89 protein-coding genes and 1 pseudogene (1 of these 90 running past the window's edge) are annotated in these 101,448 nt (G+C 56.3%); 27 read left to right on the top strand and 63 right to left on the bottom strand.

Annotated elements, in window-relative coordinates; genetic code table 11:
• Nucleotides 1–1,710 carry the 5' portion of an EAL domain-containing protein gene (locus IM290_RS16065; RefSeq protein WP_193042350.1) on the bottom strand. It extends 531 nt beyond the left edge of the window, so only the first 1,710 of its 2,241 coding nucleotides appear in the window; its start codon is at nt 1,708–1,710; its stop codon lies off the left edge, out of view.
• Nucleotides 1,711–2,078: 368 nt separating this feature from the next.
• Between IM290_RS16065 and IM290_RS16070 the strand changes: the two genes are divergently transcribed.
• The 3 genes from IM290_RS16070 (at nt 2,079) to IM290_RS16080 (ending at nt 3,628) form a co-directional block, all read left to right on the top strand.
• Nucleotides 2,079–2,249, top strand: coding sequence for a YfgG family protein (locus IM290_RS16070; protein WP_017383512.1), 171 nt, complete (start codon nt 2,079–2,081; stop codon nt 2,247–2,249).
• Nucleotides 2,250–2,403: 154 nt separating this feature from the next.
• Nucleotides 2,404–2,871, top strand: coding sequence for a DUF6130 family protein (locus tag IM290_RS16075; protein ID WP_193042351.1), 468 nt, complete (start codon nt 2,404–2,406; stop codon nt 2,869–2,871).
• Between the two features lie 10 nt (nt 2,872–2,881).
• A complete protein-coding gene (locus IM290_RS16080) occupies nt 2,882–3,628 on the top strand; it encodes an alpha/beta fold hydrolase (RefSeq protein WP_193042352.1) in 747 nt (248 codons plus the stop codon).
• Between the two features lie 129 nt (nt 3,629–3,757).
• Here the strand turns inward: IM290_RS16080 and IM290_RS21655 are convergent.
• Nucleotides 3,758–3,841, bottom strand: a pseudogene (locus tag IM290_RS21655) (MipA/OmpV family protein); the annotation flags it as partial.
• Nucleotides 3,842–4,096: 255 nt separating this feature from the next.
• Here IM290_RS21655 and IM290_RS16085 point away from each other — a divergent pair.
• Nucleotides 4,097–4,576, top strand: a complete 480-nt coding sequence (locus IM290_RS16085; protein ID WP_003860591.1) for an Rrf2 family transcriptional regulator — start codon at nt 4,097–4,099, stop codon at nt 4,574–4,576.
• 66 nt (nt 4,577–4,642) lie between these two features.
• Here the strand turns inward: IM290_RS16085 and oqxB are convergent, their stop codons facing one another.
• Together oqxB and IM290_RS16095 are read right to left on the bottom strand one after the other, a co-directional pair.
• A complete protein-coding gene (gene oqxB / locus IM290_RS16090) occupies nt 4,643–7,795 on the bottom strand; it encodes a multidrug efflux RND transporter permease subunit OqxB (RefSeq protein WP_047365235.1) in 3,153 nt (1,050 codons plus the stop codon).
• 23 nt (nt 7,796–7,818) lie between these two features.
• The gene (locus IM290_RS16095) at nt 7,819–8,994 is read right to left on the bottom strand and encodes an efflux RND transporter periplasmic adaptor subunit (RefSeq protein ID WP_193042353.1); all 1,176 of its coding nucleotides are present in this window, start codon (nt 8,992–8,994) and stop codon (nt 7,819–7,821) included.
• Nucleotides 8,995–9,331: 337 nt separating this feature from the next.
• On the opposite strand from IM290_RS16095, the gene IM290_RS16100 reads away from it, so the two are divergent.
• A complete protein-coding gene (locus tag IM290_RS16100; protein ID WP_047365237.1) occupies nt 9,332–9,685 on the top strand; it encodes a helix-turn-helix domain-containing protein in 354 nt (117 codons plus the stop codon).
• Nucleotides 9,686–9,786: 101 nt separating this feature from the next.
• On the opposite strand, the gene guaA is transcribed toward IM290_RS16100, so the two are convergent.
• Together guaA and guaB are read right to left on the bottom strand one after the other, a co-directional pair.
• Entirely contained in the window at nt 9,787–11,364 is a 1,578-nt protein-coding gene (gene guaA, locus IM290_RS16105) for a glutamine-hydrolyzing GMP synthase (protein ID WP_062933291.1), read from the bottom strand.
• A gap of 67 nt (nt 11,365–11,431) precedes the next feature.
• Nucleotides 11,432–12,898 carry an IMP dehydrogenase gene (guaB, locus tag IM290_RS16110; RefSeq protein ID WP_003860601.1) on the bottom strand — a complete coding sequence of 489 codons (1,467 nt, stop codon included), beginning with the start codon at nt 12,896–12,898 and terminating at the stop codon, nt 11,432–11,434.
• A gap of 159 nt (nt 12,899–13,057) precedes the next feature.
• Here guaB and xseA point away from each other — a divergent pair, with 159 nt between their 5' ends.
• The 3 genes from xseA to IM290_RS16125 are packed head-to-tail and all read left to right on the top strand — an operon-like array spanning nt 13,058 to nt 15,860.
• Nucleotides 13,058–14,431 carry an exodeoxyribonuclease VII large subunit gene (xseA, locus tag IM290_RS16115; RefSeq protein WP_063136596.1) on the top strand — a complete coding sequence of 458 codons (1,374 nt, stop codon included), beginning with the start codon at nt 13,058–13,060 and terminating at the stop codon, nt 14,429–14,431.
• Nucleotides 14,432–14,489: 58 nt separating this feature from the next.
• Complete coding sequence (locus IM290_RS16120; RefSeq protein ID WP_193042354.1) at nt 14,490–15,509, top strand: M4 family metallopeptidase; 1,020 nt, start codon at nt 14,490–14,492, stop codon at nt 15,507–15,509.
• Nucleotides 15,510–15,860 carry a protealysin inhibitor emfourin gene (locus IM290_RS16125; protein WP_006811517.1) on the top strand — a complete coding sequence of 117 codons (351 nt, stop codon included), beginning with the start codon at nt 15,510–15,512 and terminating at the stop codon, nt 15,858–15,860.
• Here IM290_RS16125 and IM290_RS16130 read toward each other — a convergent pair.
• The 17 genes from IM290_RS16130 to IM290_RS16210 all read right to left on the bottom strand — a co-directional run bounded on the left by IM290_RS16130 (nt 15,857) and on the right by IM290_RS16210 (nt 40,168).
• Entirely contained in the window at nt 15,857–16,078 is a 222-nt protein-coding gene (locus tag IM290_RS16130; RefSeq protein WP_015572176.1) for a zinc ribbon domain-containing protein, read from the bottom strand. The genes IM290_RS16125 and IM290_RS16130 overlap by 4 nt on opposite strands.
• A gap of 50 nt (nt 16,079–16,128) precedes the next feature.
• Nucleotides 16,129–17,163: a Gfo/Idh/MocA family oxidoreductase gene (locus IM290_RS16135; protein WP_193042355.1), complete on the bottom strand. Its 1,035-nt coding sequence runs from the start codon at nt 17,161–17,163 to the stop codon at nt 16,129–16,131.
• A gap of 61 nt (nt 17,164–17,224) precedes the next feature.
• Nucleotides 17,225–18,766 carry a peptide MFS transporter gene (locus tag IM290_RS16140; RefSeq protein WP_015572174.1) on the bottom strand — a complete coding sequence of 514 codons (1,542 nt, stop codon included), beginning with the start codon at nt 18,764–18,766 and terminating at the stop codon, nt 17,225–17,227.
• Between the two features lie 299 nt (nt 18,767–19,065).
• The gene (gene der, locus IM290_RS16145) at nt 19,066–20,538 is read right to left on the bottom strand and encodes a ribosome biogenesis GTPase Der (protein ID WP_022648998.1); all 1,473 of its coding nucleotides are present in this window, start codon (nt 20,536–20,538) and stop codon (nt 19,066–19,068) included.
• Nucleotides 20,539–20,650: 112 nt separating this feature from the next.
• Nucleotides 20,651–21,829 carry an outer membrane protein assembly factor BamB gene (gene bamB, locus IM290_RS16150; RefSeq protein ID WP_017383525.1) on the bottom strand — a complete coding sequence of 393 codons (1,179 nt, stop codon included), beginning with the start codon at nt 21,827–21,829 and terminating at the stop codon, nt 20,651–20,653.
• Nucleotides 21,830–21,839: 10 nt separating this feature from the next.
• Nucleotides 21,840–22,460, bottom strand: a complete 621-nt coding sequence (locus IM290_RS16155; protein ID WP_193042356.1) for a YfgM family protein — start codon at nt 22,458–22,460, stop codon at nt 21,840–21,842.
• Between the two features lie 13 nt (nt 22,461–22,473).
• Nucleotides 22,474–23,748, bottom strand: a complete 1,275-nt coding sequence (gene hisS / locus IM290_RS16160) for a histidine--tRNA ligase (RefSeq protein ID WP_022649001.1) — start codon at nt 23,746–23,748, stop codon at nt 22,474–22,476.
• An 81-nt stretch (nt 23,749–23,829) separates the two neighbouring features.
• Complete coding sequence (gene ispG, locus IM290_RS16165; protein WP_017383528.1) at nt 23,830–24,948, bottom strand: flavodoxin-dependent (E)-4-hydroxy-3-methylbut-2-enyl-diphosphate synthase; 1,119 nt, start codon at nt 24,946–24,948, stop codon at nt 23,830–23,832.
• Nucleotides 24,949–24,974: 26 nt separating this feature from the next.
• Nucleotides 24,975–25,985, bottom strand: a complete 1,011-nt coding sequence (rodZ, locus tag IM290_RS16170; protein ID WP_032649072.1) for a cytoskeleton protein RodZ — start codon at nt 25,983–25,985, stop codon at nt 24,975–24,977.
• Nucleotides 25,986–26,276: 291 nt separating this feature from the next.
• Nucleotides 26,277–27,443: a bifunctional tRNA (adenosine(37)-C2)-methyltransferase TrmG/ribosomal RNA large subunit methyltransferase RlmN gene (locus tag IM290_RS16175; RefSeq protein WP_193042357.1), complete on the bottom strand. Its 1,167-nt coding sequence runs from the start codon at nt 27,441–27,443 to the stop codon at nt 26,277–26,279.
• 147 nt (nt 27,444–27,590) lie between these two features.
• Complete coding sequence (gene ndk, locus IM290_RS16180) at nt 27,591–28,022, bottom strand: nucleoside-diphosphate kinase (RefSeq protein ID WP_003860625.1); 432 nt, start codon at nt 28,020–28,022, stop codon at nt 27,591–27,593.
• A gap of 124 nt (nt 28,023–28,146) precedes the next feature.
• Nucleotides 28,147–29,022, bottom strand: a complete 876-nt coding sequence (locus IM290_RS16185) for a 4Fe-4S binding protein (RefSeq protein ID WP_193042358.1) — start codon at nt 29,020–29,022, stop codon at nt 28,147–28,149.
• Nucleotides 29,022–29,801: a DmsC/YnfH family molybdoenzyme membrane anchor subunit gene (locus IM290_RS16190; protein ID WP_193042359.1), complete on the bottom strand. Its 780-nt coding sequence runs from the start codon at nt 29,799–29,801 to the stop codon at nt 29,022–29,024. Before IM290_RS16190 ends, IM290_RS16185 begins: the two co-directional genes overlap by 1 nt.
• Nucleotides 29,794–30,423, bottom strand: a complete 630-nt coding sequence (locus IM290_RS16195; protein ID WP_015572168.1) for a DMSO/selenate family reductase complex B subunit — start codon at nt 30,421–30,423, stop codon at nt 29,794–29,796. The genes IM290_RS16190 and IM290_RS16195 overlap by 8 nt, the downstream gene beginning before the upstream one ends.
• Complete coding sequence (locus IM290_RS16200; protein ID WP_045347560.1) at nt 30,420–32,798, bottom strand: DMSO/selenate family reductase complex A subunit; 2,379 nt, start codon at nt 32,796–32,798, stop codon at nt 30,420–30,422. Before IM290_RS16200 ends, IM290_RS16195 begins: the two co-directional genes overlap by 4 nt.
• An 88-nt stretch (nt 32,799–32,886) precedes the next feature.
• Nucleotides 32,887–35,214, bottom strand: coding sequence for a peptidoglycan glycosyltransferase PbpC (pbpC, locus tag IM290_RS16205; protein ID WP_045347558.1), 2,328 nt, complete (start codon nt 35,212–35,214; stop codon nt 32,887–32,889).
• Between the two features lies 1 nt (nt 35,215).
• Nucleotides 35,216–40,168 (bottom strand): alpha-2-macroglobulin, encoded by a 4,953-nt coding sequence (locus IM290_RS16210; RefSeq protein WP_193042360.1) that lies wholly within the window; start codon nt 40,166–40,168, stop codon nt 35,216–35,218.
• A 286-nt stretch (nt 40,169–40,454) separates the two neighbouring features.
• On the opposite strand from IM290_RS16210, the gene IM290_RS16215 reads away from it, so the two are divergent.
• The 4 genes from IM290_RS16215 to IM290_RS16230 all read left to right on the top strand — a co-directional run bounded on the left by IM290_RS16215 (nt 40,455) and on the right by IM290_RS16230 (nt 45,084).
• The gene (locus tag IM290_RS16215; protein WP_193042361.1) at nt 40,455–41,999 is read left to right on the top strand and encodes a PTS transporter subunit EIIC; all 1,545 of its coding nucleotides are present in this window, start codon (nt 40,455–40,457) and stop codon (nt 41,997–41,999) included.
• Nucleotides 42,000–42,011: 12 nt separating this feature from the next.
• Nucleotides 42,012–43,379, top strand: a complete 1,368-nt coding sequence (locus IM290_RS16220; RefSeq protein WP_062933302.1) for a 6-phospho-alpha-glucosidase — start codon at nt 42,012–42,014, stop codon at nt 43,377–43,379.
• Between the two features lie 89 nt (nt 43,380–43,468).
• Nucleotides 43,469–44,314: a 3-mercaptopyruvate sulfurtransferase gene (gene sseA, locus IM290_RS16225; protein ID WP_017383536.1), complete on the top strand. Its 846-nt coding sequence runs from the start codon at nt 43,469–43,471 to the stop codon at nt 44,312–44,314.
• Nucleotides 44,314–45,084 carry a MurR/RpiR family transcriptional regulator gene (locus tag IM290_RS16230; RefSeq protein WP_193042362.1) on the top strand — a complete coding sequence of 257 codons (771 nt, stop codon included), beginning with the start codon at nt 44,314–44,316 and terminating at the stop codon, nt 45,082–45,084. The genes sseA and IM290_RS16230 overlap by 1 nt, the downstream gene beginning before the upstream one ends.
• Before the next feature lie 17 nt (nt 45,085–45,101).
• Here IM290_RS16230 and sseB read toward each other — a convergent pair whose 3' ends face one another.
• The 11 genes from sseB to trmJ form a co-directional block, all read right to left on the bottom strand.
• Nucleotides 45,102–45,878: an enhanced serine sensitivity protein SseB gene (gene sseB, locus IM290_RS16235; RefSeq protein ID WP_193042363.1), complete on the bottom strand. Its 777-nt coding sequence runs from the start codon at nt 45,876–45,878 to the stop codon at nt 45,102–45,104.
• A gap of 141 nt (nt 45,879–46,019) precedes the next feature.
• Entirely contained in the window at nt 46,020–47,306 is a 1,287-nt protein-coding gene (pepB, locus tag IM290_RS16240; RefSeq protein WP_017383539.1) for an aminopeptidase PepB, read from the bottom strand.
• Between the two features lie 61 nt (nt 47,307–47,367).
• Complete coding sequence (gene iscX, locus IM290_RS16245) at nt 47,368–47,568, bottom strand: Fe-S cluster assembly protein IscX (RefSeq protein WP_003860650.1); 201 nt, start codon at nt 47,566–47,568, stop codon at nt 47,368–47,370.
• Between the two features lies 1 nt (nt 47,569).
• A complete protein-coding gene (gene fdx / locus IM290_RS16250; protein ID WP_003860652.1) occupies nt 47,570–47,905 on the bottom strand; it encodes an ISC system 2Fe-2S type ferredoxin in 336 nt (111 codons plus the stop codon).
• A gap of 1 nt (nt 47,906) precedes the next feature.
• On the bottom strand, nt 47,907–49,757 hold the full coding sequence (gene hscA / locus IM290_RS16255; protein ID WP_193042364.1) for a Fe-S protein assembly chaperone HscA: 1,851 nt from the start codon (nt 49,755–49,757) through the stop codon (nt 47,907–47,909).
• A gap of 14 nt (nt 49,758–49,771) precedes the next feature.
• Nucleotides 49,772–50,287 carry a co-chaperone HscB gene (hscB, locus tag IM290_RS16260; RefSeq protein WP_003860657.1) on the bottom strand — a complete coding sequence of 172 codons (516 nt, stop codon included), beginning with the start codon at nt 50,285–50,287 and terminating at the stop codon, nt 49,772–49,774.
• A gap of 76 nt (nt 50,288–50,363) precedes the next feature.
• A complete protein-coding gene (gene iscA, locus IM290_RS16265; RefSeq protein ID WP_003860659.1) occupies nt 50,364–50,687 on the bottom strand; it encodes an iron-sulfur cluster assembly protein IscA in 324 nt (107 codons plus the stop codon).
• A 13-nt stretch (nt 50,688–50,700) separates the two neighbouring features.
• The gene (iscU, locus tag IM290_RS16270; RefSeq protein WP_003860661.1) at nt 50,701–51,087 is read right to left on the bottom strand and encodes a Fe-S cluster assembly scaffold IscU; all 387 of its coding nucleotides are present in this window, start codon (nt 51,085–51,087) and stop codon (nt 50,701–50,703) included.
• 24 nt (nt 51,088–51,111) lie between these two features.
• Nucleotides 51,112–52,326, bottom strand: a complete 1,215-nt coding sequence (gene iscS / locus IM290_RS16275; RefSeq protein ID WP_003860663.1) for a cysteine desulfurase — start codon at nt 52,324–52,326, stop codon at nt 51,112–51,114.
• Between the two features lie 119 nt (nt 52,327–52,445).
• Complete coding sequence (gene iscR / locus IM290_RS16280) at nt 52,446–52,937, bottom strand: Fe-S cluster assembly transcriptional regulator IscR (RefSeq protein WP_015572158.1); 492 nt, start codon at nt 52,935–52,937, stop codon at nt 52,446–52,448.
• A gap of 234 nt (nt 52,938–53,171) precedes the next feature.
• Complete coding sequence (gene trmJ, locus IM290_RS16285; RefSeq protein WP_058685888.1) at nt 53,172–53,897, bottom strand: tRNA (cytosine(32)/uridine(32)-2'-O)-methyltransferase TrmJ; 726 nt, start codon at nt 53,895–53,897, stop codon at nt 53,172–53,174.
• Between the two features lie 132 nt (nt 53,898–54,029).
• Between trmJ and suhB the strand changes: the two genes are divergently transcribed.
• The gene (gene suhB, locus IM290_RS16290; RefSeq protein WP_003860668.1) at nt 54,030–54,833 is read left to right on the top strand and encodes an inositol-1-monophosphatase; all 804 of its coding nucleotides are present in this window, start codon (nt 54,030–54,032) and stop codon (nt 54,831–54,833) included.
• A 61-nt stretch (nt 54,834–54,894) separates the two neighbouring features.
• Here suhB and IM290_RS16295 read toward each other — a convergent pair whose 3' ends face one another.
• Nucleotides 54,895–55,875 (bottom strand): nickel/cobalt transporter, encoded by a 981-nt coding sequence (locus IM290_RS16295; protein WP_193042365.1) that lies wholly within the window; start codon nt 55,873–55,875, stop codon nt 54,895–54,897.
• Nucleotides 55,866–56,504, bottom strand: a complete 639-nt coding sequence (locus IM290_RS16300) for a DUF1007 family protein (RefSeq protein WP_048973745.1) — start codon at nt 56,502–56,504, stop codon at nt 55,866–55,868. The genes IM290_RS16295 and IM290_RS16300 overlap by 10 nt, the downstream gene beginning before the upstream one ends.
• A gap of 125 nt (nt 56,505–56,629) precedes the next feature.
• On the opposite strand from IM290_RS16300, the gene csiE reads away from it, so the two are divergent.
• Nucleotides 56,630–57,907, top strand: coding sequence for a stationary phase inducible protein CsiE (gene csiE / locus IM290_RS16305; RefSeq protein WP_193042366.1), 1,278 nt, complete (start codon nt 56,630–56,632; stop codon nt 57,905–57,907).
• Here the strand turns inward: csiE and IM290_RS16310 are convergent, their stop codons facing one another.
• The gene (locus tag IM290_RS16310) at nt 57,908–59,047 is read right to left on the bottom strand and encodes a 3-phenylpropionate MFS transporter (RefSeq protein WP_032669382.1); all 1,140 of its coding nucleotides are present in this window, start codon (nt 59,045–59,047) and stop codon (nt 57,908–57,910) included.
• Nucleotides 59,048–59,219: 172 nt separating this feature from the next.
• Between IM290_RS16310 and IM290_RS16315 the strand changes: the two genes are divergently transcribed.
• On the top strand, nt 59,220–59,642 hold the full coding sequence (locus tag IM290_RS16315) for a DoxX family protein (protein ID WP_193042367.1): 423 nt from the start codon (nt 59,220–59,222) through the stop codon (nt 59,640–59,642).
• Nucleotides 59,643–59,695: 53 nt separating this feature from the next.
• Here the strand turns inward: IM290_RS16315 and glyA are convergent, their stop codons facing one another.
• Nucleotides 59,696–60,949: a serine hydroxymethyltransferase gene (glyA, locus tag IM290_RS16320; RefSeq protein ID WP_003860678.1), complete on the bottom strand. Its 1,254-nt coding sequence runs from the start codon at nt 60,947–60,949 to the stop codon at nt 59,696–59,698.
• A gap of 303 nt (nt 60,950–61,252) precedes the next feature.
• Here glyA and hmpA point away from each other — a divergent pair, with 303 nt between their 5' ends.
• Nucleotides 61,253–62,443: an NO-inducible flavohemoprotein gene (gene hmpA / locus IM290_RS16325; protein WP_017383546.1), complete on the top strand. Its 1,191-nt coding sequence runs from the start codon at nt 61,253–61,255 to the stop codon at nt 62,441–62,443.
• Between the two features lie 80 nt (nt 62,444–62,523).
• Here hmpA and glnB read toward each other — a convergent pair whose 3' ends face one another.
• The 5 genes from glnB to purL form a co-directional block, all read right to left on the bottom strand.
• On the bottom strand, nt 62,524–62,862 hold the full coding sequence (gene glnB / locus IM290_RS16330; protein ID WP_003860685.1) for a nitrogen regulatory protein P-II: 339 nt from the start codon (nt 62,860–62,862) through the stop codon (nt 62,524–62,526).
• Nucleotides 62,863–62,942: 80 nt separating this feature from the next.
• Complete coding sequence (gene glrR / locus IM290_RS16335) at nt 62,943–64,280, bottom strand: two-component system response regulator GlrR (protein WP_015572150.1); 1,338 nt, start codon at nt 64,278–64,280, stop codon at nt 62,943–62,945.
• Entirely contained in the window at nt 64,277–65,029 is a 753-nt protein-coding gene (qseG, locus tag IM290_RS16340; protein ID WP_015572149.1) for a two-component system QseEF-associated lipoprotein QseG, read from the bottom strand. Before qseG ends, glrR begins: the two co-directional genes overlap by 4 nt.
• Nucleotides 65,026–66,459, bottom strand: a complete 1,434-nt coding sequence (gene qseE / locus IM290_RS16345; protein ID WP_193042376.1) for a two component system sensor histidine kinase QseE/GlrK — start codon at nt 66,457–66,459, stop codon at nt 65,026–65,028. Before qseE ends, qseG begins: the two co-directional genes overlap by 4 nt.
• A 532-nt stretch (nt 66,460–66,991) precedes the next feature.
• A complete protein-coding gene (purL, locus tag IM290_RS16350) occupies nt 66,992–70,879 on the bottom strand; it encodes a phosphoribosylformylglycinamidine synthase (protein WP_193042368.1) in 3,888 nt (1,295 codons plus the stop codon).
• Nucleotides 70,880–71,145: 266 nt separating this feature from the next.
• Here purL and mltF point away from each other — a divergent pair, with 266 nt between their 5' ends.
• Nucleotides 71,146–72,696 (top strand): membrane-bound lytic murein transglycosylase MltF, encoded by a 1,551-nt coding sequence (mltF, locus tag IM290_RS16355; protein WP_193042369.1) that lies wholly within the window; start codon nt 71,146–71,148, stop codon nt 72,694–72,696.
• Here the strand turns inward: mltF and tadA are convergent.
• Genes tadA through murQ form a run of 4 tightly spaced genes read right to left on the bottom strand, consistent with a single transcriptional unit; the run spans nt 72,584 to nt 76,057 of the window.
• Entirely contained in the window at nt 72,584–73,123 is a 540-nt protein-coding gene (gene tadA, locus IM290_RS16360) for a tRNA adenosine(34) deaminase TadA (RefSeq protein WP_022649032.1), read from the bottom strand. The two genes, mltF and tadA, sit on opposite strands and share 113 nt — an antisense overlap.
• A gap of 24 nt (nt 73,124–73,147) precedes the next feature.
• Complete coding sequence (gene yfhb / locus IM290_RS16365) at nt 73,148–73,783, bottom strand: phosphatidylglycerophosphatase C (RefSeq protein ID WP_040117993.1); 636 nt, start codon at nt 73,781–73,783, stop codon at nt 73,148–73,150.
• 3 nt (nt 73,784–73,786) lie between these two features.
• The gene (locus IM290_RS16370) at nt 73,787–75,151 is read right to left on the bottom strand and encodes a PTS transporter subunit EIIC (protein ID WP_015572146.1); all 1,365 of its coding nucleotides are present in this window, start codon (nt 75,149–75,151) and stop codon (nt 73,787–73,789) included.
• Between the two features lie 9 nt (nt 75,152–75,160).
• Nucleotides 75,161–76,057 carry an N-acetylmuramic acid 6-phosphate etherase gene (gene murQ / locus IM290_RS16375; protein WP_015572145.1) on the bottom strand — a complete coding sequence of 299 codons (897 nt, stop codon included), beginning with the start codon at nt 76,055–76,057 and terminating at the stop codon, nt 75,161–75,163.
• 118 nt (nt 76,058–76,175) lie between these two features.
• Here murQ and IM290_RS16380 point away from each other — a divergent pair, with 118 nt between their 5' ends.
• Nucleotides 76,176–77,024 carry a MurR/RpiR family transcriptional regulator gene (locus IM290_RS16380; RefSeq protein WP_003860702.1) on the top strand — a complete coding sequence of 283 codons (849 nt, stop codon included), beginning with the start codon at nt 76,176–76,178 and terminating at the stop codon, nt 77,022–77,024.
• A 56-nt stretch (nt 77,025–77,080) separates the two neighbouring features.
• Entirely contained in the window at nt 77,081–77,341 is a 261-nt protein-coding gene (locus IM290_RS16385) for a YfhL family 4Fe-4S dicluster ferredoxin (protein WP_003860704.1), read from the top strand.
• Here IM290_RS16385 and acpS read toward each other — a convergent pair.
• The 11 genes from acpS to rpoE all read right to left on the bottom strand — a co-directional run bounded on the left by acpS (nt 77,338) and on the right by rpoE (nt 86,720).
• Nucleotides 77,338–77,718 (bottom strand): holo-ACP synthase, encoded by a 381-nt coding sequence (gene acpS, locus IM290_RS16390; protein ID WP_015572144.1) that lies wholly within the window; start codon nt 77,716–77,718, stop codon nt 77,338–77,340. The two genes, IM290_RS16385 and acpS, sit on opposite strands and share 4 nt — an antisense overlap.
• Nucleotides 77,718–78,449 carry a pyridoxine 5'-phosphate synthase gene (pdxJ, locus tag IM290_RS16395; RefSeq protein WP_015572143.1) on the bottom strand — a complete coding sequence of 244 codons (732 nt, stop codon included), beginning with the start codon at nt 78,447–78,449 and terminating at the stop codon, nt 77,718–77,720. Before pdxJ ends, acpS begins: the two co-directional genes overlap by 1 nt.
• 75 nt (nt 78,450–78,524) lie before the next feature.
• A complete protein-coding gene (gene recO / locus IM290_RS16400; RefSeq protein ID WP_015572142.1) occupies nt 78,525–79,232 on the bottom strand; it encodes a DNA repair protein RecO in 708 nt (235 codons plus the stop codon).
• 17 nt (nt 79,233–79,249) lie between these two features.
• A complete protein-coding gene (era, locus tag IM290_RS16405) occupies nt 79,250–80,155 on the bottom strand; it encodes a GTPase Era (RefSeq protein ID WP_003860709.1) in 906 nt (301 codons plus the stop codon).
• Entirely contained in the window at nt 80,152–80,832 is a 681-nt protein-coding gene (gene rnc, locus IM290_RS16410; protein WP_003860711.1) for a ribonuclease III, read from the bottom strand. Before rnc ends, era begins: the two co-directional genes overlap by 4 nt.
• Nucleotides 80,833–81,055: 223 nt before the next feature.
• Nucleotides 81,056–82,030, bottom strand: coding sequence for a signal peptidase I (gene lepB, locus IM290_RS16415; protein WP_006811565.1), 975 nt, complete (start codon nt 82,028–82,030; stop codon nt 81,056–81,058).
• A gap of 15 nt (nt 82,031–82,045) precedes the next feature.
• Nucleotides 82,046–83,851, bottom strand: a complete 1,806-nt coding sequence (gene lepA / locus IM290_RS16420; protein WP_003860714.1) for a translation elongation factor 4 — start codon at nt 83,849–83,851, stop codon at nt 82,046–82,048.
• 185 nt (nt 83,852–84,036) lie between these two features.
• Nucleotides 84,037–84,513 carry a SoxR-reducing system protein RseC gene (gene rseC / locus IM290_RS16425; RefSeq protein WP_006811609.1) on the bottom strand — a complete coding sequence of 159 codons (477 nt, stop codon included), beginning with the start codon at nt 84,511–84,513 and terminating at the stop codon, nt 84,037–84,039.
• Nucleotides 84,510–85,463 (bottom strand): sigma-E factor regulatory protein RseB, encoded by a 954-nt coding sequence (gene rseB, locus IM290_RS16430; protein WP_003860717.1) that lies wholly within the window; start codon nt 85,461–85,463, stop codon nt 84,510–84,512. Before rseB ends, rseC begins: the two co-directional genes overlap by 4 nt.
• Entirely contained in the window at nt 85,463–86,113 is a 651-nt protein-coding gene (gene rseA, locus IM290_RS16435; RefSeq protein ID WP_015572138.1) for an anti-sigma-E factor RseA, read from the bottom strand. Before rseA ends, rseB begins: the two co-directional genes overlap by 1 nt.
• Before the next feature lie 31 nt (nt 86,114–86,144).
• Entirely contained in the window at nt 86,145–86,720 is a 576-nt protein-coding gene (gene rpoE, locus IM290_RS16440; RefSeq protein WP_006176728.1) for an RNA polymerase sigma factor RpoE, read from the bottom strand.
• Between the two features lie 425 nt (nt 86,721–87,145).
• Here rpoE and nadB point away from each other — a divergent pair, with 425 nt between their 5' ends.
• A complete protein-coding gene (gene nadB / locus IM290_RS16445; protein ID WP_193042370.1) occupies nt 87,146–88,765 on the top strand; it encodes an L-aspartate oxidase in 1,620 nt (539 codons plus the stop codon).
• Here nadB and IM290_RS16450 read toward each other — a convergent pair.
• Entirely contained in the window at nt 88,750–89,487 is a 738-nt protein-coding gene (locus IM290_RS16450; protein ID WP_032649123.1) for a tRNA1(Val) (adenine(37)-N6)-methyltransferase, read from the bottom strand. The two genes, nadB and IM290_RS16450, sit on opposite strands and share 16 nt — an antisense overlap.
• Before the next feature lie 132 nt (nt 89,488–89,619).
• Here IM290_RS16450 and srmB point away from each other — a divergent pair, with 132 nt between their 5' ends.
• On the top strand, nt 89,620–90,948 hold the full coding sequence (gene srmB / locus IM290_RS16455; RefSeq protein WP_017383554.1) for an ATP-dependent RNA helicase SrmB: 1,329 nt from the start codon (nt 89,620–89,622) through the stop codon (nt 90,946–90,948).
• Nucleotides 90,949–91,000: 52 nt separating this feature from the next.
• On the opposite strand, the gene grcA is transcribed toward srmB, so the two are convergent.
• A complete protein-coding gene (grcA, locus tag IM290_RS16460) occupies nt 91,001–91,384 on the bottom strand; it encodes an autonomous glycyl radical cofactor GrcA (RefSeq protein ID WP_003860727.1) in 384 nt (127 codons plus the stop codon).
• Between the two features lie 315 nt (nt 91,385–91,699).
• Between grcA and ung the strand changes: the two genes are divergently transcribed.
• A complete protein-coding gene (gene ung, locus IM290_RS16465) occupies nt 91,700–92,389 on the top strand; it encodes a uracil-DNA glycosylase (protein WP_032654620.1) in 690 nt (229 codons plus the stop codon).
• A 40-nt stretch (nt 92,390–92,429) separates the two neighbouring features.
• Here ung and IM290_RS16470 read toward each other — a convergent pair whose 3' ends face one another.
• Nucleotides 92,430–93,515, bottom strand: a complete 1,086-nt coding sequence (locus IM290_RS16470) for a tRNA/rRNA methyltransferase (protein WP_017383555.1) — start codon at nt 93,513–93,515, stop codon at nt 92,430–92,432.
• Between the two features lie 204 nt (nt 93,516–93,719).
• Here IM290_RS16470 and trxC point away from each other — a divergent pair, with 204 nt between their 5' ends.
• The 5 genes from trxC to IM290_RS16495 all read left to right on the top strand — a co-directional run bounded on the left by trxC (nt 93,720) and on the right by IM290_RS16495 (nt 99,441).
• On the top strand, nt 93,720–94,139 hold the full coding sequence (gene trxC, locus IM290_RS16475; RefSeq protein WP_193042371.1) for a thioredoxin TrxC: 420 nt from the start codon (nt 93,720–93,722) through the stop codon (nt 94,137–94,139).
• A gap of 70 nt (nt 94,140–94,209) precedes the next feature.
• Nucleotides 94,210–94,908, top strand: coding sequence for a tRNA-uridine aminocarboxypropyltransferase (gene tapT / locus IM290_RS16480; protein WP_193042372.1), 699 nt, complete (start codon nt 94,210–94,212; stop codon nt 94,906–94,908).
• 35 nt (nt 94,909–94,943) lie between these two features.
• On the top strand, nt 94,944–97,607 hold the full coding sequence (gene pat / locus IM290_RS16485) for a protein lysine acetyltransferase (protein ID WP_017692865.1): 2,664 nt from the start codon (nt 94,944–94,946) through the stop codon (nt 97,605–97,607).
• A gap of 109 nt (nt 97,608–97,716) precedes the next feature.
• The gene (pssA, locus tag IM290_RS16490; protein ID WP_032654627.1) at nt 97,717–99,072 is read left to right on the top strand and encodes a CDP-diacylglycerol--serine O-phosphatidyltransferase; all 1,356 of its coding nucleotides are present in this window, start codon (nt 97,717–97,719) and stop codon (nt 99,070–99,072) included.
• Between the two features lie 45 nt (nt 99,073–99,117).
• Nucleotides 99,118–99,441: a YfiM family lipoprotein gene (locus IM290_RS16495; RefSeq protein WP_003860739.1), complete on the top strand. Its 324-nt coding sequence runs from the start codon at nt 99,118–99,120 to the stop codon at nt 99,439–99,441.
• Here the strand turns inward: IM290_RS16495 and IM290_RS16500 are convergent.
• Nucleotides 99,438–100,745, bottom strand: coding sequence for an MFS family transporter (locus IM290_RS16500; protein WP_017383558.1), 1,308 nt, complete (start codon nt 100,743–100,745; stop codon nt 99,438–99,440). The two genes, IM290_RS16495 and IM290_RS16500, sit on opposite strands and share 4 nt — an antisense overlap.
• 151 nt (nt 100,746–100,896) lie before the next feature.
• Entirely contained in the window at nt 100,897–101,349 is a 453-nt protein-coding gene (locus IM290_RS16505; protein WP_193042373.1) for a DUF4385 domain-containing protein, read from the bottom strand.
• Nucleotides 101,350–101,448 lie beyond the last annotated feature (99 nt).

The raw sequence follows: 101,448 nt of genomic DNA on the forward strand, positions 1-101,448 counted from the left end.
TGCCAGAAAACTCAACGTACGCTCCAGTACCCATAAATCAACACGCGACGATAACCCAAACTCCTGTGCAATGGGCAGGAACTGCTCGGGAAAGATCAGCGCCCCGTTATCATCACGCATTCGCAGCAGCACCTCGTGATAATAATCACCGCGCAGCCCGCGAACGGGCTGAACCAGCAGGGTAAAAGCGTCCTGCTCCAGCGCGGCCTGCAAACGACTCATCATCGCGACCTTATCTTTCAGGCTACGCTGCAAATGAACAGCCCCGCGCTGCTGAAGATTTTCCGGGTGGTTGGTAGAAAGGGAGAGATCGGCCACGATGCCCAGTTCCCCCAGCACCAGATAGAGATGATTGACGGGTGAGCGTACATAGCAATAGCTCACGCCGACCTGAGGCTGTACCGGCATACCATCCCAGATAAAAACAAACTGCTTGATATGCTCGTCCAGCGTTTCAATGCGCTGTTGATGCGACTCCGCCTCCAGACGCACCGCCATGTCATACCCGGTGAGGTGATAGACTCGCTCATTGGGCTGAAGGGTACCGTTTATCCATTGCGCCAGCTGCTGTTTATACTGGATCCGCAGCATCACGCCGTAATTGCGTCCCAGCACCTCCAGCTCGGGCACGCGCAGTAAACAGAGCGCTGACCACGGATGACTGGCCAGCTCGCGCGACAGCGCCCGCAGGTTGGGCATATGCACCACCGGATCGAGAAAAGCCTGACTGCGGGAGCGAATATTGATGGCCCGCTGACGTGTCGCCAGCATCGACATGTACGTCACAACGAAGGAAAAGACCAGATAGCTGGATGAGGTGATCGCCAGCTGAATGCCATACCCCTCTTGCACCGGAATGTAGTGATAAAAAAAGTGAATCGACACCAGCAGGACCGGCGTCCAGATGAGTGACATCAGCTTGTAGCCAAAGCGCATCGCCCCCCAGAGCATCACGGGCATCAGCAGGGACAAGGTGTAGTTGGTACTGAAAATGGAACTGTTTGCATTCATGGGCAGCAGCAGCATGACCAGCAACCCGCCCAGGGCTAAAAACCACACCACAAACTCAAAGGCCGTCACCTTTTTGTCTATTTGCGCGCGGAGCTGGGACATCAGTCCCTTGATATAGCGCGGATGACGTATCAGGCGGATCAGCAGGTAGCTTAGCGGCACGCCCGTCAGCCCGCTCACCAGCAGCCCCTGATAGTTAATAAGGGTCCGAATATTGAGGGGATTCAGTCCTGCGAGGCTCTGGCGGCTCTCATAGACGCCGAGATAGACCGCAAACTGAAACAGCAGCAGAAATAGCGTTGCCGGGCAAAACACCTGCCAGAAAATACGCTGCCCCATCAGGCGTATGTCACCGTAAGCGGTCATATTGCGCCGGGGCGCAAACACGCGATAACCGCCCCAGCTGAGCACCAGAGGAACGATAAAATGCAGAATGCCGGCCATGGCTTCAAATAACCCAACGGAGGGGTAATAACGTAAAAACAGCGACACCACCACCCCGGGGAGGGCTTCCAGGCCAAAGAATAACATCAGCGTCAGCAAAAAGGAGAGCGGGAGATAATAGAGCGCAACGATACCGTCGCCCAACTGCGTTAAGGTATTAGCCACACTAAGCACCGGGAGTAACACGACGGGTAAAATAAGAGGAAGTGCCCACCAGCGGTCTTTATTTTGCTTCAGGATGTGGTGAATATTCATAGATGCTCGTTTACAACCCTTGCGCTCCAGAGGGTAAATGAAGACAGGCATCCAACCTGACGTACACGTTGCCTGGAAAATTCCTGGCAAGCACAGTGGAGGAGGGATTTTAAATATCAACGACGGGATGCGGTTGACCTAAATCAAATTAATTTATCTGAATAAACCTTTCTTACGTTTTTTTTGAGTATTTTTCCTGTAATTATCAATGCGATAAATAAAATTGTTGTTTTTAATAACATAAATTAATGTAAGCATTGACGCTATTTTACATTTCGCCGAATTGACCCTGACTTGCGGCTGTGCCTTAATAGCCGTATCGCCCAAAAGGGTATACTCAGGAAAAGAAAGTGAGTCAGGCTACGCGTATGCGAAAACGACATCGATTTAACACCCGGATGACCCGCATCATACTGCTCATCAGTTTCCTGTTTTTCTTTGGCCGCTTTGTTTATTCCTCCATTGGCGCCTGGTATCACCATCAGGACAAAATTCAGTCGCAGCAATCAGGTCTTGTGGTGGATTCGCCCGAGCGCTAAAGCGTGTTCGCTCCCGGCAGACAAACTGTATCGCACTGTATCCCGAGCGCTACGCTGACAAACCGGTACAAAACGCCCGCAAAAGCAAACATCCCCGATACATAAAAATGGTCTTCTGTGTCCCTCGCTATAATGAACTAATGAGGAGACACAGATGATTCGTCGATATTTCCTGCTCCCTGTATTTGTGCTGACGTCATTTGCTGGCGCACTGGCCGCACCGTTGGATGGCCTGAGCGCCGCTGATGTCAACGGTCCAGCCGCCATCGCCCCGCCTGAACAACCCCAGCCGCGGGCAAAACTGATTGTCGATCCGCCGCTGGCGGGACCGCTAAGTAAAGGTGCGGTCTTTATTCAGTACCGTATCGAAAACCTGCGCATTGAACCTGTATTTGGACCCGACGCGCTGAAAGTCACTCCGCGTATCGGCCATATTCACGTTGTGGTGGATGACGCGCCCTGGCACTGGGCTGATACCAGCGGCGAGCCGGTGATCCTGGTCGGGCTGCCCGCAGGAAAGCACAAGGTGACGATCGTCGTTGCCGACCCGACGCATAAACCCATCGACCATAAAACCGTTGAATTCACCGTGCCGTCACACGCCGCGATCCATCACTTTTAAGGAGCCTGATATGAAAGTATTGTCTGTATTAACGGCGGCGCTACTGGCAATTTCCACCAGCGCGCTGGCCGGGACAAAAGCCAGCGTGGTGCTGGTGCATGGGGCGTTTGCCGACGGCAGCAGCTGGAATAAGGTGATTACCCGGCTACAAAAACACCATACCGAGGTTATCGCAGTTCAATTGCCCCTCACCTCGCTGAAAGATGATGTCGCCGCCACGCAGCGCGCTATCGCCCGGTCTCATGGGGATGTGGTACTGGTCGGGCACTCCTGGGGCGGGACGGTAATCAGCGAGGCGGGAAACAATGCCCGCGTGAAGTCACTGGTTTATGTCGCCGCTTTTGCGCCGGATTCCGGCCAGTCGACGGCAGACCTGGCAGACAGCTTCCCTGCTCCACCGGGGAGCGCCAGTCTCGCTAAAACCACAGAGGGGTATTTATATCTGCCGACAAAAGCGGTCAGCGAGAATTTTGCGCCTGACGTGAAGGACACCGAGCGCAATGTGATTGCCGCGACGCAGGGCCCCATTAAGGCCGATGCGTTTGGGGAGAAAATCGCGCATGCCGCCTGGCATGACAAACCGAGCTGGTATGTGGTCAGCAAAAATGACAGGATGATCGATCCTGAGCTTGAGCGTGCAATGGCGAAAAAAATCAACGCCAACACCACGGAGGTGACGGCAAGCCATGTATCGATGGTCAGCCAGCCGGACGTCGTTACCCGTACGATTGAACAGGCGTTATCGGGTCAACAGTGATAAAAAAAACCGCAGGATGAACGGTCCGACATCGGGCCACGCCATCCTGCGGGCTTTATGCACTTCCGGCTCCTGCAACGGGGTTATGTGCGGTTTTGTCACAAACGCGCCTTCCCCCTCACTGAACCATCAGAAGCTGTACGTCACCTTCAAACTTCCTCCAGGAAACGTTTTTCGCTGAACAATGGGGCTATCGCCAGCCTCTCCCGTCAGCTACGTAACCGGCAGGGTCAATCTGAGTACGTCAGCCGAAGGCGGTCTTATGGTGACCGTTGATTTCCCGAATCCGGCGTTCGCATGAACGTAAACGCGGCGCTACACGTCCTGACATGTGTCAGCACAGCGTTACTTCATGTATGCCGCAGATTGCTTCAATAAAATTACCGTATTTGTTATATTGTTACTTACTGATTATTCACCTCTGCGGTGCCAAAAAGAACAAGATTCACCGCAACCCAGGACAGAAAAATGTTAGATTACCGCTTCCCGACAGCTTTGCAGATGGTTCTCAGCGTAGCGATGGCGGAGCAATCGGGTGAACGTTCGACGAGTGCAATCCTGGCTTACGGCCTGGAAGCGAATCCGAGCTTTATCCGCAAATTAATGGTTCCTCTCGCCCGCGACGGCATTATCGTCTCCACGCTTGGCCGCAACGGCTCTATTCACCTTGGCCGCCCGGCGGAAGAGATTACCCTGCGTGATATCTACCTTTCCGTCACTGAAGATAAAAAGCTGTGGGCGTCCCGTCCTGACGTCCCGGCCCGCTGCGTGGTCAGCGCCAACGCCTGCTGGTACTTCAAATCAATCGCTGATGAAGCGGAGCAGGCTTCGTTAGCGGTTTTAGCGCGCCATACCGTCGCCAGCGCGCTGGAAGAGGTGAAAAAAGCCGATACCAGCGGGTGCGATCCGGTGCCGGAACTCTGCACACAGCATAAAAAAGCGCCCTAATCCTGACAGACTGCGAAAAAAAAGCCGCCTTCATTGTGAAGGCGGCTTTTTGCTATCTGCTACGTCCTACGCAGGCAACACCTCTCTTTCCGCTTTACCGCGCGTCACGAACTTACGCAGCGTCACGTAAAAGACCGGCGTCAGGAACAGACCAAACAGCGTCACACCCAGCATCCCGGCGAACACGGTGATCCCGGTGACGCCGCGCACTTCTGCCCCTGCCCCGTGACCAAGGATCAGTGGAATGGTCCCGGCAATAAAGGCGATAGAGGTCATTACAATCGGGCGTAGACGCAGGCGGCACGCTTCCAGCGCGGCCTCCATAATGCCTTTGCCCTGAATTTCCAGCTCGCGGGCAAACTCCACGATAAGAATCGCGTTTTTACAGGCCAGCCCCATCAGTACCACCAGCCCTACCTGCACGAAGACGTTGTTATCGCCCCCGGTCAGCCAGACGCCGAACAGCGCGGAGAGCATCGTCATCGGCACGATGAGGATCACCGCCAGGGGCAGCGTCCAGCTTTCATACAGCGCCGCCAGCACCAGGAACGCCAGCAGCACCGCGACCGGGAAGACGATCAGCGCCGTGTTGCCCTGGGTGGCCTGCTGGAAGCTCAGGTCCGTCCATTCAATATTCATCCCGTTCGGCAGGATCTGCTTAGACATACCGTCCAGCTGCGTCATCGCCTGCGCGGAAGAGAGCACGCGCGGGTCGGCATCGCCAATCAGATCCGCCGCCGGATAGCCGTTGTAGCGGATCACCGGGTCCGGACCGTAGGTGGTCGTGATTTTCACCATACTGCCAATCGGCACCATTTCACCCTGGCTATTACGGGTGCGTAAATTCGCGATATCTTCCACGCTGTCGCGGAACTGCCCGTCGGCCTGTGCCATTACGCGCCAGGTGCGACCGAACTGGTTGAAGTCATTCACATAAGACGAGCCCAGATAGGTTTGCAGCGTCCCGAAGAGATCGGTGAGCGACACGCCCTGCGCTTTCGCCTTATCACGGTCAACCTGTACATCCAGCTGCGGAACGTTTGCCTGGTAGGTTGAGATAGGGAAATGCATCCCCGGCGTCTGCATAATCGCCCCGGACATGGTGTTCACCGCGTTTTGCAGCGCGCCATAGCCCAGACCAGCACGATCCTGAATGTACAGCGAATAGCCCGATCCCTGGCCCAGACCTAAAATCGGCGGCGGCAGAATCGAGAAGCCAAAGCCCTGCTGGATTTGCGCGATTTTCGCGTTGATCTCCGCGTTTATTTCCGCCGCAGTATGTTTACGCTGGTCGAAAGGCTTCAGGCCAAAGAAGACCGTCCCGGTGTTCGGCGTATTGGTGAACTGGAGCGCATTCAGGCCAGGAAACGCGACCGCATAATCCACGCCTTCGGTATTCATCCCGATTTCGCTCATTTTGCGGATCACCGCATCGGTGCGCGCCAGCGACGAGCCTTCCGGCATTTTCACGCCGCCGATCAGGTACAGCTTATCCTGCGTCGGAATAAACCCGCCGGGAACGACTTTAAACATCACGCCCGCAGCGCAAAGCAGCAGCAAATAAACCACAAACACCGCCCCGCGTCGGCCGAGCGTTTTGCCCACCAGCCCCTGATAGCCAGTCGAGCTGCGGTGGAAAAAGCGGTTAAACGGACGGAAAATCCAGCCGAACAGACGATCGATAAGCCGGGTCGGGAAATCTTTCGGGGCGCCATGCGGCTTCAACAGCAGCGCGGCCAGCGCTGGCGAGAGCGTCAGCGAGTTGATCGCGGAGATCACCGTGGAAATGGCTATCGTTACCGCAAACTGCTTGTAGAACTGACCGGTCACGCCGGAGAGGAACGCCATCGGAACGAATACCGCACACAACACCAGCGCAATGGCAATAATCGGTCCGGACACTTCACGCATCGCCTGATGCGCTGCCGCAAGTGGGGCGAGCCCCTCTTCGATATTTCGTTCGACGTTTTCCACCACCACGATGGCATCGTCCACCACGATACCAATCGCCAGCACCAGCCCGAACAGGCTCAGGGTATTCAGCGAAAAGCCCAGCAGGTAGAGAATACTGAACGTGCCCACTACCGATACCGGCACCGCAATCAGCGGGATTATCGACGCGCGCCAGGTTTGCAGGAACAGGATCACCACCAGCACGACCAGCACCACCGCTTCCAGCAGCGTTTGCACCACCGCGCGGATCGAGTCGCGTACAAACACCGTCGGGTCGTAAGGCGCCGCCCATTTCATATCGTCCGGGAATCGTGTGGACAGTTCGTCCATTTTGGCGCGCACCGCGTTAGACAGATCGATGGCGTTTGCCCCCGGCGACTGGAAGATACCAATCCCGACCGCGTCTTTATTGTTCAGCTGGGAGCGCAGCGCGTAGCTGCCGGAACCCATCTCGATACGCGCCACGTCGCGCAGTCGGACGACCGTACCATCCTGCGTGGTTTTCAGGACAATGTTGCCGAACTCGTCTTCGGTATGCAGGCGGCCCTGGGCGTTAATGGAGATCAGGAAATCGCTCTCTTTCGGCAGCGGCTCGGCGCCAAGCTGCCCGGCGGACACCTGCACGTTCTGCTCCTGCATCGCCGTGACCACGTCCGAAGCGGTCAGCCCGCGGGCCGCGACCTTGTTCGGGTCCAGCCAGACGCGCATCGCGTATTCGCCCGAGCCGAAAATCTGAATCTGCCCCACGCCGGGCAGACGCGCCAGCTCATCCTTCACCTTCAGCGTGGCGTAGTTACGCATATACAGTGAATCGTACTTACCGCCAGGCGAAAACAGATGCACCACCAGCGTCAGCGTTGGCGACTGTTTCTGAGTCGTGATGCCCAGACGCCGCACGTCTTCCGGCAGACGCGCTTCGGCCTGCGCGACGCGGTTTTGCACCTGAACCTGCGCCTGATCCGGATCGGTGCCCGGGCGGAAGGTGACGGTAGTCACCAGCACGCCGTCGGAACCCGCGACGGATTTCATGTACATCATGTTTTCAACGCCGTTGATCGCCTCTTCCAGCGGCGTTGCCACGGTCTCAGCAATCACTTTCGGGTTGGCGCCCGGGTACTCGGCGCGCACCTGCACGCTTGGCGGCACGACGTCAGGGTATTCGCTCACCGGCAGCAGCGGGATGGCGATTAATCCTGTGATAAAAATCAGAATCGACAGTACGGCGGCAAAAATCGGCCTGTCGATGAAAAAACGGGAAAAGTCCATGGATTGGATTCTCAGGTAAGGGATCAGTTGAGGGCGGCGCTGGCGGTCATGGCAACGGTTTTCGCGTTAACCGGCATACCCGGCATAAACACTTTTTGTAAACCATCGACGATGACTTTATCCCCGGGATTCAGCCCCTGCTGTACGATACGTAAACCATCGGCCAGACGCCCCGGCGTAATGTCGCGGCGCTGCGCTTTCCCGTCTTTATCCACGATATAGACGTATTTACGATCCTGATCGGTCAGCACCGCCTTATCGTCAACAAGCGTGGCTTTAAATTCCGCACTGCCCGGCAGGCGCACGCGGGCAAAGAGTCCTGGGGTGAACTGACGCTGTGAGTTATCCAGCAGCGCGCGCATGCGGATTGTCCCGGTACTTGGCGTGAGCTGGTTATCCAGGAAATCCACTTTGCCCTGATGGGGATAGCCCTCCTCGCCCGTCAGGCCAATCTCCACCGGCAGCGCCGTGCGATCGCCGGACGCCCGTTGCCCGCTGCGGGCCAGGTTCTGATAGTGAAGGTAGGTTGACTCGTCCACGTCGAAGTAGACATAAACCGTCTTCTGCGAGACCAGGGTAGTGAGCACGCTGGCGCTGTCGCCCGCCGTCACCAGGTTACCGCTGGTGATCAGCGCCCGGCTGGCGCGACCGTCGATAGGCGCGGTCACTTTGGTGAAGTCGAGGTTAAGTTGCGCGGCGTCCACCGCCGCCTGCGCGGCGCGAATATCAGCCTGCGCCTGGGTAGCGGCGGAACGGCGCTGCTCCCACTCTTCACGGGATACCACGTTGGTATTGACTAATTTATCGGTACGGTTAGCCTCGCTTCGCGCCAGGCTGGCCTGCGTTTTGGCTCTCGCCAGGTTCGCCTGCGCCTGCTCCAGCGCGGCGCGATAGGTTCGGTCATCAATCGTGAACAGCACCTCGCCCTTTTTCACCTCCTGGCCGTCGGTGTAATTCACTTTCTCAATGTAGCCGGAGACGCGCGGACGCAGCTGAACGCTTTCCACCGCTTCAATGCGACCATTAAAGCTGTCCCACTGGCTAATGGATTTCACCACCACGTCAGCAGCGCTGACAACGGGCGCTTGCGGCGCGGCATTTTGCGCGACGCTGTCATCGCATCCGACGAGAAGCGCTGAGAGTAAAACTACCCCCATAACGCTCAGATGAAAGCTACCCCAGGTTTTTTGCAGGCTCATTATTTTTATTCCGGTTATTGTAGCCGCCGGGCAAGACGCAGCGGGAGGCGCCGCGCCACTTCCTTTGTCCGGTAGCTGGCTTAAGGCCATTTGTGTCGTTCATCGCCACAAAACTGTAACAGTTGCGAATACACTATCGCGGCGATTGTAGGAAGGCGCTTAATTAAGTGCAAGAATAATTGTTGCACTTTATGTGCTATTTGCGGCGAAGATAAATCACGCGTTTTGAGAAGGGATTTAAATGCAACAATAAAACTTGCAATTAATGTAAAAACGGGTCACCTTTAAGTGCAACAAACAAAGATGCTTTTTAATACGTGGCGTAGGGGGAAGCAAAATGAACACGGGTGCATTCATTCACGATTTACTCGACTGGATCGACAACAACCTCGATAGCCGTCTGGACATTGAAACCGTCTCCAGGCGAGCCGGCTATTCGAAATGGCACCTCCAGCGGCTTTTCAAAGAACATACCGGCTCCCCTCTCGCCGAATATATTCGCGCGCAAAAGCTGCAAAAATCGGTTGAGCGCCTGGCCCACAGCGATGAACCGATTCTGAACGTGGCGATCGCGCTGGGCTTTGACTCTCAGCAGTCCTTCAACCGCAGCTTTAAGCGTCAGTATGGTCAGGCCCCCGGGGCATGGCGACGCAGTATCGGCTGCCGTGAATCGCGGCAGATGAGGCAGTAGTTCACCGCCGGGCCGGATATCGGCCAAAAAGAAAAACCCTCTGTAAACAGAGGGTTTTATCAGTCTTACCTGCTTATAACTTCGCAGGAAAGGTTATGGGCTTACTCCCATTCGATCGTCGCCGGTGGCTTGCCGCTGATGTCATACACCACGCGGGAAATGCCGTTCACTTCGTTGATGATGCGGTTAGACACGCGGCCTAAGAAGTCATACGGCAGGTGCGCCCAGTGCGCGGTCATGAAGTCGATGGTTTCCACCGCACGCAGGGAGACTACCCAGTCGTACTTACGGCCATCGCCCATCACGCCGACCGAGCGCACCGGCAGGAACACGGTGAACGCCTGGCTCACTTTGTTGTACAGGTCAGCTTTGTGCAGCTCTTCGATGAAGATCGCGTCCGCGCGACGCAGCAGGTCGCAGTACTCTTTCTTCACTTCGCCCAGCACGCGTACGCCGAGACCCGGGCCCGGGAACGGGTGACGGTAGAGCATGTCGTACGGCAGACCCAGCTCCAGGCCGATCTTACGCACTTCGTCTTTGAACAGCTCACGCAGCGGTTCAACCAAGCCCATCTTCATCTCTTTCGGCAGGCCGCCCACGTTGTGGTGAGATTTGATGACGTGCGCTTTACCGGTGGCGGAGGCCGCAGACTCGATCACGTCAGGGTAGATGGTGCCCTGCGCCAGCCATTTCACATCTTCCAGCTTCAGCGCTTCTTCGTCGAACACTTCCACGAACACGCGACCGATGATTTTACGTTTCGCTTCCGGATCGTTCTCGCCTTTCAGCGCGTCCAGGAAGCGCTGCTCGCCTTCCACGTGAACGATGTTCAGACCGAAGTGGTCACCGAACATGTCCATTACCTGCCGGGCTTCGTTCAGACGCAGCAGACCGTTGTCCACGAAGACGCAGGTCAGGTTTTTACCGATGGCGCGGTGCAGCAGCATCGCGGTTACGGAGGAGTCCACGCCGCCGGAGAGGCCGAGGATTACTTTGTCATCACCAACCTGCTGGCGGATACGCTCCACGGCATCGTCGATGATTTTTGCCGGGGTCCACAGGGCTTCACACTGGCAGATGTCACGCACGAAGCGCTCCAGCATGCGCATACCCTGACGGGTGTGGGTCACTTCCGGGTGGAACTGCACGCCGTAGAAGCGTTTTTCTTCGTTCGCCATGATGGCGAACGGGCAGCTTTCAGTGCTGGCAACGGTCACGAAGTCGGACGGGATAGCGGTGACTTTGTCGCCGTGGCTCATCCACACGTCCAGCAGCGGTTTGCCGTCTGCGGTCAGGGAGTCTTCGATACCGCGCACCAGCGCGCTGTCGGTGACGACTTCAACCTGTGCGTAGCCGAACTCACGCTCGTTAGAGCCTTCTACGTGGCCGCCCAGCTGCATCGCCATGGTCTGCATGCCGTAGCAAACGCCGAACACCGGTACGCCCGCTTCGAACACGTACTGCGGCGCACGCGGGCTGTTCTCTTCGGTGGTGCTTTCCGGGCCGCCGGAAAGGATGATGCCGCTTGGATTGAACTCGCGAATCTGTGCTTCCGTGACATCCCACGCCCACAGTTCACAGTAAACGCCCAGCTCACGCACGCGGCGCGCCACCAGCTGAGTGTACTGAGAACCAAAGTCCAGGATGAGAATGCGATGTTTATGAATGTTTTCCGTCATTGACGCTAATTCCGAGGCAAGTGAAACAAAACAAAGCGCCCGGCATTGAGCCGGGCGCGGAAATTTATCAGGAGCCCAGACGGTAGTTCGGGGACTCTTTGGTGATCGTCACGTCGTGAACGTGGCTCTCCTGGATACCCGCACCGCTGATGCGTACGAATTCCGCTTTGGTACGCAGCAGGTCAATGGTACCACAGCCGGTCAGACCCATACAGGAGCGCAGGCCGCCCATCTGCTGGTGAATGATCTCTTTCAGGCGGCCTTTATACGCCACGCGGCCTTCAATACCTTCCGGCACCAGTTTGTCTGCGGCGTTATCGGTCTGGAAGTAACGGTCGGAGGAACCTTTGGACATCGCGCCCAGGGAGCCCATACCGCGGTAGGATTTATAAGAACGACCCTGGTAGAGTTCGATTTCACCCGGGGATTCTTCGGTACCGGCCAGCATAGAGCCCACCATCACGGCTGCGGCACCTGCGGCGATCGCTTTGGCAATGTCGCCAGAGAAGCGGATACCGCCATCCGCGATTACCGGAATACCGGTACCTTCCAGCGCTTCAACCGCGTCAGAAACTGCCGTGATCTGCGGCACGCCTACGCCGGTGACGATACGGGTGGTACAGATAGAACCAGGGCCGATACCCACTTTCACCGCGCTGCAACCCGCTTCCGCCAGCGCGCGAGCGCCTGCGCCGGTTGCTACGTTACCGCCGATGATCTGGAGATCCGGGTATTTAGCACGGGTTTCACGAATACGTTGCAGAACGCCTTCGGAGTGGCCGTGGGAGGAGTCAATCAGCAGCACGTCAACGCCCGCAGCAACCAGCGCGTCAACGCGCTCTTCGTTACCCGCACCTGCGCCAACCGCAGCGCCGACGCGCAGACGGCCATGCTCGTCTTTACAGGCGTTCGGTTTACGTTCTGCTTTCTGGAAATCTTTAACGGTGATCATGCCGCGCAGGTGGAAGTTCGCGTCCACAACCAGCGCTTTCTCAACGCGTTTTTCGTGCATTTTCGCCAGCACCACGTCGCGGGTTTCGCCTTCACGCACGGTCACCAGACGCTCTTTTGGCGTCATGTAGACGCTAACAGGCTGGTTCAGGTCAGTCACGAAACGCACGTCACGACCGGTAATGATACCCACCAGTTCGTTGTCTTCAGTGACTACCGGATAGCCTGCAAAGCCGTTACGCTCGGTCAGGGCTTTCACTTCGTGCAGCGTGGTGGTTGGCAGAACGGTCTGAGGATCGGACACGATACCGGATTCATGCTTCTTCACGCGGCGAACTTCTTCCGCCTGACGCTCGATAGACATGTTTTTGTGGATAAAGCCAATGCCGCCTTCCTGTGCCAGAGCGATAGCCAGACGCGCTTCAGTCACGGTGTCCATTGCTGCGGAGAGCATAGGAATGTTCAGACGAATGGTTTTCGTCAACTGCGTGCTGAGGTCGGCAGTATTCGGCAGAACGGTGGAGTGAGCGGGAACGAGGAGGACGTCGTCAAACGTCAGTGCTTCTTTAGCGATACGTAGCATGGGCAATATCTCTGACCTGGGTGGTTAAATATTGCCGTGGCATTATACAGAGCGTAACCGATTGCATCCACACTTTTTTGAAAAAAATGCTTGCGCTCACCTCTCAGCAGGTTACTATCGACTGAATAACTTGCTGATTTAGAATTTGATCCCGCTCACATGTTATCCTCTCAATCCCCCTCAATTTATACTGTCAGCCGCCTTAATCAGACGGTACGTTTGCTGCTTGAGCAGGAAATGGGACAAGTCTGGATCAGCGGTGAAATCTCTAACTTCACGCAGCCTGCTTCCGGTCACTGGTACTTTACGCTGAAAGACGACACCGCTCAGGTACGCTGCGCGATGTTCCGCAACAGCAACCGTCGCGTGACGTTCCGCCCTCAGCATGGCCAGCAGGTTCTGGTTCGCGCCAACATTACCCTGTATGAGCCGCGCGGCGATTATCAGATTATCGTCGAGAGCATGCAGCCCGCGGGCGAAGGCTTGCTGCAACAGAAGTATGAGCAGCTAAAAGCCATGCTTTCGGCTGAGGGATTGTTCGACCAGCAGTTTAAAAAGCCCCTGCCCTCACCCGCTCACTGCGTTGGGGTCATTACCTCGAAAACCGGTGCGGCCCTGCACGATATTTTGCACGTCCTGAAGCGCCGTGACCCTTCCCTGCCCGTCATTATTTACCCAACTGCCGTTCAGGGTGACGATGCGCCGGGGCAGATCGTGCGCGCGATTGAGCTGGCGAATGCGCGTCAGGAGTGTGATGTATTAATCGTTGGGCGCGGCGGCGGCTCGCTGGAGGACCTGTGGAGCTTTAACGACGAGCGCGTGGCGCGGGCAATCTTTGCCAGCCTTATCCCGGTGGTAAGCGCCGTCGGCCATGAAACAGATGTGACGATAGCGGATTTTGTCGCGGATTTACGCGCGCCCACGCCGTCCGCGGCGGCAGAGGTAGTCAGCCGTAACCAACAGGAGCTGCTGCGTCAGATCCAGAACGGGCAGCAGCGCCTGGAGATGGCGATGGACTACTTCCTCGCCAGCCGTACCCGCCGCTTTACCCAGCTTCACCATCGTCTGCAACAGCAGCATCCGCAATTGCGTCTGGCGCGTCAGCAAACCGTGCTGGAACGTCTGCGTCAGCGGATGAACTTCGCGCTGGATAACCAGCTTAAGCGGGCGGTATCTCGCCAGCAGCGCGTCACGCAGCGTCTGAACCAGCAAAACCCGCAGCCGAAGATTTATCGCGCACAAACGCGGATCCAGCAGCTTGAGTTCCGCCTCGCGGAAAATATCCGCTCACGCCTGAGCGCCACCCGCGAGCGTTTTGGCAATGCGGTCACCCATCTGGAAGCCGTCAGCCCGCTCTCCACGCTGGCTCGCGGCTATAGTGTGACCACCGCGACGGACGGCAAAGTGCTGAAACAAACGAAACAGGTTAAAGCCGGGGATGTGCTCACCACCCGGCTTTCTGACGGCTGGGTCGAGAGTGAGGTGAAAGAGATCAAACCGGTGAAAAAAACGCGCCAGCGTAAAAGCGGATAAATCTTCGCCGGTTACAAACTATACTGCTGCTATTGCCTTTTTTAATAAGGAGAGCAGCATGCCCCATCTTCATAGCGTCATCCCTCCGTATATTCTTCGCCGTATTATCGAAAGCGGTTCTGAGCCGCAGCAGCGCTGCGCCCGTCAGACCTTAACCCACGTCCAGACGCTGATGGCCCATATGCCGGGCAAACCCGCCGCGCCGCATGTGAATAAAGCCGGTCAGCTTGAGCGTGACATCTACGATGCGAAACAGACCCAGGAGCTGCCGGGTACCCAGGTGCGCTATGAAGGCCAGCCCTCCAACGGCGATGTGGCGGTGGATGAAGCGTACGATTATCTGGGTATCACCCATGATTTCTTCTGGAAAGAATATCAGCGCAATTCGCTCGATAACAAAGGGCTGATCCTAACCGGCACCGTGCACTATGGCCGGGAATATCAGAACGCCTTCTGGAACGGCCAGCAGATGGTCTTTGGCGACGGTGACGGAGAAATCTTCAACCGCTTCACCATTGCCATCGACGTGGTGGCGCATGAGCTGAGCCACGGCGTGACCGAGACCGAAGCCGGGCTGATTTATTTTGAACAGTCGGGCGCGCTAAACGAGTCGCTGTCAGACGTGTTTGGCTCGCTGGTGAAGCAATACCATCTTAAGCAAACCGCCGATCGGGCAGACTGGCTGATTGGCGAGGGTCTGCTGGCGGAGGGTATCAACGGGAAAGGGCTACGTTCCATGTCTGAACCCGGTACCGCCTACGACGATCCGCTGCTCGGCAAAGACCCGCAGCCCGCGCACATGAAAGACTTCATCAAAACGCGCGAGGATAACGGCGGCGTGCATCTTAACTCCGGCATCCCCAACCGCGCGTTTTACCTGGCCGCAACGGCGATCGGTGGCTACGCCTGGGAAAAAGCGGGTTATGCCTGGTACGACACGGTTTGCGATCGCAACCTGGCGCAGGATGCGGATTTTGATGCCTTTGCAAAACTGACGATCGCGCACGGCGAGAAACGCTCCGGTAGCGACGTTGGGGCGGCCATTAAACAAGCCTGGGAACAGGTGGGAGTACTGTAAATGCAGGTTCCGGAACTGACGGATGACGCCGTGGTTGAGCTGGCCCGGGAAGGCGGCGTCGCCTTTATCCCTAAGCTGAGCGGCCAGCGCACCATTGCGCTCTCCTCGCTTAATGAGGCCCAGCGCCAGCGCCTGGTGAGCATTCTTGAGCAGGCTTTCCCGCGCGGCCAGCCGCCCGGGCAAGCCTCTTCCCCCGGCAGCGGTGACCAGCGCTATTTCCGCATCCAGATTATCTGGACCGGCCAAAATCAGGCGCACTACGCCGATATCATCGTGCTGGTACCCGAGCAGGAAGCACCCGAGTCGCTGGTGGAACTGTGGCAGAAAGGTGAAGGCTGCGTGTGCGATTAACCTTCGGCCCGAACAAACTCCACGCGTTTTTTAGAGATAAGACCGTGGCCGTTCTGGCAAAAATAGTCCACCGCACCGCAGGCTTTTAGTACCTGGAGTGGCTGATGACACTCCGGGCAGCGGGCTTCGAGCGCGATATCTTTATTACAACTTTCGCAGTGCGCTACCCCGTTCAGGGGCTCCAGCGGTGTCTGGCAATCCGGGCAGGTAATCGTCATGGTGACTCCTTCAAAGCGTTCAGGTCTGCGATAATTTTACCACGTCGTGTTCAGTGCGGGCCACGCAACTGTTGCTGTAAGGTCAGCAGCAGCGTCACCTCCTCGACCCTGCGGCGCGTCGTGCGGCTCACCTCGTGCGGATCCCGTTCAAAGAGACTTTTTGCCCCCAGAATATGCTCCGCAAGGCAATGCCCGTAGATCGTACCGGGAATATGCCAGCGCTGAATTTCTTTACCCTTAATCAGCTCCAGCACATCTTCTGCGCCGCGTCGGTCGTGGCTGACGATGCGCCCGTCGCGCAAATAGAAGCGTAATCCCTTTTGCCCGCCCGCAGGCCCCGCGTATTTGTTAAGCCAGATGTCCACCGGCACGCCGCTGATGCTTCCCTGCAAATGCGCCTCGCCTTCCGCCGTGGTCAGATCGCCCGTTGCGATTTCGCGGCCCAGGCGGTCTTTTGCTGTCACCACCTGCAACGTCATATCGTCACTGCCGCCCAGGTAACGCACCGTTTCACGCAGCATCGCCAGCACGTGCGTACCGATATCCAGAATCACACCATCTGGATGGCGAAGCGTTCGCGCGTCTGGCTCGCCGGTGGCGAAGTTGAGCGCAATGGGCTCTCCTTCAGCGTTATACCCGCTTGGCTCCTGCAAAAAGCCTTCGATTTTGACGATGTCAGAAACATGAGCGACCAGTGATTGCTTTACGCTATCGAGACGCGCCATCCAGTGATCGAGCGCCAGCACGCGGTCGGCGGCTCCCGGTTGAGCCAGCAGCGCTTTCAGTTTTTCAATTTGGGGCAGCGTGGCGACAATCGGTTTTTCTACCACAATACGCGACGCGGGTGAGGCCAGCGCCTGCTCAAGCACCTCGAGATGGTACAGGGAGGAAGTGGCGATAAACAGGGTATCCAGCGGGTGGGAAAGAAGTTCACCGAGCGACGCGCAACGTGTGACCCCTTCAGGCTGCTTCTCGGGGTAAATATCAAAACCTAAACAGCGCGGAGTATCAGGAAAAAGATTTCGTATTGCCGGTAAGTAAGCCGTTTCAACCACAGCACCAAGCCCAACAAACCCTAACAGCATGTTCTTACCTCGTTAAGTCAATTGCCGGGGCATAACGCCACCCCGGCAAGGTCGAGGCTTATCAGGCGTTAGCGGCCGGTTTAGTCTGCGCATTTTCCAGCATGCGGCGCACCGGAACAATGAGGACGATCAGCACCGCAGCACAAATCAGCAGCGCAATGGAGCAACGGGCAAAGAGGTCTGGCAGCATATCCAGCTGGTCGGCCTTCACGTGACCACCAATCAGCCCCGCAGCCAGGTTACCCAGCGCACTGGCGCAGAACCACAGGCCCATCATCTGGCCGCGCATTCTCTCCGGCGCCAGCAGGGTCATGGTCGCCAGACCAATCGGGCTCAGGCACAGCTCGCCAAGGGTGAGCATCAGAATGCTGCCCACCAGCCAGAACGGCGACACGCCCGCCCCACCGTTGCTCAGCACGTTCTGCGCCGCCAGCATCATCAGGCCAAAGCCCGCCGCCGCGCACAGAATACCGATTACGAACTTGGTGATGCTGCTCGGACGAATGTTTTTGCTCGCCAGCTTCGGCCATGCCCAGCTAAATACCGGGGCCAGCAGAATGATGAACAGGGCATTAATCGACTGGAACCACACCGCCGGGATCTCAAAATCACCGATCATGCGGTTAGTGTAGTCGTTGGCGAACAGGTTGAAGGAGGTTGGCTTCTGCTCGAACGCGGACCAGAAGAACGCGGCGGAGACCAGCAGAATAAAGCACACCAGCAGCCTTGCGCGCTCTTTCCGGTTCAGCCCGGCGAAGATGAACAGATAAATGAAGTAGAGCGCGACGGAGGCGGCAATCACATACACCAGCACGCTGGCGACCGCGACCGGATTAATCACAATCACGCCCTGGGCAATCAACGTTACGATGATTGCAACACCCACAGCCAGCGCCAGCAGCCAGGCACCCACGCCGTTACGTTTCACTACCGGACTGTTCCAGGTGGAGTCCAGACCGACTTCACTGTCGTAGCGCTTCATGGCCGGAACGGCAAACACGCGGAAGATAATCAGGGCGACCAGCATCCCGATACCACCGATACCAAAGCCCCAGTGCCAGCCGTGGGTTTTAATCAGCCAGCCGGAAATCAGAGGGGCAATGAACGAGCCCATGTTGATGCCCATATAGAACAGCGAGAAACCGCCGTCACGACGCGCATCGCCTTTTTTATACAGGGTGCCGACCATGACCGAGATACAGGTCTTGAACAGGCCGGAGCCGAGCACGATAAACATCAGGCCGATGAAGAACAGGTTGTCGCCCATGATGGCCGACAGGGCGATCGACAGGTGCCCGAGCGCAATCAAAATCGAACCGTACCAGACGGCCCGCTGCTGGCCGAGCCAGTTATCCGCCAGCCAGCCGCCCGGCAGCGCAGCGAGGTACATGGTGCCGGCAAAGATGCCGACAATCGCCGAGGCGTTTTCACGCGCCAGGCCCATTCCGCCGTCATACACGGTGGCGGCCATAAACAGAATCAGTAGCGGGCGAATACCGTAAAACGAAAAACGCTCCCACATCTCGGTGAAGAACAGAGAACCGAGCGGATAAGGATGGCCGAAGAAGGTTCGGCTCTCTTTTTGATTAACAGAGGATTGCATAATTCTCCCGAAAAGGTATGTGTCGTGCTTGTAAACACCAGCATGTACGCCGAACGGTTACGTATCCGATCGATTTTTTACATGCGGCGAAATGTTGGTTAACCATTTGATAACCAGGCGCTAGTTTTGTCTAGTACCGAACCCTGGACTTTAAGACGAAAATTCGATGATTGTCTACTTTCTTAGATATAAACATGGTTAAAAGCGAATAGTGATTGACATCACACAGGGAAGGCAGGCCTTTTGAATGGGCGAAAAAAACCCGCGACAGGCGCGGGTTTTAGTGAGTTCGGTAAGAATTATTTGCTTTTCTTAATGTGCTTAATCAAACGCTTACGCTTACGCATCTGGTTCGGCGTCAGGGTGTTGCGTTTATTCGCAAACGGGTTCTCCCCTTCCTTGAACTGAATACGGATAGGCGTACCCATCACGTCCAGCGACTTGCGGAAGTAGTTCATCAGGTAGCGTTTGTAGGAGTCCGGCAGATCCTTCACCTGGTTACCGTGGATCACCACGATAGGCGGGTTATACCCCCCGGCGTGAGCATATTTCAGCTTCACGCGACGACCGCGCACCAGCGGCGGCTGGTGGTCTTCAGCAGCCATGTTCATGATACGGGTCAGCATCGCCGTGCTCTGACGGCGGGTAGAGCTGTCATAGGCTTCACGAACGGATTCGAACAGGTTGCCAACACCACTCCCGTGCAGGGCAGAGATGAAGTGAACGCGGGCAAAGTCGATAAAGCCCAGACGGAAGTCCAGCGTCTCTTTCACCTGCTCGCGCACTTCATTGCTCAAACCGTCCCACTTGTTGACGACGATAACCAGCGAGCGCCCACTATTGAGGATAAAGCCGAGCAGAGAGAGATCCTGATCGGAGATACCTTCACGTGCGTCGATGACCAGCAGCACCACGTTGGCGTCTTCAATCGCCTGAAGGGTTTTGATCACCGAGAATTTTTCCACCACATCGGTGATTTTCCCGCGCTTACGCACCCCTGCGGTGTCGATAAGTACGTACTCACGTTCATCGCGCTGCATTGGAATGTAAATGCTGTCACGCGTTGTGCCTGGCATGTCGTAAACCACCACGCGCTCTTCACCGAGAATACGGTTAGTAAGCGTAGACTTACCTACGTTTGGGCGACCCACGATAGCCAGCTTGATAGGCAGATCCTGCGGGTTGAAGTCGTCTTCCGGCTCTTCCTCGCCTTCCTCTCCGGCTTCAAACTGCGCCCAGTATTCAGCGTCCTCGTCCACCTCTTCCGGCGGGTTCACTTCATCTACCCACGGCAGCAGAACGGTTTCCAGCAGGCTGGTAACGCCACGACCATGCGAGGCCGCGATAGGATAAATATCGCCCAGGCCTAAAGACCAGAAATCCGCAACAGCCTGATCGGCATCGATGCCGTCAGTTTTGTTCGCCACCAGGAAGGTAGGCTTTTCGCGTGAACGCAGATGTTTAGCGATAGCAGAATCCGCGGGCATCAGGCCAGCGCGAGCATCCACCATAAACAGAACCACATCCGCTTCTTCGATAGCCAGCAGAGATTGCTCTGCCATGCGGGTTTCTACGCCGTCTTCCGTACCGTCAATACCCCCGGTATCGATACAGATGAACTCGCGTCCTTCCACCTCTGCACGACCGTACTTACGGTCACGCGTCAGCCCCGGGAAATCCGCAACCAGCGCATCACGGGTGCGTGTTAAACGGTTAAAAAGAGTGGATTTTCCAACGTTAGGGCGCCCGACAAGCGCGACCACAGGTACCATGTTTGAAGCCTCATAAAATTCAAAATAACGTCGCTTTCGCAGCGTTTTTAAAAATGTCAAAACGGCTCCTGAGTGAACAGGAGCCGTTTAGTATACTACAACCGCCGTGTAATTAACGCGTGATCGCGTACAGCGTGCCGTCTTTTGCCTGAATCAGCAGTTTGCCGTCAGCCACAACGGGCTCCGTCAGGAAGCCTGAGCTATCCACTTTCTGCTGTGCCACGAAGCGACCATTCTCTGGATCGATCCAGTGCATATAGCCTTCGCTGTCGCCCACCACCAGGCTGCCGTTATACAGTGCCGGTGCGGTCAGCAGACGGTGCAGCAGATCGCTCTGCGTCCACAGCGTCACGCCACCTTCGGTGCTCAGCGCCAGCAGACGGTCGTTCTGATCCACCATATAAATACGGTTGCCGTCGACGATGAAATCGTTCACGGAACCCAGCTCACGTTTCCACATGATCTGGCCGCTACGCAGGTCCAGCGCCGTCAGGTTGCCGTTGTACGCCAGCGCGTAAACCACACCGTCGACGATAACTGGCGTGGTGTCCACGTCACTCAGACGGTCAATTTCAGTTGAACCGGTCGCCTGGGAAATACGCTGCTGCCAGATCATCTGGCCCTGCTGCATCAGTACCGCGCTGACACGGCCGTTGTCACCGCCCACAATGGCGGCGCCAAAGGCGGTCGCCGGAGCAGATTCGCCACGCAGAGACAGCGCTGGCATATCCAGGTTAACCGTCCATTTTACCAGACCATCGGCTTCGTTCAGCGCCTGCAACTGGCCGTTGCTGGTATGGATCAGCACCAGGCCGTCGCTGACAACCGGACGCGACAAGGATTCACCGGCAACGGTGGTCTGCCATGCAACCGAACCGTCGCTGGCATTCAGCGCGTAAACCTGCGCTTTTTCGCTGCCCACATAGACATGACCGCCGGCAACGGTCAGGCCGCCAGAAAGCAGTGCAGGTTTACGGGAGAACCAGCCGTCTTTTTCCGCCAGGTTAATGGACCACACTTCTTTTCCGTCATCAGCGTTCAGCGCTTTAACGGTGCCTTTGCGATCGGCCGCATAGACAACGCCGTCAGCAAATGCCGGGTGCAGGTTGGAATAAAAATCGCCAATACCATCTCCCACGGAGGTGTCCCAGGCGGTGGATGGGGTGAACTGGTTTTCAACCGTCGGCAGCGGGGACATTTTAACAACGTCTTCTTCGCCACTGAACAGTGAACAACCACTCAATAACGTAACAGAAAGCAGTCCTGGCAGAAGTAATTTACGCAATTGCATTGGGTCCCTCTCAGACGGACAAATTATTTATTTTCATCTGCATCATTTCGCTCAGCGCAGGTGAAGCTTTACTATCCACGCCAGCTTGCCACGCTTTACGCGCGCCCGCTTTATCACCTTTACTCAGCAGTGCTTCACCGCGAAGATCGGCAACAATAGCGGCAAAGCCTTCGCCTTTGATGGTATCAAGCGTTTTCAGCGCGTCGTCGGCTTTTTTCTGCTGAACCTGGATACGCGCCAGACGCAGATTGATCACCGCTTTCAGATTTTCGTCACTGGCAGCAGCAAGCCCCTGAGACAGTTGCGCAGCGGCTTTGTCCAGTTCGTTTTTATCAACATACTGCTGAGCCACTTCCAGCGCAGCCAGCGCGCCGTAGGTGTTTTTGTTGTCAGCGGCAAATTTCTCCGCAGCCGTCAACGTTTGCGGCTGATCGGCACGGATTGCGCTAACGGTATTTTCGTAGTTCAGGGACGAACCGCGAGCAGAGTCAGCCTGATGATTGTTCCAGTAACGCCAGCCTACCAGCGCACCAACACCTAAAATAACCCCTACAACCAGTGCCTTGCCGTTTTCAGTAAAGAAGCGCTTAACCGCATCAACCTGGTCGTGTTCGTTCTCGTAAATTTCCACGCAGTCCTTCTCCTTAGCCCAATAGAGTGCGCAAGTGCGCCGCAACGCCATCCTGCGTTACCGTAGTTTGCTCACCAGAGCGCAGGTCTTTGACTACCACTTCGCCGTTGGCCACTTCGGACTCACCCAGCACCAGTGCGATACTTGCGCCCCACTTATCGGCACGAGCAAACTGTTTTTTAAAGTTGCCGCCGCCGTGGTTGGTCATCAGCTTAACGTCCGGCAGCGCATCGCGCACGCGTTCGGCAAGCTGCATCGCCGCAGACTGCGTATCCGCACCTGAGGCCACCAGGTATATATCGACAACAGGATCGGCTTTAAATTCCGGATTAACTGCCTGAACCAGCAAAACAAGTCGCTCAAGGCCCATCGCGAAGCCTACAGCCGGTGCTGCGCGACCACCCAGTTGTTCGACCAGACCGTCATAACGACCGCCGGCACAGACGGTGCCCTGCGAACCGAGGCTGGTGGTGACCCACTCAAATACGGTGCGGTTGTAGTAGTCCAGACCGCGCACCAGACGCTGGTTAACGGTATAAGCAATGCCCGCCGCTTCAAGCAGCTTGCACAGGCCGGCAAAGTGTTCGCGGGAATCCTCATCCAGGTAGTCACCCAGCGCTGGCGCATCGTTCAGCAGCGCCTGTACGTCAGGATTTTTGGAATCGAGTACGCGCAGCGGGTTGCTGTACATACGACGCTTACAGTCTTCGTCGAGCTTCTCTTTGTGCTGTTCCAGGAACGCCACCAGCGCATCGCGATAGTTCGCACGCGCTTCCAGAGAACCGATAGAGTTCAGCTCCAGGGAAACGTGCTCAGAAATACCGAGCGCACGCCACCAGCGGGCAGTAAGCATAATCAGTTCAGCATCGATATCTGGTCCTTGCAGACCAAACACTTCCACGCCAAGCTGGTTGAACTGACGGTAGCGGCCTTTTTGCGGACGTTCGTGGCGGAACATCGGGCCGATATACCACAGGCGCTGCTCCTGATTGTACAGGAGACCATGTTCGATGCCGGCGCGTACGCAACCCGCCGTCCCCTCAGGACGCAGGGTCAGGCTGTCGCCGTTGCGATCCTCAAAGGTGTACATCTCTTTTTCAACCACGTCGGTTACTTCGCCGATCGCGCGTTTGAATAACGGGGTCTGCTCTACAATCGGCAAACGAATTTCGCTGTAACCGTAGCTGCCGAGCACCTGCTTCAGTGTGCCTTCAATGCGCTGCCAGATGGCGGTTTCGCCAGGCAGATAATCGTTCATGCCGCGGATGGCTTGAATGTTTTTTGCCACGTTTATTCTCTTTCTATATACAAAAAAGAACCCAAAGAATGGGTTCAATCATACATGGGAAGCAGCCTGCTTCCCATCACGTTATTTTTCAACCTGCTGAACGCTGATGCGCTTCGCTTCGTCCATCATCGTCGCTTTCGCGCGAATCCGGGCTTCGAGCTGGTCGATCATATCACTATTATCCAGACGATCTTTACGAACGCCATCTTCATAGAGACCACTTTTCTTGTTACCGCCGGTCACGCCCAGCGTGGACACCAGCGCTTCACCCGGACCGTTCACCACGCAGCCGATGATGGAAACGTCCATCGGGGTAATGATGTCTTCCAGGCGCTGCTCCAGAGCATTCACGGTGCCGATCACGTCAAACTCCTGACGTGAACAGGTTGGGCAGGCAATGAAGTTGATCCCACGCGCGCGGATACGCAGTGATTTCAGGATGTCGAAACCGACTTTGATCTCTTCCACCGGATCGGCGGCCAGGGAGACGCGTAACGTGTCGCCGATGCCTTCAGAGAGCAGCAGGCCGAGACCAATCGCCGATTTTACCGAACCGCTGCGCAGACCGCCCGCCTCGGTGATCCCAAGGTGGAGCGGCTGATCGATCTGTTTTGCCAGCAGACGATACGATTCAACGGCCAGGAAGACGTCAGACGCTTTCACGCTCACTTTAAACTGATCGAAGTTAAGGCGATCCAGATGATCGACGTGACGCATTGCGGATTCGAGCAGCGCCTGCGGCGTCGGCTCACCGTACTTTTCCTGGAGATCTTTTTCCAGAGAGCCAGCGTTCACGCCGATACGGATTGGAATATTTTTGTCGCGGGCGCAGTCAACCACCATGCGAATGCGCTCTTCGTTGCCGATGTTGCCTGGGTTAATACGCAGGCAATCGACACCGTATTCAGCGACTTTCAGCGCGATACGGTAATCGAAGTGAATATCGGCTACCAGCGGAACGCTCACCTGCTGCTTGATCAGTTTGAACGCCTCGGCGGCATCCATGGTCGGTACAGAGACGCGAACAATGTCCGCGCCTACGCGTTCTAATGCTTTGATTTGATTGACCGTCGCTTCTACATCCGTAGTACGCGTATTGGTCATCGACTGGACGGCGATAGGCGCCCCATCGCCGACTGGCACGTTCCCAACGTAAATCCGTTTCGATTTTCTACGTTGAATAGGAGCCTGGTTATGCATGTAAAATCTCCCGCATTGCCCGTCTGTTACTGTGCTGCTGATTGTTCGGCATTAACGGTAAGACGCGCAACCTGGTTAGTTCTGATAAAGCGGCTCAGATCGACAGGTTTTCCTTGATACTGGATCTGTACCGCTGCCGGTGCGCCGATTTTAAGCTTGTAAGGTGCCTGGCCCGTTAGATTTAACGTGCCATCTTTACGTTGCAGGCCGCTGAACAGCTTTTTACCTGTCGCATCAGTCACTTCCAGCCAGCAATCCGCCGTGAAATTCATCACCAGCGCATTCGGGTCAACGGCAGGTGCCGCCGTACCCGCCGGGTCAGTTGGCAGTGACGCCGCGGTGTTATCTGCCGGTGCCGTTGCCGCAGGGGCGGTATCAACATTGGCCTGTGAAGGTGATACGACCGCGTTCTGATCCTGGGCCTGGGTGGCTGGTGCGGTATTCGCCGTCGCTTCTGGCGTCGTCGCTGGCTCGGTTGCAGGCGTGCTGCTTGCTGCCGCCTGAGGTTCGCTGGAGGTCGCAGCTCCTTCGGTGCTCAGCGGCACGCTTTGCGCGCCGTTATTACCAGACTGATTGAGCTCAGCGGAGGACTGATCGGCCATCGTCGTGATCTCTTCCTGCTGCGCTTTGTGGTTTTGCCACCACCATGCGCCCGTCAGGCCGACAACCACGAACAGGACCAGCCAGGTAAAGCTCATCAGCCAGCCATCGCGTTTTTTACGACGTTTACCCAGAGAGAAGCTCTGCATCGGCGCAACTTTTGCCGCACGCACAGGCGCCTGCTTCTCCATCATCGGCAGTAATTCGTCTTCAGGGATATGAACCAGTTTGGCGTAAGAACGGATATAACCGCGCAGAAATGTTGAAGCCAGATCGGCGGGTGCCTTATCTTCTTCAATATCGCGAACGGTGGAAACCTTCAGGCACAGGCGTTCTGCAACGGCTTGCTGGCTGAGTCCGAGTTGTTCACGGGCGTTGCGAAGACGAACGCCAGTGGAGAGTGCTGCATTTTGATCGTGAGTGGCTTCAGTATTCATTCGCTACAACTACTGGTACGTGAAAATAAGGGTTCAGGTGCCGGTGAGTCACAATGCCACCCGCACCGCGAAACTTTAGGTCAGTTAACCTGGAACAAACAGTATAAGACTGTCGGGCCGCAGATGACAGCGCTGGCAGGCCTTCACGCTAAACTGTTGTTACGTCGTTACATACTGCCCGAAAGTCGTATGAAACGCACCGTAATTATTAATCAGTCATAATGATTGTGACTGAATATTCAGTAAATTAATGCTTCACGGCGCAAAAAACGCGCCGTGTCTGCATAATAATCAAACGGATTTGACCGCGATTGACTCACCCTGCATGCGCTTACGCAGCGTACGTTTGGTACGGTCAATAACGTCACCCGCCAGCTGACCACAGGCTGCGTCGATATCATCGCCACGCGTTTTACGAACGATGGTGGTGAAACCATACTCCATCAGCACTTTTGAGAAGCGATCGATACGGCTGTTCGAGCTACGGCCATACGGCGCGCCCGGGAACGGGTTCCATGGGATCAGGTTGATCTTACATGGCGTATCTTTCAGCAGTTCAGCCAGCTCATGTGCATGTTCGGTTCCGTCGTTAACATGATCCAGCATCACGTATTCAATGGTCACGCGGCCCTGGTTGGCATTGGATTTCTCCAGGTAACGGCGCACGCCAGCCAGGAAGGTTTCGATATTGTACTTTTTGTTGATCGGCACAATTTCGTCACGGATGGCGTCGTTTGGCGCGTGAAGGGAGATGGCCAGCGCAACGTCAATCATGTCGCCCAGTTTGTCCAGCGCAGGCACAACGCCGGAAGTAGAGAGCGTAACGCGGCGCTTGGACAGACCAAAACCGAAATCGTCGAGCATAATTTCCATCGCCGGAACGACGTTGGTCAGGTTGAGCAGCGGTTCACCCATCCCCATCATCACCACGTTGGTGATTGGACGTGTACCGGTGACTTTCGCCGCGCCCACGATTTTCGCGGCACGCCAGACCTGGCCAATGATTTCCGACACGCGCAGGTTACGGTTAAAGCCCTGCTGCGCCGTAGAGCAGAATTTGCACTCCAACGCACAGCCCACCTGAGAAGAGACGCACAGCGTGGCGCGATCGTCTTCCGGGATATACACGGTTTCAACGCGCTGATCGCCAACGGCAATGGCCCACTTGATGGTGCCATCTGAAGAGCGCTGCTCTTCCACCACTTCCGGTGCGCGGATTTCCGCCACTTCTTTAAGCTTATTGCGCAGCACTTTGTTGATGTCCGTCATGTCATCAAAGTTGTCGCTGCAATAGTGGTACATCCATTTCATGACCTGATCGGCACGAAATGGCTTCTCGCCCATCTCTTTAAAGAACTCGCGCATCTGCTGACGGTTCAGGTCCAGCAGGTTAATTTTTCCATTTTTATTGGGAACCGCAGGAATGGCGACTTCGGAGGTATTCACTAATTCAGACATAATTTTTTCCGGCCTCGTTGTTACACGTTGTGGCCCTTGGTGGGTTGAAAAGAAACGCCCCGGTAAGCAGTCTGCTCGTCCGGGGCGTTGCATTGTACAAAGTCTGGCGCAGGGATGCCACGTTTGCACGCGGCATTTACGAAATTATTAGCGAGTGCGCGGGCACACTTCGCCTTCAGCGAAGAAGAACGCGATTTCGCGCGCAGCAGATTCAACAGAGTCGGAACCGTGGGTGCCGTTCTCGGTGAAGCTGTCTGCATAGTCGGCGCGCAGAGTACCTGCCAGCGCGTTGTCCGGGTTGGTTGCACCCAGCAGATCGCGGTGACGCTGTACCGCGTTTTCGCCTTCCAGTACGGATACCACGATTGGGCCAGAGGTCATGAACTCGACCAGACCATCAAAGAATGGGCGACCTTCGTGCTCAGCGTAAAAACCGCGAGCCTGCTCAACGGTCAGGTGCAGCATTTTGGTGCCAACGATCTTAAACCCTGCTGATTCAAAGCGAGCGAAGATGCTGCCAATAACGTTTTTTGCCACCGCGTTTGGTTTGATGATGGAAAAAGTACGTTCAATAGCCATTGATAACCTCTGTAAAATGTTCTGTTGTTTTTGCATACCTGAGTATGGTGTGGCGCGGATTATAAAGAGCAATAGCGCCATTGCCTATGGTTATGCATAACATTTTTTTAAAATGAGACGAAGATTAGCAACAGCTCGTATTTCGCATACCGTGTTGATGATGAAAACAGAGCGGACACTGCTTTTCATCAGACGTAAATGACCAGAAATGACGGTGGCACGTCAGGCAAACGGCTTCATATGCCGGTATGGTCACGCTTTTCCCTACCCCGTCTGTTTGCGTCACGTTTATCGCCGCATGCTGGCATACCGCTTCGCAGCCGCCGCACCCCGTACAGCGTCCGGTTTCCACGACCAGTTCAGCGTTCTCAAACCGAATCGCGTTTTCCGTACAACTCCGCCAGCACGCGCCGCACAGTACGCAGGATTCGGTATCGAGAGTTATCTCTGCCTCGCTAAACGCAGAAAACGCCCTGCGCAGTTCACGCTGACCGGGCACGACGCTACAGGCCTGGACATCCTCTCGGGGAACGTGCATCAGCACACGCCGGGCGGTATTAACCTCGTTGACGGGTATATATTTAAACGCCCACGCCGCTTCACCGCGTCGGCGAAGCGCCAGATTCAGCCGGGCAATCGCCAGCAACCAGTCAGGATTCTGCTCCGCGTCGATACTGATAAAACGAACGTGGTAATGCGCGTGCCACAGCAGAAGCTCATTCACCCCTGGCGCACGGTCAGTAAACGGCCCAACAAGCGTATCGCCACACAGAAAGCGTTTTCGCGGCGTGATGCCGGTGATGGCCTCAGCGGGGCAGACGAACAGGCAGTCACCGCATTCAATACAGCGGCTGTCATCAACCGAGACGCTTGAGTCGGTAAAAGAAAAAGCCTGCACAGGACAGACGTCCGCGCAGGCGAGGCAGGAAGCGTGGCGAAAACGGCGACGCACGCACGCATGCGTCACGTCCATCGCCGGGGCAAAGGTCAATCCGCCCATCAGCCAATACTGAAGAAAACGAAGCGCAGCATCAGCTCACCGACAATCAGCAATGCGCTTCCCAGCAGCATGGGAGATCGCGCCGCTTTCAGACCGCCCGCAGCAAAGCACAGCATACCCGCAACGGATACGCACCAGCTCAGCAGATGAACGGTTCGCAGTTGCTCCAGCATCTGTAGCGATGCGTGAGGGAACGTCACCACGGTGTTGTCCATAGCCGTAATATCTGCCAGCCAGACGGGCTGCATCACCAGACGCACAAGCACCACCAGCGTAATAATGACAACCGCCGCACGCACGGTAGTCTGGGAACGCGTCCCAACGGCCATGCAGGCTGAACCGATAATCCCCACCGAACCGAAAAACAGCACCAGCGTGTTAACGTGCTGCCATGTCACCACGGATGCGTGCATGTAGATCTGCGCCATGCAGAACACGTCGACTAAACCAACCAGACCTGCCACAACCAACAGTGGCTTCCAGCCTGGCTTTTTGACAAACATCAGCAGCGTTGCGAAGCCAAGCGCCGCAAGATAAAGACTGGCAAAGATAATCTCACGACTCAGCCAGGAGCTGGATACGTGGCGCAGCGCGTTAAGAGCATTAAGCGGATAGCCCATGTGCAGCGCGGAGGCGAGCAGCCCCAGACTCGCCAGCACAAACGCTCCGGCTGCCGGCAGCAGCGCGCTGCGTTGCGTGCTTCCGAACGCCAGCCACAGCGTAACGCCAACCGATCCTTGCAGGAACAGCGTAAAAATCAGCAGCGGTAACTCATGCATGACGTTTCCCCTCTTTCTCTGCGCCCTGATGCGCTTTGATCACCAGGTTTGGTTTGGTGATGGAGGAATCAGGCAGGCCTTTCACATCACAGACCGCACCATACTTCGCCCGCAGTTCATCAATCGGCCCGAATTTAATCGCTTCGAGTGGACAGGTTGCCACACAGACGGGCTGCTCTCCCTTCGCCTGGAGATCCACGCAGAAATCACATTTGGACATCTGCCCGGTCTGCTCGTTGAGCTGTGGCGCGCCGTAAGGGCAAGACCATGCGCAGTAGCCGCAGCCGACGCACTTATCAGTATCAACGCGCACAATGCCGTCCCCCGGACGCTTATGCATCGCGGTGGTTGGACAGTTTTTGGTGCAGACAGGGTCTGCGCAGTGGTTACAGGAAATAGAGAGCGTGTAGGCAAAAACGTTGTTGCTGACGCCGCCCTGCCCGGTCGGGATAAAACTCCCGCCGTTGACTTCATAAACGCGACGGAAACGACGTCCGACCTCAAGGTTGTTTTTATCTTTGCACGCCACCTGGCATGCCTTGCAGCCCGAGCAGCGAGAAGAGTCGATATAAAAACCCAGCTGTTTGTCGCTCACCGGTGCGTAATGTTTAAACTGACTCATGCTTTAGCTACCTCCACCAGCATGGTTTGATGGGAATTCCCTTTCGCAAGCGCGGTAATACGGGCGGAACTGAGCACGTTCGCGCAGCCGCCTTTATCGATACCCTGCGCGTCCGGCTGCCACCAGGCGCCTGCCTGCATGGCCACCACGCCTGGAATGATGCGCGGCGTGACCTCCGCCGGGATCTCACAAATGCCGCGCGCGTTATGAATACGCACGGTATCCCCCTGCGCAATGCCGCGCTTTTGCGCATCCTGCGGGTTGATCCACAGCTTTTGCTGCTGCGCCTCAATTAACCACGGGTTGGCGTACTGGGTGGAGTTAGCGCGGTTTTTCCCTTTCCAGGTGATCAGCTGGAGCGGGAAGGTTTTGACCAGCTCGTCTTCCGGCCCTTCATGGGCAGGCACGTAGTGCGACAGCGCCGGGATTTCCGGGTGCTGCATGTCGTACAGACGCTTCGAGAAGATCTCAATTTTTCCGGACGGCGTCGGGAACGGATGATTCTGCGGATCGCGAATGTTGTCTTCAAAGGCAACGTACGGCGCGCTTTTGAAAAGATGCTGACGCGTCTTCTGTAGCGTCGCGAAGTCCGGCAGGTTTTCATCCGGCATGGACAGCCGCGTCTGCTCCCAGATGTGCTCAATCCACGCTTTTTCGTCACGGCCCTCGCTGAACGCTGGCTCGACGCCAAGCTTAGCAGCGACCTCCCGCAGCCAGTCGTAGTCTGAACGGCGTTCAAATTCAGGTTCAATCAGCTTCTCTGACAGGATCAGATAGCTTGCCGTGCCCCAGGTTTCGCCGATATTCCAGCGTTCCATGAAGCTGGTTTCCGGCAAAAGCAGGTCGGCGTATCTGGCGCTCGGCGTCATAAACAGATCGCTTGCGACGATAAACTCGATTTTCGACTCGTCTTCCAGGACACGGGTTGCCTGATGAAGGTCCGGGTTCTGGTTAGCCAGATAATTGCCCGCCAGCGAGAACAGGATGCGGATATTGCTGTCCAGCTTCTCAGCGTCTTTCAGGCCATCTTCCGCGGTTACCTTAGAAGCATCATCCGCGGCCTGCACCCAGTTCATGACCGAAATTTTGGCGTTGACCGGGTTGTCCGGCATCTCTGGCCCGGCCGCAAATTTGCGGTTTGCGCAGCCGCCATAGCCTGCTGCCCAGCCGCCTTTCACCCCGACGTTACCCGTTAGCGTGGCCAGTATTGTCGAGCCGCGCGCGGTGCGCTCGCCGCAGTTGTGACGCTGCGGTCCCCAGCCCTGGATCAGCGCGGCGGGTTTGGTGGTTGCGTAGTCACGCGCCAGCTGACGAATAGTTTGTGCAGGCACGTGGGTGATTTTCTCTGCCCACTCAGGCGTTTTCGCCACGCCATCCTTTGCACCGCTCAGGTAAGCCATCAGGGATTCATTGGCCGGAACGCCCTCTGGCATGGCGTCTTCGTCAAAGCCCAGGGTGTAGCGTTGAATAAAGTCGCGATCGTGCAGATTCTCCGTGACGATCACATACATCATCGCGTCCATCAGGGCGTTGTCCGTGGCAGGAAGCAATGGGATCCACTGATCGGCAAGGGAGGAAACCGTATCGGAATAGCGTGGGTCGACAACAATGAAGCGCGTGCCGTTTTGCTTCATCTTCTGGTAGAAGTGGTTGCTGTGCCCGAAGATTGTTTCCGTCGGGTTATGCCCCCAGAGAATGACCAGTTTGGTGTCCAGTAGCGTGTCCAGAGAGCTGCCGCTGGCGGCGGTGCCATAGGTATACGGCGTTGCCGCCGCCGTGTTACCCATACTGACCGAGTGATAGCTTTCGAGATAGCCGCCGGTTAAGTTGAGCAGACGACGAACCATTTTATCGCCAGAAAAGGTCCCGCCGGACACCGCGGTGCCCACATGAACATAGCGTGACGCAGCACCGTATTTTTGCGTAATAGTTTTTAATTGATTCGCAATGAGGGTGGTGGCTTCATCCCAGGTAATACGCTCGAATTTTCCTTCGCCACGTTTACCTACGCGTTTCATTGGATATTTCAGTCGATCGGGGTGATAAACAAATTTCCGATAAGCCCGACCACGAACGCAGGCGCGCATTACTGGCATCTGCGGATCCAGCGCGTTATCCGGACGCGTTGAAATTCGGGTCACAACGCCATCACTGACGTGAGCACGAATATCACACTTCCCGCCGCAGTCAAACGTACTACAGGTTTGCACCACTTTTTCTTCAGGCGTAGCGTCTGAAACCGCCGCGCCCTGTGCCTGTACTTTGCCGGTTTTGACGACAAACGGCAGGGCGGCGAGCGCCGACCCTGCCTGAATAAACTGACGCCGGGATATGGCGGGAATAAGCCCTTCTCCCTGATGTTTATTTTTTTTCATTGCTCGTTCCTTCAAATAAAAACGCATTCTCGTTTTTTTTCAGGAACGAATATTGATAATTATCAAGCTAATTCTTGAGGGGTAATACTTAGCGATCTAATTCAAAATTCACTGTCGCCGTTTGTCCTGTTTCATCTAATACAATTAATTGATATTTACCCGGCAAATATAATTGCAGTGAATAATTCTTCTGATGCCCGTCCAGCGGTTCGCCATTCAAAAACCACCATCGTTGTCCCTCCCCGCCGCTGGTTGAAACGTTGAGGGTCATATTTTTCTCACCCGGAAGACGTTTAATTACCGCCCCTTCTCTGACGCCTGACAACATCATCGGCGCCGCATTATGGTTATCCAGCGGAGGGCAAACCGCTGAACGGGCGGGGAGACGAGCAGCCCGTTTTTCAGCAGCAGGCAGCCAGGGCTCCAGCGGCAGCGGCCAGACATCCAGCACTTTCTCTGTCGCATCAGGACAATCCGCCGCAACGCGCTTGCCTTCTTTATCCAGCCAGACCGGGAAACGGATCCCGCGAATACCTTCCTGTTCCGGCAGCAGTAGCGTAGGCGGTTCACTGCCTTCCAGCAGCCAGGTTGACAGCCGACGCCGACAGTTTTCGCTCCCTTCAGGCAGGGACTGGCCCCCCGGCCAGCAAATCACGCCCCGTCCTACGCTTGCAGGACGCGGATCGCGCGGCAGGCGCGCTTCATCCACCATCGAGCGGGACTGAAGCATGTTATTGACCTGATTCAGGAGCGGTACCGCGCTGGCGAAACCAAACTGCCCGGCAACGGGCGTGCCGTCCGGGCGTCCGGTCCAGATTCCAATGACATACCGGGCGTTCAGGCCGATGGCCCAGGCATCCCGGTAGCCATAGCTGGTGCCCGTTTTCCACGCCAGCGGCGCAACCTGGGGCAACGCACTGTCCGGCAGGGGCTGTGCTTCATTTGCGAGAATGCGACGAATGATCCACGCCGCCCCCTGCGATAACAGCGGACGTTCGATCAGCGGATCGCCCGGCTGTAAACGCAGCCGGCCCGCCTTACCCTGACGCGCAAAGGCGCTATAGGCGGCAGCGATATCAGCCAGGCGTGCGCCTGCGCCCCCCAGGATCAGAGAGAGGTTGGGCTGTGCCCCCGCAGGCAGAATGAGCGGTAATCCCGCGTTGCTCAGCATTCCGGCAAAACGTTTTGGGCCGTACGCTTCCAGAACCTGCACCGCAGGCAGGTTGAGGGAACGCACCAGGGCTTCGCTCATACTGACCGGCCCATGGAAGCCGCTGTCAAAGTTGCCGGGACGATAATCCCCCGTTTTTCTTGGCACATCCTGTAATAACGAAGCGGGATGGATCAGACCATCGTCCAGCGCCATGCCATAGATGAATGGCTTGAGGACCGATCCCGGCGATCGGATCGCATTGACCATATCCACGTGGCTGAAACGGCTGTCATCATTGATATCTACCGAGCCTACCCAGCCACGCACTTTCATGGATGTATGATCCACGACGATCATCGCCAGCGAACTGCGGGCGGGCAGGCGTGATTTCCAGTTCATTGCCAGCTCTTCAAGCTGTCGTTGCAAAGCTGCATCCAGCGTGGTGACTATTTTTGTGTCACGACTTTTACTCAGCATCATGCGGGAAAAGAGCGGCGCCAGCTGCGGCATCTGCCGGGGAGCCAGCCAGACCGGCTCTTCACGGGACTCTTTCACCTGCTTCTCAGACCAAACGCCCTGAGTCAGCATACGGTCGAGCACTTTGTTCCGCGCCGCTTCGGCACGTTCCGGCCAGCGATCCGGGCGCAAACGGCTGGGTGCCTGCGGCAGCACTGCCAGCAGCGCCGCGTCGGAATAGCTCAGCTGAGACGGCGGTTTGCCAAGGTAAGTCCAGCTTGCCGCGCCCACGCCCTGCAACGTGCCGCCAAACGGGGCACGGTTAAGATACAGCGTCAGGATTTCACGCTTGGAGAGATGCCACTCCAGCTGCATCGCCCGCCACAGCTGACGAATTTTACCGCCAAAGGTACGCGGATGCGGATCCAGCAGGCGCGCCACCTGCATGGTAAGCGTGCTCCCGCCGGAAACCACTCTCCCGGAGGTGAGATCCTGCCAGGCGGCACGCAGTACAGAAAGCGGATTGACGCCCGGGTGATCCCAGAACCAGCGATCTTCATACTGGATCAGCGCCTCAAGATAGCGTGGGGAAACCTCTTCAATGGTAACCGGATAGCGCCAGATGCCTTCGCTGTCGGCAAAACGCCACAGCGGAACACCCTGCTCATCCACCACCACTCGCGCTGGGTTGACCTCTTTCAGGGGCAACGGCCACACGCGGTCAGCGACGACAATCAGCCCCCCTGAAACGAGAAGCGCTCCCGCCAGCCACAGCCAGCGGGAGCGAATCAGGCGTGCTATCCGCATCTTACGGAACAACGATCAGCGGGCCACTGGCCGCCCCCGTTGCCCGCCACTGCGGAACGTACATGGACTCGACCATCGGAACAGGCACCTGGTAGGTTCCCGGCGTAACGGCACGGGCCAGGTAAACCAGCGTGACCGGCTGACCTTCATTGACCGGCACCGCGGCCACAAAGCGATCGTCGCGGAATTCCATGTGCTGAATATCAGACTGTTGCATCTGATTCAGCAGGTTTTGCACTTCACTGCCGCTGTCCTGCAAGCTGGCGCTGCTGCTCGCCAGATTCTGGTTTTCCAGCTCCAGACCTGCCGGGAGCAGATCCACCACCAGCGCATCCGGCACGTTCTGGCTGGCCTTCACCTCCAGCCACACCAGAACCAGCTCACCGCTCTTCAGAGAAGAGAGCGACTTGCTGCTGCCGTCTGTCGCCAGGATATGACGTTCAATCTGCAAGACATTAGAGGATGGCTGAGGCGCATACTCCGGATAGCCAGTCGTGTCCAGTCGTACCCACAGCGGCGTAGTGCCGGAATTTGTCACCTGCAACGCACCAAGCTGATCGCCGTTCAGGTTTTCTACCTGCGCTTTATCACTGCTCTGGGTCTGTTCAGAGAGGCTGGTCGTTGCCTGCCACGCGCCTGACAAGGTTTGCAGTGAACGTCCAGCCAGGAACAGCGCATTGCTCTCCTGGGTAGACAGCCAGCGCTGGCTGAACGCGTCTTCAGATAACGCGTTCAGCAGCCTGTTTTGCGCATCCGGCAGCAGCTTGTACTCTTCCAGCAGGGAGAGCATCAGGGCATTATCACGCAGCTGGCTGCCGTAATCCGCCATCCAGTTTCGGCTGTCGTTACGGGGAGTTTTGAGAGCCAGATCCTGCGCCTGCTGGCTGCGCGGTGCATCCCCCATCAGTTTGAGTGCCATGCCCAGCTGCATCAACGGAAGCCCGGAAGCAGCCTGAGCGTGGCGCTCCCAGATTTCACGCAGCGCACCGAGCGGCGCTTTTTGCTGACGAGCCAGCACCAGCGAAGCGTACGCCTGAACAGCAAATTTGCTGGCCTGGGTGTCGTCGCTGTAGCGGATGGACATCATCCCCGGATCCTGTAAATAGCGCAACAGTCGGCTGTTGGCGTTATTCACTGCCTCGGAAGGCACGCTGTAACCCTGCTCCCCTGCCCGCACCAGGAAGTCCGTGACATAGGCGGTCAGCCAGTACTCTTCCGGGCCTTTTTTATCCCACAAGGCAAAACCGCCATCGTCACGCTGCATTTGCAGCAGACGGGAGATCCCGATATCAATGGCCGCACGGCGTTTATCGTCGGTAGCGCCCTTAATACCCAGTGCCTTAAGTTGTGCCGCGTTGGTGTAAAGCGACGGGAACAGGCCGCTGGTGGTCTGCTCAAGACATCCGTATGGATAAGCCTGAAGTTCACGAATGTAGCGCGCCAGATTTAAAGGTGGTTTACCACTGAGCAATAGTTGCCCTTGTAGCGTGGCAGGCGAGAAACCGTTGATATGCTGTGCTGGGGCACTCCAGGATTCGCCAGGGTTCAGCATCGTGCCCGTATTCACCGTTTGCGCCGGGAATGCGGGACGCACGCCAATTTTCCAGCTCTTCTGCTGCGGCGCAAACGTCTCACCAGGGAGCTGAAGCCCCGACACCTGAGCAGTCACTTCACCATCACCATAGCCTTCCAGGGCGCGCACCGGAATAAACAGGGTGCTACGTGCGCCAGGCGGCAGCTTAACCGGCTCTGGCTGAGCACCTTCGAGCGACAACTTACCGGTTGCGGTTAACGCAATGTTCAGCGTTTGCGGCTGGTCCGTCAGGTTAGTCAGGTCCAGCGTCAGGCGGGAGGTATCGCCACTTGCGAGGAATCGCGGCGTAATAAGCTCGGTGATAATCGGAGCCGCCACAATGATTTTGCTTTCGCTGCTGCCGAAATCGTCTTCCGTCCAGGCCTGCGCCATCAGACGCAGTTCGCCGTTGAAATCGCCAATCGGCAGCGTGATGGTGCCTTCGCCGTTGGCATCAAGCGTAACCGGCTGCGCCTGCTGGGCAATTATGGTGACATGGTTCACCGGTGGCTTACCGCCGCGTTTCAGTTCATCGCCGTCTCCGCCAAAGCGCATTGCGGCCAGACGTCCCTGACCTTCAATCACCTGGCCGTAAACATCATAGATGTCCGCGCCATAGCGCTTCTGGCCGAAGAAAGCTTCCCACGGATCCGGTGTGACGTAGTCGGTAATGTTCAGCACGCCGCTATCGACAGCCGAGACCAGCACGTTCACCTTCTGTGGCACAGCCCCCTCTTTTACGCTGGCTTTCACTTTCACAGAAAGCGTCTGGTTCGGACGCATTTTTTGCGGGTTATCCAGTGCGATGTTCAGGCGACGATTTTCGTCCCCCATTGGCAGATGCAGCAGGCCAACCGCCCGTTTTGGCGTGGCGGATTTGGATTTATCGCCAGGACGAACCACCAGCGTGCTGAGGTAGAGATCGTGACGTTTCCAGTCCTTATCCACCGGAATGGCGAGATCCAGACCGTTTGCTGGCACGTCGATCTCTTTCCACCACAGCGGTCCTTCGCTGGATTCGATCATTGCATAGCCCTTGCCTGCGGCCGGCGCTGCAATATGCAGGTTGATGGTATCGCCTGGCTGATAGGATGGCTTGTCCAGTTTCAGCGTCACACGATCCGGGCGAGCAGCGCCCGTGCCATCGCTGTTATCCTGCCAGCTGTACCCCGCCCAGAAGCGCACGCTGCTGACCATGTCATCAGGGGCTTTCACTTCCAGACGGTATGAGCCCCACTCCACCGGGAAGGTGACTTTACCGGTTTCATCGGCCTTGAGGTTTAGCTCCTGCTCGCCCTCAACCAGATCTTTTTGATCAAACTGAGACTGCCAGCCCTCACTCTCGGACCAGTTCCAGAAGTAGTCGCGACGCTCACGGATCAGACGCACCTGCAAACCAGATACCGCTTTTTTCGTCCCGCTGGCATCGGCATAGACGATGTCAAAGCTGGCGTTGCCGTTTTCATCGACAATCGGCTGATTGACGGTGGTATCGGTACGGTAGTCGTAAACGGCCTTGCTGGCGAACTGTGGGCGGATCCCCGGAAGTTCAGCCGCAGGCCAGATAGCCTGCTCGGCGCGTCGCGTTACCGGACGCCCACCTGATTCCAGCAGGCTGGCCTGCAAAATCAGTTGCAGCGGCGAGTGCGCCTCTTTCCACTGGCTTTCGGTGGTAACCTGCCCACGCCCCTGTTCGTCCAGCGTAAGCTGCACTTCATCCAGGCTGCGGCTCAGGTTCTCCTCGGCAATATCACCGAACTGGAAGCCAGGCAGCGCAGGCACCGCGTCACGTAGCGGACGCAGGAAAAGCTGGCCTTGCAGAGAATTGCCGTTAGCCGGCGCGCCATACAGGTAATAGCCAGCAACGTTAAAGTCGACATTATCCTGCGGGGAAACCGGCGTTTTTTGCCCGGTCAGATTCAGCGCCATACGCTCAGGCATAAAATCTTCGACGTGGAAATCCCACATGCGCTGCTGGTTATCGCCCGTATTAGCGCGAATATGCCACATGCCGGTCTGGGCGCCGCTATCGAGCGGATAGTTGAAGCGATAAAGGCCTTTCTCAGGTTGCACAACGACCGTACGCGCCACCTGTCCGTCCGGGCGCAGCACGTCAAGTTTTACCGGTTGATCGGGAAGCGGTTTGCCATCGCTGTCGCGAAGCAGGCCGTTCAGGATCACCGTTTCACCCGGACGATAGAGATCGCGCGGGCCAAACATAAAGAACTGTTTGCTGTAACCCGGGTTACCGGCGATATCAAACTCCGCCAGATCGAGCGCCGGAAGTTTGAGGTCGAGAAGCGTCGTCTGGCCATCTTTACTGGCCAGGATCAGCGCGGCTTCTTTATCGGTTTCCAGTTTCGCATGACCATCGGCGTCGCTGTTCGCCTCGGCCAGGGTCTGCCCTTTATCGTTCAGAAGGGTAATGGTCACGCCTGACTGCGCCGCACCGTTTTCAAGACTCTGGGTGAAGATGTCCAGGCGGTTATGATAGCGGTGAGCGGAGAGCCCGATATCGCTCAGGGTAAAGAGCGTCGCGGCGTTACTGTAGTTATAGTGACCAGCCTGGTTCATCACGGCGATATAGACGCCAGACTGCTGGAGCGGCTTAATATCTTTGAGCGGCAGGAGCAATTTTTCACGCGTATTGCGCGCCGGGTTGAGGTCGAAACGGCCGGTGTAAACCAGTTCCGCCATCTTCAGCAGGTTGTCAGATTCCCAGTTGGTCAGCGAGTTACGGTACTCCCACTGGCTGACAAACGAGGCCAGCGACTCCGACTTCACGCGATAGAAGTTCACGTCCACATTGTTGACGTTGAGCGCCATCACCGGCAACCCTTCCACCACTTTACCCGGCAGCAGCGATCCGCGGCTGGCGAATCCGACCGTCGGTTCAACATCCCGGGTGGTGATTGCTTTTTCATAGTCAATGCCGAATGTCGCTTTGTTCAGCGCCAGCAAATTACGTTCGACGGTGACGACCAGATTACGATTCGGCTCCAGATGGCGCAGGCGCAGCTCTTTCAGATTGGGGGCCAGTTCCCAGGCGCCGTCCACTTTGCCGCTTTTTTTATCCACCACATGCACCGTTTTCGCAAAATTCTGGCTGGGATCCAGCGGTACAGAGAAGGTCAGAACCAGCGTCGCAGCGCCGTCGAGTTGCACTTCAGAGGCATCCAGCAGCGTCAACGCCTTGCCCTGACTCTGCGCGGCCAGCTTAGCCAGCTTTTCAGGATCCGGTTTTGCCGGGGTTTTCTGTTCTGATGCAGTAGACGCTGCGGGGGCAGCGGCCTGAGGTTTGTCGTCGCTGTTATCACAGCCGACAAGCGTAAAGGTGGTGAGCAGCGCGAGAGAGATCGCAGCTAAGCGAAACGGTTTCATCCTGTGTCCCTGGCCTGAGGGGCCTGTTGGTCATCGTCCGGTTAAGTATTATCCGCAAGTTTCGTTAATACAAAAAGTCCAATTTTATAATCTGGAAAGCACCTCGCAGAATGGCATCACGCAGCCACACCGTGATGGAACGGCGATCACAGCGCATAACGTAACATGTTACCTTTCGCGTCATTTGTTTTTAAAACAAGAAGATAGCTGGATAAGCTCGCATCAGGCCTGCTAGTTTTATGACCATGACGCACCCCGAGTGCGCGGTTCAATAAGAGAGAAAGCCATGAAACGAGCCGTGAACGCCCTACAAAATTTCGGAAAATCACTTTACGGACCTGTACTTATCTTACCCATCGTCGGCCTGTTTATCGCCTTCGGGAATATACTGGGTAACGGCAATCTGGCCGAGTACCTGCCGTTTCTCGGCCATCCGCTGATCCAGAGTGTCGGCCAGCTGATCGCCAAATCTGCCGTGTCGGTGCTGGTCAACCTGGCGCTGGTGTTTGCCGTCGGGATCCCCATTGGACTGGCAACACGAGACAAAGGCTACGCGGCGTTGATTGGGCTGGTGACCTTTATCGTATTCATTAACGCGATGAACGTGACGTTACAGCTTCAGGGAGAACTGGCCCCTGCGGAACAGATGAAAGCCGCCGGACAAAGCATGGTGCTGGGCGTCCAGGTGCTGGAGATGGGCGTTTTCGCCGGGATCCTGACCGGGGCGCTCTCCGGTTATCTGTACAACAAATATTCCGGGGTCCAGTTTAACGGCGCGATGGCGATTTACTCCGGCCACTGCTTTGTCGCGATTGTGATGCTGCCTGTCTCTATGCTGCTCGGCGTGGTCATGAGCGAACTCTGGCCGTACGCACAGCATGGAATAAGCGCCCTGGCGCTGGCGATCAAAGGGTCCGGTCCGTTTGGCGTGGCGATCTACGGTTTCCTTGAACGCATTCTGGTGCCGACGGGCCTGCATCATCTGGTCTATACGCCGTTCCTGTATACCGAACTGGGCGGTACGCAGGAGGTGTGCGGTACAGCTTACCAGGGCGCGCGCAATATCTACTTCGCCGAAATGGCCTGCCCGGACGTGAAGCAGCTCAGCAGTACCGTGGTGTGGGATGCGCGCGGCATCAGCAAGATGTTCGGCCTTCCTGCCGCCGCGCTGGCGATGTACATGACCGCGAAGCCAGAGCGTAAAGCGATTGCGAAAGCCATTCTGATCCCGGCGGCGCTGACCTCGCTGCTGGTCGGCGTAACCGAGCCAATTGAGTTCTCCTTCCTGTTTGTCGCCCCGCTGCTGTTCGTGGTGCATGCGGTGCTGACCGGTATCGGCATGATGCTGTTCTCGCTGTTTGGCGTTCACGCCATCGGCGCCAACGGGATTATCGATTTCATCCTCTACAACCTGCCGCTCGGCACGGAGAAGTCCAACTGGCCCATGTACATCGTGGTCGGGCTGATCATGTTCGCCCTTTATTTCGTGGTATTCCGCTTACTGATCCTGCGCTTCAACATGAAAACGCCGGGGCGTGAAGATGAGGACCAGGAGACACGCCTTTACAGCAAGCAGGAGTACCAGGCGAAGGGCAATAACGACGGGCTGGGCGAATCGATCGTCGTTGGTCTGGGCGGTCGGGAAAATATTGAGGTAGTGGATAACTGCTACACCCGCTTACGCGTTACGGTGAAGGACGTCGCCATCATCGACGAACCGCGCCTGAAAGCGACCGGCGCGAAAGGGGTTATCAAACAAGGTAACAACGTTCAGGTGGTCTACGGGCTGCATGTCAAAAAAATGCGAGAAGCCGTTGAGACGTTTCTCTGAAAGGAGCTAAAGATGTTTACACCCCCATTTATTCTGTCGATTGCCGGCGGCGGTAGCACCTACACGCCAGGTATTGTGAAAAGCCTGATGGTACGTCTGCATGATTTCCCTCTGGCAGAGATCCGCCTGTATGACATTGACGAGGCGCGCCAGAACACCATTGCGCCCGTGGTGGAGAAGGTTATTCGAGACCACAGCCAGAGCATCAAATTCACCGTCACCAGCGATCCGGAAGTGGCCTTCAGCGGCGCGCATTTTGTTTTTGCTCAGATGCGCGTCGGACAGTACAAAATGCGCGAGCAGGATGAAAAGATCCCGCTGCGCCACGGGGTGGTCGGCCAGGAAACCTGCGGACCCGGCGGGCTGGCATATGGCCTGCGTACGATCCTGCCGATGGTAGAGCTGATCGATCGGGTGGAACGCTACGCGCACGAAAAGGCGTGGATCGTGAACTACTCCAACCCGGCGGCGATTGTCGCTGAGGGCGTGCGTCGCCTGCGCCCCAACGCCCGCGTGCTGAACATCTGCGATATGCCTGTCGCCGCGATGCGCAATATGGGCGCCATTCTGGGCGTGGATCGCCATAAACTCGAGGTGGACTATTTTGGCCTCAATCACTTTGGCTGGTTTACCCGCGTGCGGGTGGACGGCGAGGACAAGCTGCCGGAGCTGCGTAAACATATCGCGAAGTTTGGCCTGCTGACGGAAGATGCCGCGAAAACCGACCCGCAGCACTCGGATCCGTCGTGGGTGAAAACCTGGCGCAACATCAAGCCGATTATGGATAACTTCCCGGAGTACCTGCCGAACCCGTATCTACAGTACTACCTGATGCCTAACCAGATTGTGGAGCATCAGAACCCTGACTATACCCGCGCCAACGAAGTGATGAACGGGCGTGAGAAAAAGCTGTTTGCCGCCGCCGAAGAGTACCAGCGCAGCGGGATCTTACCGGACGCCTTCCACGTAGGTGTTCACGGCGAATTTATCGTCGATGTCGCCTGCTCGCTGGCGTTCAACCTGCGCCAACGCCATCTGGTGATGGTGGAAAACCGCGGGGCGATTACCAACTTACCGTACGATGCGGTGGTGGAAGTGCCTGCCTATATCACCTCCGAAGGGCCGGAGCCTGTCCGCGTGGGTCAGGTGCCGCTGTTCCACCAGACGCTCCTGCAACAGCAGCTCGCCTCTGAACAGCTGCTGGTTGAGGCAACCATCGAAGGCAGCTACGAGAAAGCGTTGCAGGCGTTCACTCTGAACCGCACCGTGCCGACCATGGAGCACGCGAAAGCGATTCTGGATGAGATGATCGAAGCCAACCGCGACTACTGGCCTGCGCTGCAAAAGGCCTGGCAGGACGGTGAAGCGGTGAAAAAATAGGGGCTTGCTCGCGAGTTGAACGTGGTTAGCTTGTCGGTGTCAGAAAAAACACCGACAATCCTTTTTTACGGAAAAGAATGGAGGCAACCATGTCCACCTCATATTTTGTCGCTGCCGACTGGCTGATTGAGCACGGCGACGACCCGGAAGTTCAGATTATCGACGCGCGCATGGCCCCTCCGGGCCAGGAACATCGTGACGTTCCCGCTGAATACCGTGCAGGGCACCTGCCTGGCGCGGTATTTTTTGATATCGAAGCCCTCTCCGATCACACCTCTCCCCTGCCGCACATGCTGCCTCGCCCGGAAGCGTTTTCCGTGGCGATGCGCGAGCTGGGCATCAGCAAAGATAAACATCTTGTTGTTTACGATGAAGGTAATCTGTTTTCCGCGCCGCGAGCGTGGTGGATGCTGAAAAACTTCGGCGTGGAAAAGGTATCGATTCTGGCGGGCGGACTTGCAGGCTGGAAGCGCGACGAACTACCGCTTCAGCAGGGTGACGTCACGCTGCCGGAAGGGGAATTTGATGCCACGTTTGACGCTAACGTGGTCAAGCGCCTGACCGACGTGCTGGTCGTGAGCCACGAAAACACGGCGCAAATCGTCGATGCGCGTCCCGCTCCACGTTTCAACGCAGAAGCGGACGAGCCGCGTCCGGGACTGAAACGCGGACATATCCCGGGGGCGCTGAACGTACCGTGGGGCGATCTGGTGTTTGAAGGCGAGCTGAAAACCACCGATGAATTGCGTGCCATTTTTGAACGTCAGGGCGTGGATTTGCATCGTCCGGTTATTGCCAGCTGCGGCTCCGGCGTGACGGCCTGCGTGGTGATCCTGGCGCTGGCAACCCTTGGCGCGAATGACGTGACTCTGTACGACGGCGCCTGGAGTGAATGGGGTGCACGGGACGATCTGCCGGTTGAACCGGCGAAATAATGGATAACCGCCTGGCAACGCTGTTAACGCGCGGGTCGTCGCTGACCCGCGCGGAGTATCGCGTCCTCGCCCACCTCACTGAGCATCCATTGCTGGTGGGCAACATCACGGTGCGCGAGCTGGCGCAGGCGACATTTGTCTCTACCGCGACGATTATGCGGCTGTGTCAGAAGCTGGGGTTTAGCGGCTTTAGCGAGTTTATCTGGCACTGCAAGCAGCTGCTTTCTGACACGCCGCATATTGCCGTACAGCCTGAGCAACATGCGGAAATGCCCGCGCTTTTTACCCGGTTCGTTGCCAACTATCAGCAGACCCTCCAGTGGGTCACTCAGGACAAACGCCAGCAGTTTGCCAGCCTGCTGCGCCAGAAAGAGAGCTTCTTTCTCTACGGCGCCGGGTTTTCGTACCTTTTTGCCGAGTACCTGACCAAGAAGTTGCAGGTGCTGGGAAAAACGGCGTTCATCTCCGGGCCGGGAGACAGCCGGAATATTTTTCTCAGCAACGCCGCGCGCTATCAGGTGTTTATTGCCGTTTCACGCAGCGGCGAAACGGAGCAGGTACTGGATAAAGCGCGGATCGCCAAAAACGTCGGCATGACGATCGTCGCGTTTACCCGCGCGTCGGCCAATACGCTGGCGGGTATGGCGGACGTGCATTTTGCCCTCTATGACGAAGCGGTACATTTCGCCGCCGAAGCCGCAGGGGTAACGTCGTTTGAGTCGAATCTGGTGCTGCTGATGGATTTACTGCTGCTGGAAGCAACGGGGTGAAGGTCACCCCGCCGTAATCAGATAATGCGGTTGGTCTTGAGATCGCGCAGGAAGCCGCCCCAGCGACGCTCGTAGAACGGGGTGATGTGCTCGGTAATAAAGTGGCTGATCCCCTTCTCACCTTTCTTCACCTGACAGATATCAATCGGCTCATCGCCCGGCAGGGTGTCGGTTGCCACGCTTCCCGCTGCCTGGATGATCTCGTCGATATCGCCGTCGGCCTCAATCCCTATCAGCAGAACAGGCTTTTCGTCAGCGCTCTCTTTGATGGAGCAGAGAAACGCGCGTTTTACCGGCTTGATGGTTTTAAACAGCGTGGTCAGGGAGTCAATCATCTGCGCGGGCGGCTCGGCCACTTCAGACAGCAGCAGCGTTTCGCCCCCTTCCAGCACTTCCTGGGTGCTGAGCGGGTTGCCCTCTTCACCCAACAGGTGGCTGATTTCGCGCGGAGTAAACTCTTTCCCGGTCGGCAGTTTGGCGTTGAGGAACAGCGTCTGCCCCAGCGTCATTTCGAACAACGTGCGCACCGGCATCACCACGAACGCCTGCTCATCTTCTACCGCTTCCTGCAAGGCCCCGAGCGAGGTAAAGAACGGGATCACCGACGTGCCGTCGTCTTTCTCCCAGTGCAGCAGATCCAGCGCGCTGTCTTCGACAACCTGCTCCCCTTCCGCCGCGGTGCCCGGCACCCAGACGGTGGATTCCAGCAGCGTGCGGAAAAAGGCCGGACGGTGGGCGGGCTCGGTCGCCGCCTGCCCCAGCAGGGTTTCTAATTCGTTTTTGGTTTCTGACATAGTTTGGCTACTTCAAAAAACGCCGGGTGGCGCTTCGCTTACCCGGCCTACAAAACCGTAGGCCCGTGCAAGCGCAGCGCCGCCGGGCAATACGATGACTCCGAAGGCGCGCGTAAGCGTAGCGCTACCCGGCAAAAAAGATCACTCAGCCGTCAGCAGGTTCGCCACGGTACGCACGCCCAGACCGGTCGCACCCGCAGACCACTGCTCAACCGCCGCTTTACGGTAGGTTGCGGAGCAGTCAATGTGCAGCCAGCCTTCATGGTAGTTCTCAACGAAGTGAGACAGGAAGCCTGCTGCGGTGCTTGCACCCGCCGGGTAAGCCGCGCTCGCGGTGTTGTTCAGCTCGGCGAAGTTAGACGGCAGCTGGCTGCGGTGGAACTCGGCCAGCGGCAGACGCCAGAACGGTTCGTTTTCCGCCGCCGCGCTGGCCAGCAGGCGAGCGGCCAGCTTGTCGTCGAAGCTGAACAGGGCGTGATAGTCGTTACCCAGCGCCGTTTTCGCCGCGCCGGTCAGGGTTGCCATGTCGATAATCAGCTCCGGCTTCTGCGCAGAGGCGTCGATCAGGCCATCGGCCAGCACCAGACGGCCTTCGGCGTCGGTGTTCATCACCTCAACGTTTTTACCGTTGCGGTAGCGAATGATGTCGCCCAGCTTGAAGGCGTTGCCGCTCACCATGTTGTCCGCGCAGCACAGGTAGAGCTTCACGCGCTTGTTCAGGCCACGGGTGATGGCGAAGGCCAGCGCGCCGGTAATGGTCGCCGCGCCGCCCATGTCGGACTTCATGGAGTCCATGAATGCGCTCTGCTTCAGGCTGTAGCCGCCGGTGTCGAAGGTAATGCCTTTGCCCACCAGGCAGGCAAAGACCGGCGCCTCTTTATCCCCGGTTGGGTTGTAATCCAGCGCCAGCAGGACCGGAGGACGCTCTGAACCACGGCCCACGGTGTGGATACCCATGTAGTTCTGCTCGCGCAGATCTTCACCTTTGGTGATGCGGTAAGACATCTTGTCGCCCGCCACGCCGCACAGCAGGTCAACCGCGCGCTGCGCCAGCTGCTCAGGGCCTAACTCTTCCGCCGGGGCGTTGATGGTGTCGCGCACCCAGTCGATGATCTTCAGGCGGCTTTCCAGCTCTTTCTGACCGGCTTCATCGAGGTTCGCCCACTCGATTTTGCGGGTGCCTTTCGGGCCTTTGTAGCCTGCCCAGAACGCCCAGCTGCGGTCGGTGTCCCAGCCTTCGCCTTCCAGAGACACATGCTTAATGCCCAGGCCGTCAATTTTACGCGCGGCGCGCTGGATCAGGCCCAAATCATCGTTGCCCGTCAGGTGCAGGGTAATACCGTCGTTGTTAATGCTGTAGGTGGCTTTCTCGCCCCAGCGCGCGTCAGCAGGCTGATTCGAGAGCGTAATCTTCATCGCTTCGGTCATTTTATTTTTCCTTATTAGCAACTAGCAAACGGGCCGCCTGAAGGCAGCCCGTTTATGTTATCTATTCTGCTTCATCTAACCAGACTAACAGAATCGCCTCCAGAATTTTTTCATTGGATGCGTTTGGATCGTCGTCAAAATCCTCTAAATCGCAGATCCACTGGTGCATGTCGGTGAATCGTACGGTCTTCGGATCGAGATCCGGGTTCGCGTCGTAGAGCGCTTCGCCGATTTCGCGGCTGTCTGTCCACTTCAGTCCCATATTAGTGCTCGCGTGCGTGGTTGATGGTGTAGCGTGGGAATTCCACGACCAGATCTTCATCGGTCACCGCGGCCTGGCAGCTTAAGCGGCTGTCGGGCTCCAGACCCCATGCTTTGTCCAGCATGTCGTCTTCGTCTTCGGTGCTCTCTGCGAGAGAGTCGAAACCTTCACGCACGATGCAGTGGCACGTTGTGCAGGCACAGGATTTTTCACAGGCGTGTTCCACTTCGATACCTGCACGCAGGGCTACATCGAGAATGGTTTCACCGGTCTTCGCTTCCAGAACAGCGCCATCCGGACAGAGGTCCGCATGAGGCAAAATTACAATCTTTGGCATATTAAACCTCGTCCACGGACTGGCCTTTCAGCGCGACGCGGACAGATTTGTCCATGCGGCGAGCAGCGAAGTCCTGGGTTTGTTTATCAACGTTTTTAATGGCTTCTTCTATTGCGTCAGCGTCATTGCCTTCGGCGACTGCGCTTAAGCGCGCGGCAGCGTCGTCAATCACCTGGCGCTCAGCGGCGCTTAACAGCGCGGCATCGGCAGCGAGTGCGCCGTTCAGGCTTTCCAGCACGCGGGCGGCTTCCACTTTTTGTTCAGCCAGCATACGCGCCTTCACATCCTGCTCGGCGTAGCTCATTGAGTCCTGAATCATGGAGGCGATTTCGCCATCGGTCAGGCCGTAGGACGGCTTCACCTGGATGGACGATTCCACGCCGGTCGATTTTTCCATCGCCGTGACGCTCAGCAGGCCGTCCGCATCCACCTGGAAGGTGACGCGAATATGCGCCCCGCCCGCCGGCAGCGCCGGAATTCCGCGCAGCGCAAAGCGCGCCAGAGAGCGGCAGTCCTGCACCAGCTCGCGTTCGCCCTGCATCACGTGGATGGACATCGCGGTCTGACCGTCTTTGAAGGTGGTAAACTCCTGCGCGCGCGCCACCGGAATGGTGGTGTTACGCGGAATGACTTTCTCCACCAGGCCGCCCATGGTTTCTAAACCCAGAGACAGCGGGATGACGTCCAGCAGCAGCATTTCGCTGTCCGGCTTGTTGCCGACCAGGATATCGGCCTGGATAGCGGCGCCCACGGCAACCACTTTGTCCGGGTCGATAGACGTCAGCGGCGTGCGGCCAAAGAATTCGCCCACGCGTTCGCGCACCAGCGGCACGCGGGTTGAGCCGCCAACCATGACCACTTCCAGCACCTCGCTGGCCTCCACGGCCGCATCTTTCAATGCGCGACGGCAGGCCAGCAGGGTACGCTTAACCAGAGGCGCAATCAGTTCGCTGAACTGATTGCGGGTGATCTCACCCTGCCAGCCCGCAACGTTAACCGTGACCGACTGCGCGTCGCTCAGGGCGATTTTGGCGTCGATGGCCGCATCCAGCAGTTCACGCTGTACGCGCGCATCGCTGCGATCGCTGATGCCCGCCTGCTCGCGGATGTAGTCTGCCAGCAGATGGTCGAAGTCATCGCCGCCGAGCGCGGAATCCCCGCCGGTCGCCAGCACTTCGAACACGCCGCGGCTCAGGCGCAGGATTGAGATATCAAACGTCCCGCCGCCGAGATCGTAAACCGCAATCACCCCTTCCTGACCGGAATCGAGGCCGTAGGCAATGGCTGCCGCCGTCGGTTCGTTCAGCAGACGCAGCACGTGCAGGCCCGCCAGACGCGCGGCGTCTTTGGTGCCCTGACGCTGTGCATCGTCGAAGTAGGCCGGAACGGTGATTACCACGCCGTCGAGATCGCCGCCGAGCGTCGCCGTGGCGCGCGCCGCCAGCGCTTTGAGGATGTCAGCGGAAACGCGAATCGGGTTCAGCAGACCGGCAGACGTCGCGATCATCGGCAGGCCGTTTTCGCTGGCCTGTAGCTGATACGGCAGATGCGGGTAACGGGTCTGGATATCAGCCAGCGAGCGGCCCATCATGCGCTTAACCGAGCTGATGGTGTTGGCCGGATCGCGCGCGGCGTTGGTGCGGGCATCAAACCCGACCGCGTGACCCTGCTGCTGGTAGTGGACCACGGAAGGCAGCAGATGGCGGCCCTGCTCGTCAGCCAGCGTTTCCGCCTGGCCGCTGCGCACGGTCGCCACGAGGGAATTGGTGGTGCCCAGATCAATACCCACCGCCAGACGACGCTGGTGCGGTGCGGCACTTAAGCCAGGCTCACTAATTTGTAATAAGGCCATAATTGCTTCCGAAATTAAAAATCGAGCAGCTTTTCTTCGAGTTGTTCAGCACTGCTTCGCAGTTTATCGAGAAAACGGAGTTTGCGCACAGTGTCTGCCGCCACGTCCCAGGTCTCGTTGTTCAGTTGCTCCACCATCTGCTGATGGCGGGTATCGAACATGCCCTTTACGCGCGTGATAAAGCTTTCCAGGCGCGCTTCGTCTTTAGCCTGTTCAATTTCATCCAGCTCTTCGCGCAGCTCCAGCTGTTCCATCAGAAAGGCGGTGTCGCGCACGGTATGCTGTTCGCTCGCCAGATCGAAACCGTGGAGCGAGAGCAGATATTCTGCACGCGCCAGCGGATGACGCAGCGTTTGCCAGGCCTGGTTGATGGTTGCGGAGTGTGACACCGCAGCCAGCTGCTCTGCCTGCGTCCCGCTGGCGAATTTATCCGGATGGTACTGACGTTGGAGATCCTGAAAACGGACCGTCAGCGCCTGGAGATCGATCGGGTATTGAGCGGGTAGTCCGAAGAGAGTGAAGTAATCCATAACAATCTCAGGGGTAGCCTGTTAGAACAAACCCCACGCGTAGCAAAGCCACGGTGGGGTTTCGGATGACGCGCGGTTAAACGTGGAAGCTTTCGCCGCAACCACACTCGTCTTTGACGTTCGGATTCGTGAATTTGAACCCTTCGTTCAGGCCTTCTTTTACGAAGTCCAGCTGAGTGCCGTTGAGGAATTGCAGGCTTTTGCCATCGACCACCACCTTCACGCCCTTGTCTTCAAACACGGTGTCATCAGACGCCGGTTCGTCAACAAACTCCAGTACGTAAGCCATACCAGAACAGCCGGAGGTACGTACGCCCAGTCGCAGGCCAAAGCCTTTACCACGGTTCGCCAGAAAAGAGCTTACTCGCGCGGCAGCGCTGTCGCTAAGGGTAATCGACATACTCAAACCTCAATTATTTTGCTTCACGTTTGCTTTTGTAATCCGCAATGGCGGCTTTGATCGCGTCTTCTGCCAGAATTGAGCAGTGAATTTTCACCGGCGGCAGTTCGAGTTCTTCAGCAATATCCGTGTTCTTGATTGCCTGTGCTTCGTCCAGAGACTTGCCCTTCACCCATTCGGTGACCAGGGAGCTGGAAGCGATAGCAGAACCGCAGCCGTAGGTCTTGAAGCGCGCGTCTTCAATGATACCTTCATTGTTGACTTTAATCTGCAACTTCATCACGTCGCCACACGCTGGCGCGCCAACCATACCGCTACCGACAGATTCATCGCTGTTGTCAAAAGAGCCAACGTTGCGCGGGTTCTCGTAATGATCGATAACTTTTTCGCTGTATGCCATGATTGAATTCTCCTTATGTACCGATTAGTGATGTGACCATTCAATGCTGTTCAGATCCACGCCCTGCTTGAACATTTCCCACAGTGGAGAAAGGTCGCGCAGACGGCCAATGGAGTTACGAACCAGTTTGATGGTGTAGTCAATCTCTTCTTCGGTAGTAAAACGACCTAAAGAGAAACGGATAGAGCTGTGTGCCAGCTCGTCAGTCATACCCAGCGCGCGCAGCACGTAGGATGGCTCCAGGCTTGCAGACGTACAGGCAGAACCGGAAGAAACCGCCAGGTCTTTCAGCGCCATGATCAGCGACTCGCCTTCAACATAGTTGAAGCTGACGTTGAGGATGTTTGGCGCGCCCTGCTCGAGATCGCCGTTCAGATACACTTCTTCCATATCTTTCACGCCGTCCCACAGACGGTTACGCAGCGTACGCAGGCGTGCCATCTCGGTTTCCATCTCTTCTTTCGCGATGCGATACGCTTCGCCCATGCCCACGATCTGGTGAACAGGCAGCGTACCGGAACGCATGCCGCGCTCGTGACCACCGCCGTGCATCTGTGCTTCGATGCGGATACGTGGCTTACGACGAACGTACAGCGCGCCGATACCTTTCGGACCATAGATTTTGTGACCGGAGAAGGACATCAGGTCCACTTTCAGCTGGCTCAGGTCGATAGGCAGTTTGCCCACGCTCTGGGTCGCATCCACGTGGTAGATGATGCCGCGCGCACGGCACATTTCGCCGATGGTTGCGATGTCCTGCACAACGCCGATTTCGTTGTTAACGTGCATGATGGAAACCAGAATGGTGTCATCACGCATGGCCGCTTCGAGCTCTTTCAGGTCGATGATCCCGTTGCTCTGCGGCGCCAGGTAAGTCACTTCGAACCCTTCACGCTCCAGCTGACGGCAGGTGTCCAGCACGGCTTTGTGTTCGGTTTTGCTGGTGATAATGTGCTTGCCTTTTTTCTGATAAAAGTTGGCAGCACCTTTGATCGCCAGGTTGTCGGATTCGGTCGCACCGGAGGTGAAAACAATTTCACGCGGGTCGGCACCGACCAGGTCAGCAATCTGATTACGGGCGATATCAACCGCCTCTTCAGCATGCCAGCCAAAACGGTGAGAACGGGAAGCTGGGTTACCAAAGTTTCCGTCCAGGGTCAGACACTGCATCATTTTCTCGGCAACACGCGGGTCCACCGGCGTGGTTGCGGAGTAATCGAGATAAATCGGTAATTTCATTGCTCTATAAACTCCGTACATCGCTTCAATGCAAGGAATCAGGCAACCGGCTGGATGTACGACCGAGTACACGGGGCGAGCTAACGCCCCGGCCTGATTCTGAAATACTTATCTTTTTATTACGCGCGCAGTTTAACGTCGATGGCGTCCTGCGAACGGGTGCTGCGCTGTGATTCATGGCTTTGCTGACGACCCGACACGTCCAGAACTTCCTGGTTATTCACCAGTTCACCCAGGGTGATGTTGTTCAGGAAGCCGGTCAGACGGTCGCTCAGATCGCGCCACAGCGCGTGGGTCAGGCACTTATCGCCGCCCTGGCAGCCGCCTTTACCCTGGCAACGGGTCGCGTCGACGGATTCGTCAACGGCGCTAATCACTTCGCCAACCGCAATACTGCCTGCGTCTTTACCCAGCAGATAACCGCCGCCCGGGCCACGAACGCTGGACACCAGTCCATTTTTACGCAGTCTGGAGAACAGCTGTTCCAGGTAAGAGAGGGAGATCCCTTGTCGTTCAGAAATATCAGCCAACGGAACCGGGCCCGCTTCGGAGTTGAGCGCAACGTCCAGCATCGCGGTCACGGCATAACGCCCTTTAGATGTCAGTCTCATGTCTTACTTAACCTCAAACTCGCCCCTGCCCGGGGTTTTTTATTGTAAAATGGGGGTATTGCATAGCAGGGCCAAGTCTGACATTCCTGACTAAATTGGTCAACTATTTACTTGACTGTTTTAGTCAGGTATTTAACCTTCTGTGCCGTATTTTGCCCGGCGGCGCTGCGCTTGCACGGGCCTACGGGCTTTGTAGGCCGGGTAAGCGCAGCGCCACCCGGCGAACACACTGCACTACTCTTTATTCTTCTGCTCAATCGACGCCAGAATCCCGCGCAGGATGTTCAGCTCCTGGCTTTCCGGACGCGCGCGGGTGAACATACGGCGCAGCTTGTTCATCACCTGGCCCGGGTGGCCTTCACGGATAAAGCCGGTAGCGAGCAGCGTCTGCTCCAGATGACCGTAGAAGCGCTCGAGGTCGTCCACCAGCGGGTAGGCCGTCTCTTCTTTAGGTTCGACCGGTTTCTCCTGCGTCGCCAGCCATGCCATGCGCACTTCATAGGCAATCACCTGCACCGCCATCGCCAGATTCAGCGAGCTGTATTCCGGGTTGGCGGCAATCGCCACGTGATAGTGGCACTTCTGTAATTCCTCGTTGGTCAGGCCAACACGTTCACGGCCAAACACCAGCGCAACCGGCGCCTGTTCCGCTTCTGAGATGCTTTTCAGGCCGCATTCGCGCGGGTCCAGCATCGGCCAGGGCAGCGTACGGGAGCGCGCGCTGGTCCCCACCACCAGGCTGCAACCGGCCAGGGCTTCATCCAGGGTGTCCACGATCTGCGCATTCCCGATCACGTCGCTGGCGCCGGCCGCCAGAGCAATAGCCTGAGAGTCTGGTTTCACCAGCGGATTCACCAGCCACAGGTTCGTTAAGCCCATGGTTTTCATAGCGCGGGCCACAGAGCCCATGTTGCCGGTGTGCGATGTTTCGACCAGCACGATTCGAATGTTTTGCAGCATAATTTTTAAATGTCTGGATTCAGTGTCTGAAGAATATTCGGGCATATTATCATAAACGAGAGACATAATCCGATCCCGCTGCTATACTCTGCGCCGATTTTCCTGTTCTTTAACATCCAGTGAGAGAGACCGATGCATCCGATGCTGACCATCGCCGTGCGCGCAGCGCGCAAGGCGGGTAATGTAATTGCCAAACACTACGAAACCCCAGACTCCGTAGAAACCAGCCAGAAAGGCAGCAATGATTTCGTGACGAACGTAGATAAAGCCGCAGAAGCGATTATTATCGAAACGATCCGCAAATCTTACCCGCAGCACACCATCATCACCGAAGAAAGCGGTGAACATGAAGGTACCGATCAGGATGTTCAATGGGTTATCGATCCACTGGATGGCACCACCAACTTCGTCAAACGCCTGCCACACTTCTCTGTGTCTATCGCAGTACGCATCAAAGGCCGTACTGAAGTCGCCGTTGTTTACGATCCAATGCGTAACGAACTGTTCACCGCGACCCGCGGTCAGGGCGCGCAGCTGAACGGCTACCGTCTGCGTTGCAGCAATGCACGCGATCTGGACGGCACGATTCTGGCGACCGGCTTCCCGTTCAAGGCGAAGCAGCACGCAACCACTTATATGAATATCCTGGGCAAGCTGTTCACCGAATGCGCGGACTTCCGTCGCACCGGCTCTGCTGCACTGGATCTGGCCTACGTCGCGACCGGCCGCGTTGACGGTTACTTTGAGCTGTCTCTGAAGCCGTGGGACTTCGCGGCGGGCGAGCTGATCGCACGTGAAGCTGGCGCGATTGTTTGCGACTTCACCGGCGGCCATAACTATATGTCTACCGGCAACATCGTTGCAGGTAACCCGCGCGTTGTTAAAGCCATGCTGGCAAACATGCGTGATGAACTGAGCGATGCGCTGAAGCGTTAATTCAGTCTGTTAAGCCCGGTGGCGCCACGCTTACCGGGCCTACAACACGCCTCAGATACGGCTAGAAAGGCCGCAACCCCCTACCCACCGGCACCGCACTCATCCACATTGTCACCGCAGCCACCAGCAGAATCATCCCGCCCGCCAGCGCCAGAGTCGTCCAGCCAACCTGTCGCCACAATACCGGCGTTTTATTGCCGCTGAGTTTTACCGCCAGCTGACGGAAGCTGTGCACCAGCAGGGCTAACGAAGAGATCGTCAGAGACGTTCCCGCCGCCATCGCCAGCGCCGAGAGCATGCCCCAGCCAAATACGCCTGTCACTTTGCTGAACAACAGCACCATGATTGCGCCCGAGCATGGACGCATCCCCATTGAGAGAACAATCATCAGGCGCGCACGCCAGTCCTCACTGTTCTGTAATTGTTCCTGCGTCGGCAGATGCTGATGCCCGCACCCGCAGTTTTCATGGTGAACGTGATGCGGTGTAAAGGCTTTGAATTTGGGCTTTAGCAGTAACGCGCGCAATTTTTTCAGCGCCCGCCAGCAGAGGATCAGCCCCAGCACGCCTACCAGCGCGTAACTCCCCTTCTCCAGCCAGAAGCTGCTCATATGCAGCTGGCGGGCCGGCAGCTGTAGCAGCGAAAGGACGACCACGACCAGCGCAATCGCCACACCGCCCTGAAGTAAAGAAGAAGCCAGCGTCAGGCCGATACTCGATTTCAGCTTCGACGGATGCGTGGCAAGCCAGGTCGTGATGACGATTTTGCCGTGCCCCGGCCCCAGGGCATGCAGCACGCCATAGATAAAGCTGAACGCCAGAAGAGCGCCGCCCGCTTTGGTCGGATTTTCCGCCACGGCTTTCAGCAGACCGCTCATCTGCTGATTAACTTCCCGCTGCCAGAGGATGCTTTTCATCATCACCTGCGGCCATGCCTGCCACAGCCAGAGCGCACCGCCAACTGCAAACAACAAAAAGAGCGCCAGAGGCCAGAGGTGCAGCCAGCGACGCGGCTTACTGACGGGAGAGGAGATCACTGACATTGTAACGTCACCTCCTGCGCAAACTGTTTACCTAACTCCATGTCTTCGGGGGGCGCATCCTCTTTATCAAGAGAAACGGCAAAGTTCAGCATCTCTTCGCTGGGTTTCGGGGTGTGCACGGCAATTTTGCAGCTTTTTTGCAGCGCGTCCGGCAGCCGTACGTCGCTGTCATTGTCATAGCGCATATCGACATAGTAGGTTGGGTCAAACGTGGAAAACCTGTACTTCTGCCCGGCCAGCGGTTGAGGGTGCGCCAGCGGAAGGATAAAGGTCAGCACCGCCTGATGTCCGTCGCGGGTCATACCGTACACCGTGGGACGGTTGAGAAATTTCACCTTTTGTCCGTTGTGCCAGAACTCGGTGAAGTAGTGCTGACCCAGCACGTTGGCCATCACTTCCGCCGCCAGCTTTTTCCAGATCTCATCGCCGGGCTTTGCGTTTCCGGCATCGTACAGCAGGTCGGCGGAGGTGATTTCATCCATCGTCCAGCGCATTTTCAGGCCGCTGAGCTGCGTGCCGTCCGTCACCAGTTCGGTTTTCAGGCTGATAAAACTGTGAGGATGTGCACCGGCGGCAAAAGTGAAAACCGCCAAAAATAACGCTACCGCGCTTTGTTTAACTATTTGCATCTGTTCCTCACGTCAAAAATTCTGTGATGTTCGCCAGCAATCCTGAGTGAAAGGCCTGCCGGTGCGCTTTTCAGCGCCCATCCTTTAGCTATTCTTATCAAACATTCACACTGGATACCCGACAGATGATGACGACGCTTGAAATTCCATCTGTGCTTTCCAGTTCGCAGCGCCGCTGCCAGGTGCTTTTGATGCTTTACCTGCCCGATGCTGCCGTCACCGCACAGAGCATAATCGCTGCCAACGGCGTGGACGACGTCATGGCACGGCAAGATATAGCCGAGACGCGCGATGAAATCCAGCGCTATCATCGCCTTGATATCGTCACGCACCATGATGGCTGCTACCGAATTGAGGGTTCCGCCCTGAATCAACGTTTGTGCCTGCTGCACTGGCTGCGCAGGGCGCTTCGGCTCTGTCCACATTTTGTTGCCCAACAGTTTACCCCTGCCTTAAAAACCGCGCTTAAACAGCACGGCATTGCCCGCCCGCTTTATGACGATGCGAACCTTCGGGCGCTTATCAACTTTTGTGCGCGCAAGCTTCAGCGCCAGTTTGAGTCCCGCGACGTACAGTTTTTACAGCTTTATCTGCAATATTGTCTGATTCAGCATCATCTGGGCAATACGCCAGAGTTTTCGCCCGTTCAGCGCAGCTGGACGCAGTCCCGAGGGGAATACTTTACGGCGCAGGAAATTGTCCGCCACTGGAAACGGCGCGTCCCGCAGGGAACGCATAGCGATGAACAGCTGTTCCTGGCGCTGCTGTTTATGATGCTTCGCACACCCGACCCGGTGATGGATAAACACCAGCAGGATCAGCGCCTGCGTCGCGCCATCGTGCGTATGGTTGCCCGTTTCCGGGCGCAAACCGGGATGAACTTCAGCGATGAGCAAGGGCTGACCGATCAGCTTTATATTCATCTGGCTCAGGCGCTGGACCGCGCATTATTTGACATCGGCATCGACAACAGTCTGCCGGAAGAGATCCACCGTTTATACCCCCGGCTGCTGCGCACCACTAAAGAGGCGCTGTTTGAGCTGGAAGCCGAATTTGGTCTGCGATTCTCCGGTGAAGAGATGGCTCTGGTGGCGGTGATTTTTGGTGCCTGGCTGATGCAGGAGACCGACCTGCATGAAAAACAGGTGGTCCTGTTAACGGGGGAAGATAAAGCCTGCGAAGCGTTAATTGAGCAGCAGCTTCGCGAGCTGACGCTGCTGCCGCTCAATATTCGTTATCTTAGCCTGGAGGCGTTTAAGAAGGAGGGCGCCCCCCGCGAGGCGGCGCTGGTCATTACGCCTTATCCAACCGCCCTGCCGCTGTTCTCGCCGCCGCTCATTCATGCCGTTGAGGCCCTGAACACGCAGCAGCAGGAACATATTCGCGTTATGCTCGAATCATAGTTACGAGCGAGCAGCCACCTTTGGGCGGATGACGATGGCAGGTAAAGCGACCAGCGCCATCACCCAGAACACACCGTGCCCCAGGTGCTGATAGAGGAAACCGGCAAATACGGTCATCACCGCAATACTGCCGCCCATCGCCACCGCTGAATAGACCGCCTGAAGACGAATAACGTCCCCACCCTCTCGCGCCGCGATGTAGCGCATCGCCGCCAGATGGCACACGGTGAAGGTTCCGCAGTGCAGAATTTGCGCCACAATCAGCCACGGCAGCTCAGTCGTCCAGCCCATGATGCCCCAGCGCACCACGCCGCAAACGGCGGAAAGCAGCAGCAGGTCACGCGCCCCGAAACGACGGAAAAGTTTTTGGCTCAGCGCGAAGATAATGACCTCCGCCACCACGCCGAGCGACCACAGGTAGCCTACCGCAGAAGCCGAGTAGCCCGCCCCCTGCCAGTAGATGGCGCTGAAGCCGTAATAGGCCGCATGTGCCCCCTGGAGCAGACAGACGCAGGCCAGGAAACGCCAGCTTTGCGCCACCAGCGAGCGCCAGGCGGGCCAGCCGGCGCTCTCCTGATGGCGGCTTTCGCCCTGCGGCATTACCGACGGACGCAGCAACATACCGAGAAGCATCGAGGCGATGCCGAGCGTTAACAGCGCCAGAATGGCACGATAGTCATAGAGGCTGACCAGTTTCCCGACCAGCGCAGAGCCGATCACGAAGGCAATCGATCCCCACAAGCGCACGCGGCCATAGTCCATGGTGATCTGCTTTTGCCAGGTGTTCGCCAGGGCATCCGTCAGCGGCACCAGCGGGGAGAAGAACAGATTAAAGCCAACCATTACCACCATCAGCCAGGCAAACTGATGGCTGACCCAGAAACAGGCCGCAAAGACCAGCGTCAGCAGGGCCAGAATTCGCACCGCTTTAATCAGTAAGGAGGGATCGCTGACGCGGGGCGCAATCAGCAGGCTACCCAGGAAACGTGCCACCAGCCCCGCGCCCAGCAGGATGCCAATGGTCTCAGGCGTCAGACCAATTCCCTTGAGCCAGACGCTCCAGAAAGGCAAAAAAATACCGTAACTAAAGAAATAGGTGAAATAGCTGAGCGCCAGCCAGCGCGTGGAATGCAAGACCATGAATCCCTCCTGAAATGGAGGCGATAGTCTGGCGTTAATCCCTGACTTTAGCAAGTCGTTAGCGCGCTATAAATTAACGATAAATTAACATCATGGACAGCCGGTCGGCGTATGGCGAGAGCGGCAAAATTGTATTACGTTTAAAGAACATCGCCTGAAGAGGTCGTTTGCCATGAACAACTTACGTTATTTCGATTTCGGCTCCTCTCGTTCTTTCCTGCTTTTAATTGCCCGCATTGCTATTGTGGTCCTGTTTATTATTTTCGGTTATTCCAAGCTGACGGGGTTTAGCGGCACCGTTCAGTATATGACGTCGCTCGGCGCCCCCATGCCCATGCTCGCCGCCATTATTGCGGTGGTGATGGAAGTCCCCGCCGCGATTCTGATCGTGCTGGGCTTTTTCACCCGCCCCCTCGCGGTGATCTTTGTCTTCTATACGCTGGGAACGGCGGTGATTGGTCACCACTACTGGGATATGACGGGCGATGCGGTCCTGCCAAATATGATTAACTTCTACAAAAATGTGAGTATCGCTGGCGCCTTTATTTTGCTGGCGATTACCGGGCCGGGGGCCATCTCCCTCGACCGACGTTAGCCCATAAAAAAAGGCCGCATGAGCGGCCTTTTTCAGTTCTGCGACGTAAAGAATTATGCGTACACCGGGAAGCGTGCGCAGATGTCCAGAACTTTACCTTTAACGCGCTCGATAACCGCGTCGTCATTGATGTTGTCCAGAACATCACACATCCAGCCCGCCAGCTCTTTCACTTCCGCTTCTTTAAAGCCACGGCGAGTTACGGCCGGAGAACCGATACGGATACCGGAAGTCACGAACGGGCTCTTCGGATCGTTTGGCACGCTATTTTTGTTGACGGTAATGTTGGCGCGGCCGAGGGCTGCGTCAGCTTCTTTACCGGTCAGGTTCTTATCAACCAGGTCCAGCAGGAACAGGTGGTTTTCAGTCCCGCCAGAGACCACTTTGTAGCCACGGTTCAGGAACACTTCCACCATCGCTTTGGCGTTTTTAGCAACCTGCTGCTGATAAACCTTGAACTCTGGCTCCATCGCTTCTTTCAGCGCGACGGCTTTCGCGGCGATAACGTGCATCAGCGGGCCGCCCTGGGCGCTTGGGAACACGGCGGAGTTCAGCTTTTTGTACAGCTCTTCGTCACCGCCTTTCGCCAGGATCAGGCCACCGCGTGGACCCGCCAGGGTTTTGTGGGTGGTGGTGGTCACAACGTGCGCATGTGGAACCGGGTTCGGATAAACGCCTGCCGCAATCAGACCGGCAACGTGCGCCATGTCGACGAACAGGTACGCGCCGATGCTGTCAGCGATTTCACGCATTTTTGCCCAGTCAACGATGCCGGAGTAAGCAGAGAAACCACCGATGATCATCTTCGGCTTGTGCTCTTTGGCCTGCTTCGCCATGTCTTCGTAGTCAATTTTACCGGACTCATCAATACCGTAAGGGATGATGTTGTACAGTTTGCCAGAGAAGTTAACCGGGGAGCCGTGAGTCAGGTGGCCGCCCTGCGCCAGGTTCATACCCAGAACGGTATCGCCCGGCTGCAACAGCGCGGTGTAAACAGCGAAGTTAGCCTGAGAGCCAGAGTGCGGCTGGACGTTCGCGTAGTCAGCGCCAAAGAGTTCTTTCGCACGGTCAATCGCCAGCTGCTCAACGATATCAACGTATTCGCAACCGCCGTAGTAGCGCTTGCCCGGATAACCTTCAGCATATTTGTTGGTCAGCTGAGAACCCTGCGCCTGCATCACGCGCGGGCTGGTGTAGTTTTCGGAGGCGATCAGTTCGATGTGCTCTTCCTGACGTACTTTTTCCTGCTCCATAGCCTGCCACAGTTCGGCATCATAATCGGCAATGTTCATTTCACGCTTTAACATCCGCATCTCCTGACTCAGCTAACAAGTAAATTTTTGCCTGAAAAGGCAGTCCTGTTGGACGACGGGCAACAGTATAACTGAATAGTTCTGCGATAACAGGTCTTGACAAACGATTTTACGCAAACGTTTACCTCCACGCCACGCAAGGGTTTGAGCAATAAAGCTCTCGCCATTTTCAACGGATTTCTTTTCAGCTTTGTGATGCATATTTTTCACGATGCAAAGAACCATTTACATTGCATGGGTATTTTTATAAGATGCATCTAAAATACATCATTAAAGTAACATCAGAAGGAAGCTGCTATGCTCGACGCCCAAACCATCGCTACCGTGAAAGCCACAATCCCCCTGCTGGTTGAAACGGGTCCTAAACTGACCGCCCATTTCTACGATCGCATGTTCGCGCATAACCCGGAGCTCAAAGAGATTTTCAACATGAGCAACCAGCGTAACGGCGATCAGCGCGAAGCGCTGTTTAACGCTATTGCCGCCTATGCCAGCAACATCGAAAACCTGCCGGCTCTGCTGCCTGCGGTGGAAAAAATCGCCCAGAAGCACACCAGCTTCCAGATCAAACCTGAGCAGTACAACATCGTCGGCAGTCACCTGCTGGCAACCCTGGACGAAATGTTCAGCCCGGGCCAGGAAGTACTGGATGCCTGGGGTAAGGCCTATGGCGTACTGGCAAACGTATTCATCAACCGTGAAGCGCAGATCTACAGCGAAAACGCCAGCAAGAATGGCGGCTGGGAAGGCACGCGCGCCTTCCGCATCGTCGAGAAAACCCCGCGCAGCGCACTGATCACCAGCTTTGAATTTGAGCCAGTGGACGGTCAGCCGGTTGCCGATTACCAGCCGGGCCAGTATCTGGGCGTCTGGCTGAAGCCTGAAGGCTTCCCGCACCAGGAGATTCGCCAGTACTCCCTGACCCGCAAGCCAGACGGCAAAGGCTATCGCATTGCGGTTAAACGTGAGGAAGGCGGTCAGGTATCCAACTGGCTGCATAACGAAGCCAGCGTGGGCGACGTGGTCCATCTGGCGGCACCGGCGGGCGATTTCTTTATGGCCGTTGAAACGAATACCCCGGTGACGCTGATCTCCGCAGGCGTAGGTCAGACGCCAATGCTGGCGATGCTGGATACGCTGGCGAAAGCAAACCACAGCGCGCAGGTTAACTGGTTCCACGCGGCGGAGAACGGTGATGTGCACGCCTTTGCGGATGAAGTCAAAGCGCTCGGAGCGACCCTGCCGCGTTTCACCGCGCATACCTGGTATCGCCTGCCGACGGAGGCAGACCGCGCAGCGGCTCGTTTCGACAGCGAAGGCCTGATGAATTTAGGGCAGCATGAAGGGGCGTTCAGCGCACCGGGGATGCAGTTCTACGTTTGTGGGCCAGTAGCGTTTATGCAGTATGCCGCGAAGCAGCTGGTAGACCTGGGCGTGAATAAAGACAACATTCATTACGAATGTTTCGGCCCGCATAAAGTGCTGTAATCGCCCGGCGGCGCTGCGCTTGCACGGGCCTACGAAGGGTTTTGTAGGCCGGGTACGCGCAGCGCCACCCGGCAAGAATGTTAAATCGCCGCGTCGTCTTCTTCGCCGGTACGGATACGGATCACGCGCGCCACGTCAAAGACGAAGATTTTCCCGTCGCCAATTTTACCGGTCTGCGCCGTGCGGATGATGGTATCCACACAGGTATCGACGATATCATCGCTCACCACGATCTCGATTTTCACTTTCGGCAGAAAGTCCACCATGTACTCTGCGCCACGGTATAACTCGGTGTGGCCCTTCTGACGACCAAAACCTTTCACTTCAGTTACGGTCATCCCGGTGATGCCTACTTCTGCCAGCGCTTCACGTACATCATCCAGTTTGAAAGGTTTAATAATCGCATCAATCTTTTTCATGGTGGGTCCTTAAACTCTTGCCAGTAAGCAGCCTCGTAATCGGTTGCTCACAGTATCATATTCAGGCGAATTTTGCGGTATTACTCTTTAAAATCGTTCGCTTCCAGCTCGTGGCGTGAGAGCAATTTATAAAACTCGGTACGGTTACGCCCGGCCATGCGCGCCGCGTGGGTCACGTTGCCTTTGGTGATTTGCAGCAGCTTGCGCAGATAGTTCAGCTCGAACTGGTTTCGCGCTTCCGCAAACGTCGGTAAGGCCGTGTTTTCCCCCTCGAGGGCCTGCTCCACCAGCGCATCGCTGATCACTGGCGATGACGTCAGCGCCACGCACTGCTCAATCACGTTCACCAGCTGGCGTACGTTGCCCGGCCAGCTTGCGGTCATCAGGCGTTTCATCGCATCGGTGGAGAACGCGCGCACAAATGGTTTGTGGCGGTCAGCGGCCTGGCGCAAAAGGTGATTTGCCAGCAGCGGGATATCTTCCGCACGCTCGGCCAGCGCCGGGATTTTCAGGTTGACGACATTCAGTCGATAGTAAAGATCTTCACGGAACTCGTTGCGCGCCATCACCTTGGGTAAATCGCGATGGGTAGCGGAAATAATACGCACGTTGATATCGATATCGCGGTTGCTGCCAAGCGGACGCACTTTTCGCTCCTGCAACACGCGCAGCAGTTTGACCTGCAACGGCGCGGGCATATCGCCAATTTCATCAAGAAACAGCGTGCCCCCCTCAGCCGCCTGGAACAGCCCTTCACGGCTGCTCACCGCGCCGGTAAAGGCGCCGCGGGCATGGCCGAAGAGCTCAGACTCAAGCAGCTGTTCCGGCAGCGCGCCACAGTTGATGGCAATAAAGGCATTTTTACTGCGCGGGCTGGCGTTGTGGATCGCCTGGGCCAGGATCTCTTTCCCGGTCCCGCTCTGGCCGTTGATCAGCACGCTAACGTCGGATTGCGCCACCATCCGCGCCTGTTCCAGCAGGCGCAGCATCACAGGGCTACGCGTCACGATGGATTCACGCCAGGCGTCGTCGCCGGATGGCGCCGCATGCTCAAGGGCGCTGTCGATTGCTTTATAGAGGGCGTCTTTATCCACTGGTTTGGTGAGGAAGCTGAATACCCCCTGCTGCGTCGCGGCCACCGCATCAGGAATAGAGCCGTGAGCGGTGAGGATAATCACCGGCATCCCGGGCTGCTGCTTCTGGATCTCCGTGAACAGTTGCAGGCCATCCATTTCATCCATGCGCAAATCACTGATCACCAGATCGATTTTCTCGCGGCTGAGCACTTTCAGCCCCTCCTGCCCGCTTTCAGCGGTGACCACGCTGTAGCCTTCGCTGACCAGACGCATTCCCAGCAGCTTTAACAGCCCGGGATCGTCATCCACCAGTAACAGATGGGCAGGTTTACGGCTTGTCATGGCTTCACATCCTCTTGTTTCGGCGTCTCACTGTCTGGCGTCGTGGCAGAGTTGCCTTTCGACCCATCGGGCAGATAGCTGCCTGCCGGCTTACGCGTCGAGAGCTGTCTTTCGATATCGGTCAGATTTTCGAGCTTGCGGGTGGTGGTTTCCAGCTGCTCGCGCAGCGACTCCTGCTGCTGGCGAAGCGCATCAAGCTCGCTGTCGCTCGACTGCTGCAATTTGCTGTAGCGGAAACGCTCTTCAGACAGCTGTAATTGCAGGGTTTGTCCATCCCGCCAGAGCTGATAGACCGGGCGCACCTGCGGGGGAATATTGATCACGTAAGTATCCAGCCGCGTCACGTTGGCGCGGCGTTCGACAGGCGTGATTCTGGCATCCGCCATCACGATCCCACGTTTAAACGCGTCCTGCCAGGTATCGTCCACCAGCATCGCCGCCTGGGCACGGGCCTCGGCGGGCGCCAGCCGCTGGGCGCAGTCTATTCCGCGCAGCCAGAACAGCGGATTGGATTCAACATCACGCCCCGACAGGTTCCAGATATCATCGCAACGTGTTGAAAGGAAATCGGCCAGCTGTTTTTGCGGCCATTTATCTTCCTGTTTGTGGCTAATTGCACTCTTCGGCGCATGGGTTACACAGCCGGCCAGCAGTAAGCAGGGCAGGCTCAGGCGCACATTTTTGCTGGAAAACACCGCGCGCAGTGCGCGGTAAAAGACGTGTGACATACTCACCAGGTTGTTATTCATTTCATTGATTTTTCCGGCTCAAGAGGCAGTTCGATACGAAAACAGACATCGGCGCGTTCATCACTCACGATGTTAAGCTCACCCTGCATGCGTCGTATGCAGTCGCGGGCAATACTCAGCCCCAGACCACTTCCTTTTACCGCGCCTTTTCGCTGATGACCCCCCTGGAAGAAGGGCTCAAAGATCATCGTTTTTTCATCATCCGGAATCGGGCTTCCCGTATTCGCTACGTCAATAAATACCCGCGAACCGTTGTTATTGCTTCTGATATAAATGGTACCGGATTCAGTACCATAGTGCACCGCATTGGAATAAAGATTATCCAGTACGCTCATTAACAGCATCGGCTCTGCCAGGCAGGAAGGCGCATTGAGATCCACCTGGGTATGCATCATTTTAGCTCTTGCTGGCAGGCTATGGGCGGAGATCACCATGTCCACCAACGGTTCAATCTCAACGCTTTCAAGCACCACAGCACCATCCGCCAGCTTGCGGTTATAGTCCAGCAGTTGTTCAATAAGTTTTTGTAAATTGCGGCTACTGGCATCCAGAATCGCCACGATCTCTTTTTGCTCAGGGGTTAACGGCCCCGCTACTTCGTCTGCCAGCAGCTCCGTGCCTTCACGCATACTGGCCAGCGGTGTTTTGAGTTCGTGTGAGATATGGCGCAGGAACTGATGACGCTGCGATTCCAGCCACGCCAGGCGTTCAGAAAGCCAGATGATACGCTGACCGACCGAGCGCAGCTCGCGCGGGCCTTTAAAAACAACCGTATCCCCGAGAGATTTGCCCTCCCCCAGGCGGTTAATCATCCGCTGGATCCCCTTTACGGGGCCGATGATCATGCGGGTAAAGAGCAGTACCAGCCCAAGGCTGACGAGGAACAGCACCAGCGCCTGCCAGCCGAAGAACTGGCCGCGCTCGGCAATCTCCTGCTGGAGTTGCTGCCCACGGGAAAAGATAACCGTACGGGTGGACTGCACCATCTCCGTATTGGCGTTCGCGAAGGCTTCAAGTCGGGCGGCGGCGGCAGCATCAGGACCGCTGTTTTTGCACTGGAGCTGCGCCAGATCGTTCAGATCCTGACGCAGCGCCTGATAGAGTTTGTCATCCGGCAAGACCCCGGCATGGGCATCCAGCATTTCGCTGTAGCGTTTACGCTGGTTCTGATAGACCCTCTCCAGCGTGCGGTCGTCCAGCACGCAGTACTGGCGATAGCTACGCTCCATCTCCAGCGCGGCGTTGGTCATTGCCTCGCTACGGCGGGCATCAATAAGCGTGGTGCGGTTAGTCAGGGCCGCCTGGGCACTTAACGCATTCAGGCTTTGCCATGCCTGCCACGCCAGAACCAGCAAAGGTAGCAGGATCAGCAGGAAGGCCATCATAACGAGCTGTCGCAGGGAGCGAGGGAAAGCGGGCCAGCGTTTCAACACATTACTCTCATCATCCGGGTTTGAGGAGAGCGTAACTGAGTCTGCCCTTCAGATACAACAAAGCCGGGTAAAAACCCGGCTTTGTCATGGAATAAGGCGGTGCCTAACTCGACGTTTCGCCCTGGCCTGATAAAGCATTGCAATAATCAGTAGTTGGACGGCAGGCACCTTTTTGTGCGTCATTCGAAGTTTATGTAGCACGTCCCGAAGGGGCTGACATAAGAAGGTGAATGAGCCACTGGTTACTATTATGCAACGCGCGTGCCAGATTGCAAAAATTGATACTATCCTTATGATTAATAATCGTTTTATTATTAAAATGCATTGATTGTCAGGTGAATGATTTCCAGGCTAAGTGTCGCTATTAAGCAACACCTTAACGGGAACCCGTCCTGACATAGATAAATCAATAAGTTAAATGTCTCTTATTGGAGACACTCAACCCAGAGGATTGTCGCGATTTTGCGACAGGTACAAAAAAGCCCGGTGGCGCTCGCGCTTACCGGGCCTACAGTCAGGGCGTTGAAACTTAACCCAGTTGTTTACGCGCGTTGCGGAAAATGCGCATCCACGGGCTGTCCTCGCCCCAGTTTTCCGGGTGCCAGGAGTTGCTCACGGTACGGAAGACACGCTCCGGGTGCGGCATCATGATCGTCACCCGACCGCTTTCGCTGGTGACGGCGGTAATGCCATTTGCCGAACCGTTCGGGTTAGCCGGATAGGTTTCGGTGACCTTGCCGAAGTTATCAACAAAGCGCAGCGCCACCAGTCCTTTGCTTTCAAGCTGAGCCAGGTGCGCCGCATCACGCACTTCAACCTGACCTTCACCGTGCGAAACCGCGATTGGCATCTGTGAACCGACCATTCCCTGCAACAGCAGAGACGGGCTTTGGGTCACTTCTACCAGGCTGAAGCGCGCTTCGAAGCGGTCAGACTGGTTACGCACAAAGCGCGGCCAGGCTTCGCTGCCCGGGATCAGCTCGCGCAGGTTAGACATCATCTGACAGCCGTTACACACGCCCAGCGCCAGCGTCTGCGGACGGTGGAAGAAGGTTTCGAACTCGTCACGCACGCGGCTGTTGAACAGGATGGACTTCGCCCAACCTTCGCCCGCGCCCAGCACGTCGCCGTAGGAGAAACCGCCGCACGCCACCAGCGCCTGGAAATCATCCAGCCCGGTACGCCCGGCCAGCAGGTCGCTCATGTGGACGTCGATGGCGTCAAAGCCCGCCCGGTGGAAGGCCGCCGCCATCTCAACGTGGGAGTTAACGCCCTGCTCGCGCAGCACGGCTACTTTCGGACGCGCACCGGTCGCAATGTACGGCGCGGCAATGTCTTCGTTAATGTCGAAGCTGAGCTTCACGTTCAGGCCAGGATCGTTGTCGTTCGCCTTCGCGTTGTGTTCCTGATCGGCGCATTCCGGATTGTCACGCAGGCGCTGCATCTGCCAGGTGGTTTCCGCCCACCACATGCGCAGCGTGGTGCGGCTTTCGCTGAACACCGCGTGACCGTCTGCTTCAATGACGAAGCGGTCGCCCTGAACGGCTTTACCCAGATAGTGCACGCAGTCTGCCAGACCGTGCTGCGCCAGGAGGGCTTCCACCGCGTTGCGATCTTCAGCGCGTACCTGAATGACGGCACCCAGCTCTTCGTTAAACAGCGCAGCCAGACGGTCATCGCCAAGCGTGGCAATGTTCGCTTCCACGCCGCAGTGGCCGGTGAAGGCCATCTCTGCCAGCGTCACCAGCAGGCCACCATCGGAACGGTCGTGGTAGGCCAGCAGCTTACGCTGCGCCACCAGCGCCTGGATGGCATCGTAGAAGCCTTTCAGCTGGGCAACGTCGCGCACGTCGGCCGGCTTGTCGCCGAGCTGGCGATAAACCTGCGCCAGCGCGGTGGCGCCCAGCGCGTTGTGGCCTTTGCCGAGGTCAATCAACAGCAGGGCGTTATCTTCAGTGGAAAGCTGCGGCGTAACGGTATGACGTACGTCTTCCACACGCGCAAACGCGGTGATCACCAGCGACAGCGGAGAGGTCATCTCGCGCTGCTCGTTACCTTCCTGCCAGCGGGTTTTCATCGACATGGAGTCTTTACCCACCGGGATGGTCAGGCCGAGCGCAGGACACAGCTCTTCACCCACCGCTTTCACCGCTTCGTACAGGCCGGCATCTTCGCCCGGGTGACCGGCAGCGGCCATCCAGTTCGCGGAGAGCTTAATACGTTTGATATTGCCAATCTGCGTCGCGGCGATGTTGGTCAGCGCTTCACCGACCGCCAGACGGGCAGAAGCGGCGAAGTCCAGCAGCGCCACTGGCGTGCGTTCGCCCAGCGCCATCGCTTCGCCGTAGTAGCTGTCGAGGCTCGCGGTGGTCACGGCGCAGTTAGCGACCGGGATCTGCCACGGGCCGACCATCTGATCGCGCGACACCATACCGGTCACGGTACGGTCGCCGATGGTCACCAGGAAGGTTTTCTCTGCCACGGCAGGCAGGTGCAGCACGCGGTTAACCGCTTCTGCCACGGTGATGCCCTGGCGATCCAGCGCTTTGCCCGCCGCTTTGCGAGTCTGCACGTCGCGGGTCATCTTCGGCGTTTTGCCGAGCAGCACGTCCAGCGGCAGATCGATCGGCTGGTTGTCAAAGTGGGTGTCGCTTAAGGAAAGGTGCTGCTCTTCGGTCGCTTCACCGATGACGGCATACGGCGCGCGCTCGCGGCGGCACAGCTCGTCAAACAGCGGCAGCTGATCGGCGGCAACCGCCAGCACGTAGCGCTCCTGGGATTCGTTACACCAGATTTCCAGCGGGCTCATGCCCGGCTCATCGCTCAGGATATCGCGCAGGTTGAAGCGTCCGCCGCGACCGCCGTCGCTCACCAGCTCAGGCATGGCGTTAGAGAGTCCACCCGCGCCGACGTCGTGGATGAACAGAATCGGGTTGGCATCGCCGAGCTGCCAGCAGCGGTCGATCACTTCCTGACAACGGCGCTCCATTTCCGGGTTGTCGCGCTGCACAGACGCGAAGTCGAGATCCGCATCAGACTGGCCGGAAGCCATAGACGAGGCTGCCCCGCCGCCCAGACCGATGTTCATTGCCGGGCCGCCGAGCACGATCAGCTTCGCGCCGACGACGATCTCGCCTTTCTGCACATGATCGGCGCGAATGTTGCCGATCCCGCCCGCCAGCATGATCGGTTTGTGGTAGCCGCGCAGCTCTTCGCCGTTGTGGCTGTCCACTTTCTCTTCGTAGGTACGGAAGTAACCGTTCAGCGCCGGACGACCAAATTCGTTGTTGAACGCCGCGCCGCCCAGCGGGCCTTCGGTCATGATATCCAGCGCGGTGACAATGCGCTCTGGCTTGCCGAAGTCTTCTTCCCACGGCTGCTCAAAGCCCGGAATACGCAGGTTGGAAACGGAGAAACCGACCAGACCCGCTTTTGGTTTCGCGCCGCGACCGGTCGCACCTTCGTCACGGATTTCACCGCCGGAGCCGGTCGCTGCACCCGGCCACGGGGAGATCGCCGTCGGGTGGTTGTGGGTTTCCACTTTCATCAGGATATGCGCAGGCTCCTGGTGGAAGTCATAGCGCCCCGCTTCGCGGTCGGCGAAGAAGCGGCCCACCTCGGAACCTTCCATCACCGCGGCGTTGTCTTTATAGGCAGACAGCACGTGGTCAGGGGTTTGCTCCATGGTGTTTTTGATCATTTTGAACAGCGACTTCGGCTGCTGTTCGCCGTCGATAATCCAGTCGGCGTTGAAAATCTTGTGGCGGCAGTGCTCGGAGTTGGCCTGCGCGAACATATACAGTTCGATGTCGTTCGGGTTGCGATTCAGCTTAACGAATGCATCCTGAAGGTAGTCGATTTCATCTTCTGCGAGCGCCAGACCAAGACGCAGGTTTGCGTCGATCAACGCCTGACGCCCCTGCCCAAGCAGATCCACGCTCTGTACCGGCGCAGGCTGATGGTGGGAGAACAGTTTCTGCGCATCATCCAGAGAATCAAACACGCTCTCCATCATGCGGTCGTGCAGCTCTGCGGCAACCACCTGCCACTGCGCGTCGCTCAGGGTTGACGCTTCCACATAGTACGCCACACCGCGCTCCAGACGGTTAATCTGGCTCAGGCCGCAGTTGTGAGCGATGTCGGTGGCTTTGGAAGACCAGGGGGAGATGGTGCCAGGGCGTGGCGTGGCGAGGATTAATTTGCCGGTCGGCGTATGGCTGCTCAGGCTTGGGCCATATTTAAGCAGGCGTTCCAGCTGTACGCGCTCCTCTGCATCCAGGGGGGCATTCAGGTCAGCAAAATGGACATACTCAGCGTAAATATTGCTTACCGGAAGGTCGGCCGCCTGAAAACGTGCCAGCAGTTTGTTAATACGGAAGGCAGACAGTGCAGGCGAACCACGCAGAATTTCCATCATAAGTCTCTCGTCTTCGAAGCGCCGGGGCGCTTACAGTGTGCGCAAGGGGGGAAAACGGGCGTCATTATAGAGAATCCTGAGCGCCGACGAAACCGTTTGCGTCGAAATAAAATCATCCTAATGTTTAACAATAGATGTGACCTGTCTCTCTAATTGGTTGCCAACTGGCGCTACTTTGCGCAAAATGCCGCTCAATCAATGGCAAACTCTACTCTTAACATGACTACAGCACACTGAGGCAACCGGCGTCGCAGAGAATTAACTAATTGAAAAAATTAAAGATTAATTATCTGCTCATCGGCATTGTTACGTTGCTGCTGGCAGTGGCCCTCTGGCCGTCTATCCCCTGGTTCAGCAAGGCCGAAAACCGTATCGCCGCCATTCAGGAGCGGGGGGAGTTGCGCGTCAGTACCCTCTCCTCCCCGCTTATTTACGACGATATCAACGGTAAAACCATCGGTCTTGATTACGAACTGGCACAGCTGTTTGCGGACTATCTGGGCGTGAAGCTGAAAGTTACCGTGCGGCAGAACATCAACCAGCTGTTTGATGATTTGGACCATGACCGTGCCGATATTCTCGCCGCAGGTCTGGTGTACAACAGCGAACGCAGCAAAAACTATCAACCGGGCCCGACCTATTACTCCGTGTCGCAGCAGGTGGTTTATCGTGTGGGTAGCCTGCGCCCACGCTCACTGGCCGACATCACCGACCAGCAATTGACCATTGCGCCAGGCCATGTGGTGATTGACGATCTGCGGGCGTTGAAAGAGAAAAAATACCCGAACCTCAGCTGGACGGTCGATCCTAAACTCGGCACGACCGAATTACTGGAGCAGGTAAAAGATAAAAAGCTGGCCTATACCATTGCTGATTCGGTGGCGATCAGCCTTTTCCAGCGCGTTCATCCTGAAATCGCCGTGGCGCTGGATGTGACCGACGAACAGCCGGTGACCTGGTTTACCCAGCTAGACGACGATCAAACCGTCTCTGCGGCTATGCTCGATTTCTTTAATTCCATCAATGAAGACGGCACCCTGGCGCGCCTGGAAGAGAAATATCTCGGTCACGGGGACGATTTTGATTACGTTGACACCCGCACTTTCCTGCGCGCGGTGGACAGCGTGCTGCCGGACCTGCAACCGCTGTTTGAGAAGTACGCCGAGGAGATTGACTGGAAGCTGCTGGCGGCAATTTCCTACCAGGAATCGCACTGGGATGCTCAGGCCACCTCCCCCACGGGCGTGCGCGGGTTGATGATGCTGACCAAAAATACCGCCCAGAGCCTCGGCATCAGCGACCGGACCGATGCGGAACAGAGCATCAGCGGCGGCGCGCAGTATTTACAGGATATGATGGCGAAAGTGCCGGAGACGGTCCCGGAAGGGGAGCGTATCTGGTTTGCGCTGGCCGCCTATAACATGGGTTATGCACATATGCTCGACGCGCGGGCGCTGACGGCGAAAACTAAAGGTAATCCGGACAGCTGGTCAGATGTAAAACAGCGCCTGCCGCTGCTTAGCCAGAAACAGTGGTACCAGAAGCTGACGTACGGCTATGCGCGCGGGCATGAAGCGTATGCCTACGTGGAAAATATTCGTAAGTATCAGATAAGCCTGGTGGGATACCTGCTGGAGAAAGAAAAAGAGGCGACCGAGGCGCAACAGCTGGCTGAAAGCTATCCGGTGGTCGCACCGGACGAGCTTAATCATCCTGCGGTTTCAATTCTGCCTTTTGTTGCTTTTTCTGCTGCCGACGCATTCGAAAAAAGTCACTTAACAGACCCGAACATTCTGGTGCAAGTACCCCGCCGATAGTTTTCACCTGGTGGTTCATCCCCGGATGCCCAAGTACGTCCATCAGTGAACCAGCAGCGCCCGTCTTTTCATCCCGCGCGCCAAACACCAGCGTACCGATTCGGCTGTGCACCATCGCCCCGGAGCACATTACGCACGGCTCAAGGGTGACATACAGGGTGGTATCAAGCAGACGATAGTTTTGCAGCACCAGTCCGCCCTGACGCAGCGCCATAATTTCAGCATGCGCGGTAGGATCGTGACGGCCAATCGGACGGTTCCACCCTTCCCCAATCACCTGATTGTTATGGACCAGTACCGCGCCCACGGGCACTTCGCCCTCTTCCCAGGCGCGCTGAGCCAGCGCCAGCGCATGGCGCATCCAGTATTCATGATTGTGTTCAGGGTTGGACAAGGGCTGATACTCCAGTCGAAAAGCGGGCGGCATTATACACAGCCGGTACAGATAAGACTATTCGAGTTGCTGAAGTTCGCCCAGAGGCGTGACGCGCCAGCGGTGCTGGCAAAAATAGAGCAGCGGGTTGTCCTGCTTGCTGTCGCTGTAGCCGCTGTACAGACGCAGCGGCGTACCGATGCGTTTCTCCAGCTGCACCACTTTTTCATGTCCGAGGCAGCGCATAGTCAGCACCCAGCCGCCGTAGCCGCGCGCGATCTGCGTGGCGATAAGATTCACGCGCGGCAGCCAGGGCGTATCAAAATAGACTTGCTCCACCAGCGTCTGCGGGGAGCCGGTAATCAGCCAGATATCGGCATCGTTGGCGTCGAGATAGCTGGTCAGGCGCGCCTGTACCACGGGAAACGCGGCGACGTGCCCGCGAAACCAGTGCGCAAAATCCTGTTCGAGCTGCTTAAGGCGCGCTTCGCTATGACCAAACGTGCATCCCCAGAGCAGCAGGCTCATCGGCCAGCGCGCTGCACGGCCTTTCACCAGCAGCGCGATACCAATAACGGGTAACAGGGGTAATACCAGCAACGCGTTAAGGGGCTGGCGCCGCAGCAGGTAGCGCATAAAGGTGCCGAACATATCCTGCTGATGCAGCGTTCCATCCAGATCAAAAAAGACAACGCGACGCTCGTGACTGGCCAAACCTTACTCCTCTGGGTCGTTGAATCCTAACAGCCAGGTAAACAGGAACCCGGCGATCACCGCTACCAGATAGCCTAACAGATAGAGCATCACTTTTCCGGTTACGATGGTTAATGCCAGCGGTAAACCGGAGATCCCGAAGGTAATGACGGTCGCCACTTTCCAGTAGCTGATTAACGCCCCGCCCACCGCGCCACCGAGACAGGCGGCCAGGAACGGCTTACCCAGCGGCAAGGTCACGCCGAAAATCAGCGGCTCGCCGATACCGAGTAACCCGACCGGCAGCGCCCCTTTAATAACCTTTTTCAGACGCGCGTTGCGGGTTTTCATCAGCACCGCGATGGCCGCGCCGACCTGCCCAACGCCCGCCATCGACAGGATCGGCAGCAGTGCGTTATAGCCGTGCGCCTGTACCAGTTCGACATGGATCGGCACCAGCCCCTGATGCAGACCGGTCAGCACTAACGGCAGGAAGGTCCCGGACAGCACGGCCCCCACCAGCAGCCCGCCGCGATCGATCGCCAGAGACGCGCCGTGGGCGATGGCTTCAGAGATCGCGCCGCCTAACGGTTGTAGCGCCACAATCGCCACGCTCCCGGTAATCAATGTGGTCAGCAGCGGGTTGAGGATCAGCTCAATCGAGCCTGGCAGCAACGCGCGCAGCTTTTTCTCGATCCAGCACATCAGAATGACCACCAGCAGCACGGCAATCACCCCACCGCGGCCAGGCTGAAGCGCCTCGCCAAACAGCGTAATCTGCGCCAGCTGCGGGCTGGAAAGGATACCCGCCATTACGCCGCCCATCGCCAGCGAGCCGCCGAACACTTTGGCCGTGTTTACCCCCACCAGAATGTTCATGATGGCAAACACCGCGCTGCCGAAAATCGCCAGAATACCCAGCAGGTTCGGATACTGGGTAGCGAAATTCCCGACAATATCCGGACGCTTGAGGATATTGATAATCCCGGTGATCAGCCCCGATGCGATAAACGCCGGGATAAGAGGAATAAAGACGTTTGCCAGCTGGCGCAGCGCATCGCTCATGGGGGCTTTGTATTTGGCTTTCGCCTGCGCTTTGGTGCGTTCCGCGTCGTCAAAGGCGGGAGCCGTTTCACTGCCCGTCATCAGGGCGCGCATGGCATCAACCACCTGCGCCGCTTTGCCCGGACCGACAATCAGCTGGTGCTGTTGCCCCTGTTTAACGTACCCGCTCACGCCGGGGAGCTGCTTCAGGCGCGTTAAATCAAGCTTTTCGTCGTTGTGCACCTCGACGCGTACACGCGTCATGCAGTTTTCCAGACGCTGAATATTTTTTTCCCCACCGATCCCAAGCAGGATGTCGCTGGCGAGCGCTGCTGTTTTGTCCATACACGCCTCTTATTGGTGTTCTAATGCCGCCCGTAAAAACCCGTGATGGGCTTCGAGCCTGGCTCTGGCCGCGGCTGCATCCAGCCCGGTTAATATCATCAGAATGGCGGGTTTGACGTCGTAATCGGTCTGTTTGAGTACCGCTTCCGCCTCTTCCCGACCTGCCCCTGTCGCCTCTATCACCATGCGGCAGGCTCTGTCCACCAGCTTGACGTTGGTGGCCTGCATATCCACCATCAGGTTTTGGTAGACCTTGCCGAATTTCACCATCGCGCCGGTGGAGATCATATTGAGCACCAGCTTCTGCGCGGTTCCCGATTTCAGGCGCGTGGAGCCGGTGAGCGCTTCCGGCCCGACGACCGGAGAGATGGCAATGGCGGCCACCTGCGCAATCGGCGAACCCGGGTTACAGGAGATGGCCACCGTGGTACATCCCGTCTGTCTGGCGTATTCCAGCCCACCAATGACGTACGGCGTACGACCAGAAGCCGCCAGCCCGACGACCAGATCCTGCGCGGTCAGGTTCAGCGCCCTGAGATCGTCTTCCCCAAGCTGTTTATTGTCTTCTGCCCCTTCCACCGCTTTCAGCAGCGCGCCGGGGCCACCGGCAATCAGGCCAACGACCAGACCATGCGGAACGCCAAAGGTCGGGGGACATTCTGAGGCATCCAGCACACCGAGGCGCCCACTGGTACCCGCCCCCATGTAAATAATGCGTCCTCCTGCTTTCAGAGCGTCGGCAGCGGCGTCTACGGCTTTCGCCACCTCGGGCAATGTCTCTTTGACTGCCAGCGCGACGAGGGTATCCTGTTGATTAAAGCGGTTTACCAGCTCCAGCGTGGACAGTGCATCAAGATCCATGGTTTGCGGGTTACGCGTTTCAGAAACAAGAGAGCCTAGATTCATGTTATTTACCTCTGGAATTTTTAATTCATAATAAACGCACTATAATGGAATATAAAATTCATTCAGGCGAGCAAAATTCGTATTTGCGCGGGTAATCACATTTTCGCCAGGAGACCGTATGAACTGTTTAATTCGTATTCGCCAGCGCTACGCAGGGTTTGCCCAGAGTGACAAAAAGCTGGCGGATTATTTACTTTCCCAGCCCGATCGCGCGCGACACCTCAGCTCCCAGCAGCTGGCAGGCGAAGCCGGGGTGAGCCAGTCGAGCGTGGTGAAATTTGCCCAGAAGATAGGCTATAAAGGCTTTCCGGCGCTAAAACTGGCGATCAGTGAAGCACTGGTAAGCAACCCTAATCCGCAGTCAATGCCGGTGCATAACCAGATCCGCGGCGACGATCCGATGCGTCTGGTCGGCGAAAAGCTGATCAAAGAGAACGTGGCGGCAATGCATGCCACGCTGGATGTGAACACGGAAGAGAAGCTGCTGGAAAGCGTAGCCATGCTTCGCGACGCGCGGCGTATTGTGTTGACCGGGATCGGCGCCTCCGGACTGGTTGCGCGTAACTTTGGCTGGAAGCTGACAAAAATCGGCTATAACGCCATCGTTGAACAGGATATGCACGCGCTGCTGGCGACCGTGCAGGCCATGGATCCTGACGATTTACTGCTGGCCATCTCCTATTCCGGCGAGCGCCGTGAAATTAATATGGCTACCGACGAAGCCCTGCGCGTAGGAGGAAAAATTCTGGCGATTACTGGCTTCAGCCCGAATGCGCTCCAGCAGCGGGCCACCCGCTGTCTGTATACCATCGCCGAGGAACAGGCCACTCGCAGTGCGGCGATTTCGTCGACGAGTGCGCAGATGATGCTGACGGACCTGCTGTTTATGGCGCTGGTTCAGCAGGATCTGGAGCGTGCGCCAGAGCGTATTCGTCACAGCGAAGAGCTGGTAAAAAAACTGGTCTGAACAACGAATGAGCGTATAATGCCCGCCCTGTTTGTGATGTTTCTGAGAATTTCCTGATGGCGCTGTTAATCACCAAAAAATGCATCAACTGCGATATGTGCGAACCCGAATGCCCGAACGAGGCGATTTCGATGGGCGACAGCATTTATGAGATTAACAGCGACCGCTGCACCGAATGCATCGGCCACTATGAGACGCCGACCTGCCAGAAGGTGTGCCCCATTCCCAATACGATCTTAAAAGATCCGGCACACGTCGAGAACGAAGAACAGCTGTGGGATAAGTTTGTCCTGATGCACCATGCGGACAAAATTTAACTTTCGATAATCACCGTCGCACAGGCGTAGTGGCGTTCATCGGCAAGCGTTACGTGCATGTGCGCCACGCCCAGCTTTTCCGCCAGCTTAAGCGCCTCGCCCCATAAACGCAGACGTGGCTTACCCAGCTCATCGTTAAACACTTCAAACTGGTTAAACGCCAGGCCGTTACGAATGCCCGTGCCGAACGCTTTCGCCGCCGCCTCTTTTACCGCGAAACGCTTTGCCAGAAAGCGCACCGGCTGTTGATGCGCCTCCCAGATAGCCCATTCGTTATCGCTCAGCACGCGTCTTGCGAGGCGATCGCCGCTCCGGGCGATCACCGCTTCAATGCGGGCTATTTCAACGATGTCGGTGCCTAAGCCCAGAATAGCCATTACTGACGCGCTTCCAGCATCAGGCGCTTCATCTCGGAAACCGCTTCTTTCAGACCGCTCATCACCGCGCGGCCAATGATGGCGTGGCCGATGTTCAGCTCGTGCATTTCCGGCAGGGCAGCGATGGCTTTTACGTTGTGATAGGTCAGGCCGTGACCGGCGTTAACCTTCAGTCCCAGGCTCGCGGCGTAGGTTGCCGCTTTGGCGATTCGCTCCAGCTCTTTCGCCTGCGCTGCATCGTTTTCGGCATCGGCATAGCAGCCGGTGTGAATTTCAATATACGGCGCACCCACGTCGGCAGCGGCTTTAATCTGGGTGAAATCGGCGTCGATAAACAGAGAAACCAGGATACCGGCATCCGCCAGGCGTTTGCAGGCATCGCGCATTTTGTCGAGCTGCCCGGCCACATCCAGACCGCCTTCGGTGGTCACTTCCTGACGCTTTTCCGGCACCAGGCAGCAGAAATGCGGTTTGGTCTCGCAGGCAATCGCCAGCATCTCTTCGGTGACCGCCATCTCCAGATTCATGCGGGTGTCCAGCGTCTGACGCAGGATGCGCACGTCCCGGTCGGTGATGTGGCGACGATCTTCACGCAGGTGAACGGTAATGCCGTCGGCGCCAGCCTGTTCAGCGATAAACGCCGCCTGAACCGGATCGGGATACGCGGTACCGCGTGCATTACGTAACGTGGCGATGTGATCGATGTTGACGCCTAACAGTAATTCAGCCATGACAATCCTCGGTATTTTTGTTCATTTACCTTCTCCCTCTCCCTCCGGGAGAGGGCTGGGGTGAGGGGTAAAACATTAGCGTTTCGGCATAAACTGCCTGAATAATTCGCGGCTCTTTAAAGGTTTGCCCCCAAGATACGGCTTGAGCGCAATTCGGGTAAAGCGTTTTGCCGCACGCAGAGTGTCGGCGTCCGGGAACTCGCGTTCATACAGTGCTCTGAGCTGGCGCCCGGTAAAGGTGCTGTTATCGACGACGACACTGGCAATAAAGCCCTTTTCCTCACGATAGCGATAGGTCATGGTATCTTCTACCTCGTCGCCGCTTCCCGCACAGTGCAGAAAATCGACGCCGTAACCAAGGTGCCCGAGCAGCGCCAGTTCGAAACGACGCAGAACAGGCTCAGGGGTGCCGGTTGCGCCAGCAAGTGCCTGAATACAGTGCAGGTAATCAAAGAAAAGTTCAGAGAAGCGGGTCTCATGTTCAAGAACCCGTGAGATGAGTTCGTTAACATACAAACCGCTGTAGAGCGTGATACCAGAAAGAGGAAGCGCCAGGGAGACGGCTTCAGCACTGCGCAGGGTTTTGACTTCCCCTCGCCCGCCAAAGCGGACCAGCAGCGGGGTGAAAGGCTGCAAGGCACCTTTCAGATTAGAACGTCTGGAACGTGCGCCTTTGGCAACAAGGCGCACGCGACCGGACTCTTCCGTGAAGACGTCCAGCATCAGGCTGGTTTCGCTCCAGGGACGACTATGCAGGACAAAGGCACGCTGCCATCCATCCATATGCTCGTCGTCTTAGGTTACTGATCTTCGCCGTAACCGAGGCTGCGCAGCGCACGCTCATCATCGGCCCAGCCAGATTTCACTTTCACCCACAGTTCCAGGTGAACCGGTGCTTCAAACATGTCCTGCATATCTTTACGGGCTTCGATTCCGATAGTTTTGATCTTGGCGCCTTTATTGCCGATCACCATCTTCTTCTGCCCTTCACGCTCAACGAGGATCAGACCGTTAATATCGTAGCCGCCGCGCTCGTTGCTCTGGAAACGCTCGATCTCCACCGTCACAGAGTACGGCAGTTCAGCGCCCAGGAAACGCATCAGCTTCTCACGGATGATTTCAGACGCCATAAAACGCTGAGAGCGATCGGTGATGTAGTCTTCCGGGAAGTGATGAGTCGCTTCCGGCAGATGCTTGCGCACGATACCCGCGATGGTATCAACGTTCAGACCCGTTTCCGCAGACAGCGGGACGATGTCCAGGAAGTTCATCTGGCTGCCCAGCCATTGCAGGTGCGGCAGCAGATCGGCTTTTTCCTGCACGTTGTCCACTTTATTGACTGCGAGGATCACCGGCGTTTTGCCGTCGCGCAGCTTGTTCAGGACCATTTCGTCGTCCGGCGTCCAGCGGGTGCCTTCCACAACGAAAATCACCAGCTCTACGTCGCCAATGGAGCTGCTCGCCGCCTTGTTCATCAGACGGTTGATGGCGCGCTTCTCTTCCATGTGCAGGCCCGGTGTATCGACGTAGATCGCCTGATACGCGCCTTCAGTATGGATACCGACGATGCGGTGACGCGTGGTCTGCGCCTTACGCGAGGTGATAGAAATCTTCTGCCCAAGCAGATTATTCAGCAGGGTGGATTTGCCAACGTTCGGACGTCCGACGATGGCAATAAATCCGCAATAGGTTTTGTCGATGCTCATTCCAGCTCCAGCATTTTTAACGCCTGTTCGGCGGCAGCCTGTTCAGCCTTACGACGGCTTGAACCCGTGCCGACCACCGGTTCACTCAGGCCACTGACCTGGCAATGGATGGTAAATTCCTGATCGTGGGCTTCGCCACGCACCTGCACCACCAGATAGGATGGCAGCGGCAGATGACGACCCTGCAAATATTCTTGCAGACGCGTTTTAGGATCTTTTTGTTTATCGCCCGGGCTGATTTCGTCCAGGCGGGTCTGATACCAGTTAAGGATCAGCTTTTCTACGGTCTGGATATCGCTGTCCAGGAACACGCCACCGATCAATGCCTCGACCGTATCGGCAAGGATGGATTCACGACGGAAACCACCACTTTTCAGCTCACCTGGCCCCAGACGCAGGCATTCACCCAGCTCAAATTCGCGTGCGATTTCAGCGAGGGTATTGCCGCGCACCAGCGTGGCGCGCATGCGGCTCATATCACCTTCGTCCACACGCGGAAAACGATGATAAAGCGCATTTGCAATCACGAAACTTAAAATAGAGTCGCCTAAAAACTCGAGACGCTCATTATGTTTGCTGCTGGCACTGCGATGGGTTAATGCCTGTTGCAACAACTCCTGATGATGAAAAGTGTAGCCCAGCTTCCGTTGAAGCCGATTAATTACGATGGGGTTCATGCGATACCAATAAATGAATGCGTCAAAAATGCAGCACACGAAACCGACCTGAGAAAACCAACGCGGTTTCGTGTGCCGTGGCACCCTTGCAGGGCCAACCTTAAACTTCGGGGGAATATTCTATACACAACGACAGGGGATGTCGTTAGTTCAAAGAGATTTATCGCTGAAATAATTCACGTAGCGGCGAATAAAAGCCGCTACGTGTTATTTTTGGCGAAAATTAATGAATTCCGCCAATGCGATTCAGGCGAACGCCGGTCGGCCACTCGCCTTCCTGCTTCTCAAAACTCATCCAGATAGCGGTTGCTTTACCGACCAGATTCGCTTCCGGCACAAAGCCCCAGTAACGGCTGTCCGCAGAGTTATCGCGGTTGTCACCCATCATGAAGTAGTGTCCCGGCGGCACAATCCAGGTCGCCAGCTGTTGGCCTGGCTGCTGGTAGTACATTGCCAGCTGATCCTGTGCGATGGGCACGGTCAGAATGCGGTGAGTAACATCGCCCAGCGTCTCTTTGCGTTCAACCAGACGAATGCCATTCTCTTTGGTTTCACCTTTTGGCACCTGGAAGAATCCGCTGGTCGCTTCACCGCCGTTACGGCGGGCGAAGGTCTGCACAAAATCAGCTGGCTCAACGTTGGAGTAAGTGACTGGCAGCGCATTTTCACATGCGGTGCCAGAGCTACAGCCTGGCTGAATGGTCACCTCTTTTGCCACCGGATCGTAGGTCACTTTATCGCCCGGCAGACCTACCGCGCGTTTAATATAATCCAGCCGCGGATCTTCCGGATATTTAAACACCACGATGTCGCCACGTTTCGGATGACCCGTTTCGATCAGCGTTTTCTGATAGATCGGATCTTTGATGCCATAGGCAAACTTCTCAACCAGAATGAAATCACCGATCAGCAGCGTTGGCATCATCGATCCTGACGGGATCTGGAACGGTTCATAGATAAATGAACGCACCACCAGCACAATCGCCAGCACCGGGAATACCGATGCCCCTGTTTCCAGCCAGCCCGGTTTTGGGCCGACTTTTTTCAGGGTTTTCGCGTCCAGCGCATCGCCCGTGGCTGCCTGCGCGGCAGCCTGACGTTCACGGCGTTTTGGGGCGAAGATAAACTTATCGAGGCACCACAACAGACCTGTCACCAGGGTAGCGATGACCAGGATCAGGGCAAACATGTTCGCCATGCCAACTCCTTAAGGTTATTTACCGTTACCGTCTTTACCAACATGAAGGATGGCAAGGAATGCTTCCTGCGGCAGCTCAACGTTACCGACCTGCTTCATACGCTTCTTACCTTCTTTCTGCTTCTGCAACAGCTTTTTCTTACGGCTGACGTCGCCGCCGTAACACTTAGCCAGAACGTTTTTACGCAGCTGCTTCACGGTTGAACGGGCAATGATGTGGTTACCAATGGCCGCCTGAATCGCAATGTCAAACTGCTGACGAGGGATCAGATCTTTCATCTTCTCAACCAGCTCACGACCACGGTACGGTGCGTTATCGTTGTGGGTGATCAGCGCCAGCGCATCCACACGCTCGCCGTTGATCAGCACGTCCACACGAACCATGTTCGAGGCCTGGAAGCGTTTGAAGTTGTAGTCCAGCGACGCATAGCCACGGGAGGTAGACTTCAGACGGTCGAAGAAGTCGAGCACCACTTCTGCCATCGGAATTTCATAGGTCAGCGCCACCTGGTTACCGTGGTAAACCATGTTGGTCTGCACGCCACGCTTCTCAATACACAGGGTGATCACGTTACCGAGGAACTCCTGCGGCAGCAGCATGTGACACTCTGCGATAGGCTCGCGCAGTTCCTGAATATTATTCAGCGGCGGGAGCTTGGACGGGCTGTCGACGTAGATCACCTCTTTCGATGTGGTTTCTACTTCGTAGACAACCGTCGGGGCGGTGGTGATCAGATCCAGATCGTATTCACGCTCCAGACGTTCCTGAATGATCTCCATGTGCAGCAGACCGAGGAAGCCACAGCGGAAGCCAAAGCCCAGCGCCGTTGAGCTTTCTGGCTCGTAGAACAGGGAGGCATCGTTGAGGCTCAGCTTTCCGAGCGCATCGCGGAAGTTTTCGTAATCGTCAGAGCTGACCGGGAACAGACCCGCATAAACCTGCGGTTTCACCTTTTTGAAGCCTGGCAGCGCTTTATCTGCCGGGTTACGTGCACCGGTCAGGGTATCGCCCACCGGCGCGCCGAGGATGTCTTTAATTGCACAGACCAGCCAGCCCACTTCGCCGCATTTCAGTTCGGTACGGTCAACCTGTTTTGGCGTGAAGATGCCCAGACGGTCAGCGTTGTAGACCTGGCCGGTGCTCATGACCTTGATTTTGTCGCCTTTACGCATGGTGCCGTTTTTAATACGCACCAGCGAGACAACGCCGAGGTAGTTATCGAACCAGGAGTCGATGATCAGCGCCTGTAGCGGCGCATCCGGGTCGCCTTCCGGCGGCGGAATATCACGCACCAGACGTTCCAGTACGTCCGGAACACCGACACCGGTTTTCGCCGAGCAGCGCACTGCATCGGTCGCATCAATACCGACGATGTCTTCAATCTCTTCCGCTACGCGCTCAGGATCGGCGGCTGGCAGGTCGATTTTATTCAGAACCGGCACCACTTCAAGATCCATTTCCATGGCGGTGTAGCAGTTTGCCAGCGTCTGGGCCTCTACGCCCTGCCCGGCATCCACCACCAGCAGCGCGCCTTCGCAGGCCGCCAGCGAGCGTGACACTTCATAAGAGAAGTCAACGTGCCCTGGGGTGTCGATAAAGTTCAGCTGATAGGTTTCACCATCGGAAGCTTTATAGTCGAGCGTCACGCTCTGCGCTTTGATGGTAATACCGCGTTCGCGTTCCAGGTCCATGGAGTCCAGAACCTGGGCTGCCATTTCACGATCAGACAGGCCACCGCAAATCTGGATAATACGGTCAGACAGCGTCGACTTACCGTGGTCAATGTGAGCAATGATCGAAAAGTTACGTATGTTCTTCATATAGTTAAATAATTATGCCTTACGAATTCCTGGAGGCCGCTGTTCTTAGCCTGACGTTTTTCAGTGCGAAAACGCAGCATTCTACACTACATCCTCGTCAGCTGGAAATGCACTTAGAGCCAGGTATAGCGCGAAGAGACGGCGTTTTCTTTATTGCGATGTAAATAATAATAAAGCCCGGCAGATTACCGGGCCTCAGAAGAGAGCGTCTCAACACGAAGTTGGTCGGGTGCCAGTGCAACGCTGAGGATAACGGGCTGCCACGCTTCCCGGGCGGCAAGCCTTGGGGAAACGCCTTTAGCAAGCCAGAACCCGCCCACGCCGCCCAAAGCGGCACCGCACATGGCGGCCAAATCTGTGCCGAACAGCATCTGGAAAACCCCACCCATCACGAACAGACCTGCCAGCGGAGAAAGGTAAACCAGCATGGCGGAAGTGAGCAGGCTACCTTCAGCGATGCCCAGCTCCACTTTTTGCCCTGCCACCAGCGGCTGATCGCTCGGCACAGCAATAGTGTGCGACGTTTGCGGCCCCAGCTTATTTAACACGCGGCTGCCGCAACCGGCTCGCGAAGCGCAGCTGCTGCATGATGCTTTAACGTCACAGCTGACAAGCGCTACGCCATCCTGCCAGGATACGACCGTGGCCCACTCTTTAATCATTGCGCAGCCCTGAATTTAATGCTGTCTGAAATACGTTTTGCCGTTGGCGGCGGTAATTCACCGACAATGGTAATTTCCGCATTATCGCGCACCGTCGTGCTGACCGTCCGGCGACCGGTACGGAGCATCTGTTCGGAACTGTTCGCCGTAGCGCGATTGATATTCACCGAGAAGCTAAACAGCCCATCGGAATAGAGTCGCGACTCAACTGGTGTTTCAATGGTTGGGAGCTGGCGACGGCTGCTGGAAACTTCGCTGAACCCTTGCGGGATCCAGGATGGTACCCAGTTAAAATTGACAGAATCGCCGGCAGGCACGGAAAGCAAAGGCGGCAGGCTGGCTTTGGCCAGATTCTGCATGCTGTTGCCAACCTGACTGTTCACATCGAAGGAGATCACGCGGAACTGCTCCAGCGTTTCACCGTCGCGATCGAGCAGATCAACGCGCATCGGCAGCTTCGTCTCTGCGTCAATCCAGACGATATAGCTGTAACGTGTCCCATCCCGCGCGACAACGCGGATCACTTCGCACAGCCTGTCGGCAATACGCGTTCGCCCCACCGAGATAAAATCATAGTAGGGGGCGAGACGTTTAAAATCGGTGTAAATGAGCGACGGCAGGGAGTCAACGATGTAGTCACCATTGAGCGTAAACGGCTCAAGGCCAGGCTCGAAATAGCTGATTTCATTCCCACGCTGGACCACTTCCCGACGCGGGCCATCCATCTGTAAAAGCTGGGCGAGCGGCTGGTTATCAAGGCGGGCGTGGCGATAGCGTAACGATTCGACACCCTGCTTATTGATGCTGATAAATGCCAACTCGTAATTGAGTGACTGGCTGGCCAGATTCATTTGCTGCAACAACGCCCCGGATGAAACATCAGCCGAGGCGTTAGCAGAGAAGAACAGGCTACCCGCCATCAAAGACATGGCGAACCAAAGTTGCTTCATTACTGCGATTGCGTTCCTAAAGTTTGGTTTCCTGGCACCTGCACAGCAGCCTGCTGGGTTTGGGCCTGCTCAAACTGAAGCTGCTCGGAGTGCAGACGACGCTGCAACTCGTAATCCTGCAACATCGCATTAATGCGACGGCGCTGCTCCTGTACCTGCTGTTGCTGTCCGCCGCTTGCGGAGGCATCTGCCGGTACGCCCAGGCTAACCGGGCTGGCTTTACCCATCATCGGCAGCGTATTGAACACTGGCGCTTCAGGCTGCTGATTGGCTTCAGACTGAGTATTATAGTGCTGGACCCCAACGATAACTGCAAGCGATACGCACGCAGCGACCCCCATTTGGGTGAGCTGGCTGGCCCATGGACGCACCTTGTGCCAGAACGGCATTTTCTGCCATTGGTGAGGTGCAGGCTGCGCTTCAGGAATCAGCGGCGTGGTCTGATGAACAGGTTCGTTCTCAATGGCCGCCATAACGCGTGCTGAGATATCGAAATGGAGAACCTCGCTGGTATCACCGCGCAGTGAGTCGCGGATAAGATGATAGCTCTCCCAGGTCTGTTGCATTTCGGGAGAATGAGACAACTCATCGAGCAGCTCATTATCCAGCGTTTCACCATCCATTAAAGCGGAAAGTTTTTCTTTCTGCATGCCTAATACCTTTTCCAGTATCCCGCTATCGTCAACGCCTGATAAGCGGTTGAACTTTATTATCAATGGCTTCTCGCGCACGGAAAATTCGTGAACGAACCGTGCCGACCGGACAATCCATGATGGCGGCTATCTCTTCATAGCTTAGGCCATCCAGCTCCCGTAACGTAATTGCCATGCGTAAATCTTCCGGGAGCGACTCGATCGTGCGAAAAACGATTTGTCTCAGTTCTTCTGACAACATTAAGTTCTCAGGGTTCGAAATTTCTTTCAGCGCGCCGCCACTTTCGAAGTTTTCTGCGTCGATAGCGTCAACGTCACTAGAAGGCGGACGACGGCCCTGAGCAACCAAATAATTCTTAGCCGTATTGACTGCAATACGATACAGCCAGGTATAAAAAGCACTATCCCCCCGGAATGAATCCAGCGCGCGATAGGCCTTAATAAAAGACTCTTGCACCACATCAGGAACATCGCCTGACGGTACATAGCGGGAAACCAGACTCGCTACCTTATGCTGGTAGCGCACCACCAGTAGGTTAAAAGCTTTCTGATCTCCCTTCTGGACCCGTTCAACCAGGACCTGGTCCGTTAACTGCTCGCTCATCCGAGGTAATGTCTCCCCAAACCAAATTCCACGCGTTATCGAAACGCCACTCTAACAACATTGCACTTTGAGCAAGCACCGAATTAGAGTGTCTGTTCTTCAATAAGTTCCGTAACGCCTTTGTTTTTGTTCATCGCGCCGCAGACCGTTCATTTTCTCTCATTATAAGTCTGTTCACGATACGCACCCGCTTTCTGACAAGAATCATCAACTTTATCGTCAGAAGAGTAACGCAACACAGGCTTTATTTCACCACAAAATCTGAAGCTAACGATCTGCTTCGCAAAATATTTCCGGCCATTTAGCGCAGATTTAACTTCTGGCCTTCCGTTTAGTCATTGCAACACACAACAAAAAAAACGTGCGATATCTCGCATCACAATGCTATTCTCCCCACACCATGTTTAGTAAATTAAACAAACATCATGAACACGACGCCTGAACTTCATTGTGATGTACTGATCATCGGCAGCGGTGCTGCCGGCCTATCCCTCGCACTGCGCCTGGCGGAACATCAGAACGTAATCGTGCTGAGTAAAGGGCCGATGAGCGAAGGTTCCACCTTCTATGCACAAGGCGGTATTGCCGCCGTGTTTGATGAAACGGATAGTATAGCCTCGCACGTAGAAGACACCCTGATTGCCGGCGCCGGGATCGTGGATGAGCATGCGGCAGAGTTTGTCGCCAGCAATGCCCGCCACTGCGTGCAATGGCTTATCGATCAGGGCGTGCTGTTTGATACGCATGTTCAGCCTAATGGTGAAGAGAGCTATCACCTGACCCGTGAAGGCGGGCACAGCCACCGCCGTATTCTGCACGCTGCTGATGCAACCGGAAAAGCGGTTGAAACCACGCTGGTCAGCAAAGCCCTCAGCCATCCTAATATTCGGGTGCTGGAGCGCAGCAACGCCGTCGACCTGATTATTTCCGATAAGATTGGCCTGCCCGGCACGCGCCGTGTTGTCGGCGCATGGGTGTGGAATCGGAATAAAGAGAAGGTGGAAACCTGCCAGGCAAAAGCCGTTGTGCTGGCGACTGGCGGCGCCTCCAAGGTTTACCAGTACACGACAAACCCGGATATCGCCTCCGGAGACGGTATCGCCATGGCCTGGCGCGCAGGCTGCCGCGTGGCGAATATGGAGTTTAATCAGTTCCATCCTACCGCCCTGTTCCACCCGCAGGCACGTAACTTCCTGTTAACTGAAGCGTTGCGCGGCGAAGGCGCGTATCTGAAGCGTCCGGACGGTTCCCGGTTTATGCCGGACTTCGACCCCCGAGGTGAACTTGCCCCGCGGGATATCGTGGCCCGCGCCATTGACCACGAGATGAAGCGGCTTGGCGTCGACTGTATGTATCTGGACATTAGCCATAAACCGAAAGACTTTATTCGCCAGCACTTCCCGATGATTTATGAAAAGCTGCTGAGTCTGGGTATTGATTTAACCCGCGATCCGGTGCCGATTGTACCTGCCGCACACTATACCTGTGGCGGGGTGATGGTTGACGATCATGGTCGTACCGACGTGGATGGTTTGTATGCGATCGGCGAGGTCAGCTACACCGGCCTGCATGGTGCGAATCGCATGGCCTCAAACTCGCTGCTGGAGTGTCTGGTGTATGGGTGGTCGGCTGCGGAAGATATTACCAAACGCATGCCCTATGCACGTCCGACAACACACTTGCCGGCATGGGATGAAAGTCGGGTAGAAAACCCGGACGAACTGGTGGTTATCCAGCATAACTGGCACGAGCTGCGGCTTTTCATGTGGGATTATGTCGGGATTGTACGCACAACGAAGCGTCTGGAACGCGCGTTACGCCGCATCATGATGTTGCAGCAGGAAATTGATGAATATTACGCCAACTTCCGCGTTTCTAATAATCTGCTGGAGCTGCGCAACCTTGTGCAGGTTGCCGAGCTGATTGTGCGCTGTGCGATGATGCGCAAAGAGAGCCGTGGCCTGCATTATACGCTGGACTATCCCGAACCGCTTGAAATGTCCGGCCCGTCGGTGTTGACGCCGCAGGTTCACATAAACAGATAAAAGGCCTGGGTCAGGGCAGTGTAATCTTCGGAATAACGCTGGTCTGGCCCACGAATGACCATCCTGTCGATAAAGCATTCCCCCTCTTTCGGCGAGAGCGCCAGCAACACGCGGTGCGGTAAGCGTCCTTCCGTATCCGAAATATCGGTACGAAGACGCAGATTCCAGCCGATCCCCCGTGCGATCTCAATGAAGGTATTACCCGTGCTTTCAGGCAAGACCACGCAGAAAAATCCCTCTTCCGAGATGAGCTCCGCCGCACTGGTCAGTAGCGCCTTGTGATCGAGCGAGCCGGTGTAACGTGCCTGCTCGCGTTCTGGCGTTCCACATTCCACGCCTGGCGTGAAATACGGCGGATTGCTGACAATCAAATCGTAACGCGCGGTTTGCTCCGGCGCCCAGGTCAGGACATCGGCGCATTCTACCCTGATGCGATCTGCCCACGGAGAGTCGGCAGCGTTTTCACTTGCCTGCCGGGACGCCTGAGGATCAAGCTCAACGGCGTCGATCGTGACGTGTTCTTCCGTTCGCTGCGCCAGCATCAGCGCCTGAAGTCCGCTGCCCGTACCAATATCCAGAATGCGTTTTACACCTGCGACAGGCGCCCATGCACCCAGTAAAATACCGTCTGTGCCGACTTTCATCGCACAACGATCGTGCGCCACAAAAAACTGTTTAAACGTAAAACCATCGCGGCGCAACTGCGCTTTGAGTTGAGACATGTCAGGACAACCTTCTGAGTGAAACTGGAGTAGCATAGGGGAAAGCGAAGTGGTCGAAAAGCGATATCCATACAAACAGATGAAGATTACAGCCGTAACGTCTATAATCAGCGCCCCACACAGAGGTAGAACATGACTGTAACGACTTTTTCCGAACTTGAACTCGATGAAAGCCTGCTCAATGCCCTTGAGAGCAAAGGCTTTACACGCCCGACCGCCATTCAGGCCGCGGCCATTCCGCCTGCGCTTGAGGGCCGCGATGTGCTCGGTTCTGCGCCAACCGGCACGGGGAAGACAGCAGCCTACTTGCTGCCTGTGTTGCAGCATTTGCTCGACTTTCCGCGTAAAAAATCAGGCCCGCCGCGCATTTTGATCCTGACCCCGACCCGTGAACTGGCGATGCAGGTTGCCGAACACGCGCGTGAGCTGGCGGCGAACACCCATCTGGATATCGCGACCATCACCGGCGGCGTAGCGTATATGAACCACGCCGAAGTGTTCAGCGAAAACCAGGATATCGTTGTCGCGACGACGGGCCGTCTGCTGCAATACATAAAAGAAGAGAACTTCGACTGCCGCGCGGTGGAAACGCTGATTCTCGATGAAGCTGACCGCATGCTGGACATGGGCTTTGCCCAGGATATCGAACACATCGCGGGTGAAACGCGCTGGCGTAATCAGACAATGCTGTTCTCGGCAACCCTTGAAGGGGATGCCATTAAAGATTTCGCCGAACGTCTGCTGGAAGATCCGGTGGAAGTGTCCGCTACGCCATCGACCCGTGAGCGTAAGAAGATCCACCAGTGGTACTACCGCGCAGATAACCTTGAGCATAAGGTTGAGTTGTTGAAACACCTGCTGAAGCAGGAAGAGGCAACCCGTACCATCGTCTTCGTACGCAAACGTGAGCGCGTACATGAGCTGGCAGAAATGCTGCGCAACGCCGGCATTAACAACTGCTATCTCGAAGGTGAAATGGCGCAGGTTAAGCGAACCGAAGGGATTAAGCGCCTGACCGATGGCCGCGTGAATGTGCTGGTTGCCACCGATGTTGCCGCGCGCGGGATCGACATCCCGGACGTGAGCCACGTAATCAACTTTGATATGCCGCGCAGCGGTGATACTTACCTGCACCGTATTGGTCGTACCGGCCGTGCGGGCCGCAAAGGTATTGCTATCTCTCTGGTAGAAGCGCACGACCATTTGCTGCTACAGAAAATTGGCCGCTACGTTGAGGAGCCGCTGAAAGCTCGCGTGATTGACGGGCTTCGTCCGACCACACGTGCGCCGAGTGAAAAAATGACGGGTAAACCGTCCAAGAAAGCGCTCGCGAAACGTGCTGAGAGAAAAGAGAAAGAAAAAGAGAAGCCGCGCGTTAAACAGCGCCACCGCGATACCAAAAATATTGGTAAGCGCCGTAAGCCAAGTTCTGCTGCGCCAGAGACAAAAACTGAAGAGTAAAAAAAAAGCCGGGACATTCCCGGCTTTTTTATTCCACCCCCGAAGCTGAACTTTACAGGCTTTCAGTAAAGGTACGCGCGATAACGTCGCGCTGCTGTTCCGGGGTCAGAGAGTTGAAACGCACCGCATAGCCAGACACACGGATGGTCAGCTGCGGGTATTTTTCCGGGTGCTCAACGGCATCCATCAGCGTTTCGCGACGCAGGACGTTAACGTTCAGGTGCTGACCACCTTCCACGCGTACTTCTGGTTGCACTTGCATTGGAATTTCACGGTATTCAATTTCGCCCAGTTTGCTCACCGGAACGATTTCGTCTTCCGCAAAACCTGCTTTCGCTACTACACAGCGCGCTTCGTTTTTCTCGCTGTCCAGCAGCCAGAAAGAGTTCAGCAGATCGTCATTTGCAGCTTTAGTAATCTGGATACCTGTAATCATGTGTTGCCTCCCTTAGGCTACATTAACTGATGCTGGCCTTTTGCGGCCAATTGGTAAAACCATTGTTTGTTGTGTGTATATATAACATTCAGACCCGGGTGATTTATTGATTTAAATCAACAAAACCACCAACCACACAAAGAGTGTGGTCTGTATTTTTTGTTTTAGATCAATTTTAAAGGTTTACCAATTCAACTTATCCTGCCTGGTTTTCAACATAAATTGAGACACTTAGCCTGCTTTTCCGCGGGTAATTTTGCTCATTGGGGTTTAGCAGGTAAGCTAGACACAGAATGAGATTCGCAGGAGAGCGAGATGACAACACCTCTAACCTGGCATGACGTGCTGGCAGAAGAGAAGCAGCAGCCCTATTTTATTAACACCCTCAGTACCGTTGCGGCTGAACGGCAGGCCGGCCAGACAATTTATCCGCCGCAGAAAGATGTGTTTAACGCCTTCCGCTACACCGAACTGAGTGATGTAAAGGTGGTTATCCTGGGGCAGGATCCGTACCACGGCCCCGGGCAGGCTCACGGACTGGCATTTTCCGTGCGTCCGGGCGTGGCCATCCCCCCTTCTCTGCTGAATATGTATAAAGAGCTGGAAGGAACGATTCCGGGTTTTACCCGCCCTAATCACGGTTATCTGGAAAGCTGGGCGCGCCAGGGCGTGCTGTTGCTGAATACCGTATTAACCGTCCGGGCGGGTCAGGCACACTCCCACGCCAGTCTGGGATGGGAAACCTTTACCGATAAGGTTATCAGCCTGATCAATGAGCATCGTGAAGGCGTCGTGTTTTTACTCTGGGGTTCGCATGCCCAAAAGAAAGGGGCGATTATCGATCGTCAGCGTCATTACGTGCTGAAGGCACCGCACCCGTCGCCGCTGTCTGCGCATCGCGGTTTCTTTGGCAGTAATCATTTTGTTCTGACGAATGAGTGGCTGGAAAAGCGTGGCGAAAAGCCGATTGACTGGATGCCTGTGTTACCGGCAGAGAGCGAGTAGGGTTTGAATGTGCCGGGTCAGGGCCCGGCACATAAAAGGCTTATGCCTTGTTCTGACGCCACCATTCCGCCAGCAGCACGCCGGTCGCAACGGATACGTTCAGGCTTTCAACGTTGCCAGTGCCGTCGATAGAGACGCTCAGGTCAGCGCTGGAGAGTGCCGCATCAGACAGACCATCACGCTCCTGACCTAACACCAGCACCATTTTGCGCGGCAACGTCGCTTTAAACAGCGGCGTAGCGGCACGGCTTGAGGTGGTGACAATGGTGTAGCCCGCTTTACGGAATTGCTCCAGGGCTTCCAGCACGCTGTCGCCGGTGATCGGCTGAACATGCTCTGCACCGCCTTCCGCAGTACGAATCGCCGCACCGGATTCCAGCAGCGCGGCATCCTGCAACAGAACGCCTTTCACGCCAAAGTGCGCGCAGCTACGCATCATAGCGCCCAGGTTATGCGGGTTACCCACATCTTCCAGCGCCAGCACGCAGTCATCGGCATCCGCCTGGCTGACCCACTGCTGCACGGTAGTGCCGTTACGTTTTTTGATCAGGAAGCAGACGCCGCCGTGGTGTTCAGTCCCGGACGCTTTTGTCAGCTCGGCATCGTCAACCACGTGATAGGCTTTACGGTTCGCCGCCATCCAGCGCAGCGCTTCTTTAAAGCGCGGGGTCACGCTCTGAATAAACCATGCACGAACGATACACTCCGGGCGGCTCTGGAACAGGGCCTGACAGGCGTTCTCACCGTAGACACGGGTCTCTTCCGCACGCTGACGACGCAGCACTTCCGGATCGATAAAGCTTTTTCCGCTGATACCGCCGTGATCGGCTTTTTCGGTCGCCTCTTCACCGGGCGCGCGAGAAACGGTACGCCATGGCGAGCCACCGTCACGGACAACATCATCGCGTTTGCGATCGTCACGCTTACGGTCATCACGTTTGCGGTCATCGCCGCGGTTATTTCTGTCATCGCGGGCGGGGCGACGGCCACCGTCTGCACGAGAAGACGCCGGACGCCCGCCACCTTTTCCGGTACGCGGATTTTGGGTGCGTTTATCAGAGTCATCATCACTGCGGACATACATCACTTTGACCTTGCCGCTTTTGTTTTTCATTTCGTCGTTCATGCTTTTCTCCACCAGCGCTGCGCGAAGCGCGCAGATTACCCGATGTGCAAGCTCATAGCCATAATTTCGTACAAAAGCCTGTGACTATTGTTCCCATTGAATAAAACGCATTGTCGTTTCATACAAGCTCACTGATAATATGTAACATATCAGAAACATTATCGGCGTTCTGCCGTTGTTCCACGGCTCTATCAGAGGTTAGTTATGAATACCGTATGTGCCAACTGTCAGGCTGTAAACCGCATTCCGGACGACCGGATGGATGACGGTGCGAAATGCGGGCGTTGTGGCCACGAATTATTTGATGGCGATGTCATTAACGCGACGGGTGCTACGCTGGACAAACTCCTCAAGGACGATCTGCCTGTTGTGGTCGATTTCTGGGCACCGTGGTGCGGCCCCTGCCGTAACTTTGCGCCCATCTTCGAAGACGTGGCTGAAGAGCGCAGCGGGAAAATGCGTTTTGTCAAAGTGAATACCGAAGTGGAACGTGAACTCAGCGCCCGTTTTCGCATTCGCAGCATTCCAACCATTATGATTTTCAAAAATGGTGAAGTGATCGATATGCTCAATGGTGCAGTACCGAAAGCGCCTTTCGACAGCTGGTTAAACGAATCCCTGTAACATTCACGGGGCATACCTTGTGCCCCGTTCGCTCCTCTGCGAAAATGAGGTTTTTCCTGCCTTTTCGCCCATGACTGATAACGCTGTACTTCAATTACGCGCCGAGCGCCTTGCGCGCGCCACCCGCCCTTTTCTGGCCCGAGGCAATCGTATTCGCCGCTGCCAGCGCTGCCTTTTACCGCTGAAAGTGTGTCTGTGCGAAACGCTTGCACCGAGCGAGGCGAAAAGCCGCTTTTGTCTGGTCATGTTCGATACCGAACCGATGAAGCCCAGCAACACGGGGCGTTTGATCGCCGATATTCTGCCCAACACCGCAGCGTTTCAGTGGTCGCGCACTGAGCCACCTCAGGCTCTGCTCGACCTGGTGGCAAGCCCGGACTATCAGCCCATGGTCGTTTTCCCGGCATCATATGCAGGCGAACAACGTCAGGTGCTTACGGTGCCACCATCCGGTAAGCCGCCGCTGTTTATTATGCTCGACGGCACCTGGACCGAAGCGAGAAAGATGTTTCGCAAAAGCCCTTACCTTGATGCGCTGCCGGTGATTTCCGTCGATCTGTCGCGCGTTACGGCCTATCGCTTGCGTGAAGCGCATGCCGACGGTCAATATTGCACCGCTGAAGTCGCTATTGCGCTACTGGATCTGGCGGGCGATACCCAGGCGGCCGGCGCGCTGGGCTCCCACTTCTCCTGCTTCCGTGAACGTTATCTTGCGGGAAAAACCGTTCATAAGGGTAGCGTCACAGCAACAGAGACAGAAAGCGTTTAAAATCATCAGGTCGCTTGCATTCACGGGAGGCCTGCATGAGCCAGAGAGGGTTAGAAGCGCTACTCCGTCCGAAATCCATTGCCGTTATTGGCGCCTCGATGAAACCGGACCGCGCAGGGTATCTGATGATGCGTAACCTGCTGGCTGGCGGGTTTAACGGCCCGGTCATGCCTGTTACGCCCGCTTATAAAGCGGTACAGGGAGTACTGGCGTGGCCGGATGTGCAGAGCCTGCCTTTCGTTCCCGACCTCGCCGTGCTCTGTACGCATGCGAAACGAAACCTCGAACTGCTTGAGTCGCTCGGTCAGAAAGGCTGTAAAACCTGCATTATTCTTTCCTCGCCTCCTGAACAGCAGCCCGAACTGCTGGCCTGCGCCAGCCGCTACCAGATGCGCATTCTAGGTCCAAACAGCCTCGGCCTGCTTGCGCCCTGGCAAGGGCTGAATGCCAGTTTTTCCCCGGTTCCGATCCGTAAAGGCAAACTGGCCTTTATTTCGCAGTCGGCTGCGGTATCCAATACCATCCTCGACTGGGCGCAGCAGCGTGAGATGGGTTTTTCCTATTTCATCGCTTTGGGCGACAGCCTGGACATTGACGTCGATGAGCTGCTGGATTTCCTGGCGCGTGACAGCAAAACCAGCGCTATCCTGCTCTACCTTGAACACCTGAGCGACGCCCGTCGTTTTGTGTCGGCGTCGCGTAGCGCATCGCGAAATAAACCGATACTGGTCATCAAAAGCGGGCGCAGCCCCGCGGCTCAGCGCCTGCTACATTCCCGTTCCGGGATGGATCCCGCATGGGATGCAGCGATCCAGCGCGCCGGTCTACTGCGGGTACAGGATACGCACGAGCTTTTTTCCGCCGTCGAAACGTTAAGCCACATGCGCCCCCTGCGCGGTGAAAAGCTGATGATTGTCAGCAACGGTGCCGCTCCCGCCGCCCTGGCGCTGGACGAGCTCTGGCTACGCAACGGCAAGCTGGCCACGCTGGGTGAAGAGACGCTACAGCGCCTGCGGGACGCGTTACCGGGAAGCGTTGTTCCCGATAATCCCCTCGATTTGCGCGATGATGCCAGCAGCGATCGTTACATTAAGGCGATCACGATTTTGCTGGATAGCCAGGACTTTGATGCGCTGATGATTATCCATTCGCCCAGCGCGGTTGCGCCAGGCAGCGAAAGTGCGCGAGCGCTGATTGAGGCGGTCCGAAACCATCCCCGCGGCAAATACGTTACACTGCTGACCAACTGGTGCGGCGAGTTCTCCTCGCAGGAGGCACGGCGTCTGTTTAGTGAAGCCGGGTTGCCAACCTACCGTACCCCGGAGGGCACCATTACCGCGTTTATGCATATGGTTGAATACCGCCGCAACCAGAAGCAGCTGCGTGAAACGCCTGCTCTGCCGGGCAATCTCACCGCAAATTCGGTGGATGTGCACAGGCTTTTGCAGCAGGCCATCGAAGAGGGCGCCACTTCTCTTGATACACATGAGGTGCAACCCATTCTTGGCAGCTATGGGATGCAAACCCTGCCCACCTGGATTGCCGGCGACAGCGCTGAGGCGGTACATATCGCTGAGCAGATTGGTTATCCGGTCGCGCTGAAGCTGCGCTCTCCCGATATTCCGCACAAATCGGATGTGCAGGGCGTCATGCTGTATCTGCGCACCGCGACAGAAGTGCAACAGGCCGCGGATGCCATTATCGATCGCGTAAAAATGACGTGGCCACAGGCCCGGATCCACGGCCTGCTGGTGCAGAGCATGGCCAACCGTGCGGGTGCACAGGAGCTGCGCGTGGTTGTCGAACACGATCCGGTTTTTGGTCCGCTCATTATGCTGGGTGAAGGCGGCGTTGAGTGGCGGCCAGAAGAACAGGCGGTTGTCGCGCTTCCTCCTCTAAACATGAACCTGGCGCGTTATTTGATTATTCAGGCCATCAAAAGCAAAAAAATCCGCGGGAGAAGCGCTCTGCGGCCGCTTGATATCGCCGGATTAAGCCAGTTTCTGGTGAAGGTCTCCAACCTCATTGTTGACTGTGCGGAGATCCAGCGCCTGGATATCCACCCCCTTCTTGCCTCCGGAAATGAATTTACCGCGCTGGACGTGACGCTGGATATTGCGCCCTTTATCGGTGATCGGGAAAGCCGTCTCGCCATTCGTCCTTATCCTCTTCATCTGGAAGAGTGGGTGGAGATGAAAAATGGGGAACGGGCGCTGTTTCGCCCTATCCTGCCGGAAGACGAGCCGCTGCTGCGGGCGTTCATCTCGCAGGTGACGAAGGAAGATTTGTACTATCGCTATTTCAGCGAAATCAATGAATTTACCCACGACGATTTAGCCAATATGACCCAGATCGACTACGATCGAGAAATGGCGATTGTGGCGGTCCGCCGTTCCGGAGCGGGAGAGGAGATCCTCGGCGTGACGCGTGCCATTTCCGACCCGGATAACGTGGATGCGGAGTTTGCCGTACTGGTGCGTTCCGATCTTAAGGGTTTGGGGTTGGGCAGACGGCTGCTCGAAAAACTCATTGGTTATACGCGCGATCACGGATTGTCACGCCTGAATGGCATTACTATGCCAAACAATCGGGGTATGGTGACCCTGGCGCGGAAGCTCGGTTTTGACGTTGATATCCAGCTGGATGAAGGCATTGTCTCTCTGTCCCTCAGCCTGATTTCGACGGATAAACAAGAGTAAGCTGCTGGAAATGTTACCCACTTTTCGCGGCACTGGGGTATCATTGTCCGCTTATGTTGTTTGCCTGGTACAGACAACCCTTCAATGAACAGAGAAGAAACGCACTGTGATGTTGTCAAAATTTAAGCGTAATAAACATCAACAACACCTTGCTCAACTACCGAAGATTTCTCAGTCAGTTGATGATGTAGAGTTCTTTTATGCTCCCGCTCATTTCCGGGAGACGCTCCTTGAAAAGATTGCCAGCGCTACGCGACGTATTTGTATTGTGGCGCTCTATCTTGAACAAGATGAAGGTGGGCGTGCGATCCTTAACGCGCTCTATGAAGCGAAACGTCAGCGTCCAGAACTGGATGTTCGCGTGCTGGTTGACTGGCACCGTGCTCAGCGCGGCCGTATTGGTGCCGCTGCCTCGAATACCAATGCTGACTGGTATTGCCGCACGGCCCAGGAAAATCCGGGTATTGATATCCCGGTGTATGGCGTACCGGTGAATACCCGTGAAGCGCTTGGCGTTCTTCATTTTAAAGGATTTATCATTGATGACAGCGTCCTTTATAGCGGTGCCAGCCTGAATGATGTGTATCTCCATCAGCTCGATAAATACCGTTACGATCGCTACCATCTGATCCGCAATCCGCAGATGGCCGACATCATGTTCAACTGGGTTGATAAAAACCTGGTTCATGGCCGGGGTGTGCACCGTCTTGACGATCCTCATCGTCCGAAAAGTCCGGAAATCAAAAACGACGTTCGCTCCTTCCGCCAGGAACTGCGCGATGCGGTTTATCGTTTTCAGGGGGATGCCAGTAATGAAGAACTGTCCGTTACGCCTCTGGTAGGCCTGGGAAAATCCAGCCTGCTGAACAAGACCATCTTCCATTTGATGCCGTGCGCGGAGCATAAGCTCACCATCTGTACCCCGTACTTCAACCTTCCCGCCGTTCTGGTGCGTAATATCATTCAGCTGCTGCGTGATGGTAAAAAGGTGGAAATTATTGTCGGGGATAAAACGGCAAATGACTTTTTCATTCCGGAAGATCAACCTTTCAAGATCATCGGCGCACTGCCTTATCTCTATGAGATTAACCTGCGCCGCTTCCTGAGCCGTTTACAGTACTATGTGAACACGGACCAGCTGGTTGTGCGTCTCTGGAAAGATGAAGATAACAGCTATCACCTCAAAGGAATGTGGGTGGATGATGATTGGATGCTGCTGACCGGTAATAATCTCAACCCACGCGCCTGGCGTCTGGATCTGGAAAACGCCATCCTTATTCACGATCCTCAGCATGCGTTAGCCGCGAAACGCGATCGTGAGCTGGAGCTTATACGCACGCATACCACAGTGGTTCGTCATTATCGCGATCTGCAAAGCATCGCTGATTATCCGGTGAAAGTTCGCAAGCTGATTCGCCGTCTACGTCGGATCCGTATCGACCGCCTCATCAGCCGCATTCTGTAATACACGAGCCCTGTCATCGACGGGGCTTTTTTATGGAGTCTGTTAATGCGTACGCCTTTCCTGATAATCCCTCTTTTCCTGACCGGTTGCAGCCATATGGCTAATGATAACTGGTCGGGTCAGGATAAAGCTCAACACTTTCTGGCGTCTGCAATGTTGTCCGCTGCGGGTAATGAATATGCGCTGCACCAGGGTTATAGCCGGGATCGAAGTGCCACAATGGGGCTGATGTTCTCCATCAGCCTGGGGGCATCAAAAGAACTTTGGGATAGCCGCCCCTCGGGAAGCGGCTGGAGCTGGAAAGATTTTGCCTGGGACGTAGCCGGGGCAACAACCGGCTACGCCGTCTGGCAGATGGCGCATTATTAAAGGCGGATCCCTTTTCCTTTACGATGCAGCATCAGGGAGACAATAAACGCCAGCGCCCCCATGATGGTGACATACCAGAAAAAGGTCGATTCACTGCCCCATGACTTAAGGGATAGCGCGACATACTCTGCCGAACCGCCGAACAGGGCGTTAGCGACCGCATAAGAGAGGCCTACGCCCAGCGCCCTCACCTGTGCGGGAAACATTTCCGCTTTCAAAATGCCACTGATTGCCGTGTAAAAACTAATAATAATAAGTGCCACCATAATCAAAGCGAAAGCGGCATACGGAGAGGTTGTATGCTGTAGCGCCGTCAAAAGCGGAACAGTCCCCAGGGTGAGCATGCCACCAAAGATCAGCATGGAGGTGCGGCGACCTATTTTGTCCGACAGCGCGCCAACAATCGGCTGGATGAGCATAAAGACCAGTAACGCCACCGTCATGACGACACTCGCAACGTTAGCATGCATGCCCGTGGTGTTGACCAGATATTTTTGCATATAGGTGGTGAAGGTATAGAAGCTTAGCGAGCCTGCGGCGGTAAAGCCTAATACCATCAAAAACGCTTTGCGGTTTCGCCACAGCCCTTTCATCGAACCGGCTTCTTTCAGCGCCCTGACCTCCTGCTGGGAGGTTTCATCAAGCTGACGGCGTAACCACAGCGCCACAACCGCCAGGGCAGCCCCCAGGGCAAACGGGATGCGCCAGCCCCAGGCGCGTAAATCTTCATCGCTAAGGATTTGTTGAAGGATCACCACAACCAGTAACGCCAGCAGCTGACCGCCAATGAGGGTTACATACTGGAATGATGCATAGAAACCTTTGCGCCCTTCAACAGCTACTTCGCTCATGTATGTCGCGCTGGTGCCGTATTCGCCACCTACTGACAGCCCCTGGAACAGGCGTGCCAGCAGCAACAACGCCGGTGCCCATGTTCCGATAGTGTCATATCCGGGCAGGCAGGCAATCACCAGCGAGCCGACGCACATCATGCATACGGAGATAAGCATGGATGTCTTGCGCCCTTTCCTGTCGGCGATCCTGCCGAACAGCCATCCGCCAATGGGACGCATCAGGAACCCGGCGGCAAAAACGCCTGCGGTTTGCAGAAGCTGCGTAGTGGTGTTCCCTGACGGGAAAAAGATATGCGCAAAGTAGAGTGAACAGAATGAATAGACGTAAAAATCAAACCACTCTACAAGGTTCCCCGATGAAGCTCCAACGATTGCCCAAACCCGACGGCGAGTATCCTTGCCTGCTAAACTTGTGTTATCCGTATCTGCACTGGCTACGGTTTCTGTCATTTTAAAATCCCCTGTCTCACATTGCGGGCCATTGCCCACAAACAGTAAAACCGGATTTAAAACGAATCGTTAGGTAAATAAAATGTTTCCAATATGTTTCATTGGATTTTGTGAACTCGATCAGGTATCGAATTATTAGCGGACGTAGTAATTATCCCCACGCTTGCTGGTGCGCCTTTTTTCGCTGCAAATAATCTTCATCGGCACGAATTTTATCCCACCACGTTCTGAATACCGCAGCGGCCTCTGCTTTTACGGGATCGAGATCGAGGGGTTTGACCTGGCGCTTCTCATCATACTTTTTACCGCCTTTATGATTGGCGTATCGCCGGGCACGGGTGTAGCCCATCTGTATGAATTTACGCGCCATATCCATACCTACAAAATCGTTATTCCTGCGGTACTCTTCAAAGAGTGCGTAGATCTCTTCTGCCGAACGCGCTGCGACTTCAGCATTTTTATAACGCCAGTGTGGCAGGATTTCGCTTTTATAAGGCTCGACCATCAATACGCCCTGCTCACCCCGGCCCACCTGATACCGTTCGGGATGTTCGCGAAAATTAATATTGGCAAAATCTTGTTGATAATCAAAGGGACGAGTCAAAGCGGCACCATTGTTAAAATTGTTTTAACAATTGTAGGCCGGATAAGGGGAAGCCGCCATCCGGCATGTTTTCTACGTACAAAGCAAAAAACCCCGCAC

It is taken from the genome of Enterobacter cloacae complex sp. S1, from assembly GCF_014930525.1.
Classification (GTDB): Bacteria; Pseudomonadota; Gammaproteobacteria; order Enterobacterales; family Enterobacteriaceae; genus Enterobacter; species Enterobacter hormaechei_C.

Excerpts from the sequence above, each read along its gene's own strand:
- IM290_RS16070 (WP_017383512.1), top strand. The coding sequence starts at position 2,079 with ATGCGAAAACGACATCGATTTAACACCCGGATGACCCGCATCATACTG.
- IM290_RS16075 (WP_193042351.1), top strand. The coding sequence starts at position 2,404 with ATGATTCGTCGATATTTCCTGCTCCCTGTATTTGTGCTGACGTCATTT.
- IM290_RS16080 (WP_193042352.1), top strand. The coding sequence starts at position 2,882 with ATGAAAGTATTGTCTGTATTAACGGCGGCGCTACTGGCAATTTCCACC.
- IM290_RS16085 (WP_003860591.1), top strand. The coding sequence starts at position 4,097 with ATGTTAGATTACCGCTTCCCGACAGCTTTGCAGATGGTTCTCAGCGTA.
- oqxB (WP_047365235.1), bottom strand. The coding sequence starts at position 7,795 with ATGGACTTTTCCCGTTTTTTCATCGACAGGCCGATTTTTGCCGCCGTA.
- IM290_RS16095 (WP_193042353.1), bottom strand. The coding sequence starts at position 8,994 with ATGAGCCTGCAAAAAACCTGGGGTAGCTTTCATCTGAGCGTTATGGGG.
- IM290_RS16100 (WP_047365237.1), top strand. The coding sequence starts at position 9,332 with ATGAACACGGGTGCATTCATTCACGATTTACTCGACTGGATCGACAAC.
- guaA (WP_062933291.1), bottom strand. The coding sequence starts at position 11,364 with ATGACGGAAAACATTCATAAACATCGCATTCTCATCCTGGACTTTGGT.
- guaB (WP_003860601.1), bottom strand. The coding sequence starts at position 12,898 with ATGCTACGTATCGCTAAAGAAGCACTGACGTTTGACGACGTCCTCCTC.
- xseA (WP_063136596.1), top strand. The coding sequence starts at position 13,058 with ATGTTATCCTCTCAATCCCCCTCAATTTATACTGTCAGCCGCCTTAAT.
- IM290_RS16120 (WP_193042354.1), top strand. The coding sequence starts at position 14,490 with ATGCCCCATCTTCATAGCGTCATCCCTCCGTATATTCTTCGCCGTATT.
- IM290_RS16125 (WP_006811517.1), top strand. The coding sequence starts at position 15,510 with ATGCAGGTTCCGGAACTGACGGATGACGCCGTGGTTGAGCTGGCCCGG.
- IM290_RS16130 (WP_015572176.1), bottom strand. The coding sequence starts at position 16,078 with ATGACGATTACCTGCCCGGATTGCCAGACACCGCTGGAGCCCCTGAAC.
- IM290_RS16135 (WP_193042355.1), bottom strand. The coding sequence starts at position 17,163 with ATGCTGTTAGGGTTTGTTGGGCTTGGTGCTGTGGTTGAAACGGCTTAC.
- IM290_RS16140 (WP_015572174.1), bottom strand. The coding sequence starts at position 18,766 with ATGCAATCCTCTGTTAATCAAAAAGAGAGCCGAACCTTCTTCGGCCAT.
- der (WP_022648998.1), bottom strand. The coding sequence starts at position 20,538 with ATGGTACCTGTGGTCGCGCTTGTCGGGCGCCCTAACGTTGGAAAATCC.
- bamB (WP_017383525.1), bottom strand. The coding sequence starts at position 21,829 with ATGCAATTGCGTAAATTACTTCTGCCAGGACTGCTTTCTGTTACGTTA.
- ispG (WP_017383528.1), bottom strand. The coding sequence starts at position 24,948 with ATGCATAACCAGGCTCCTATTCAACGTAGAAAATCGAAACGGATTTAC.
- rodZ (WP_032649072.1), bottom strand. The coding sequence starts at position 25,985 with ATGAATACTGAAGCCACTCACGATCAAAATGCAGCACTCTCCACTGGC.
- IM290_RS16175 (WP_193042357.1), bottom strand. The coding sequence starts at position 27,443 with ATGTCTGAATTAGTGAATACCTCCGAAGTCGCCATTCCTGCGGTTCCC.
- ndk (WP_003860625.1), bottom strand. The coding sequence starts at position 28,022 with ATGGCTATTGAACGTACTTTTTCCATCATCAAACCAAACGCGGTGGCA.
- IM290_RS16185 (WP_193042358.1), bottom strand. The coding sequence starts at position 29,022 with ATGGGCGGATTGACCTTTGCCCCGGCGATGGACGTGACGCATGCGTGC.
- IM290_RS16190 (WP_193042359.1), bottom strand. The coding sequence starts at position 29,801 with ATGCATGAGTTACCGCTGCTGATTTTTACGCTGTTCCTGCAAGGATCG.
- IM290_RS16195 (WP_015572168.1), bottom strand. The coding sequence starts at position 30,423 with ATGAGTCAGTTTAAACATTACGCACCGGTGAGCGACAAACAGCTGGGT.
- IM290_RS16200 (WP_045347560.1), bottom strand. The coding sequence starts at position 32,798 with ATGAAAAAAAATAAACATCAGGGAGAAGGGCTTATTCCCGCCATATCC.
- pbpC (WP_045347558.1), bottom strand. The coding sequence starts at position 35,214 with ATGCGGATAGCACGCCTGATTCGCTCCCGCTGGCTGTGGCTGGCGGGA.
- IM290_RS16210 (WP_193042360.1), bottom strand. The coding sequence starts at position 40,168 with ATGAAACCGTTTCGCTTAGCTGCGATCTCTCTCGCGCTGCTCACCACC.
- IM290_RS16215 (WP_193042361.1), top strand. The coding sequence starts at position 40,455 with ATGAAACGAGCCGTGAACGCCCTACAAAATTTCGGAAAATCACTTTAC.
- IM290_RS16220 (WP_062933302.1), top strand. The coding sequence starts at position 42,012 with ATGTTTACACCCCCATTTATTCTGTCGATTGCCGGCGGCGGTAGCACC.
- sseA (WP_017383536.1), top strand. The coding sequence starts at position 43,469 with ATGTCCACCTCATATTTTGTCGCTGCCGACTGGCTGATTGAGCACGGC.
- IM290_RS16230 (WP_193042362.1), top strand. The coding sequence starts at position 44,314 with ATGGATAACCGCCTGGCAACGCTGTTAACGCGCGGGTCGTCGCTGACC.
- sseB (WP_193042363.1), bottom strand. The coding sequence starts at position 45,878 with ATGTCAGAAACCAAAAACGAATTAGAAACCCTGCTGGGGCAGGCGGCG.
- pepB (WP_017383539.1), bottom strand. The coding sequence starts at position 47,306 with ATGACCGAAGCGATGAAGATTACGCTCTCGAATCAGCCTGCTGACGCG.
- iscX (WP_003860650.1), bottom strand. The coding sequence starts at position 47,568 with ATGGGACTGAAGTGGACAGACAGCCGCGAAATCGGCGAAGCGCTCTAC.
- fdx (WP_003860652.1), bottom strand. The coding sequence starts at position 47,905 with ATGCCAAAGATTGTAATTTTGCCTCATGCGGACCTCTGTCCGGATGGC.
- hscA (WP_193042364.1), bottom strand. The coding sequence starts at position 49,757 with ATGGCCTTATTACAAATTAGTGAGCCTGGCTTAAGTGCCGCACCGCAC.
- hscB (WP_003860657.1), bottom strand. The coding sequence starts at position 50,287 with ATGGATTACTTCACTCTCTTCGGACTACCCGCTCAATACCCGATCGAT.
- iscA (WP_003860659.1), bottom strand. The coding sequence starts at position 50,687 with ATGTCGATTACCCTTAGCGACAGCGCTGCCGCGCGAGTAAGCTCTTTT.
- iscU (WP_003860661.1), bottom strand. The coding sequence starts at position 51,087 with ATGGCATACAGCGAAAAAGTTATCGATCATTACGAGAACCCGCGCAAC.
- iscS (WP_003860663.1), bottom strand. The coding sequence starts at position 52,326 with ATGAAATTACCGATTTATCTCGATTACTCCGCAACCACGCCGGTGGAC.
- iscR (WP_015572158.1), bottom strand. The coding sequence starts at position 52,937 with ATGAGACTGACATCTAAAGGGCGTTATGCCGTGACCGCGATGCTGGAC.
- trmJ (WP_058685888.1), bottom strand. The coding sequence starts at position 53,897 with ATGCTGCAAAACATTCGAATCGTGCTGGTCGAAACATCGCACACCGGC.
- suhB (WP_003860668.1), top strand. The coding sequence starts at position 54,030 with ATGCATCCGATGCTGACCATCGCCGTGCGCGCAGCGCGCAAGGCGGGT.
- IM290_RS16295 (WP_193042365.1), bottom strand. The coding sequence starts at position 55,875 with ATGTCAGTGATCTCCTCTCCCGTCAGTAAGCCGCGTCGCTGGCTGCAC.
- IM290_RS16300 (WP_048973745.1), bottom strand. The coding sequence starts at position 56,504 with ATGCAAATAGTTAAACAAAGCGCGGTAGCGTTATTTTTGGCGGTTTTC.
- csiE (WP_193042366.1), top strand. The coding sequence starts at position 56,630 with ATGATGACGACGCTTGAAATTCCATCTGTGCTTTCCAGTTCGCAGCGC.
- IM290_RS16310 (WP_032669382.1), bottom strand. The coding sequence starts at position 59,047 with ATGGTCTTGCATTCCACGCGCTGGCTGGCGCTCAGCTATTTCACCTAT.
- IM290_RS16315 (WP_193042367.1), top strand. The coding sequence starts at position 59,220 with ATGAACAACTTACGTTATTTCGATTTCGGCTCCTCTCGTTCTTTCCTG.
- glyA (WP_003860678.1), bottom strand. The coding sequence starts at position 60,949 with ATGTTAAAGCGTGAAATGAACATTGCCGATTATGATGCCGAACTGTGG.
- hmpA (WP_017383546.1), top strand. The coding sequence starts at position 61,253 with ATGCTCGACGCCCAAACCATCGCTACCGTGAAAGCCACAATCCCCCTG.
- glnB (WP_003860685.1), bottom strand. The coding sequence starts at position 62,862 with ATGAAAAAGATTGATGCGATTATTAAACCTTTCAAACTGGATGATGTA.
- glrR (WP_015572150.1), bottom strand. The coding sequence starts at position 64,280 with ATGACAAGCCGTAAACCTGCCCATCTGTTACTGGTGGATGACGATCCC.
- qseG (WP_015572149.1), bottom strand. The coding sequence starts at position 65,029 with ATGAATAACAACCTGGTGAGTATGTCACACGTCTTTTACCGCGCACTG.
- purL (WP_193042368.1), bottom strand. The coding sequence starts at position 70,879 with ATGATGGAAATTCTGCGTGGTTCGCCTGCACTGTCTGCCTTCCGTATT.
- tadA (WP_022649032.1), bottom strand. The coding sequence starts at position 73,123 with ATGCCGCCCGCTTTTCGACTGGAGTATCAGCCCTTGTCCAACCCTGAA.
- IM290_RS16370 (WP_015572146.1), bottom strand. The coding sequence starts at position 75,151 with ATGGACAAAACAGCAGCGCTCGCCAGCGACATCCTGCTTGGGATCGGT.
- murQ (WP_015572145.1), bottom strand. The coding sequence starts at position 76,057 with ATGAATCTAGGCTCTCTTGTTTCTGAAACGCGTAACCCGCAAACCATG.
- IM290_RS16380 (WP_003860702.1), top strand. The coding sequence starts at position 76,176 with ATGAACTGTTTAATTCGTATTCGCCAGCGCTACGCAGGGTTTGCCCAG.
- IM290_RS16385 (WP_003860704.1), top strand. The coding sequence starts at position 77,081 with ATGGCGCTGTTAATCACCAAAAAATGCATCAACTGCGATATGTGCGAA.
- acpS (WP_015572144.1), bottom strand. The coding sequence starts at position 77,718 with ATGGCTATTCTGGGCTTAGGCACCGACATCGTTGAAATAGCCCGCATT.
- pdxJ (WP_015572143.1), bottom strand. The coding sequence starts at position 78,449 with ATGGCTGAATTACTGTTAGGCGTCAACATCGATCACATCGCCACGTTA.
- recO (WP_015572142.1), bottom strand. The coding sequence starts at position 79,232 with ATGGATGGATGGCAGCGTGCCTTTGTCCTGCATAGTCGTCCCTGGAGC.
- era (WP_003860709.1), bottom strand. The coding sequence starts at position 80,155 with ATGAGCATCGACAAAACCTATTGCGGATTTATTGCCATCGTCGGACGT.
- rnc (WP_003860711.1), bottom strand. The coding sequence starts at position 80,832 with ATGAACCCCATCGTAATTAATCGGCTTCAACGGAAGCTGGGCTACACT.
- lepB (WP_006811565.1), bottom strand. The coding sequence starts at position 82,030 with ATGGCGAACATGTTTGCCCTGATCCTGGTCATCGCTACCCTGGTGACA.
- lepA (WP_003860714.1), bottom strand. The coding sequence starts at position 83,851 with ATGAAGAACATACGTAACTTTTCGATCATTGCTCACATTGACCACGGT.
- rseC (WP_006811609.1), bottom strand. The coding sequence starts at position 84,513 with ATGATTAAAGAGTGGGCCACGGTCGTATCCTGGCAGGATGGCGTAGCG.
- rseB (WP_003860717.1), bottom strand. The coding sequence starts at position 85,463 with ATGAAGCAACTTTGGTTCGCCATGTCTTTGATGGCGGGTAGCCTGTTC.
- rseA (WP_015572138.1), bottom strand. The coding sequence starts at position 86,113 with ATGCAGAAAGAAAAACTTTCCGCTTTAATGGATGGTGAAACGCTGGAT.
- rpoE (WP_006176728.1), bottom strand. The coding sequence starts at position 86,720 with ATGAGCGAGCAGTTAACGGACCAGGTCCTGGTTGAACGGGTCCAGAAG.
- nadB (WP_193042370.1), top strand. The coding sequence starts at position 87,146 with ATGAACACGACGCCTGAACTTCATTGTGATGTACTGATCATCGGCAGC.
- IM290_RS16450 (WP_032649123.1), bottom strand. The coding sequence starts at position 89,487 with ATGTCTCAACTCAAAGCGCAGTTGCGCCGCGATGGTTTTACGTTTAAA.
- srmB (WP_017383554.1), top strand. The coding sequence starts at position 89,620 with ATGACTGTAACGACTTTTTCCGAACTTGAACTCGATGAAAGCCTGCTC.
- grcA (WP_003860727.1), bottom strand. The coding sequence starts at position 91,384 with ATGATTACAGGTATCCAGATTACTAAAGCTGCAAATGACGATCTGCTG.
- ung (WP_032654620.1), top strand. The coding sequence starts at position 91,700 with ATGACAACACCTCTAACCTGGCATGACGTGCTGGCAGAAGAGAAGCAG.
- IM290_RS16470 (WP_017383555.1), bottom strand. The coding sequence starts at position 93,515 with ATGAACGACGAAATGAAAAACAAAAGCGGCAAGGTCAAAGTGATGTAT.
- trxC (WP_193042371.1), top strand. The coding sequence starts at position 93,720 with ATGAATACCGTATGTGCCAACTGTCAGGCTGTAAACCGCATTCCGGAC.
- tapT (WP_193042372.1), top strand. The coding sequence starts at position 94,210 with ATGACTGATAACGCTGTACTTCAATTACGCGCCGAGCGCCTTGCGCGC.
- pat (WP_017692865.1), top strand. The coding sequence starts at position 94,944 with ATGAGCCAGAGAGGGTTAGAAGCGCTACTCCGTCCGAAATCCATTGCC.
- pssA (WP_032654627.1), top strand. The coding sequence starts at position 97,717 with ATGTTGTCAAAATTTAAGCGTAATAAACATCAACAACACCTTGCTCAA.
- IM290_RS16495 (WP_003860739.1), top strand. The coding sequence starts at position 99,118 with ATGCGTACGCCTTTCCTGATAATCCCTCTTTTCCTGACCGGTTGCAGC.
- IM290_RS16500 (WP_017383558.1), bottom strand. The coding sequence starts at position 100,745 with ATGACAGAAACCGTAGCCAGTGCAGATACGGATAACACAAGTTTAGCA.